Annotated in this window: 105 protein-coding genes and 2 tRNA genes (2 of these 107 cut by a window edge); 60 read left to right on the forward strand and 47 right to left on the reverse strand. The window is 40.3% G+C overall.

Annotated elements, in window-relative coordinates; genetic code table 11:
- On the reverse strand, positions 1-369 hold the 5' portion of the coding sequence (locus QJ048_RS08840; RefSeq protein WP_282333976.1) for an LTA synthase family protein. Its footprint begins 1,584 nt before the window's first position; only the first 369 of its 1,953 coding nucleotides appear in the window; it begins with the start codon at positions 367-369; the stop codon falls past the left edge of the window.
- Positions 370-784: 415 nt separating this feature from the next.
- Here QJ048_RS08840 and queA point away from each other — a divergent pair, with 415 nt between their 5' ends.
- Both queA and QJ048_RS08850 read left to right on the forward strand, forming a co-directional pair.
- Positions 785-1,834: a tRNA preQ1(34) S-adenosylmethionine ribosyltransferase-isomerase QueA gene (gene queA, locus QJ048_RS08845; protein ID WP_282333977.1), complete on the forward strand. Its 1,050-nt coding sequence runs from the start codon at positions 785-787 to the stop codon at positions 1,832-1,834.
- A gap of 311 nt (positions 1,835-2,145) precedes the next feature.
- Positions 2,146-3,270, forward strand: coding sequence for a glycosyltransferase family 4 protein (locus QJ048_RS08850; RefSeq protein ID WP_282333978.1), 1,125 nt, complete (start codon positions 2,146-2,148; stop codon positions 3,268-3,270).
- 185 nt (positions 3,271-3,455) lie between these two features.
- Here QJ048_RS08850 and QJ048_RS08855 read toward each other — a convergent pair whose 3' ends face one another.
- The 3 genes from QJ048_RS08855 to QJ048_RS08865 form a co-directional block, all read right to left on the reverse strand.
- Complete coding sequence (locus QJ048_RS08855) at positions 3,456-4,769, reverse strand: aspartate kinase (RefSeq protein ID WP_282333979.1); 1,314 nt, start codon at positions 4,767-4,769, stop codon at positions 3,456-3,458.
- Positions 4,770-4,951: 182 nt separating this feature from the next.
- On the reverse strand, positions 4,952-6,028 hold the full coding sequence (locus QJ048_RS08860; RefSeq protein WP_282333980.1) for an Ldh family oxidoreductase: 1,077 nt from the start codon (positions 6,026-6,028) through the stop codon (positions 4,952-4,954).
- A gap of 169 nt (positions 6,029-6,197) precedes the next feature.
- Positions 6,198-8,384 (reverse strand): S9 family peptidase, encoded by a 2,187-nt coding sequence (locus QJ048_RS08865; RefSeq protein WP_282333981.1) that lies wholly within the window; start codon positions 8,382-8,384, stop codon positions 6,198-6,200.
- Positions 8,385-8,705: 321 nt separating this feature from the next.
- Here QJ048_RS08865 and QJ048_RS08870 point away from each other — a divergent pair, with 321 nt between their 5' ends.
- Positions 8,706-9,101 (forward strand): hypothetical protein, encoded by a 396-nt coding sequence (locus tag QJ048_RS08870; RefSeq protein ID WP_282333982.1) that lies wholly within the window; start codon positions 8,706-8,708, stop codon positions 9,099-9,101.
- 198 nt (positions 9,102-9,299) lie between these two features.
- Here QJ048_RS08870 and fusA read toward each other — a convergent pair whose 3' ends face one another.
- Positions 9,300-11,444, reverse strand: coding sequence for an elongation factor G (gene fusA / locus QJ048_RS08875; RefSeq protein ID WP_282333983.1), 2,145 nt, complete (start codon positions 11,442-11,444; stop codon positions 9,300-9,302).
- Positions 11,445-11,862: 418 nt separating this feature from the next.
- On the opposite strand from fusA, the gene QJ048_RS08880 reads away from it, so the two are divergent.
- Positions 11,863-12,354 (forward strand): hypothetical protein, encoded by a 492-nt coding sequence (locus QJ048_RS08880; RefSeq protein WP_282333984.1) that lies wholly within the window; start codon positions 11,863-11,865, stop codon positions 12,352-12,354.
- 331 nt (positions 12,355-12,685) lie between these two features.
- On the opposite strand, the gene rpsG is transcribed toward QJ048_RS08880, so the two are convergent.
- From rpsG to QJ048_RS08895, 3 genes are all read right to left on the reverse strand, one after another.
- Positions 12,686-13,153 carry a 30S ribosomal protein S7 gene (gene rpsG, locus QJ048_RS08885; protein ID WP_282333985.1) on the reverse strand — a complete coding sequence of 156 codons (468 nt, stop codon included), beginning with the start codon at positions 13,151-13,153 and terminating at the stop codon, positions 12,686-12,688.
- A 33-nt stretch (positions 13,154-13,186) separates the two neighbouring features.
- Positions 13,187-13,567, reverse strand: a complete 381-nt coding sequence (rpsL, locus tag QJ048_RS08890; protein WP_217791970.1) for a 30S ribosomal protein S12 — start codon at positions 13,565-13,567, stop codon at positions 13,187-13,189.
- A 109-nt stretch (positions 13,568-13,676) separates the two neighbouring features.
- Positions 13,677-14,747: a branched-chain amino acid aminotransferase gene (locus QJ048_RS08895; protein WP_282333986.1), complete on the reverse strand. Its 1,071-nt coding sequence runs from the start codon at positions 14,745-14,747 to the stop codon at positions 13,677-13,679.
- A gap of 52 nt (positions 14,748-14,799) precedes the next feature.
- Here QJ048_RS08895 and QJ048_RS08900 point away from each other — a divergent pair, with 52 nt between their 5' ends.
- The 5 genes from QJ048_RS08900 to QJ048_RS08920 all read left to right on the forward strand — a co-directional run bounded on the left by QJ048_RS08900 (position 14,800) and on the right by QJ048_RS08920 (position 17,885).
- Entirely contained in the window at positions 14,800-15,324 is a 525-nt protein-coding gene (locus QJ048_RS08900; protein ID WP_282333987.1) for a hypothetical protein, read from the forward strand.
- Between the two features lie 12 nt (positions 15,325-15,336).
- A complete protein-coding gene (gene rdgB / locus QJ048_RS08905) occupies positions 15,337-15,921 on the forward strand; it encodes an RdgB/HAM1 family non-canonical purine NTP pyrophosphatase (protein ID WP_282333988.1) in 585 nt (194 codons plus the stop codon).
- Positions 15,922-16,058: 137 nt separating this feature from the next.
- Complete coding sequence (locus QJ048_RS08910; RefSeq protein WP_282333989.1) at positions 16,059-16,541, forward strand: RNA polymerase sigma factor; 483 nt, start codon at positions 16,059-16,061, stop codon at positions 16,539-16,541.
- Positions 16,542-16,544: 3 nt separating this feature from the next.
- Positions 16,545-17,414 carry a hypothetical protein gene (locus QJ048_RS08915; RefSeq protein ID WP_282333990.1) on the forward strand — a complete coding sequence of 290 codons (870 nt, stop codon included), beginning with the start codon at positions 16,545-16,547 and terminating at the stop codon, positions 17,412-17,414.
- A gap of 27 nt (positions 17,415-17,441) precedes the next feature.
- The gene (locus QJ048_RS08920; RefSeq protein ID WP_282333991.1) at positions 17,442-17,885 is read left to right on the forward strand and encodes an acyl-CoA thioesterase; all 444 of its coding nucleotides are present in this window, start codon (positions 17,442-17,444) and stop codon (positions 17,883-17,885) included.
- A 389-nt stretch (positions 17,886-18,274) separates the two neighbouring features.
- On the opposite strand, the gene proC is transcribed toward QJ048_RS08920, so the two are convergent.
- From proC to QJ048_RS08940, 4 genes are all read right to left on the reverse strand, one after another.
- Positions 18,275-19,072, reverse strand: a complete 798-nt coding sequence (proC, locus tag QJ048_RS08925; RefSeq protein WP_282333992.1) for a pyrroline-5-carboxylate reductase — start codon at positions 19,070-19,072, stop codon at positions 18,275-18,277.
- A gap of 81 nt (positions 19,073-19,153) precedes the next feature.
- Positions 19,154-20,131, reverse strand: coding sequence for an ADP-glyceromanno-heptose 6-epimerase (gene rfaD / locus QJ048_RS08930; protein ID WP_282333993.1), 978 nt, complete (start codon positions 20,129-20,131; stop codon positions 19,154-19,156).
- A 125-nt stretch (positions 20,132-20,256) separates the two neighbouring features.
- Positions 20,257-22,491 carry a phosphoribosylformylglycinamidine synthase subunit PurL gene (gene purL, locus QJ048_RS08935; protein WP_282333994.1) on the reverse strand — a complete coding sequence of 745 codons (2,235 nt, stop codon included), beginning with the start codon at positions 22,489-22,491 and terminating at the stop codon, positions 20,257-20,259.
- A 101-nt stretch (positions 22,492-22,592) separates the two neighbouring features.
- Entirely contained in the window at positions 22,593-23,795 is a 1,203-nt protein-coding gene (locus tag QJ048_RS08940) for a glycosyltransferase (RefSeq protein ID WP_282333995.1), read from the reverse strand.
- A 433-nt stretch (positions 23,796-24,228) separates the two neighbouring features.
- Here QJ048_RS08940 and QJ048_RS08945 point away from each other — a divergent pair, with 433 nt between their 5' ends.
- Positions 24,229-25,140 carry a hypothetical protein gene (locus QJ048_RS08945; RefSeq protein ID WP_282333996.1) on the forward strand — a complete coding sequence of 304 codons (912 nt, stop codon included), beginning with the start codon at positions 24,229-24,231 and terminating at the stop codon, positions 25,138-25,140.
- Positions 25,141-25,302: 162 nt separating this feature from the next.
- Positions 25,303-27,492: a glutamine synthetase III family protein gene (locus QJ048_RS08950; RefSeq protein ID WP_282333997.1), complete on the forward strand. Its 2,190-nt coding sequence runs from the start codon at positions 25,303-25,305 to the stop codon at positions 27,490-27,492.
- Positions 27,493-27,995: 503 nt separating this feature from the next.
- Here the strand turns inward: QJ048_RS08950 and QJ048_RS08955 are convergent.
- Complete coding sequence (locus QJ048_RS08955; protein ID WP_282333998.1) at positions 27,996-28,325, reverse strand: hypothetical protein; 330 nt, start codon at positions 28,323-28,325, stop codon at positions 27,996-27,998.
- Positions 28,326-28,514: 189 nt separating this feature from the next.
- Between QJ048_RS08955 and QJ048_RS08960 the strand changes: the two genes are divergently transcribed.
- The 3 genes from QJ048_RS08960 to QJ048_RS08970 all read left to right on the forward strand — a co-directional run bounded on the left by QJ048_RS08960 (position 28,515) and on the right by QJ048_RS08970 (position 31,666).
- A complete protein-coding gene (locus QJ048_RS08960) occupies positions 28,515-29,936 on the forward strand; it encodes a tetratricopeptide repeat protein (RefSeq protein ID WP_282333999.1) in 1,422 nt (473 codons plus the stop codon).
- 210 nt (positions 29,937-30,146) lie between these two features.
- On the forward strand, positions 30,147-30,920 hold the full coding sequence (locus QJ048_RS08965; RefSeq protein ID WP_282334000.1) for a phosphosulfolactate synthase: 774 nt from the start codon (positions 30,147-30,149) through the stop codon (positions 30,918-30,920).
- Positions 30,920-31,666 (forward strand): shikimate dehydrogenase family protein, encoded by a 747-nt coding sequence (locus QJ048_RS08970; protein ID WP_282334001.1) that lies wholly within the window; start codon positions 30,920-30,922, stop codon positions 31,664-31,666. Before QJ048_RS08965 ends, QJ048_RS08970 begins: the two co-directional genes overlap by 1 nt.
- A gap of 145 nt (positions 31,667-31,811) precedes the next feature.
- On the opposite strand, the gene QJ048_RS08975 is transcribed toward QJ048_RS08970, so the two are convergent.
- The gene (locus QJ048_RS08975; protein WP_282334003.1) at positions 31,812-32,207 is read right to left on the reverse strand and encodes a c-type cytochrome; all 396 of its coding nucleotides are present in this window, start codon (positions 32,205-32,207) and stop codon (positions 31,812-31,814) included.
- Positions 32,208-32,293: 86 nt separating this feature from the next.
- Positions 32,294-33,133, reverse strand: coding sequence for a dienelactone hydrolase family protein (locus QJ048_RS08980; RefSeq protein WP_282334004.1), 840 nt, complete (start codon positions 33,131-33,133; stop codon positions 32,294-32,296).
- 314 nt (positions 33,134-33,447) lie between these two features.
- On the opposite strand from QJ048_RS08980, the gene pyrG reads away from it, so the two are divergent.
- From pyrG to QJ048_RS09005, 5 genes are all read left to right on the forward strand, one after another.
- Positions 33,448-35,094, forward strand: a complete 1,647-nt coding sequence (gene pyrG / locus QJ048_RS08985; RefSeq protein WP_282334005.1) for a CTP synthase — start codon at positions 33,448-33,450, stop codon at positions 35,092-35,094.
- A gap of 230 nt (positions 35,095-35,324) precedes the next feature.
- Entirely contained in the window at positions 35,325-37,154 is a 1,830-nt protein-coding gene (gene yidC, locus QJ048_RS08990) for a membrane protein insertase YidC (RefSeq protein ID WP_282334006.1), read from the forward strand.
- A 131-nt stretch (positions 37,155-37,285) separates the two neighbouring features.
- Positions 37,286-37,945 carry a hypothetical protein gene (locus QJ048_RS08995; RefSeq protein ID WP_282334007.1) on the forward strand — a complete coding sequence of 220 codons (660 nt, stop codon included), beginning with the start codon at positions 37,286-37,288 and terminating at the stop codon, positions 37,943-37,945.
- Positions 37,946-38,005: 60 nt separating this feature from the next.
- Positions 38,006-39,112, forward strand: coding sequence for a glycosyltransferase (locus tag QJ048_RS09000; protein ID WP_282334008.1), 1,107 nt, complete (start codon positions 38,006-38,008; stop codon positions 39,110-39,112).
- A gap of 104 nt (positions 39,113-39,216) precedes the next feature.
- Entirely contained in the window at positions 39,217-40,632 is a 1,416-nt protein-coding gene (locus QJ048_RS09005) for an ArnT family glycosyltransferase (RefSeq protein WP_282334009.1), read from the forward strand.
- Between the two features lie 85 nt (positions 40,633-40,717).
- Here the strand turns inward: QJ048_RS09005 and porU2 are convergent, their stop codons facing one another.
- On the reverse strand, positions 40,718-45,826 hold the full coding sequence (porU2, locus tag QJ048_RS09010) for a putative type IX secretion system sortase PorU2 (RefSeq protein WP_282334010.1): 5,109 nt from the start codon (positions 45,824-45,826) through the stop codon (positions 40,718-40,720).
- A gap of 9 nt (positions 45,827-45,835) precedes the next feature.
- Entirely contained in the window at positions 45,836-46,948 is a 1,113-nt protein-coding gene (locus QJ048_RS09015) for a putative type IX sorting system protein PorV2 (RefSeq protein WP_282334011.1), read from the reverse strand.
- 213 nt (positions 46,949-47,161) lie between these two features.
- Here QJ048_RS09015 and tyrS point away from each other — a divergent pair, with 213 nt between their 5' ends.
- Entirely contained in the window at positions 47,162-48,439 is a 1,278-nt protein-coding gene (gene tyrS, locus QJ048_RS09020; RefSeq protein WP_282334012.1) for a tyrosine--tRNA ligase, read from the forward strand.
- Between the two features lie 51 nt (positions 48,440-48,490).
- Here the strand turns inward: tyrS and QJ048_RS09025 are convergent, their stop codons facing one another.
- Together QJ048_RS09025 and QJ048_RS09030 are read right to left on the reverse strand one after the other, a co-directional pair.
- Entirely contained in the window at positions 48,491-49,807 is a 1,317-nt protein-coding gene (locus QJ048_RS09025; RefSeq protein ID WP_282334013.1) for an APC family permease, read from the reverse strand.
- A 102-nt stretch (positions 49,808-49,909) separates the two neighbouring features.
- Positions 49,910-50,401: a DinB family protein gene (locus QJ048_RS09030; RefSeq protein ID WP_282334014.1), complete on the reverse strand. Its 492-nt coding sequence runs from the start codon at positions 50,399-50,401 to the stop codon at positions 49,910-49,912.
- 104 nt (positions 50,402-50,505) lie between these two features.
- Between QJ048_RS09030 and QJ048_RS09035 the strand changes: the two genes are divergently transcribed.
- Positions 50,506-50,576: transfer RNA gene (locus tag QJ048_RS09035), tRNA-Gln, on the forward strand.
- Positions 50,577-50,696: 120 nt separating this feature from the next.
- On the forward strand, positions 50,697-50,864 hold the full coding sequence (locus QJ048_RS09040; protein WP_282334015.1) for a hypothetical protein: 168 nt from the start codon (positions 50,697-50,699) through the stop codon (positions 50,862-50,864).
- 147 nt (positions 50,865-51,011) lie between these two features.
- Here the strand turns inward: QJ048_RS09040 and QJ048_RS09045 are convergent, their stop codons facing one another.
- From QJ048_RS09045 to QJ048_RS09060, 4 genes are all read right to left on the reverse strand, one after another.
- Positions 51,012-52,388: a 3-keto-disaccharide hydrolase gene (locus QJ048_RS09045; RefSeq protein ID WP_282334016.1), complete on the reverse strand. Its 1,377-nt coding sequence runs from the start codon at positions 52,386-52,388 to the stop codon at positions 51,012-51,014.
- Positions 52,389-52,412: 24 nt separating this feature from the next.
- On the reverse strand, positions 52,413-53,603 hold the full coding sequence (locus QJ048_RS09050) for a Gfo/Idh/MocA family protein (protein ID WP_282334017.1): 1,191 nt from the start codon (positions 53,601-53,603) through the stop codon (positions 52,413-52,415).
- 95 nt (positions 53,604-53,698) lie between these two features.
- Complete coding sequence (locus QJ048_RS09055; RefSeq protein WP_282334018.1) at positions 53,699-54,643, reverse strand: FAD:protein FMN transferase; 945 nt, start codon at positions 54,641-54,643, stop codon at positions 53,699-53,701.
- A gap of 129 nt (positions 54,644-54,772) precedes the next feature.
- Positions 54,773-56,086, reverse strand: coding sequence for a Gfo/Idh/MocA family protein (locus QJ048_RS09060; protein WP_282334019.1), 1,314 nt, complete (start codon positions 56,084-56,086; stop codon positions 54,773-54,775).
- Between the two features lie 269 nt (positions 56,087-56,355).
- On the opposite strand from QJ048_RS09060, the gene QJ048_RS09065 reads away from it, so the two are divergent.
- Positions 56,356-56,796, forward strand: coding sequence for an META domain-containing protein (locus QJ048_RS09065; protein WP_282334020.1), 441 nt, complete (start codon positions 56,356-56,358; stop codon positions 56,794-56,796).
- 148 nt (positions 56,797-56,944) lie between these two features.
- Here the strand turns inward: QJ048_RS09065 and QJ048_RS09070 are convergent, their stop codons facing one another.
- Positions 56,945-57,082: a hypothetical protein gene (locus QJ048_RS09070; protein WP_282334021.1), complete on the reverse strand. Its 138-nt coding sequence runs from the start codon at positions 57,080-57,082 to the stop codon at positions 56,945-56,947.
- Between the two features lie 69 nt (positions 57,083-57,151).
- Here QJ048_RS09070 and QJ048_RS09075 point away from each other — a divergent pair, with 69 nt between their 5' ends.
- Entirely contained in the window at positions 57,152-59,449 is a 2,298-nt protein-coding gene (locus QJ048_RS09075) for a GH92 family glycosyl hydrolase (RefSeq protein ID WP_282334022.1), read from the forward strand.
- 174 nt (positions 59,450-59,623) lie between these two features.
- On the opposite strand, the gene QJ048_RS09080 is transcribed toward QJ048_RS09075, so the two are convergent.
- Both QJ048_RS09080 and QJ048_RS09085 read right to left on the reverse strand, forming a co-directional pair.
- The gene (locus QJ048_RS09080) at positions 59,624-60,337 is read right to left on the reverse strand and encodes a basic secretory protein-like protein (RefSeq protein WP_282334023.1); all 714 of its coding nucleotides are present in this window, start codon (positions 60,335-60,337) and stop codon (positions 59,624-59,626) included.
- 137 nt (positions 60,338-60,474) lie between these two features.
- Positions 60,475-61,497 carry a LacI family DNA-binding transcriptional regulator gene (locus tag QJ048_RS09085; protein ID WP_282334024.1) on the reverse strand — a complete coding sequence of 341 codons (1,023 nt, stop codon included), beginning with the start codon at positions 61,495-61,497 and terminating at the stop codon, positions 60,475-60,477.
- A 261-nt stretch (positions 61,498-61,758) separates the two neighbouring features.
- Here QJ048_RS09085 and QJ048_RS09090 point away from each other — a divergent pair, with 261 nt between their 5' ends.
- The gene (locus QJ048_RS09090; RefSeq protein WP_217792009.1) at positions 61,759-61,962 is read left to right on the forward strand and encodes a hypothetical protein; all 204 of its coding nucleotides are present in this window, start codon (positions 61,759-61,761) and stop codon (positions 61,960-61,962) included.
- A gap of 125 nt (positions 61,963-62,087) precedes the next feature.
- Here QJ048_RS09090 and rfbD read toward each other — a convergent pair whose 3' ends face one another.
- The 7 genes from rfbD to QJ048_RS09125 all read right to left on the reverse strand — a co-directional run bounded on the left by rfbD (position 62,088) and on the right by QJ048_RS09125 (position 69,071).
- Positions 62,088-62,966: a dTDP-4-dehydrorhamnose reductase gene (rfbD, locus tag QJ048_RS09095; RefSeq protein WP_282334025.1), complete on the reverse strand. Its 879-nt coding sequence runs from the start codon at positions 62,964-62,966 to the stop codon at positions 62,088-62,090.
- Between the two features lie 24 nt (positions 62,967-62,990).
- Positions 62,991-63,557: a dTDP-4-dehydrorhamnose 3,5-epimerase gene (gene rfbC / locus QJ048_RS09100; RefSeq protein WP_282334026.1), complete on the reverse strand. Its 567-nt coding sequence runs from the start codon at positions 63,555-63,557 to the stop codon at positions 62,991-62,993.
- A 175-nt stretch (positions 63,558-63,732) separates the two neighbouring features.
- Positions 63,733-64,797, reverse strand: coding sequence for a dTDP-glucose 4,6-dehydratase (gene rfbB / locus QJ048_RS09105; protein WP_282334027.1), 1,065 nt, complete (start codon positions 64,795-64,797; stop codon positions 63,733-63,735).
- An 84-nt stretch (positions 64,798-64,881) separates the two neighbouring features.
- Positions 64,882-65,865, reverse strand: a complete 984-nt coding sequence (locus QJ048_RS09110; RefSeq protein ID WP_282334028.1) for a UDP-glucuronic acid decarboxylase family protein — start codon at positions 65,863-65,865, stop codon at positions 64,882-64,884.
- Between the two features lie 163 nt (positions 65,866-66,028).
- Positions 66,029-67,345, reverse strand: a complete 1,317-nt coding sequence (locus QJ048_RS09115) for a UDP-glucose dehydrogenase family protein (protein WP_282334029.1) — start codon at positions 67,343-67,345, stop codon at positions 66,029-66,031.
- A 25-nt stretch (positions 67,346-67,370) separates the two neighbouring features.
- The gene (locus QJ048_RS09120; RefSeq protein WP_282334030.1) at positions 67,371-68,501 is read right to left on the reverse strand and encodes a DegT/DnrJ/EryC1/StrS family aminotransferase; all 1,131 of its coding nucleotides are present in this window, start codon (positions 68,499-68,501) and stop codon (positions 67,371-67,373) included.
- A 210-nt stretch (positions 68,502-68,711) separates the two neighbouring features.
- On the reverse strand, positions 68,712-69,071 hold the full coding sequence (locus QJ048_RS09125; RefSeq protein WP_282334031.1) for a hypothetical protein: 360 nt from the start codon (positions 69,069-69,071) through the stop codon (positions 68,712-68,714).
- Positions 69,072-69,350: 279 nt separating this feature from the next.
- On the opposite strand from QJ048_RS09125, the gene QJ048_RS09130 reads away from it, so the two are divergent.
- Positions 69,351-70,625, forward strand: a complete 1,275-nt coding sequence (locus tag QJ048_RS09130; RefSeq protein ID WP_282334032.1) for a 3-deoxy-D-manno-octulosonic acid transferase — start codon at positions 69,351-69,353, stop codon at positions 70,623-70,625.
- Here the strand turns inward: QJ048_RS09130 and QJ048_RS09135 are convergent.
- The gene (locus tag QJ048_RS09135; protein ID WP_282334033.1) at positions 70,598-71,332 is read right to left on the reverse strand and encodes a hypothetical protein; all 735 of its coding nucleotides are present in this window, start codon (positions 71,330-71,332) and stop codon (positions 70,598-70,600) included. The two genes, QJ048_RS09130 and QJ048_RS09135, sit on opposite strands and share 28 nt — an antisense overlap.
- A gap of 80 nt (positions 71,333-71,412) precedes the next feature.
- Here QJ048_RS09135 and QJ048_RS09140 point away from each other — a divergent pair, with 80 nt between their 5' ends.
- Positions 71,413-71,979, forward strand: coding sequence for a thymidine kinase (locus QJ048_RS09140; RefSeq protein WP_282334034.1), 567 nt, complete (start codon positions 71,413-71,415; stop codon positions 71,977-71,979).
- A 555-nt stretch (positions 71,980-72,534) separates the two neighbouring features.
- Here QJ048_RS09140 and QJ048_RS09145 read toward each other — a convergent pair.
- Both QJ048_RS09145 and QJ048_RS09150 read right to left on the reverse strand, forming a co-directional pair.
- Positions 72,535-76,047, reverse strand: a complete 3,513-nt coding sequence (locus QJ048_RS09145; protein WP_282334035.1) for a lectin-like protein — start codon at positions 76,045-76,047, stop codon at positions 72,535-72,537.
- 30 nt (positions 76,048-76,077) lie between these two features.
- A complete protein-coding gene (locus QJ048_RS09150; RefSeq protein WP_282334036.1) occupies positions 76,078-76,599 on the reverse strand; it encodes a hypothetical protein in 522 nt (173 codons plus the stop codon).
- Between the two features lie 365 nt (positions 76,600-76,964).
- On the opposite strand from QJ048_RS09150, the gene QJ048_RS09155 reads away from it, so the two are divergent.
- The 5 genes from QJ048_RS09155 (at position 76,965) to QJ048_RS09175 (ending at position 81,137) form a co-directional block, all read left to right on the forward strand.
- Complete coding sequence (locus QJ048_RS09155; protein ID WP_282334037.1) at positions 76,965-77,780, forward strand: response regulator transcription factor; 816 nt, start codon at positions 76,965-76,967, stop codon at positions 77,778-77,780.
- Positions 77,781-77,852: 72 nt separating this feature from the next.
- The gene (locus tag QJ048_RS09160; protein WP_282334038.1) at positions 77,853-78,503 is read left to right on the forward strand and encodes a heme exporter protein CcmB; all 651 of its coding nucleotides are present in this window, start codon (positions 77,853-77,855) and stop codon (positions 78,501-78,503) included.
- A gap of 140 nt (positions 78,504-78,643) precedes the next feature.
- Positions 78,644-79,324, forward strand: a complete 681-nt coding sequence (gene ccsA / locus QJ048_RS09165; RefSeq protein WP_282334039.1) for a cytochrome c biogenesis protein CcsA — start codon at positions 78,644-78,646, stop codon at positions 79,322-79,324.
- Positions 79,317-79,541 (forward strand): CcmD family protein, encoded by a 225-nt coding sequence (locus tag QJ048_RS09170; protein ID WP_282334040.1) that lies wholly within the window; start codon positions 79,317-79,319, stop codon positions 79,539-79,541. The genes ccsA and QJ048_RS09170 overlap by 8 nt, the downstream gene beginning before the upstream one ends.
- Positions 79,542-79,718: 177 nt before the next feature.
- A complete protein-coding gene (locus tag QJ048_RS09175) occupies positions 79,719-81,137 on the forward strand; it encodes a Glu/Leu/Phe/Val family dehydrogenase (protein ID WP_217792026.1) in 1,419 nt (472 codons plus the stop codon).
- Positions 81,138-81,287: 150 nt separating this feature from the next.
- Here QJ048_RS09175 and QJ048_RS09180 read toward each other — a convergent pair whose 3' ends face one another.
- The gene (locus tag QJ048_RS09180) at positions 81,288-81,722 is read right to left on the reverse strand and encodes a type I restriction enzyme HsdR N-terminal domain-containing protein (RefSeq protein ID WP_282334041.1); all 435 of its coding nucleotides are present in this window, start codon (positions 81,720-81,722) and stop codon (positions 81,288-81,290) included.
- 199 nt (positions 81,723-81,921) lie between these two features.
- Between QJ048_RS09180 and QJ048_RS09185 the strand changes: the two genes are divergently transcribed.
- Positions 81,922-82,692 carry an AMP nucleosidase gene (locus QJ048_RS09185; protein WP_282334042.1) on the forward strand — a complete coding sequence of 257 codons (771 nt, stop codon included), beginning with the start codon at positions 81,922-81,924 and terminating at the stop codon, positions 82,690-82,692.
- A gap of 99 nt (positions 82,693-82,791) precedes the next feature.
- Positions 82,792-84,483, forward strand: a complete 1,692-nt coding sequence (locus QJ048_RS09190) for an ABC transporter ATP-binding protein (RefSeq protein ID WP_282334043.1) — start codon at positions 82,792-82,794, stop codon at positions 84,481-84,483.
- A 153-nt stretch (positions 84,484-84,636) separates the two neighbouring features.
- Here QJ048_RS09190 and QJ048_RS09195 read toward each other — a convergent pair whose 3' ends face one another.
- From QJ048_RS09195 to QJ048_RS09215, 5 genes are all read right to left on the reverse strand, one after another.
- Positions 84,637-85,332: a hypothetical protein gene (locus tag QJ048_RS09195; protein ID WP_282334044.1), complete on the reverse strand. Its 696-nt coding sequence runs from the start codon at positions 85,330-85,332 to the stop codon at positions 84,637-84,639.
- Between the two features lie 452 nt (positions 85,333-85,784).
- Positions 85,785-86,396 carry a fumarylacetoacetate hydrolase family protein gene (locus QJ048_RS09200; protein ID WP_282334045.1) on the reverse strand — a complete coding sequence of 204 codons (612 nt, stop codon included), beginning with the start codon at positions 86,394-86,396 and terminating at the stop codon, positions 85,785-85,787.
- Between the two features lie 120 nt (positions 86,397-86,516).
- Positions 86,517-87,095, reverse strand: coding sequence for an aminoacyl-tRNA hydrolase (gene pth, locus QJ048_RS09205; protein WP_282334046.1), 579 nt, complete (start codon positions 87,093-87,095; stop codon positions 86,517-86,519).
- Positions 87,096-87,278: 183 nt separating this feature from the next.
- Positions 87,279-87,860 (reverse strand): 50S ribosomal protein L25, encoded by a 582-nt coding sequence (locus QJ048_RS09210; protein ID WP_282334047.1) that lies wholly within the window; start codon positions 87,858-87,860, stop codon positions 87,279-87,281.
- Positions 87,861-87,880: 20 nt separating this feature from the next.
- The gene (locus tag QJ048_RS09215) at positions 87,881-88,831 is read right to left on the reverse strand and encodes a ribose-phosphate pyrophosphokinase (protein ID WP_282334048.1); all 951 of its coding nucleotides are present in this window, start codon (positions 88,829-88,831) and stop codon (positions 87,881-87,883) included.
- 515 nt (positions 88,832-89,346) lie between these two features.
- Here QJ048_RS09215 and radC point away from each other — a divergent pair.
- Positions 89,347-90,039 carry a RadC family protein gene (gene radC / locus QJ048_RS09220; protein WP_282334049.1) on the forward strand — a complete coding sequence of 231 codons (693 nt, stop codon included), beginning with the start codon at positions 89,347-89,349 and terminating at the stop codon, positions 90,037-90,039.
- Between the two features lie 5 nt (positions 90,040-90,044).
- Here radC and QJ048_RS09225 read toward each other — a convergent pair whose 3' ends face one another.
- Entirely contained in the window at positions 90,045-90,437 is a 393-nt protein-coding gene (locus QJ048_RS09225) for a hypothetical protein (protein ID WP_282334050.1), read from the reverse strand.
- Between the two features lie 119 nt (positions 90,438-90,556).
- On the opposite strand from QJ048_RS09225, the gene QJ048_RS09230 reads away from it, so the two are divergent.
- A complete protein-coding gene (locus QJ048_RS09230; RefSeq protein ID WP_282334051.1) occupies positions 90,557-91,696 on the forward strand; it encodes an MFS transporter in 1,140 nt (379 codons plus the stop codon).
- Positions 91,697-91,888: 192 nt separating this feature from the next.
- Positions 91,889-92,911, forward strand: a complete 1,023-nt coding sequence (locus tag QJ048_RS09235; RefSeq protein ID WP_282334052.1) for an LLM class flavin-dependent oxidoreductase — start codon at positions 91,889-91,891, stop codon at positions 92,909-92,911.
- A 53-nt stretch (positions 92,912-92,964) separates the two neighbouring features.
- Here QJ048_RS09235 and QJ048_RS09240 read toward each other — a convergent pair whose 3' ends face one another.
- Both QJ048_RS09240 and QJ048_RS09245 read right to left on the reverse strand, forming a co-directional pair.
- The gene (locus QJ048_RS09240; protein ID WP_282334053.1) at positions 92,965-93,996 is read right to left on the reverse strand and encodes an MBL fold metallo-hydrolase; all 1,032 of its coding nucleotides are present in this window, start codon (positions 93,994-93,996) and stop codon (positions 92,965-92,967) included.
- 201 nt (positions 93,997-94,197) lie between these two features.
- Entirely contained in the window at positions 94,198-95,208 is a 1,011-nt protein-coding gene (locus QJ048_RS09245; RefSeq protein WP_282334054.1) for a DNA/RNA non-specific endonuclease, read from the reverse strand.
- A gap of 387 nt (positions 95,209-95,595) precedes the next feature.
- On the opposite strand from QJ048_RS09245, the gene QJ048_RS09250 reads away from it, so the two are divergent.
- From QJ048_RS09250 to QJ048_RS09270, 5 genes are all read left to right on the forward strand, one after another.
- Positions 95,596-96,474, forward strand: coding sequence for an AraC family transcriptional regulator (locus QJ048_RS09250; protein ID WP_282334055.1), 879 nt, complete (start codon positions 95,596-95,598; stop codon positions 96,472-96,474).
- A 25-nt stretch (positions 96,475-96,499) separates the two neighbouring features.
- Entirely contained in the window at positions 96,500-97,804 is a 1,305-nt protein-coding gene (locus tag QJ048_RS09255; protein ID WP_282334056.1) for an alpha-L-fucosidase, read from the forward strand.
- Between the two features lie 118 nt (positions 97,805-97,922).
- A complete protein-coding gene (xth, locus tag QJ048_RS09260; protein WP_282334057.1) occupies positions 97,923-98,693 on the forward strand; it encodes an exodeoxyribonuclease III in 771 nt (256 codons plus the stop codon).
- A gap of 447 nt (positions 98,694-99,140) precedes the next feature.
- The gene (locus tag QJ048_RS09265; RefSeq protein ID WP_282334058.1) at positions 99,141-101,372 is read left to right on the forward strand and encodes a hypothetical protein; all 2,232 of its coding nucleotides are present in this window, start codon (positions 99,141-99,143) and stop codon (positions 101,370-101,372) included.
- Between the two features lie 214 nt (positions 101,373-101,586).
- Complete coding sequence (locus QJ048_RS09270) at positions 101,587-102,171, forward strand: hypothetical protein (RefSeq protein WP_282334059.1); 585 nt, start codon at positions 101,587-101,589, stop codon at positions 102,169-102,171.
- Between the two features lie 250 nt (positions 102,172-102,421).
- On the opposite strand, the gene QJ048_RS09275 is transcribed toward QJ048_RS09270, so the two are convergent.
- Both QJ048_RS09275 and QJ048_RS09280 read right to left on the reverse strand, forming a co-directional pair.
- A complete protein-coding gene (locus QJ048_RS09275; RefSeq protein WP_282334060.1) occupies positions 102,422-102,790 on the reverse strand; it encodes a hypothetical protein in 369 nt (122 codons plus the stop codon).
- Between the two features lie 42 nt (positions 102,791-102,832).
- Entirely contained in the window at positions 102,833-103,579 is a 747-nt protein-coding gene (locus QJ048_RS09280) for a LexA family transcriptional regulator (RefSeq protein ID WP_282334061.1), read from the reverse strand.
- Positions 103,580-103,712: 133 nt separating this feature from the next.
- On the opposite strand from QJ048_RS09280, the gene QJ048_RS09285 reads away from it, so the two are divergent.
- The 18 genes from QJ048_RS09285 to QJ048_RS09370 all read left to right on the forward strand — a co-directional run.
- The gene (locus QJ048_RS09285; RefSeq protein ID WP_282334062.1) at positions 103,713-103,952 is read left to right on the forward strand and encodes a hypothetical protein; all 240 of its coding nucleotides are present in this window, start codon (positions 103,713-103,715) and stop codon (positions 103,950-103,952) included.
- Positions 103,953-103,977: 25 nt separating this feature from the next.
- Positions 103,978-104,256, forward strand: coding sequence for a hypothetical protein (locus tag QJ048_RS09290; protein ID WP_282334063.1), 279 nt, complete (start codon positions 103,978-103,980; stop codon positions 104,254-104,256).
- A gap of 79 nt (positions 104,257-104,335) precedes the next feature.
- Positions 104,336-104,515 carry a hypothetical protein gene (locus QJ048_RS09295; RefSeq protein WP_282334064.1) on the forward strand — a complete coding sequence of 60 codons (180 nt, stop codon included), beginning with the start codon at positions 104,336-104,338 and terminating at the stop codon, positions 104,513-104,515.
- A gap of 103 nt (positions 104,516-104,618) precedes the next feature.
- A tRNA-OTHER gene (locus QJ048_RS09300) sits at positions 104,619-104,741 on the forward strand.
- 123 nt (positions 104,742-104,864) lie between these two features.
- Positions 104,865-105,068 (forward strand): hypothetical protein, encoded by a 204-nt coding sequence (locus QJ048_RS09305; RefSeq protein ID WP_282334065.1) that lies wholly within the window; start codon positions 104,865-104,867, stop codon positions 105,066-105,068.
- 16 nt (positions 105,069-105,084) lie between these two features.
- On the forward strand, positions 105,085-105,474 hold the full coding sequence (locus QJ048_RS09310) for a hypothetical protein (protein ID WP_282334066.1): 390 nt from the start codon (positions 105,085-105,087) through the stop codon (positions 105,472-105,474).
- Between the two features lie 22 nt (positions 105,475-105,496).
- Positions 105,497-106,504, forward strand: a complete 1,008-nt coding sequence (locus QJ048_RS09315) for a hypothetical protein (RefSeq protein WP_282334067.1) — start codon at positions 105,497-105,499, stop codon at positions 106,502-106,504.
- A gap of 2 nt (positions 106,505-106,506) precedes the next feature.
- A complete protein-coding gene (locus tag QJ048_RS09320) occupies positions 106,507-106,710 on the forward strand; it encodes a hypothetical protein (protein WP_282334068.1) in 204 nt (67 codons plus the stop codon).
- Positions 106,711-106,714: 4 nt separating this feature from the next.
- Positions 106,715-107,095, forward strand: a complete 381-nt coding sequence (locus QJ048_RS09325) for a single-stranded DNA-binding protein (RefSeq protein WP_282334069.1) — start codon at positions 106,715-106,717, stop codon at positions 107,093-107,095.
- A gap of 2 nt (positions 107,096-107,097) precedes the next feature.
- Positions 107,098-107,412, forward strand: a complete 315-nt coding sequence (locus tag QJ048_RS09330; RefSeq protein WP_282334070.1) for a hypothetical protein — start codon at positions 107,098-107,100, stop codon at positions 107,410-107,412.
- 6 nt (positions 107,413-107,418) lie between these two features.
- Positions 107,419-107,673, forward strand: coding sequence for a hypothetical protein (locus QJ048_RS09335; protein ID WP_282334071.1), 255 nt, complete (start codon positions 107,419-107,421; stop codon positions 107,671-107,673).
- Positions 107,674-107,682: 9 nt separating this feature from the next.
- On the forward strand, positions 107,683-108,786 hold the full coding sequence (locus QJ048_RS09340; protein WP_282334072.1) for a hypothetical protein: 1,104 nt from the start codon (positions 107,683-107,685) through the stop codon (positions 108,784-108,786).
- Positions 108,787-108,796: 10 nt separating this feature from the next.
- Positions 108,797-109,252 carry a hypothetical protein gene (locus QJ048_RS09345; protein ID WP_282334073.1) on the forward strand — a complete coding sequence of 152 codons (456 nt, stop codon included), beginning with the start codon at positions 108,797-108,799 and terminating at the stop codon, positions 109,250-109,252.
- A gap of 4 nt (positions 109,253-109,256) precedes the next feature.
- Positions 109,257-111,752, forward strand: a complete 2,496-nt coding sequence (locus QJ048_RS09350; RefSeq protein WP_282334074.1) for a DNA methyltransferase — start codon at positions 109,257-109,259, stop codon at positions 111,750-111,752.
- A 2-nt stretch (positions 111,753-111,754) separates the two neighbouring features.
- A complete protein-coding gene (locus QJ048_RS09355; protein ID WP_282334075.1) occupies positions 111,755-112,600 on the forward strand; it encodes a hypothetical protein in 846 nt (281 codons plus the stop codon).
- A 31-nt stretch (positions 112,601-112,631) separates the two neighbouring features.
- Positions 112,632-113,300 (forward strand): hypothetical protein, encoded by a 669-nt coding sequence (locus tag QJ048_RS09360; RefSeq protein ID WP_282334076.1) that lies wholly within the window; start codon positions 112,632-112,634, stop codon positions 113,298-113,300.
- A complete protein-coding gene (locus QJ048_RS09365) occupies positions 113,272-114,801 on the forward strand; it encodes a DNA cytosine methyltransferase (protein WP_282334077.1) in 1,530 nt (509 codons plus the stop codon). Before QJ048_RS09360 ends, QJ048_RS09365 begins: the two co-directional genes overlap by 29 nt.
- Before the next feature lie 534 nt (positions 114,802-115,335).
- Positions 115,336-115,343, forward strand: partial view of a hypothetical protein gene (locus tag QJ048_RS09370; RefSeq protein WP_282334078.1) — the start only. 667 nt of this gene lie beyond the right edge of the window; only the first 8 of its 675 coding nucleotides appear in the window; it begins with the start codon at positions 115,336-115,338; the stop codon falls past the right edge of the window.

Consider the following 115,343-nt stretch of genomic DNA (forward strand, 5'->3'; position numbering starts at 1 on the left):
ATAATCAACGGCTATAAAATTGAATCGGCTTTCAAACTCACCCCAAAAAGTGAATTCGGCGAAGAACGAGAACATCACGATCAATACTGTCAAAAAGAACCCAACGTAAGTAACCGTTTTGTTAATTCTTGACTGGTTCCAACGTTGAGGAATCAGCAATAAATAAATAGCATATAGAACGGTAAAAAATGAAGCAACACCAAGGTCGAACACAAACCCTTTGAAATAAATAGAAAACAATGAACCGACGGAAGTAGCAGCGCTCTTCCAGCACATAATAAGAAGCACCGTCCGCACTAAAAAAGACAGTGCGATAAACAGCTTCCAAAAACCGAATAGAACAGAGTAGCGATTAGGGACACGTAACATAAACTTAACGAAAATTTAAAGTGCGCAAAGCTATTCAATTATGTTAGATAAAATGCAAAGGCGTTATTGCGTGCACTGGCAAAATGCTGTTGAGAACTATTTGAACAAATATTTATTACCGCTGTTGTAGAGCTGCGATCAAAGGCATGATTTTTTAACAACCGAGGGTATAAATTCCTTCCAAAAACCCAAATTAAGGCGATGATTAATAAGTTTTTACAAAAAAACCAAATATTTCTTGCATATTTCACAAAATTTCCATTAATTCATTACCTTTGCCCACTTTAAAATCATGCCGTAACATGATACAACCTGGTACCGTAAGATCGGGTCTGATACGAAAGATTCAATTCTCCTCCCTTTCGCAACCGGTTTATATCATGTGGCAATTGCAATTAAAAAATATTTATTGCCCATGAAGTTATCTCAGTTTAAGTTTGATCTGCCTCTAAACCTTATCGCTCAGCACCCTTCGAAAAAGAGAGAAGACAGTCGCATGATGGTGGTGCACCGTAAAACCGGACAAATGGAAAACAAACACTTCCGTGATGTTCTGGATTATTTTGACGACAAAGATGTTTTCATCGTAAATAATACAAAGGTTTTCCCAGCTCGTATGTATGGCCGTAAAGAAAAAACCGGAGCAAAAATCGAGGTTTTTCTTCTACGTGAATTGAACAAACCAAATCGCCTTTGGGATGTAATCGTTGACCCCGCACGTAAAATCCGTGTAGGCAACAAATTATATTTCGGAGAGTCAGACGAACTGGTGGCTGAAGTGATTGACAACACTACTTCTCGTGGCCGTACGATCCGTTTCTTGTGGGATGGTACAGACGATGAGTTCCGTCAAATGCTTGAGCATCTAGGTGAAACACCACTTCCAAAATACATTAAGCGCAAACCGGAAGAAGAAGATAAAGAGCGTTTCCAAACAGTTTATGCAAAACACGAAGGCGCCGTAGCTGCACCAACAGCAGGTTTGCACTTCAGTAAAGAACTGATCAAACGCCTTGAAATTAAAGGTATTCGTTTCTCAGAAGTTACTCTTCATACAGGTTTGGGAACTTTCCGCCCCATCGAAGTAGAAGATCTTAGCAAACATAAAATGGATGCTGAGTACTACCAGATCGATGAAACAGCCTGCAAAATTGTAAACAAAGCAAAAACTGACGGAAAAAGAATCTGCTCTGTTGGCACCACTACCATGAGAGCCATCGAGTCTTCTTTTACTGCAGAAAAATTACTGAAACCATCTGAAGGCTGGACAAACCATTTCATCCATCCTCCTTATGAGTTCTCTATTGCAGACTCTTTGATCACCAACTTCCATTTGCCAAAAACAAGCTTATTGATCATGACTTGCGCATTCGCCGGTTATGAACTGGCAACAGAAGCTTACAAAAAAGCAATCAAAGACAAATACCGTTTCTTCAGCTATGGAGACGCGATGTTGGTTCTGTAATTAATGATATTATTATTTTTTAAAAATCACTACATATTTCTGTAGTGATTTTTTATTTTGTGGCAGTTGAAAGGAAACAGGGATGCGTTACAGGATTAGAAGCTTTTTTTGGGGCCTAACCATTTTTTGGTAACCAACATTTGAATCCTAATTGAGCTTTGATTGTGTCACTTCCCGATTCGTGTACTTATCGGGATTCCGATACGAAAGTAATCGGAACTTAACAGAAGTAATTCTATTGAGCAAAAAGTCTCGCCGTTTCTACACGTCATTTTCAATTTTCAACTTTCAATTTTTCAATTAAACAAACCGTGACCAAAAAGTACCGCATTCTCGAAACCATTCGCCAGGGACAGATCGGCGGCGGTGAGAGCCATTTATTGAGCCTCGTTGAAAATCTTGACAAATCTGTATTTGAACCAGTTGTCCTCTCCTTTACGCCCGGCCCGATGATAGACAAGCTGAAGGAAATGGGCATTCAAACACATGTGATCTACACTGAAAAGCCGTTTGACATGAGCAAATGGAAACAGGTAAAGTCATTTGTAGAAAGTGAAAACATTCAGCTTGTACACGCCCACGGCACTAGAGCAAATTCAAACGTTTACTGGGCCGCAAAAAAATTAAATCTCCCACTCGTTTATACCATCCATGGCTGGAGCTTCCACGATGATCAGAATCCGATTGTAAAGAAGATAAGAGTGCTAGGAGAAAAAGTGTTAACGAAAAAATCTGACATCAACATATCTGTTGCCGCCTCCAACCAGGCAACAGGAAAGCAATACTTTAAAGACTTTGAATCTGTTGTGATCAACAACGGAATTAACCAACAAAAATTCAATCCGGATAGAGCATTGAAAAATGTTCGCGAAGAATTGCATATTCCTGCAACAGATTCGTTGGTTGTTTTTGTTGCCCGTTTCATTCACCAGAAACAACCGCTTGTGCTGATCAAAGCATTTGCAAAAGCCGCGCAACAATTGCCTTCGCTAAAGTTATTATTGGTGGGCGACGGTGATCAAAAAGAAGAAGCATTACAACTTGTAAAAACACTCGGCATCGAGCAGCAGGTCATCTTCCAACAGTTCCGTCAGGATGTTCCGGAGGTTTTAGCCGCCGGAGACATTTACGTATTGCCATCACTTTGGGAAGGTCTGCCAATCGCATTACTCGAAGCCATGGCCATGGGAAAAGCGATCATTGCTACTGCTGCCGATGGTACTCGTGAAGTGATACAGCACAACAACAATGGCCTTTTACTGCCAATAGAAAATGTTGAAGATAATTTAGCCGCTGCGATTGTCGATCTTGCAAATGATCCGCTTAAAAGAAAAAAACTCGGAGATGCCGCACGAGCCACCATCAGTGAACGTTTCAGCGCAGACAAAATGACGAGAGAGATTGAGCAGATTTATTTGACATTGCTGAAAAAATAAAGAGCAAGATATTGCCACTGAAGCACTAAGGACACTAAGTTTCACTAAGCTTGTATTCATTCAGATCCAACACTTTCATTTACATTTAACAAAAGAGCCAATACAAAAAATGTATTGGCTCTTTATATTTTAAAAACCTCTTAGTGCAACTTAGTGTCCTTAGTGCCTTAGTGGTAAAGAAACTGTTATTCCAAACCAAACAGCCCGCTATTCAGCAGCTGCAAAGTCTGTATCTTATACTGATCAGCAACAAGTAGAGATATATTGTGGGGACTACCACCGTAGCTAACCATGCTAACAGGCACTGGTTTCAATGTATCAAACAATTTGCTCAACACATCTGCGGAGCTACCGATTTTGTTACCAACGATGGAAACGATGGTTTGATTTTTATCAACTTCAATTGTTCCAAACGGCTCCAATTCTTTCACGATCGCAGCAAGATTAACATCCGTGTCAATCGTAACAGAAACAGCAACTTCAGAAGTTGTGATCATATCAATTGGCGTGCGGTATTTCTCGAACACCTCGAAGATTTTTCTCAAGAAACCATATGCCAACAACATGCGGCTGCTCTTTATTTTGATTGCAATGATCCCGTCTTTCGCGGCAATGGCCTTTACACCTTCGCTACCCGCTTCATCACGGATCACAGTACCCGCAGCATCAGGCTGCATAGTGTTCAATAATTTAACAGGGACATTTTCATGTTGCGCCGGCCAGATACAAGTCGGGTGCAAAATCTTCGCACCAAAATATGCAAGCTCAGCAGCTTCATCAAAGCTCAATTGCTCTATAGCAACCGTTTTCTTAACAATGCGTGGATCATTGTTGTGCATACCATCGATATCTGTCCAAATCTCACACACTGTTGCTTTAATAGCAGCAGCGATCAAAGATGCAGTGTAATCACTTCCACCTCTTTTCAGGTTATCTACTTCACCTTTTGAATTGCGGCAGATATAACCTTGCGTGATGAACATTTTTTTATCGCTATGATTTTTCAACAGCTGAGACAGCTTTGTTTTAATCGCGGAAAGTTGCGGCTCATCATTTGCGTCAATGCTCATGAAATCAAGCGCAGGCAACAGATAGTGATCAATTCCTTTTTCTTCAAGATAAGTACTGAACAATTTTGTGCTCAACAATTCTCCCTGTGCAAGGATATCTTTATTCAACGCTTCGTTGAAAGAAATCTTAGTAATGATATTCAAAAACTCAAAATGCTCGCCAACAATCGCTTTTGCTTTTGCAAGCGCTGCAGGAGTTTTTACCAGTTCAGCAATGAAAGAATGGTAATGAGCTTCCAGCTTGTCGATCTGCGTCTTCGCATCTTCCTTACTGTTCTTGGCCAAAGCATCACCAATACCGACTAATGCGTTGGTAGTTCCGCTCAAAGCGCTCAATACAACAATTTTAGATTCATTGTCACGGGTGATCAGATCCGCAACCTGGTACATACGCTCGGGCTTTCCAACACTGGTGCCCCCGAATTTCATTACTTTCATTTTCTTAGTAACAAGCTAAAAGCTAAGTTTAGCCATTTTTTAGTGAAAAATATTGTTGAATAAATTGTTGCTTCTTCTCAGCCGCGAAGTCAAAAGGAAAAATTCGAAAGTCAAAAAGCGTCCGCATTATTAACGACCCTTTTAAATTTTTACTTTCTTCCGGGTTTGCGAAGTTAAAGCTCCACGCCCAATTTTTTACCCAAATTTTGTAAATCCTCCACAACAACCTGCACCAATGGAATTCCGCCTTCCAAACGCTCTTTTTCCATCTCTCTTTCGGGATCACCGGGGATCAACACACTTTTCTCGCCGGCCACCGTTTTGGCGCTTCTAAATCGCTGTATCCAGTTATCCATGTGCTCTTTAAACTCGTCTGCCTTACGGAAAGCGTCTATTCGCATAGCTCCCAAAAAGTGACCGATTCCTTTACCTGGCATATTCTCCGGCATAGGCACGTAAGCAGGAAACGGTGGCACCCATGGGCCATAGTTTGCACCACTTAGTATGGCCGAGAAAATATCAACTACCGCTCCCAATGCGTACCCCTTATGACTTCCATGTTCGCGGTCACCACCCAGCGGCAATAAAGCACCTCCATTCTTCAAAGCATGGGCGTCTGTAGAAATATTTCCTTCTTTATCCTGGATCCAACCAGTTGGTGCGTCCAGATTTTTTCTTTGTAAAATTTCCAGTTTGCCGTTAGCAGCTGTAGTTGTTGCCAAATCAGCTACAAAAGCAGGCTCTTTTCCGGCGGGGATAGCTACGCAAATTGGGTTTGTACCCAGCATGCGCTCCGTTGAAAAAGTTGGCGCTACCAGAGCACTCGCATTGGTCATCGCAATGCCGATCATATCATTTTCCAGCGCCATCATCGCATGGAATCCAGCTATACCAAAGTGATTGGAGTTCTGTACGCTCACCCAACCTGTTCCTACATTCTTCGCTTTTTCGATCGCCACTTTCATAGCATAAGGAGCTACGACAAGCCCCAAACCGCTGTCACCATCTACAACTGCCGTCGAAGGGGTTTCGTGAATCACTTTCATTGCAGGCTTTGCATTCACTCTTTTGGCCTCCCACAAACGCACATAGCCCGTCAGTCGTGCCACGCCGTGTGAATCAACGCCGCGCAGATCTGCGCTTAATAAAGTTTTTGCTGCAATAGTTGCGTCTTCAGCACTGCAACCAATCTGTCTGAATATCGATTCTGTAAAATTCAACAAATGAGCATAGGAAAAAATCCTTTCCATAAAAGAGAATTAGTGAGCCGCAAAGATAAAAGAATAGTTGTTGGTTGTTAGTTGACAGTTGTTAGATGTTGCATAAATCCACCATTCAATTATTCAGTTAATCAGTTATTCAGTTACTCTGCATAAAAAAATCCCTGCATAATTGCAGGGACTTAAAAACTTCAATCACCTATTTTCCTCCCGGAGGACAATTCGCTCTTAAATAGTTTGTATACAAGGTACTTAAATGGAGATTTGTTCCTTCTCCTTCAGATATGCTGTGGGTACGGTTTGGATAAGGCATAAACTGAAATTGTTTATTGTATTTAATCAATTCATTCAACAACATCTCAGCATTATCGTAGTGTACGTTATCATCACCTGTTCCATGTATGTACAGTAAATTTCCTTTCAAATTTTTAACGTATGTGATCGGCGAACCTTTCACGAAATCTTCGCGGTTTTCTTGCGGCAGTCCCATGTAGCGCTCCTGGTAAATGTTATCGTATGTAAGTTGATTACCTACCGCTGCAATAGCTATTCCGGTTTTGTAAATCTCCGGATGCTGGAACATTAAATTCAATGTCGCAGAACCACCACCGCTCCAACCCCAAACTGCAATGCGGTCTTTATCAACAAATGGCCATTTCAAAATTTCTTTTGCAGCCATCGCCTGATCATTAATGTTGATCTGTCCAATTTGCCTGTAAACGCATTTTCTCCATTCTCTTCCTTTTGGACAAGGTGTTCCTCTATTATCAATTGTAATGTAGATGTAGCCGTCCTTTGCCATGTTGCCTCGATACAAAAAGTTGTATCCGGTACCAAATTCATCCTTAACAAGTTGCCCCCATGGCTCTGTGTACACCTGGAACACCACAGGATATTTCTTCGTGCTATCGAAGTTTTCGGGCCTCAACATCCACGCATCCATTTCAACATTGTCTGCAGTTTTTATCTTGAAGAACTGCAACGGAAACCGGCTCTTGTCTGCCGCAGCTACAGCATTGTTTACGTCGCTGCCTCCATTCACTCCAGTATGCGCAGGCAAAGTGATCCACTCTGATGTAGGCCTTGTATAATAGTTAGAGAAATTATGCATCGCAAATTTTGCATCAGGAGAAAGATTGTATTCATGCGTTCCCTGTTGATTGGCCGGAGATACTCTTTCCGCTTTACCCTTGCCATCCAGTTTCGTTCTGTACAAATATTTCTGTGTACCATTGTCGGGTGAAGCCATGAAATAAACGTAGCCTCCTTTTTCATCAATGCGCACAATATCCATCACATCATAATTACCGTTGGTGATCAGTGTCTCTTTTTTGCCATCGCGGCTAATGCGATACAAGTGGCGCCAGCCGTCTTTTTCAGTGGCCCACACAAATTCTTTTCCGCCGTTGATCCAATCCCATCCGCCATAAGCATAATCATCGTCCCAAAGAGGCAAAATATCGATCCATGCTTTATCCGTTTCTTCGTAGATCATGTTTGATTTTCCGGTTGTCGCATTGCATATAAACAACTTGCTGTCATTCTGTTTTCTGTTCAAATGTTGAATGATCAGTTCATTGCTATTGGCCGCCCACTCCATTCTTGGAACATAAGTTTGCAAAACTGTGTCAGTAGGAATGTCCATCCACTTGGTTTGCGCAGTCTCAACATTCACAACACCAATTTTATAAGGAGATGGTTGGGTGCCGGCTACCGGATATTCTACAGGAACTATTTTCGGATAAATAGAATCAGTATTGTTGATCATGTAATAATCAGAAGTCGTTCTAGCATTAATTTGCCAAAAAGCAATTTGTTTACTATCGGCGGCCCAGCGAAAACCATCTCTGCAGAAAAATTCTTCTTCATAGGCCCAGTCAAATGTTCCGTTGATCAGTTTACGGCTTCCATCCGATGTCAGTTGTTTTACCTTGTTCGTTGTTGCTTCTTCCACATATAAATTGTAATTGCTTACGTAAGCAACTTTGCTTCCATCGGGAGAAAATTTTGCAAACATCAAAGACGATTCTGGCAATCCAATTCCCAATTGTTTCAGCGAGCCTGTTGTAAGATCATAGAGCCAGTAATCCCCTCTTGTGTCTTGCCGCCAAACTTTCTTTGTATTTGTGTAGATCAATACTTTTTTTTCATCTGTCGAGAAAATGAAATTACGTATGTTCAAAGCCGTTTTTTTTCCGGACGGCATTAACTTATGCCTGTCAACAACAACTGTAGATGATCGGTTCGGCAATGTGTATTTAGCGATTCTATTATCTTCATTTACATAATAGCTGTTTCCTTCTCTGGACCACGTAATTTTTTCCTGCGCAGAAATGTTTCCTATATACAAGATGGAAAGCATTACCAAAATAACACGTTGCAACATATACGAAATTTTTTATGGAAGGTAAGTGATGTTGAGCAAATAAAAATCTTAAGGCACACAGACAACAAGGATGAGACTGATTTACACGGTTTTTTTGGGTGACGAACATTTGTTCTTTAATTAGGCTTTGCTTGCGTCTCCTTTCAACGTTGCATACAGCTACAACAAATGCTTGACTTTGGCAACAAACACATCTCAAAGACAATATAATATTTCTCCAAAGTTATAATAATACGCTTTGGGAAGCTGCGAGCTGAAGAAGTTGGATAGTTTGATATATTTGAAAATTATTTATTAGCTACCCTTTTTAATTTATAAACAATGAAGTTTAGTTTTTATACATTGACTTTGTTTACAACCATAGCTTTATTATTTTTTTCGTGTACCACAACAAAAAATATAAACCTTTCAAAACGTGAAATCAAAAAATTAAAACCCATTTACGTAGGTTATATAATTGGGAAAATTCCAATGGATTTTAAATGGTCTTTTTTAGAAAAAAACATCTGTCAATATAATGAAGTAATCCTTCTAAGAAGTAGAACATATACAGGAACCTGGAGTGAAAAAAATGATACAATCAGAGCTTGTTTTTTTATATCAAAAGCCATGAATGAAAACTATATCTTTTACTTAGATAGAAAAAGTAAAACTTTGAAAGAATTAAACAATGAAAAAATAATCAGGGAATATTCACTGCAATTGCCTTCGAATTAATTTGTGCTTTAAATATTCGAAGTAATATTTGCTGAATAGGATTACTACTGCACAAGGGTGCGACGCAACCCAAGCCCCATCAACGCTCTACTGCCTGGCTCATAAATATTCTCTTCATTTTTTTACTGTAACATTTTATAAACGACAAAAGCCGGTGGATTACTCAACCGGCTTTTGTTTTATAAGTAAGAAGCTAAATTATGCGTTTACTTTACCTTTCACTTTTGCGATAACCTCATCTGCAATGTTGTTAGGCGCTGGTGAATAGTGTGAGAATTCCATTGTAGAAGACGCACGACCAGAAGACAATGAACGCAACTGAGTTACATAACCGAACATTTCGCTCAAAGGAACTTTAGCTTTAATAACCTGTGCGTTATTACGGCTATCCATACCTTCCAGCATACCACGACGACGGTTCAAGTCACCTGTAACATCACCCATGTATTGGTCAGGAGTTACAACCTCAACTCTCATGATTGGCTCAAGTAAAGTTGGTTTTGCTTTTCTTGCTGCTTCACGGAAACCTTGTTTAGCACAAAGCTCGAATGACATAGCATCAGAGTCAACCTGGTGGAAGCTACCATCAAATACGCGGATCTTCATGTCCACAACAGGATAGTTAGCCAATACACCATTAGACATTGCAGATTCGAAACCTTTCTGAATAGCTGGTACAAACTCACGAGGAATAGATCCACCAAAGATATCGTTTACGAACTGGTAAGATTTTCCTGGGTTTTCTTTTAACCACTCTTCATCAGCAGGTCCGATAGCAAACACGATGTCAGCGAATTTACCACGACCACCGGTTTGTTTTTTCAATGTTTCACGGTGCTCAATAGTTGCTTTGAACGCCTCTTTATAAGCTACCTGAGGGTTACCCTGGTTTACTTCTACTTTGAACTCACGACGCATACGGTCAATGATGATTTCAAGGTGAAGCTCACCCATGCCACTCAAGATTGTTTGACCTGTTTCTTCGTCTGTTCTTACACGTAATGTAGGATCTTCTTCAACCAATTTAGCGATAGCCATACCCATTTTATCAACGTCAGCCTGAGTCTTAGGCTCGATAGCTACGGAGATAACTGGTTCTGGAATGAACATGTTTTCCAGAACGATCGGGTTGTCTTCATCACAAAGTGTATCACCAGTTTTGATCTCTTTGAAACCAACTGCCGCTCCGATATCACCAGCTTCGATGAAATCGATTGGGTTTTGCTTGTTAGCAAACATTTTCATGATACGGCTGATACGCTCTTTCTTACCGCTACGTACGTTCAATACGTAAGAACCTGCATCAAGGTGACCACTATATGCACGGAAGAATGCAAGACGACCTACGAATGGGTCAGTCATGATTTTGAATGCCAATGCAGCAAATGGTTCTTTTGCATCTGGTTTACGAACGATAGCTTCGCCAGTGTCAGGGTTAGTACCTTCTACAGCGTCGATATCAAGCGGGCTTGGCAGGTAACGGCAAACCGCATCCAATGCAGTTTGTACACCTTTATTTTTGAATGAAGAACCGCACATCATAGGAACGATGCTGAGATCGATCGTTGCTTTGCGGATAGCTTCATGCAATTCTGCTTCAGAAATTGAGTTTGGATCTTCGAAGAATTTCTCCATCAAAGTATCATCGTATTCAGCAACTGCTTCAACAAGCGCAGCTCTGTATTCGTTAGCTTCGTCAACCATGTCAGCAGGTACAGGAATTTCGTCGAAAGTCATACCTTCTGTTTCCATGTGCCAAACCACACCTTTCATTGTAATCAAATCCACAACGCCTGTGAAATTATCTTCAGCGCCGATTGGTAACTGTAATGGAACAGCTTTAGCACCCAACATTTCTTTAACTTGTTTTACCACGTTAAGGAAGTCAGCACCAGAACGATCCATTTTATTTACGAAACCGATACGAGGAACTTTGTAACGGTTAGCCTGGCGCCAAACAGTTTCAGATTGAGGTTCTACACCATCAACCGCACTGAACAACGCGATCAAACCATCCAATACACGCATGGAACGCTCAACTTCTATAGTAAAGTCCACGTGACCCGGAGTATCGATAATGTTGAAGTAATATTTTTTAGTGTTAGCGTCAGCTTTACCTTTATCAGTTGGGAAATTCCACTGGCAGCTTACTGCAGCAGAGGTAATTGTGATACCTCTTTCTTTTTCTTGCTCCATCCAGTCGGTAGTAGCACCACCGTCGTGAACTTCACCAATTTTGTGGATCATCCCTGTGTAGCGTAAGATACGCTCTGTAGTAGTGGTCTTTCCGGCGTCAATGTGAGCCGCAATACCAAAGTTTCTTTGAAATCTTAAGTCTGCCATTTTTGTATGTTAAAAAGTTTGAGTCTCTCTGTTTGATTTATTGCCCATTCTTTAATAAGAACAATAAACCGAATTTGAGGCGCAAAGGTAAAGATTTAGAAGTAAAAAAATACAGCCACTGGCAAGTTATATATACAATTCACATGAATTTATTGGCATGGAGTTTTAAGATGTGGATTAACTAGGGATATTTTTTTTATAAATTCCTGAAAATGTTGAAGATATTTATTTGTTATTAGTAAAGGGTAATGTAAATTTATTTTGTCAATTCAAAATCACCTAAAAATCACGAACAAATATGGCCACGAAAAAAAAGGTAGCAAAAAAAGCACCAGCAAAAAAAGCAGCGCCTAAGAAGGCCGCTCCTAAAAAGGCTGCGCCTAAAAAAGCTGCAAAAAAAGCCGCACCTAAAAAAGCTGTGAAGAAAGCAGCGAAGAAGGCTGTAAAAAAAGCTGCTCCCAAAAAAGCTGCCCCTAAAAAAGCGACTGCGAAAAAAGCAATCAAAAAAGTAGTAAAAAAAGCAGCTGCGAAAAAAGCGGCTCCTAAAAAGGCAGCAAAAAAAGTTGCCCCTAAAAAAGTAGTAAAAAAGGCCGCTCCAAAAAAAGCAGCTCCAAAAAAAGTTGCTAAAAAATCTCCACTGAAAAAAGCTCCAGTTAAAAAAGCACCGGTAAAGAAAGCAGCTCCAGTTAAAAAAGCAGCTCCTAAAAAAGCAGCAAAAAAAATCGCTAAAAAAGTAGTTCCAGCTAAAGTTCAACCGTCTCCAGCACCAATGGAAGGACCAGTTGAAACTCCAGCACCAATAGTAGAACCTACTGATGAGCCTATCTCTCACAATAGCGACGAAAGCGGTCCAGACTCATTTGACGTTCCGGAAATGCCAAATGATAACAATGATGAAGATGAAGCTTAATCTCTTCTAAACATATTTTGCAGATAATACACAAAGCGCCAAGACATTGATGAATGCGATGGCGCTTTTTTATTTTATTGGCACGCAGATGACGCTGATTAGGCTGATTTCTGCAGAAGATTGGTACACATCTAACGCAGATTAGATGGATTTACACAGATTCTTTCTGATTGACAATGTCTGTGAATAATTGCAGACTGGCTTTACAGTTCTGAAAAGATCAGCGTAAATCTGAAAAATCAGCGTCATCTGCATGCTCACTTCAGGCAAACAAAAAAACCATTGCCTATTTCTAAGCAATGGTCCAATATATAAAGGCTTTGTATACAACTTAAATCTTGAAGTGAGAAAAAGCTTTGTTAGCTTCAGCCATACGGTGAGTGTCCTCTTTCTTTTTGAAAGCTCCACCTTCGCCTTTTGCTGCTGCTACGATTTCGTTAGCCAATTTGTCTGCCATGCTACGACCGTTTCTTTCACGGCTATAACGTACCAGCCATTTGATACTTAAAGAAATCTTTCTGTCAGGACGAACCTCAGAAGGAATTTGAAAAGTAGCGCCACCAATACGACGGCTTCTAACCTCAACTCCCGGAGTTACGTTTGATATCGCTTTTTTCCAAATTTCGTAGCCATCTTCGTTAGTGATTTTAGCTACTTTATCAAGTGCATCATAAAAAATTTCGAATGCTACACTTTTTTTACCTTGCCACATGATGTTGTTAACAAAACGTGTAACTAGTTTGTCGTTATACTTAGCATCAGGAGCTAGAGGTAATTTTTTGGCTTGCGCTTTCCTCATTGGAAAATCTATTTAAACAGCTTGATTAATTAATTATTTTTTCGCTTTTTCTTTCTTAGTTCCGTATTTAGAACGGCTCTTCTTCCTGTCTTTCACACCTGCAGTATCCAAGCTACCACGAACGATATGGTAACGAACACCTGGCAAATCCTTAACACGACCTCCGCGGATTAACACGATTGAGTGCTCTTGCAGGTTGTGTCCTTCACCTGGAATATATGCGATAACTTCTACTTTATTCGTCAAACGCACTTTAGCTACTTTACGTAAAGCTGAGTTTGGCTTCTTAGGCGTAGTTGTGTACACACGTGTACAAACACCACGACGTTGAGGACATGCATCCAGCGCTCTGGATTTGCTCTTTGCTTTAATAATTTCTCTACCTTTTCTAACTAATTGTTGTATCGTAGGCATTATAACCTTTTTTATTTGGGACGGCAAAGGTAACAGCGATTACCTTAAATACCAAATTTAAAAATGTTGTTTTCTAAAAATATTTTTCTCAATGTTGAAAACATGTGGATTAAACAGTTAACAACCAGTTATATCTGTCCTCAGCCTGGCCGCTTCTGATGGCATCCAGCCTTTTCTTAACTTCTGGTGTAATTGTCCACTTGTCTGTATCGAATGTCATCACTTTGTCCTTGTATCTCAATTCTTTAATTGGAGAAATAGTGGCTGCGGTCCCTGTCCCGAACACATCTTTCACATTTCCTGCATCGTATTCTTTTATCAATTCATCTATGCTGATGGGTCTTTCCGCTACATTCAGGCCAATTTCTTTCAATATCGTAATTACACTGTCACGTGTAACACCGGCCAAAATTGTTCCTTCTTCCAGTGAAGGAGTCACAGCAGTATCGCCAATTACAAAGAAAACGTTCATCGTTCCCACTTCCTGCAGCCATTTGTGCTCAAAAGCGTCTGTCCACAACACTTGGTCGTAACCTTTATCCTTTGCTACTTTAGCAGGATACAGGCTACCTGCATAATTTCCGGCATTTTTTGAGAACCCCACCCCACCAGGAGCAGCTCGTGTATATTTTTCTTCCACATAAATTTTCATTGGTTTGCCATAATAAGGCCCTGTAGGACTTAAAATGATCATGAATTTATATGTTTCAGAAGCTTTTACGCCCAATGATTCGTCAGTGCTGAACATAAATGGACGAATGTAAAGAGAGTGATTTTCCATTGCAGGGATCCAGCCTTTTTCCAGGTCGATCAACTGGCGCATTCCATCAATGAAAATCTCTTCCGGTACGGCAGGCATGCAAAGACGCTCAGCTGAAAGGTTGAAACGTCTGAAATTGTCGTACGGACGGAATATGAAGACTTCGCCGCTGTCGCTTTTGTAAGCTTTAATACCTTCAAAAATTGCCTGACCATAATGTAGCGCCATGTTCGCAGGACCAATCAATAACGGTTGATACGGTTTAATCTCCACATTTTTCCATTCGCCATCGACGTAATCAGCTTCCAGCATATAATCTGTGGAATACTTACCAAATGGAACATTTTCAAGCTTTACACCAGGTAATTTACTCGCGTCAACTTTTGTAACCGGTATTGTATGTGCGGCAATCATATTCATTTACATTTGTGCAAAGAAACGAACAAAGTTTGGGTTGCCAAAATACAAGAGCATGAGTTTTAACAACGTACAATTACCGGGATTTTTAGTCGCAGACCTTTATAAAAGGCACTTGGTAGAGGATTTTTCGGCTGTAGCGAAGGTTGAGAAATCGTCCGAACCTGCCCCAATAATTGACAAACCCATTCAATTTTTAGGCAAAAATATCAGGCAATTTGTTATCCTGGTTTGCTATTCAAACGAGGTTCATTTGCCAGAGGCTCAACTTGAGTTTCTGGGAAATATATTGAAAGCCTGCCAACTAAATCTTGGAGATGTTGCCATTGTGAATTGTAATTCCCAAGAAGTTAATTTCAACAATATAGGGCAATTACAGCCAAAACAAATCATCACTTTTGGCGAAGAACCGCCGGTTCTCAATGATTTTAGAGCGCCTGTTTCGTTTGAAGTCAGCAATAAAAACGGCATTAATATAATCAATGCACCAAAACTTGAATTACTAAATCAAAATACACCTGATGGAAAGGTTCTCAAAGGCAGACTTTGGAACTCCCTGAAACAACTCTTAAATATCTAACTCTCATTTTACATGAAGCTCATATTTGCGACTAACAATCAGCATAAAGTCGATGAAATTCAACACATTATTGGCAATACGTTCGATGTCGTTTCTCTCAAAGCGGCTGGAATTGACATCGATATTCCAGAGCCACACGATACGCTGGAGGAAAACGCTGTTGAAAAATCTTCGACCATATATAAGCTTACCAATACCGATTGTTTTAGCGAGGACACAGGCCTTGAGGTAGAAGCGCTAAACGGCGAGCCTGGTGTTAAAAGTGCGAGATATGCAGGTGATGTGAAGGATTTCAATAAGAATATTGAGAAACTTCTCCTGAAACTTGGAAATGGGGAAAATAGAAAAGCTCGCTTCAGAACAGTTATTTCATTAATTATTAATAAAGAACAGTATCTTTTTGAAGGGATTTGCGAGGGAGAAATTATTTATTCTCCTAAAGGAACGAATGGATTTGGCTACGACGCCATATTTGTATCTTCAGGAGCAGACAAAACCTTTGCAGAAATGACAATGGAGGAGAAGAATGTTTTTAGTCATCGCAAAAAAGCTACTGAAAAATTAGTTTTATTTTTAAACAAACTGAATATTAGATAGTTTTACTTCTGAAACACAGATAATTATAAATTTTTATCCTGGAAAATAAAAAAAGTTTGTCGGAAAGCAACCAAAATATATCGGAATACGACTTAATTCAGGGGTGTCTTAGGAGTGATAGGCGTTCTCAGGAGGCTTTGTATCAAAAGTTTTCTCCTAAAATGTACGCCATTTGCCTCCGCTACGCCTCCAATGCCGACGACGCAGCGGATCTTTTGCAGGAAGGATTTATTAAAATTTTTAAAAATTTACAAAAATTCAGAGGTGAAGGGTCTTTTGAGGGTTGGATGCGCAGGGTTTTTGTGAATACATGCATTGAACATTTCCGAAAAAAGGTATACCTGAACAGTATTACCGAAAATGAGGAAAGAACAATAGAAGATTTTTCTGCAAACGCTTTAGACAATCTAGCCGAAAAAGATATTGTTCAGCTTATTCAAGAATTATCGCCGGGCTATCGAACTGTTTTTAACCTATACGTTGTGGAAGGTTATTCACACAAAGAAATCGGGGATTTGTTGCAAATTAGCGAGGGCACAAGCAAGTCTCAGCTAGCAAGAGCAAAAATGCTTTTGCAAAAGAGAGTAAAAGGCCTTTTGGAAGAAAAAAAGCTTGATTAAAAAATGTCGGAACATCTAAAAAATAAATTACAGCAATTTGAGGCTACTCCTCCCAAAGGATTATGGGACAGGATTGCTGTGGAACTAGATGAGAACAGGCTTTATAAAGACACTTCGGAAAGATTGTTCAATTACGAGACCACTCCTCCTGCCGGCATATTTGACAAAGTAGTTACTGCCCTTGAAAGAGATCTTCCTCAAAAAGAAACTCCGGTAAGAAAAATCAATACAACATTTAGATGGTCTGTAGCCGCAGCAATTTTGATAGCGTTATCTACACTTGGAATCTTTTTCCTTAATAATAACAAGAAGGATCAAAGTCTTGCGACTGCTACCAAAACCAACAATCTTCCTCCGATTCATCACCAACAAATTACAAATCATCCTCCAATTGTTGAAGCGGATGACAATGCGGATGATAATGCCGACGATGGCGATAATAAATCAGTTAAGCATCTTGCGCTAAATAGGATATTACGATCCGTTCACACTACAAGCATTCAAAATAAAAATACCGAAACTGCAGACGTTGACTTTGTTTCATCAAAACCTACCGTGCAGATCGTTTCTTCAAATATTAAAGCATCTTTATCTGAGCTGGCGTCTAAATTTGTCGTAAACGGAAATTATATTACAGTGCTTGGGCCCAACGGCGAACTGCGAAAAATTTCTATGAAAATTTTCAACGCAATGCATGCCCATACGTATACAGTAGCTTCCAATTCTGATAATCAAAATACGGTTATAGAAAATACAGCTATGGAGAAGAAATTTAGTGAATGGAGAACAAAAATTGTTCAGGCAGGTTATGCTCCAAATGCATTCAACGGCATGGATATTTTAAATCTTAAGGACCTCATAAGAGAAAATTAAAAAGCGCTATTCATTAACTTTGAATCTATGGCGCGAATAAAAATAGATTTACCAGCTACATTTACATTTTCCACATCGATAGACATACGTATTTCCGATCTTAATTATGGTGGTCACGTTGGCAACGATACCATCCTTTCTTTACTACACGAAGCCAGGGTTCGCTTTTTAAAACATTACGGTTATTCGGAGCTTGATCTTGAGGGTATCGGTATTATCATGGGCGATGTAGCAATTGAATACAAAGCGGAAGGGTTTTATGGAGATAAATTGAAAATCGAGGTTTGTGCCGCCGAATTCACAAGAGTTTCGTTCGACATTTTTTATAGGATAACTAAAGAACAAGAGGGAAAAAATATTGCAGTGGCCATTGCAAAAACAGGTATTGTGGGCTACGACTACACTCTAAAAAAAGTGGCAGCAATACCAGAAAAAGCAAAATTGACACTAACAGAAAAAAGAATTCATTAGCTTATCTATTCAACGACGACAATCGATGATTTAAACGATAAACCACATTTTGATTTACCTGTATAGAAGAAGGAACAGTTTCGGTTTGCTCGAAAATTACAGCGGAACGGTCTTTATTAATTTGCTGATTGTGCTTTACAACATGCATAACTACAATAGTGACTAATTCACCCAATAGAAGTAAGGCCGGTAAGTTTCTTTTTTGCATACAACGGGAATTTTATAATTCTGAAATCGGCCAGCAATCGTTTTAAAAAGGATAAGGATTCCCTAGTACTCTAAAGTATTCATTAAAATCCTAAAATCAAAACTATGACTTATTTTTAGATAAAAAGAAGTTTTTTCTCGTAACTTTTTGTTTATCACCCCTTTCTATCATTATTTTTTCGTTAACTATTCAATATTTTGTTGTAACTGGTTACAACCCCCCTAATAAGTGACGAGCTGAATCCCTGGTGTTCCATTTCATTTAATCCTGCTATCGTACAGCCCTTTGGGGTAGTTACTTTATCGATTTCCTGCTCAGGGTGTGCTCCTTTTAAAAGAAGAAGATCCGCCGCTCCCTTTACAGTTTGTGCCGCAATAAGACTGGCTGTTGCTGCACTAAAACCGATTTCTATGCCTCCCTGTATATTGGCGCGAATATATCTCATTGCAAAAGCAGTACCACAGGCTCCCAGCACCGTAGCCGCATCCATTAGCTTTTCGTCGATCATTGCCACTTTACCCAATTTCTCAAATATGTTCTTAATGAAATCTACCTGGGTATTATTCGCCCCTTTATGACTAATACATGTCATGCTCTCCTGTATCGCGATCGCGGTATTCGGCATTGCCCGGAATAAAGGAACATTTTTCTGAACCGCATTCTGCATATCCTCTATAAAAATTCCGGTTATAACAGATACCAGTATATGTTTTTGCGGATCCAATTCGGCTTTAAAGCCGTCCAGCACATCTTTTATTTGGAAAGGTTTTACTGCAAGTATTACAACATCGCTGTTTTTTACAGCCTCGATGTTATCAGAGGTAACTTTTACTCCTTTATTTTTTAGCCCTTCAAGTTCTGTGAGATTTCTGCGGGTGATGGTAATATCGGCAGGCTTTGAAAATTCACTTTTCAACAACCCTTCTGCTATTGCTGTGCCTAAATTTCCTCCGCCTATTATTGCTATCTTATTGTACATGGTGTCGGTTTTATATAATAGAAAAAGCCATCACTAAAATAGTGAAATGGCTTTTTCTATGTTCTAATTCTGATTACGAAATTAGTAAAACTTTCCCTGCGACAAATAATTTCTCACATAATCCTGCACTCCTTCTTCTAACGAATAGAACTTATCGGTGTAGCCTTCATTGAAAAGCTTTTGCATATTCGCTTCTGTGAAATATTGATATTTATCGCGAATATCTTCAGGCATATCGATGAACTGAATGTTTGGACTAGTATCGATACCGGCGAATGTTGCTTTTACCAAGTCCTCAAACGCTCTTGCTTTGCCAGTGCCAAGATTGTATATGCCCGATGCCGGCTCGTTTTGCATAAGCCAATAACAAACTTTGATAACGTCTTTAACATATACAAAGTCACGAAGCTGTTGACCATCTTTAAAGTCAGGTCTGTGTGATCTAAATAGCTTTACCAATCCATCTTTCTTTATTTGATTAAAGGAATGGAATATTACGCTTGCCATTCTCGCTTTGTGATATTCGTTTGGTCCGTAAACATTAAAGAATTTAAGACCTGCCCAAAATGGAGGCTGGGCGGTTTGCTCAATAGCCCATTTGTCAAACTCATTTTTGGAAATCCCATAAGGATTTAACGGCTTTAGCTTAAAAGGCAACTCGTGATTATCGTCATAACCAAATTCGCCTCCACCGTATGTTGCAGCAGATGAAGCGTACACTAACGGAACATTTTTTTCAACACAGTAGTTCCATATTTTTTGTGAATAGTCTACGTTGAGGTGCTCGTGTATAGCGTAATTAAATTCAGTAGTATCTGTTCTTGCTCCTATGTGAAATATGAAATCGATGGCAGGATCATCCTTTTGCAGCCAATCGAAGAAAGATTCCCTTTCTATTTTTTGGAGGTATGTTTTGCCTTGAAGATTCGGTTCTTTGTCGGCTCTGGAAAAATCATCCACCAGCAACAAATTCGTATATCCTTGGCTGTTAAGAAATCCTACTAGGCAACTTCCTATAAAGCCAGCGGCGCCGGTTACGACGATTGAAGATTCATTCATAATTCCAATTATTCTTGAATAATCGGTAATTAATAATTAATATCGAAGTCTCCCCAAATAGGCTTAATAGCATGAAAGCAGAGTGATCGTCTATTAATTATTAATTACTAATTATTAATTACACTTTAAAGTGCGCTCAACGCATGTTCGCTATCATGTCCAGCCAAAAGGTTGCCAATTGCGTTATCGTATTTTTCTTTCCAGGAAATTACATTGCCCCAGTTTTCACCATCGATGCTTACTGAACCATTTGTAACAGTTCCGAGTTTTGCGAATGTTGCGCCGCTTAATGATTTTTCAAAAGCAGCAACCTGATCTTTTTTCACAGTCACCACTACTCTGCTCTGTGCTTCGCCAAACCAATATGCATCTTTGCGAATGCCGGAGTTTGTTGTGGCCACTTCAAAACCAAGGTTTCTGTTGAAAGAAGATTCGATCAAAGTAATGAACAAACCGCCTTCGCTCACGTCGTGTGCAGACGCGATCACTTTTTCTTTGATCGCTTTTGTTATTTGTTGCTGCAATGCAAACTCTTCTTCTATATCAAAATGCGGAGCTGGTGAGTACTCAACGCCTTTTATTTTTTGTAAATATTCAGAACTGTTGATATCAGCGTAGCTTTTACCAACTAGGTAAATTACGTCGCCTTCTTCTTTAAAGTCCAATGTCATTTTATCATGAACGCTATCCAGCAAACCTACCATACCAATTGTTGGTGTCGGATAAACAGGGCCATCAGGGTTTTGATTGTAGAAGCTCACGTTACCACCTGTTACAGGAGTGTTGAATTTGCGACAAGCATCGCCCATACCCTTAATTGCGTGAACAAACTGATAATACACTTGCGGATCGTAAGGGTTACCAAAGTTTAAGCAGTTGGTTACACCCAAAGGTTCACCGCCGCTGCACACGATATTCCTTGCGGCTTCAGCAACAGCAATCATTGCGCCTTTGTACGGATCAGCATATACATAACGGCTGTTACAATCTGTAGTCACCGCCAATGCTTTTTCACTTGGCTTTGCCAAAACAACTGCAGCATCGGAAGGTTGGTTGGTAGAAGTATTACCGGTACCCACCATACTATCGTATTGAACATACACCCATCGTTTAGAAGCGATGTTTGGAATTTGAATCAATTTTTCTGCAACGGCTTTCAAATCTTTTGGTACTTCGATTGAAGCCGCATCAAATGCTTTTGTTTTTGCGAGGTATGTTGGCTCAGTGTACGCACGCTCATATTGAGGAGCACCGCCGCCCAATACCAGTTCTTCTGCTGGCAATTGAGCTTCCAACTCTCCGTGCATGTAGAAACTTAACAAGCCATCTTCTGTTACTTCTCCAATTACGGAGCAAGGAAGATCCCATTTATCGAATATTTTTTGAACAACGTCTTCTTTACCTTTTTCCACAACCATTAACATACGCTCCTGGCTTTCGCTGAGCAAAAGTTCCCAGGCTTTCATATTTTGCTGGCGTGTCGGCACTTTGTCTAGATCTATGCGCATACCTACACCACCTTTTGCACTCATTTCTGCTGTAGAGCATATGATCCCTGCAGCGCCCATGTCCTGCATACCAACTACCACACCTGTTGGAATTACTTCAAGACACGCTTCCAGCAATTTCTTTTCCTGGAAAGGGTCACCTACCTGAACAGCAGGCAATTCTTCTGTGCTTTCTGCCGTGATATCCGCAGAAGCAAAAGATGCCCCACCAATACCGTCTTTACCAGTAGCTGAACCAACAAAAATTACGGGATTTCCTTTTCCTAATGCGGTCGCACTAACTGTTTCACCAGCTTTTACAATACCAACGCTCATTGCGTTTACCAAAGGATTGGTGTGATAGCATTGCTCAAAATAAATTTCACCACCTACAGTCGGTACGCCGAAGCAGTTACCGTAGTGGCCGATTCCGTGAACAACGCCGCCCAACAAATGCTGGGTTTTCGCTTCGTTAAGATTGCCGAAACGAAGAGAGTTCAAAGACGCGATTGGTCTCGCTCCCATTGTGAATATATCGCGGTGAATACCACCTACGCCTGTTGCTGCGCCTTGGAAAGGCTCAATCGCTGAGGGGTGATTATGGCTTTCAATTTTAAAAACTACCCCGTATCCATCGCCCATATCCATCAGACCGGCATTTTCTTCACCAGCTGCTACCAGCATTCTTCCGCCTTCGCGGGGTAAAGTTTTAAGCCATTTGATTGAATTTTTGTAACTGCAGTGCTCGCTCCACATTGCGCTGAAGGCACATAACTCATTAAAATTGGGGGTTCTTCCTAATTTTTTCTTTATTAACTCAAATTCTTCTGCCGTTAAACGCAATTGCTCGGCGGTTTTAACTGTTATTTCCATGATAGTATATGGGATGGTCTGAGAAAGCGCAAAGGTAATAAAGTACCGTATATTAAGCGAGAAGTATAAAACAAAAGTGAATAAAGTTGAAATTGCGGAGTTTATTGAGTTCGCTGATTTTCAAGCAGGGACAGGTATAGACGCTCAATATCGGCAAGTTCTTTTTGCTTGGAAAAGCCTCTCATTACAAATTGCCGCCCGTTTTCGCCCATAGATTTCCTGAGCTCCTTGTTTTCAATCAAACTCAAAGCATTTGAAACAAATCCGTTCAAATCGTGCAATGGGCTTAAAAGTCCGGTTACGCCCGGATCAATTGTTTGGCTAACCGCTCCGGCATTTGTGGTAACAATGGGTTTGCCTGCGGCTTGCGCTTCCAAAAGAGTAATAGCTGTTCCTTCGTTTAACGAGGTTAATGCAACAATATCCAGACCAGCCATCGCCTCATCTATACTTAGCAACCAAGACGTAAACGTGACCTGTGCGACCTCAGCCGATTCCGGATAATATGTATAAGATATTTTTTTTCTACCAAGCTGGCTTTCCAATGAGGTTCGTAAAGCTCCGTCTCCGATAATAAAAAAACGGACGGGCAGTTTTGTTTTCTGAAGCAATTTCGCAACCGCCTCTATAAAAAATTTGTGGTCCTTAATCGGAACTATTCTGCCAACTATTCCAATGGCAACTTCTTTATCATGTAGTTTATAATATGTCCGGAATCTGTTTCTCTTTTTTTCTTCGCTATCCTCAAAGGACGTTGTGTCTATGCCAATTGGAATAACCGCTATTTTAGACAAGTCGCTTACGTGATACACATCCACGAGGTCGTGTTGCTGTATCAAACTTGTCGCAATCAATTTTGTTGATTGTGTTGCGAGCCATCGTTCAAGTTTGATAATTTGAGCGGAGAAAAATTTATTAAAGTAGGAATGAAAAACGTGGCCGTGATAAGTATGCAGAATCACTTTAGTGCCAATCATCTTTGCAGCTAATCTTCCCAATACACCTGGCTTTGCGCCATTTGTATGAACTATATCCGGATTTATTTTTTTAAGTTCTCTTTTGATATGGAAGAAGGCCAGTACGTCTCTGAAGAAATTAATTGAACGATGTACTTCGCGTATATGCACGACACGAAGCCTGGGATATGCCTTCAGCAAAAAAGACGCGTCATATTCGTCTTTGTTTTTTTCTCCAACTACCAGATACACTTCATGCTTTTCGGACAAATAACCGGCAAGCTGCACGGTGTCCAGCGGGGCCCCTCCAATTACCAGTCTGTTAAGCATTATTGCGATTCTTGCCATCGTATCTATATAGTCCGGCAAGATAAATAAAACTAGCTGAGCAAAAGCGCTAAAATTATTGTTGCCATTAGTTATTTTGCATTCACAAAAAACAATACCGTTGCACTATTTGCTTTTTTTATTATACCTGATCTTCTTTTGCTGGCTCATTACTAAAATCAATTTTCTACGGAACAGCGGTATCCCATTAAAATGGTTATGGATAGTATTTTTTCTTAAAGTTGTTATGGGTGTTTTTTACGGCTATATATATTCGAAACATATTGCAGATGCAGATACATGGCAGATGTTTTTCATTAGCCTCAGACAGACCCGCGTTTTAACGTCAAACCCAATTCATTTTTTAACTACATGGTTTTACGAACCTCACCTTAGTTATATTGAGTTTTTTGGTGGGGGGGATTCTTATTGGAACGTCATAAAAGATCTGACATTGATAAAAATTGAAGCCATTTTCAACGTCTTCAGCTTTAGCAGCTATTATATCAATGTTCTTTTTTTTGCTTTCGGAACTTTTTTCGGCAACATCGCATTCGCAAAGGCATACAGCCTTCTTTTCCCCCATGCGAAAAAATTCTTTATAGTTTTCGCATCCTTTCTAGTACCCTCTACCCTTTTCTGGACAAGCGGATTACATAAGGATGGGCTACTATTTATGTTGATGTCGCTGATTGTTTATCAGCTTGCCATGTGGATAAACGCACAAAAGACAACGAGCAGGATGATCTTAAATATTTTTCTGTGTCTCTTTTTTATTCTCATTCTTAGAAATTACGTGGCGCTGTCTTTAATACCCGCCATTTTTATATGCATCTTGAATTATCGCTTTCCAAATGACGCGTTGAAAATAAATAGTGCAGTAGTTGCAGTTTGTTGTGCAGGTTTCTTTTTGTCATCATACATTTCACCGGCATTGAACCTTCCGGAATGGATCGTTAAGCGACGAATCGAATTCAATTCGTTAAGTGCAAATTCACTGCTCCCTTATGAAACGCTGGAAAGCTCCTTCGAAAGTTACCTCTATAATCTGCCCCAGGCGTTAAATCATGGTTTTTTAAGGCCGTATTTGTGGGACCATCTCGGCCTTTTTTATATTCCCTTTGCGTTGGAGATAATTGCCCTGGCAGCCCTCATTATATATTTTATATTCAATCGCGTGTCGCTGAACAGCTCTCAAAGGGCTATTTTGTATTTCGGGCTGTTTATTTTACTGGCAAATTGGCTATTCCTTGGGTATATGGTTCATATTGTAGGCGCTGTTATCCGGTATAAGAGTATTTTCCTGCCGTTTTTTGTCGCTCCAATGCTTCTTTCTACCAAATTAAGCTCACTTATTAAAAATTAAAAAATATATCGTACCTCTTGACTTTTGCTTCAGATTTTTTAAGGAAACGGAGTTATATGTTTCATTTTTGTCTTTTTTTGGTTAAAAACATAATCTTTTTTCAAAATTATTGTTTGTTTGCTCGAATTAACGTTCATTTGCAATAGTTAAATTTTTATACCCATGTCATTACGTTTTAATGCAATCAACAACCTAGCCGGCAAGGACGGAGTAAGTAATGCCGGATCCAAAAAAATTACTGCTATTTTCAATGAGAATGTATTTACTCTTAAGACTGCCCGTGAGTTTTTGAGCGATGAGGCGTACAAAAGCCTTTTGGCTTCGATCAAAGGCGCTAAGAAAATTGACCGTGCCGTTGCAAATCAAATTGCAGCTGGTCTTCGTCAATGGGCAGAAAGCAAAGGAGTATCTCACTATACACACTGGTTCCAGCCTCTTACTGGTACTACAGCAGAAAAACATGATTCTTTCTTCACTTTGAAAGGTGATGGTTCTGCTCTGGAAGAGTTTGACGGCGCGGCTTTGATCCAACAAGAGCCAGATGCATCTTCTTTCCCTAACGGTGGTATCCGTGCGACTTTCGAAGCTCGCGGTTACACTGCATGGGATCCATCTTCTCCTGCATTCATTATGGAAATTGGTACTGGCAAAACACTTTGTGTTCCTACCATTTTCGTTTCCTATACAGGCGAAACACTTGACTACAAAGCTCCTTTGTTGAAATCACTTGAGGCTTTGAACAAGGCGGCAGTTGATGTTGCAAACTATTTTGATAAAAACGTAAACAAGGTTTCTGCCACATTGGGTTGGGAGCAAGAATACTTCGTTATTGACGAAGCTATGTTCAATGCACGTCCTGATTTAGTATTGAGCGGCAGAACAGTATTCGGTCACTCTCCTGCGAAAGGTCAGCAATTGGAAGATCACTACTTCGGTTCTATTCCTGAAAGAGTGTATGCATTCATGAGAGACTTTGAAACAGAATCTTATAAATTAGGTATTCCTTTAAGAACCCGTCACAACGAGGTGGCTCCTGCTCAGTTTGAGTGTGCTCCTATCTTCGAAGAAGTTAGTGTAGCTGTTGACCACAACACATTGTTGATGGACATCATGGACCGCGTTGCACGTCGTCATAAATTGCGTGTTTTGCTTCACGAGAAACCATTTGCTGGTATCAACGGCAGCGGTAAACACAACAACTGGAGTATGTCAACTGATACAGGCGTTAACTTGTTGGCTCCTGGTAAAACTCCAAAAACAAACTTCATGTTCCTTACTTTCTTTGTAAACACAATTAAAGCGGTTCATGATTATGCAGATATTTTAAGAGCTTCTATCGCTTCTGCGGGCAATGATCACCGTCTTGGTGCAAACGAAGCGCCTCCTGCAATTATCTCTGTATTCGTTGGTGGCTATTTGAACAAAGTGTTGCAAGACGTTAAAGAAAGAGTAAGCGATAAATTCGACGAGCAAGACGAAGCTATCCTGAAACTTGACCTGCACAAAAGCATTCCGGAATTGATGCTGGATAACACAGACCGTAACAGAACTTCTCCTTTTGCCTTCACCGGTAACAAATTCGAGTTCCGCGCGGTAGGTTCTACTGCAAACTGTGCCAACCCAATGACAGTGCTGAACACAATTATAGCTGAAACATTGAAACAATTCAAAAAAGATGTTGATGCGTTAATTGAAAAAGGCGAGAAAAAAGAAATCGCTATCATGCACGTTATCCGCGAGTACATCGTTTCTTCTGAAAAAGTATTGTTCGAAGGTGACGGTTACAGCGAAGCATGGGCTAAAGAAGCAGAAAAACGCGGTTTACCAAATGTAAAAACAACTCCTTTGGCGTTGGATGCATTGGTTACTGAAAAAGCTAAACACCTTTTCGAAAGCAATAATGTATTAACTCACGTTGAGCTTGAGGCTCGTCACGAGATTGAAGTTGAAAAATACATTAAACGTGTACAGATTGAAGCTCGTATCATGGGCGAACTTTGTACCAGCCATATCATTCCTTCTGCTATCAAATATCAAAACACTTTGATCCAAAATATCAAAGGCTTGAAAGAAGTTGGTATGCCTGAGTCTTCTTACAAAAACCAAACGGTTATTCTTGAAAGATTGTCACACTACATCAGCAAAACAAGCGAACTGGTAGTGCAAATGATCGAAGCAAGAAAGATCTGCAATGCAATGGAAGATACCCGCACGAAAGCAATCGCTTACGAAAGCCAGGTTAAAGCTCCGTTCTTCGATGCTATCCGTTACCACGTTGACAAACTGGAATTGATGGTGGATGACAAAGAATGGTTGTTACCAAAATATCGTGAGATGCTTTTCTTAAGATAAAATAGTTTTTCGTTTTGACATGAGAAGAAACACAAGGGCCCGCGATTTGCGGGTCTTTGTTATGTAATATCTAAAAGAGAAAAGTCAAAAGTAAGAATCCCGGCCGTCCTCGGCTTAATCCTTCGCACAGCCTTCAATCTAAGACCCGCTATTAATTCTCGCTTCTCGATGTTTAACATGTCGCCCCCTACGGGGCTCGCATTTGATTCGACGTTGCTCAATGTTTGCTACGAACGTGTCGCCCGCCGGGGCTAGTCAATACATCCAGCAAGTTGCAAACAGTCCCAGCGGGGACACATTCGTAGCAAAAAGAAAAATTTAAAAAATCCAGAGCCGGCCCCGTAGGGGCGACATGTTAAACGTTGACTGCCAGAGTGCCTTTGCAAACCGTAGCACTGACTCCATAGTCACGAAATTGCCTTTGTTTTGTTGGATAAATGGCATAAAAAACATCTCCTTTTGGAAGACATCTTTTTGTAACCAATAAATAAAAGAATGAAAATCTAGTGAATTTTAACTTTCAAATTCAGCATTTGTAAATTTGAATTTGTGGCGGGAGTAAGAGATATAGAGCTCTTATAAGGCATAATGTAGGTAGTATTGCCTTGTTGATAAGTAACGATCGAGTTAAAAGTGATAACATTAGGAGCGATTCTTTCTTCGCTCATAATTTTTCCACCCCTGTAGCTGAAATTACCTTTAAGAGTGAATGAGTTTGCAACACTGATCGGAGTAAAATCGATCCCGATCGAATTTTGCTTGGTTTTTCCCCCGCCGCCAATACCAATTGCAGCAAACGCATGTATGCCGCAAATAGCCAATGCAGTTATCATAACTGATTGTTTTTTATAGCTTTTTATGAAGGAAAATAATTTCATTAAGGCAAAAGTATAGATTATTTTCTTATTTTTTTAACCTTTCATCAAGAATTTTAATACCTATTTAACGAATCAATCAAAAAATTGTTACAGAAAATTGGGAAATACTTTGGTATTCCCTAACTTACAGTAACCATCCATTACATGAAAGAAAATCCTTACCGCCAAGATAGTGAAGAGCTTCAGGAACTTTTAAAACAGTTCGAGAATCTGAAAAAAGGTAGAAATCACTCTTTTATCAGTGAGGAATCTTTTGAGAAGATCATCGACTATTACGACGACGCCGATAACATCACTGAGGCCATGGAAGCTGCGGAAATTGCGGTCGAACATTTTCCCTTTTCATCGGAATTGCTGGTCAAAAAAGCTGACCTGCTCATTGGTGCCAGAAAATATACCGAAGCATTAGATATTCTTGAGCGTGCTGAACTTTTCGACAGCCGCGACATCAATCTTTATATTTTACGGACGGAGGTTTACCTGGCACTTGATAAACAGGAAAAAGCTGTGGAGCTTCTGGAAAGCGCATTGGATCTTTTCGATGGCGAAGAAAGGATCGAACTACTGTTTGAACTTGCTGATGTATATGACGATTATGAGGAATTTGATAAAATCTTCGATTGCCTGAAATTGATTCTTGAGCAGGAGCCGACAAATGAAGAGGCTCTATACAAGATATGTTTCTGGACCGATTTTACCGGCCGTAACGAAGAGAGTATTCGCCTTCACAATAAAATCATTGAAGACTATCCTTACAACGAGCTGGCCTGGTTCAATCTCGCCGCTTCTTACCAGGGACTGAAACTCTACGAAAAAGCCATTGACGCTTATAAATATGCGGTAACCATCGATGAAAAGTTTGACTATGCATATCGCAATATGGGAGATGCGTATATAAGGCTCCGCAAGTTCAAAGACGCGATCGAGGTACTGGAGAAAGTGCTGGAGCTGTCGAGACCCGAAGATGTAATTTTCGAGGCTTTGGGACATTGCTACGACAGGCTGAATAACTACGCACAGGCCCGCTTCTATTACAGGAAAGCATCCCATCTTAATAATGATGACAGCAAGTTATTTTACAAGATTGCCTGTACTTACATCAACGAAAGCCAATGGACGCAAGCTATCAAGCAACTGGATGCAGCTTTGCAAATTCACCGTAACCAACCGGAGTATAATCTGGCAATGGGTGAATGTAAATTGCAGCTGGGCGAAGTCAAGGACGCGATCATTTATTTCTCAAATGTAGTTAGATCACGACCAAGAAATGTTGCCGGCTGGGAAGCGCTTATTCGTTGTCTCTATTCCGTAAAGTACTACGAAGAGGCATTGGAGCAAGTATTGGCGGCCATCAAGCATACAGAAGGAAAATCTATCTTCATATACTACTTAAGTGCTATTTATTTTGCCATGGGCAAATCACGTGAAGGTTTGCTTCAACTTGAAAAGGCAATCCACGTTTCTCCTAAAAAAATAAAACTGTTTGTTGAACTGAATCCTGCCATTCTTCAAAATCAGCAAGTGGTAGATGTTATCGCGAGGTACAAACGCAATAAGAACTTTTAGCCAATTGAAAATGGAGAGTTGAAAATTGAAAATGAAGTATGACCGCGGTCATACTAAAGAATATTTGCGGCCAAAAAACCTAAATTCTTAATTTCTAGTGCATAATTCTCTCAAAATCTACCTTAAGTATTAACAATTTGGAATTTTTCATTCGCCATTGTTTCCTATTTTTGCGCTCGTTTGTATTTAATACACAGTCAAAAGCAGTAAATGAATTTCAATTTATCGCAGATTCCTGAAAGAATTCAACAGCCCAGGCAGAATGGTTTAACGATGGTGATGGACAAGGGGCTTAGTATAGAAGAAACCCGCAACTTTTTGAGCATAGCGAAACCACACGTGGACATCGTAAAACTCGGTTTCGGAACTTCGTTTGTTACGCCTAACCTTAAAGAGAAACTGGAAGTTTACCGGGCTGCCGGAATGCCAGTTTATTTTGGAGGTACACTGTTCGAGGCATTCTTAGTAAGAAACCAGTTCCAAGACTATATTGATGTGTGCAAAGAATATGGTGTTGCATTTATGGAGGTGAGCGATGGTTCTATCACCATTCCTCATGCTGAAAAATGCGGGTATATTGAAAAATTAACCAAACACGGTACGGTGTTAAGTGAAGTTGGTAGTAAAGATGCCGCTCACATTATCCCTCCTTATAAATGGATCGAATTGATGCGCTCCGAGCTTGATGCTGGTGCTACATACGTAATCGCAGAAGCACGTGAGGCTGGTAACGTAGGTATCTACAGAGGTTCTGGTGAGGTGCGTGAAGGTCTTGTTCAGGAAATCCTTACACAGATACCTGAAGAAAAAATCCTTTGGGAAGCTCCGCAAAAAGCACAACAGTTGTACTTTATTGAATTGATCGGTTGCAATGTAAACCTTGGTAACATCGCTCCTTCTGAAGTTATTTCACTGGAAGCAATGCGTATTGGTTTGCGTGGCGATACTTTCCACCTATTCTTAAATAAAGAAACCGTTCAATAATGAGGCTTTTTGGTTTGATCGGTTTTCCTTTGGGCCATTCTTTTTCTCAAAAATTTTTCACAGAAAAATTTGAAAGAGAAGGCATAAAGAACTGCTCTTACCAAAACTTTCCTCTTAGTTCCATAGATCAGTTAAAAGACCTGCTGGCAACGCATTCCAATCTGGAAGGTTTTAATATTACTATCCCTTACAAAGAGCAGGTATTGCCATTTATTGATCAGCAAACCGACGCTGTTCAAAAGATAGGCGCCTGCAATTGCGTAAAAATTGTGGATGGTAAATTGATCGGCTACAACACAGATGTAAAAGGTTTTGAAGTATCACTGAAAAAAAAGCTGAGGCCAGAACACAACACTGCTTTAGTATTGGGAACCGGCGGTGCCGCAAAGGCTGTTGTCTATGCATTGCAACAGCTTAATATTTCTTATAAAATTGTAAGCAGAAAAGCAAACCCTGAAGCTAACATTATCAGCTATGCGCAATTAACCAATGGTGTTATCGCTGCTCACAAATTAATTGTAAATACGACTCCTCTCGGAACATACCCCAACGTGAATGAATGTGCGGATATTCCTTACGGAGCACTTACTCCTGATCATTACTTGTTTGACTTAGTGTACAATCCTTCCAAAACATTGTTCCTGCAAAAAGGCGAAGCCCAAGGCGCTACGATTGAGAATGGACATGAGATGTTGGAGATACAGGCCGAAGAAGGATGGAAGATTTGGAACGGCAATTCAATTTGATGATTTGAAAATTTGGAAATGCCTTTAGATGCAGTTTTCATTGCAAAACATTAACTCTCTGACTTTTTAAGAGTTAATTAATAACTCCGTATGCTAAAAACAATGCATTTTCAAATTTTCAAATCATCAAATTTTCAAATTGGCTCTATTTGTTTCTCAACGATAATACATACTTCACCATTTCTTTTGCATCAGCTTCAGAAAGGTTTGGATGCGGAGTCATTGGAATTTCGCCCCAATTTCCTTTACCTCCAGCAATAACTTTTTTGGCTAGCAATTCAACTGTGGCATCGTTGTTCTCGTATTTGTTGGCAACGTCTCTGTAAGCAGGCCCTGTAGTCTTTTCGTCTACTTTGTGGCAGGTAAGGCAATCAGATTGCGCGATCAGATTAATAGCCTTTTCATTTTCTGCAGAAGGTGCTGTGTTCGTTGTAGCTGCAGCCGGATCAGTGGATTTAGCATCCGAAGCTTTAGTTTCCGTACTGTTGTTACAACTGTAAATAGCTGCAAGGGCTAAAATTCCCACAAAAAGTTTTTTCATCAGTGTGTTTTGTTTTTAAGTTGAATGGGTTTTGTAAATATATAGCAATTTCTAAATGAAAGGGTGAGGGCGAATTCAATTTGCCCCTACTTAATTCTTTCTTTAAAAAAACTGATCATTTTTTTGTGCGCATCTTCTGTCGCTTCTTTATTAAAATCAGGATTGCTTGGGTTTGCAAAACCATGCGTCGCATCATATCTGTTTACTATTAATTTCTTGTTTGCCTTCTTCATATTCTCCACAAATTCATCCACCATTGCAGGGCTCGGCCATTTGTCTTTATTACCGAAGAACCCGATTACATCTGCGTTCAACGTTTTTAATTTCTCAACATCTTTTTCCGGTGCACCGTAATACATAGCGCATCCACGTAGCTGAGTGCCAGCCATCAAAGCGGCCTGCAAGCTCCAGCCGCCGCCGAAGCACCAGCCAACGGTAAATATTTTTGCACCTGTTCCTACGTAAGAATAAACGCCCTTAATAATTGCCGTCGCTCTTTCTGTGGTTACTGTTTGCATTATTTTGGAAGCGTCTTCACGAGTTGTAGCCACTTGTTTATCGTAGAGGTCTATGGCAATGGCATTCGCGCCAAGTTCATTTGCCAGTTTTTCTGTTTCCTGTTTTATATAATCATTTAGTCCCCACCATTCATGCACTACTATCAGATAGTAAGGAGTCTTTTTTGCTGCTGCCACTTCCCATGCATGCGCTTCTTTTCCATCACTTGTTTTGTAATAGATATCCTTCCCTGTGGCAGTTTTGTAAACGAAAGGCAGAGGCTCCGGATGCGAAGCAACAAAAGCCTTATCGTTGCCATTTTGAGCATACGCTTCGGTAGCAGAAGCAGTGCAGCAATTCGTTGCAGTTTGGGACATGCCCAATGCAGGCATTAAGATTACCAGCAATGTGAATATTTTTCTTTTCATAAAACTTAACAATGTGTTGTGGAGACTGAGTTTCAGACAAATATTAAACGTTTTGGACAGACTTGCAAGCAAATTTTCCACACAAAAAAACTATACCAATTGCCTTGTGTTAAATTATTGTATCTTTGCATGACCTCACGGAGAATTTCTCATTTCTTCCGCCGGTCACAAGGCAAAGACAAATAATATTAATTAAGACTGGTTCAAAGCATGGTGTTGATTTATTAGGCTTTTTTAAGCCGCATATTTCAATAGCAGGTCTTATTTTATTTATTCTTTGCCCAAAAGACAGAAAACGAATCAATTATAAGAATATGGCTAAGTTTATTTTTGTAACCGGAGGTGTTACGTCGTCGTTAGGAAAAGGAATTATTGCTGCTTCGCTGGCAAAATTGCTGCAAGCAAGAGGATTAAAAGTAACTATTCAAAAATTCGATCCATACATCAATGTGGATCCAGGTACTTTAAATCCTTATGAGCATGGTGAGTGCTATGTAACAGAAGATGGCGCCGAAACCGATCTTGACCTTGGCCACTATGAAAGATTCCTGAATATTTACACATCACAGGCCAACAACGTAACTACAGGCCGTATTTATCAAACAGTAATTAACAAGGAAAGAGAAGGTGCTTACCTGGGGAAAACCGTACAGGTTGTTCCTCACATCACCGATGAGATCAAGCGCAGAATGCTTTTGCTTGGAAACAAAGGTTACGATGTGGTAATTACAGAGCTTGGCGGTACCGTTGGTGACATTGAAAGCTTACCATTTATAGAAGCTGTACGTCAGTTGCAGTGGGAACTTCCTGAAGAAGATTGTCTTGTCGTTCACCTGACGTTGATCCCTTACTTAAGAGCAGCAAAAGAATTAAAAACCAAACCAACCCAGCACAGCGTAAGAATGCTGAGCCAGGAAGGCGTTCATCCGGATATTATTGTGTGCAGAACTGAAGAGCAACTTAGCCCTGAGATCAGGAAGAAAGTGGCCCTTTTCTGTAATGTAAAACCAGAGGCTGTAATTGAAGCAGCGGATGCTCCTACCATTTACGAAGTGCCTTTGGCAATGATGAGAGAGAAACTTGATCTTATTTGCTTGCGCAAATTGAAGATCACAAACTATGCAGATCCTGATCTTACAAAATGGAAAGAATTTTTGGATAAATTGAAATATCCGAAAGCAAAAGTTACCATTGGTTTGATCGGTAAATATATTGAGCTGCAGGATGCTTACAAATCAATTCTGGAGGCGTTTGTACACGCAGGTGCGGTGAACGAGTGCAAAGTGAACATTGTAAACGTGCATAGTGAGTTTATTACTGAAGAAAATGTGGCTGAAAAGCTTGGCAACCTTGATGGTTTGCTGGTTGCACCAGGTTTTGGTCTTCGCGGTATTGAAGGTAAGATCACTGCTGTGAAATATGCAAGAGAAAAAGGTTTGCCTTTCTTTGGCATTTGTTTGGGTATGCAAATGAGCGTTATTGAATTCGCAAGAAACGTGTTGAATTTGAAGGACGCACATTCTACCGAAATGAATGAAAAAACGCCTGACCCGGTTATCGACTTAATGGAAACCCAGAAAGAAGTAACGGCGAAAGGTGGTACTATGAGATTGGGCTCCTACCCTTGCGAAATTAAAAAAGGAACACTTGCTGAAACTATTTACGGCAGTACAGAAATTACTGAAAGGCACAGGCACCGTTGGGAATTCAACAACGCATATTTGGAGAAATTTGAACAAGCTGGTATGGTTGCCAGTGGTAAAAATCCTGAGACGGGCCTTGTTGAAATTGTTGAGTTGCCAAATCATCCGTTCTTTATCGGCGTACAATATCACCCTGAACTGAAAAGTACTGTGGAAAATCCGCATCCGCTTTTTGTTCATTTTATTAAAGCCGCAAAAGAAAGCGTTGAAAAAAAGGAAGTTTCTAAGACGCCGCATTTGCAGAGCGAAATGATATAAGTTGTGAGTTTTGAGTGATGAGTTTTGAGTTGTCGCCACAAGGCGTTAGGCATTGGGCATTAGGCTTTGGGCAATTCATCTCCATCAATACTCACAATCAGCTGTTTTACAAGCCATTAAGCAAAACGATTCAAGTTGTTAAGAATTGTTTACTTAATGGCTTTTGTTTATCATATTATCGGGTTACTCTACAGCAATCCCCTATCTTTGCACCTCAATTTTTCTAAAAAATGGATCGTAATACTATTATCGGCTTTGTATTATTAGCTGGTCTTCTCTTCGCTTATCTTTTTATCTCAACAAAGAACACACATGAACTGGAGGCAAAAAAGAAAGTTGTTGAAGATTCAATCGCAAGAGTTGAACTTGCAAAAAAGAGAGCAGAAGCAGCTGCTGACACTACTCACACTTTAACTGTAGCATCGGCAGACAGTGGTTTTAACAGCGCAACTGCTGTTGCAGAACAACTGGTTACAGTGGAAAACGAATTGGTAAAAGTTGTTCTTACAAGCAAAGGAGGTATTCCTAAAACTGTAGAACTAAAAAAATACAACTCTTTTCAAAATCAACCTGTGAAATTGGTTGATGGCGATAAAGATGTTATTTCTTACGCTGTTAATGCAAACAACGCAGGCAAACAAACAACTGATCTTTATTTCAAACCCGGCCAGGTTACAAAAGCGGCTGATGGCAGTCAAACTGTTTCTTTCGTTGTGAATGGTGGTAATGGCGAGGTGATCACTCACCAATACACGTTGAAACCAGGCAGCTATTTCATAGATTTCAATATTGGTTTGCAAGGCGCAGATAAATTGCTTTCTCAAAATTCTTTCAATCTTTTGTGGCAATCTCAATTGGTACAACAAGAGAAAGATCTGGATTATGAAAAACAACAATCACAATTGTGCTTCGTACAAGATGGCGATTTTGACTACCACAACATCCACTCAACGGACATAAAGAAATTTGAAAAACCAATTAGCTGGTTAAGTGCGAAACAACACTTTTTCAACACAGCAATTATTGCAAAAAACAATTTTGACGGTGGCCAGGTAGATTGGGCAGCTCCTACTTCTGACACAGTGAAAGAACTTTCTTTAGTGAAAGCAAACTTCAATACAAAAGTAGCTCCGGGCCCAACAGCTAACATCCAGCTACAATTGTACTATGGTCCAAACGACTATAAAATTTTGCGTAACAGCGGTGTAAAGAAAATGGACAAGATCATTAACCTTGGCCAAAGTCTTTACGCGTTCGTTCGTCCGATCAACCAATACATCATCATGCCGGTGTTTGACTTCTTCAAAGGTTTTGTTGCAAGCTATGGTGTTGTTATTTTGTTGCTTACACTTTTCATCCGTTTGCTCACCTCTCCGCTTGTTTACTCAAGCTACCTGAGCGGTGCAAAAATGAAAGCGCTTCGTCCTGAAATTGATGTTATCAGAAAAAAACATGGCGACGACCAACAGCAGTTTGGCATGGAGCAAATGAAATTGTTCCGTGAAGCGGGTGTAAATCCATTGGGCGGTTGTATTCCTGCATTGCTGCAGATCCCTATCTTCTTTGCGTTGTATAGTTTCTTTAACTCAAACATAGCATTGCGTGGAGAAAGCTTCCTGTGGGCAAAAGATCTTTCTGTATATGATACGATCATCAGCTTTGGTGTAAAAATTCCTTTGCTGGGAGATCATATCAGCTTGTTCACCTTGCTTGCCGTTATAACCAGCTTCCTGATCTCATTGTACGGTATGTCCAACACTCCGGATCAAAATAACCCGGCGCTAAAATACATGCCTTATATTTTCCCATTCATGCTTCTGTTTATCTTCAACAAACTTCCATCAGCGTTGACATGGTACTATACAGTTTCAAACGTGATTACATTGATCCTTCAGTTTGTGATCCAGAATTACATTATCAATCATGAAAAAATTCTGGCGAAACTGGAAGAAAACCGTAAGAAGCCTAAATCAAAATCGAAATGGCAGGAAAGGATGGAACAAATGCAGGAAACGCAGAAAAGAGTACAGGATATGCAGCAAAAAAATAAAGGAAAATAATAAATCATAGATTTTCAATAAAAAAGACCTTCTTCGAATTAGAAATTCAGAAGGTCTTTCTTATTTTTAGAAGGCAACTATATACTTACTAACATCGTCTAAGCAAAAAGGATATCATCCCAGTGATTATCATGAAACGAATAAATGTTCTAATAACTTTTGTTTTACTCATTACAACCTTGCATTCTGTTGCCCAGAAAAAAGTTTCTGACCTCACCCTCGTATACGATGCTGTGATTAGTACCGGGACATCTGAACCCAAGCTGGCCGATGCGTTTGACGGATCTACCACTACAATATATTTGAAATCTAACCTGAGCCGCACCGAAATGGTAAGCGCACTTGCTTCTTTTACAACTATTTATAACGGGCAAACGGGCAATGCCGTCATTCTTGAAGAGGTCAACGGCCAAAAGCTGCTCATCAAAATGAACGCGGAGAACTGGAAGGAAAAGAACAAAAAATACGCTGATATTAGGTTTGTTGACTCTACAGAAACGAAAGTGATTGCAGGATATAAGTGTAAAAAGGCAGTCGCTCAATTAAACGATGGCACTTCTTTCGTGGTTTATTACACAACTGATATTCTTCCTGAAAACATGGATTTCAATTACCAGTTTAGAAACCTGAAGGGACTTCCTTTGGCATATGAAGTAACGCAGGGTAATCTCAAAATAGCTTACACCGTTTCGTCTATAAGTTTGAATCCGGTACCTTCCACAAAGTTTGATATTCCCAAAAGCGGATACAGGGAAATGACTTATGATGAGAGTAAAAAGCTTGGAATGTAACTACTTTCGCTTTTTAGTGAATTTGTAATAGCACCATGCTTAATCAAGCAATATTGATTTGTGAAAAAAAGAATTCTATTTCTTATTGGAGATGATCCCAACTATGATCAGAGAATGCAAAAAACATGTGCATCCCTGGCCAGCAACAATTATGATGTGCTGTTGGTAGGCATAGCAAGATCGAAAAATGTAAAGCCTTTATTGTCTCAACCCTTCGAGCAGCGGCGGTTCCGCGTATTTTCAAAAAAAGGCTTTTGGCTATTTGCCGAAATCAATTTCCGTTTGTTCTTTAATCTATTGTTCACCCGGTGTGATGCGATCTGTTGTATTGACCTGGACACAATAATGCCGGGCTATTTTCTGTCCATTTTGAAGAGAAAAAAAATGGCACACGACGCACATGAGCTTTTTTGTGAAATGCCGAGTATCGCATTAAGACCCCGTATTCACAAATTTTGGAAGCGCATCGAAAAAACATTTTTACCAAAATTTAAAAACGGCTATACGGTAAATGAGAGTCTTGCTAAAGAGTACAATACAATGTACGGGCTATCTTACCAAGTGATAATGAACGCCGCAGTTTTAAATAAAAACGATGATGTTCAGGAAGTCAAGGATAAAAAGCTTTTACTATATCAGGGCGCCATACAAACAGGAAGAGGCATTGAATATCTTATTCAGGCCATGAAATATATTGACGCCCAACTGGTGATTTGTGGCAGAGGAGATTTTTTTGAGGCAGCAAAACAATTAACGACAGAACTGGGGCTAAAAGAAAAAATTGATTTCAAAGGCTATGTTTTCCCTGAAGATTTGAAGATGATAACCAGGAGAGCTTACATTGGTTTAAACATGCTTTTAGCGGAAGGTAAAAGTTACTATTTGTCTCTTTCCAATCGCACATTTGATTATATGCATGCATTAACACCTCAGATCGCGATGGAACTGCCTGAGTACGCACACATTAACAGCGAGTATGAAGTGGCACTTTTAATAAAAGAGCTATCAGTTGAAAACATCGTTTCCGCCATCCGGCTTTTAATGCAGGATGAAGCTTTGTACAGGCGGTTGCAACAGAACTGCAAACGGGCCCGACTGCAATACAATTGGCAATATGAGGAAAAGAAATTGCTTTCGTTTTATAACAATCTATTCAAAGCTGATTAAAAGCTCATGTCACGGTTATGGATATCCCAAAAGCTTTGGTTAACCCAATTCACTTTATTAATTAAATTTACCCCAAAAAAACACACTTTTCCAAGTTATAGATTATGATAAAAGCTAAAGAAAATTATGTTTTACTAGTAGCCATTGTAGCATTTATAATCGGAAAAGTATTTTTATTACACACCTATTTTTTTTGGGACAGCACAGAGGCAATGTCGGTTCCGGCTAATTATTTATACGATAACAATTTCAGCAATTTCAATTACCCCAATGGTGTTGCAGATCCTCCCCTCATTCATTTTATTTTAGCTTTGAGTTGGAAAATATTCGGACGCAGTCTTGTAACATCTCATATCATTCTTGGCCTTTTTTCAGTTGGGTGTTTTTACCAGGTGTTTTTGTTTTGTAAAAAAAATGCGTCGATAAAGATCGCTGTCGCTTTTGTTTTTTTGCTGATGATATTAGATGCCTCTTTTTTAACGCAGACATCATTATTGTTTCCCGATATTTTCCTGTTATTCTTTTCTTTTTTGAGTATTAATCTGTATCAAAAAAAAGAGCAGTTCTTATTATCCCTTTCGCTTCTGTTCTTATCATTGTGCAGCCTACGTGCCTCTGCCATTTGTGGCGCCATCGGCCTGGCTATTTTCTTTTATGAATTGGCAACAGATAAAAACAAAGCACCGCTGAAAGTTTTCAAAAGATCTATAGTTCCTTTTCTTCCGTCTATTGTAGCAATCGCAATATTCTTTGCCACAAAAAAAATAACTACCGGCTCCTTTTTTATCCAGGATAACACTATGTGGAAAGACAGTTGGAAGCTGGCAAGCGCCAAACAATTCCTAAAAAATATCAGAGGCGTTATCAGATTCATGCTCGATAACGGAACAATTGTTAGCTGGATCGCCCTGGCTTTCCTGTGGTTTAATTTAAAGGACAAGAAGAACTTCCTGAAAGAAAGCCGGTTCGTAATCTATCTCTTTGTTGCTACATTATTTGTAATGAGCCTGCTTACCTTGCCTTTCACCAATATGTTTGGCAAAAGGTATTTCATATTGCCCTGTATAGTCTTAAACTTTCTTGCAGGTAAAATGGCTTTCGACGTTTTGAAAAGAAATGCAGCTATTAAAGTTTGCATACTTATGCTTGCTGGCATGATATCCAGTCATTTTTGGAAGTATCCTGAACGTTTTTCCACGGCGTGGGATTGCACACTTGGCCATTTGCCTTATTATCACCTGCGGCAACAAGCGATCGATTATGTTAAGGAGAACAATATAGATCCTTCGACAATGAGTTTCTTTTTTCCAGCATCACAAAAAGGAAAGTATACTGAACTGAATGATGGCGAAATGTCTTTCGCAAATTTGGATCTTTCCAAAAATATGTATGCGACCTGCAGTAATATTTCAAACAGGGACATTACGTTAAACAACCAAATAACCAATCACTGGCAATTGATAAAGGAATTTTCTGATTGCGGTATTTACATCAGGATATATAAGAATCCTGCAAGGTAAGTTTTGAGTTTTGAGTCGTGAACCAGAAAATAAATACAAAAGCGTCCCGGTTAAAGGACGCTTTCGTATTTTGAATCTTTATTTCTTATCTCATTAAATACATTTTTCCATAGCCGCTATTGAAGAACTTGTCTGTATCGTCTCCTTTAGCTTTGTATTTATCCATTTTCTTTCCATCCAAAGTTGTTACTACGCGATAAATGTAAACGCCGTTTGCCAGGCGCTGGCCAAACTGATCAGTTCCATCCCATTTAAACTCTGTAATGTTCCTACCAATGTGCAGTGGACCGAGTTCATCTTTCGTAATTTCTCTGACTACTTTTCCTGTTATCGTTAATATCTGGATCTTAAACTGCTGCGGAATTTCGCTTCCCGTAATCGTAAATACAAACGCCGTTGAAGTAGTAAACGGATTCGGATAGTTGAGCAGATTAGAGATCATTGGTTTACTGATTACAGTAAAACCAATTCTGTAATCAACCTGCCCCGCTGCGTTGCCGCTCTTATCCTTTCCGGATAATATCAGTTCGTAATTGTCGCCATCGCTACTGTAAGAATTTTCAAATGATGGCGTAAACTCTATGCTGGCCGTATTGTCTGATGCACTTTGAGCCGGTATGAATCGCAGGGTATCGTTGTCATATTTGTATGAACGAATTTCGCCAGGGGTAATACCTCCATCGGGACTTGGGAACTTCACTCTTACTTTTAGCAGCGATGTATCGTTCAACAATAAATACTTCGCATTGTCCTTAAGCTTTATAAGAATATGAGGTTTCGCGGAAACGATATCCTGGTTCAAAATGTGTACACCGTCAAAGGTTACATCCATCATCGGATTGGTATTATCTCCCTTCACATAAAAGTTCTTGTAGAAGAAGTTATTATACAAATACGCTTCAGGCTGGTTAAAATCCGGATTGAAGTTTACATACATTGTATTGTTTCCGCTGAAGTCTTTTGTATCAACATCATACTTTAACGTAACGGTGTCCCCTGCTATCAAAGGCTTCGTTTTAGGGAGTGATATAACGTGAGCTACATTGTCCTTATCTGTAACCGTCATTTTCACCAGGATGCTGTCAAACTTCGTTTGGCTAATGTTTTTAAAAGCCACGGCCAGAGGCACTTTTTCGCCTATATCAAGTGTATCCTTAAACTTGAAGTACATGTTTGCTGCAATTGCCCCTTCCGGAACAGGATCATAGTTTACTCTCCAATATTTTAGCTGATATGGTGTGATCGACACAGAATCCTTCGTGTACATTCTAAACTTGAGATTAGGATAACTCTTTGCGTCGATGGACGAAATATCCACATCAGCGTCTGAAGTTTGCAACGTTTTAAGTAAGGTCTCATTGTTATTATTATCCACTCCTATCAGCTGCACAGTTACACTATCCTTGGAGGGAGTTTCTGTACTATTACCGCGCCAATGAAATTGTTTCCAGGCTTTTGCCGGACCAAAGGTTGGTGAAACCACGTCTCCTTCATAGTCCTCGATCTGACCTGTTGCAGACAAAGTCACATGGTCAGACGTACCGATACTAAATGCACTCTTTGCAACAAACGAAGGATCATTATTTCTGTAAATTAATATAAATGTTCTGACCGCGTTGAATGAGTCAATATTAATAAATCCTTCTTGCAGTAATTTATGGTAAAGAGATTTGTTATGGCCCAGTACTGTTGTATCATCTTGCCAGTTTTTTGCGTAAGTAACGCCAGTGGTACCATACACAAAGGGAGCTCCCATTGACACTCTGACAACCACATATGCTTTATCGGGAATTGAATTGAGGAAATTATATGCGTTTATTCTTCCTGTTGGGCTACTTATATCATATTGGAAGTTATATAATCTGTCAGCTCCACAAAGTGGTTTTGAATTATAAAGCCCGCTCGGATTTTTCCACAATTTAAATGTAATCGGATCGAAAACATTGAATACAATCCCGAAACCACATGCGTTCTGAATAAACAAGTTTCTTGAAGAACCCATAACAAAATCTGCCGGTCCTTGCCATGCATCACCCAGCACACCGCTTGTAACATCCATCGTAACAGAACTGCTTGCATATTGCCAGGCTCTGTTGGAGTTTATCGACATCGAATCAGCTGCTGATTCCTGATGTTGATAATAGTGGGATTGGTTGAATCCTGGCGTACTGTTGCTTAAATAGATAAAAGAGAACATGTTCCAGTGATACTGATCTCCCGCTTGCGGAACAATGGACACACGCCAATAATACACAACACTATCCAGATAATTTAATCCCGAGTTAAACTCAATAACTCCACCCACACTGTTCAATTTAACCTGACGCTTCATCCCAGAATTAAACAATGCTGTGGTATCAATTTCCATCACATAATCTCTTGCTTCGCTAAAAGGATTTGATGTGGATGCATACAGCTTTTGACCTTGCGTATTTACAATTGAATAGTTATATGGATAAGCTGGTCTTGCTTCGTCTTCATAAATGAAAAACTCCTTTGTTATACTGTTGTTTGATTCCGATACTTCGTCTACCACGTTGTCTGCGTCGATGGTGATGACAACCTTATTCGTTCCTTTATCTTTTGAAGCAATAATAGGAATAGGAACTGTTACAGAATCGCTGTAATAAATACCTTTCATTTTTTGCCTGTACAGCACAGTTGATGTTCCGTCGGCGTGAATATGTTTTACTTCAAGAGTGATGGAATCTTTAACGGCTTTTCCCAGGTTATACAATCTTATAAACGCTTTACAGTTTCCTTCAGCCAGAGAAATAAATGACGGCGTTATCAGCACCTGCGGGTCCTCAATTACATAATCTGGCTTAGGTTGAAAATTGAATTTAATTGCCGGGTCCCCATGTATTAATATCTGCTCTGCGTGAAAACGTGAATAAAAGTCTTGTTGGCTCAGATAGGACGCTTTTAGAGCTTCCCTATTTATAATTCCAAGCGATTGCGCATAGTTTTTAGAACGCACGTCATCACTAAAATTTATGAGGTAAGGATGTAAATATTGAACTATACCATAGTGTGTACTGGCGACAAAAGCAATAGCACCACGTTGTTTCGCCAATGTGAATTTTTCCGAGATCGTCTCCAACGTTGTTAAACGGGAGTAAGTAAGTGAGAAATCATTCCCTGCATTACAACCACTCACTGAAAAGATAGGATATTTACCGGCGTTATTGTAATTCTGAGGATCGCTTAAATTAAATGCTAATGAAGTCGACGCTGAGTGGCCAAAATACGTTAGCAAACTCATTCCGTTTTCAAACAAATTCGAGATTGTTTGCGCCACATCCTGCCCCGCATTGTTTATCGTAGTTTTACAGAATACAGTCACTTTTGTTCCGGCTAATGTGTCCTCAATAATATTTTTGTAAATACCCACATACTGACACAACAAAGGACCGGTTAAATCATCATCTGCGCCCGTAAGCTCAAGCACGTTCTTCATCCAAAGTTTATCAGCAATAGTATTTTGCGCTGTCCGCTGCTGCGTTTCATACTCTACAAGTTTCTGCAAATAATCCTCCACCTCTTTTCCGGTAATAACAGAAAGGCGGCCGATGGGAACCGTTACAATCGGAGAAGTAACCCCATTTGCACTCAGCATATTGTCCGAGGCCGGATTACCAAACGTTGGAACCAGGCATAATTGGCTCAAAAGCGTACTTCCCAGATTAGGGGTCGCTTCCGCGTAGTTAACCCCTTTACCAATCAATAAAACATCTTTCGGAACTGTTGTAAACTTGTTCCTTGCAAATGCTATAAAATTTTTTACAGAAGACGGATGATATGTAATGCCGTAAGCGAACTGATCTGTCAGCTCATTAATGTCAGCCACCTTTGCATTAAAACTTCCCCCATTAACGGAGCTTCTATAATTAGCATAGTCCTGAACAGGATTGTTACTACTCGAACCCGTATACAAAACAGGGTTGCTGACGATCAGAAAATCCCCTTGGTTTACAGCTTTTGAATAGTCAACAAATTGTCTGGGAGTAAGTGTACTTATAGTTGCAAATTGCCCACCAGCCTGGCTTGCCAAAATGAATGTTGAAATGGTGGAAGAAGGAGGCAGTAAAAACTTTACCTTACCTGCTGTAGCTATATCACCAACATATCTCTTTTGAGTTGTGATATCCAACAAAACCGGGGCCACATTGCCCGTATTAAAGTTGGTTATTTCAAGATAATAGCCGTTGCTGTTAGGAGCAAGATTAAACTGAAAATTGTCTGATACGCCGCCGAAGTTGAATTGTCTCGGATAAGTAAGTTCATAAAACGAAACAACTACTCTATCGTTAGCGCTGTCAGCAGCATTATAAAAAGAAACTGTAGTTGAAGCAGTATTAAAATTTGAAAGTGGGACCGTTGCAGTTCGCACAACATCAGATTCCAGGGTTAATTGTGAAGAGCTTACAACACTGTTGTTGACCTTCACATCAAGTCTGCGACTGTAGCGCATATTGTTACCGAACGCTCCATATTTTATCGAGCCGTCGGGTGCACCACTTCCTGAATATAAAAACATATTGTTTAATGCAGGCGCATTATAGGTAGCTTTTGTTCCAATATCAGCTGTGCTCCAGAACTCGCCCTGGTCATAAGAAGATGAATATACAAACTCGCCTACGTCCTGGTAGAAGCCGGGATTAATTTTGTCTTTAAAATAGCCGCCCAGCGTGCACATGAAGTATGGCTCAACTGGTAAGGCTGGATTGCTTACATCATTATTCAATGTGTTATAACGGGCATTGGCAGCAACATTCGGACGAACTAATAAAAAATATGTTCCAGCATCCTCAAAAAGACTTACAGCTGTTGAATGCTGGTATACCGGATCTCTATATAATTGTTTATCGGGAACACCATCATTTGTAGTTGCCCAAAATTCAATGTACCCATTGGCAGGAAGCTTTCCTGTTGCAGATGATGTATATAAGGGAACTTCTTTCCCGTTTTTGTACAGCGCATAGTCCTCTGCGTTAGCACCGTCTATGCCCGCAGTTGCCAATGTAGAAACCGGAATGCGGTACAACCCGGTTTTGTACACTTTGAACTTGTAATAAGTTTTAGTAAAATCTATCCATTCGTTGCCATATTGTTGGGCCATCGTGGCAAAGCAAAGCATTACCAAAAGCAGTGTTAAGCAGTTCCTTTTATGACAACCTGTCTTTTTTTGCATAGTAAATACTTATTTTTTTCCGCTTTTTTTCTTAAGATCAAGTTTTAGAGAAAAAACATGCGTATACAGAGGATTGGATTGGTTGGCCAGATTTGTATAAGCGTAGTCAATTTGAACATTGGATACTTTGAAACCAGCCCCTAAACTTGGCTGATAAATCCAAACTTTTTTCGTGTTGGTGGTATCGGCATCATCCAGTGTTTTTTGAAAATTGTTGATACCTGCTCTTACAAAAAACACATTATTGATAGATGCTTCGAGCCCAACTTTCGGGTCTATACTTACCGGATTAAAACTAACAATTGTTCCACGTTTTCCATCGAAAGTAACATCAAGATTTGCTTCCGCCAGCAAGTTAAAAGACTTAGAAATATTGAAATTATAAGCTCCGCCCAGGATCAATTTGGGAGCGGTAAGCTCAGTTGATTTTACAGGAACCTCGTTGTTTGTTACGTAAAAAACTTCTCTCATTTGCTCGCCGATATTGTATGACCATGCGTTGAAAGTTGTTGTAACGTCTCTTGCAACGGCCCCCAACTTTAAGTTGCCAGATTGATACTGCACACCTGCATCAAAACCGAAGCCCCATGCAGTGGCAAAATCGCCGGCTTTACGGTGTATTATTTTTGCATTAACACCGAAGTTGAATTTACTTTCATTTTTCAATTCAACTTCTTGTGCCAAAGAAAAAAGAAAGGCATAGTCTGCAGAAGAGAAGGTGGTAATATTGTCAAAGTTGAGTGTTCCGTCGGGCTGAACTAAAAATACTGTATTAGGAATGTCATCCACTGCAAATCTTAAAACAGAAATGCCCAGCGTTCTTTTGCCGTCATTTAAAGGGATTGCCAAATTACCATAGTCGTATTTTCCTATACCCGCGAAGTATTCAGCGTGCATCAGGTTCACCTGGGGAGCATTTTTTACATTCACCAGGCCTGCGGGGTTCCAATAACCGGCGGTACCGTCCTCAACGCTCGCAATTTGGGCGTTACCCATTGCCAACGCCCTTGCACCCGTACCGATATTCAAAAATTCGTTGGAATATTTGCGGAACTGTGCAAACCCAGCAGTAGTTTGGAAAAGGACAAAAAACAATAAAAGCTGCCTCATTACATGCTTCATGCATTCAGTTTTTCTAAGATAATTGAATTTTTATAAGTATATAAGATGCTATTTCATTGCTAAAGGCTGCATTTCTGCCTTTATAAATCAGACAATTCTGGGCAGAAAAAAGACATCCGATAAGCAAAAAAACAAACGTTCCGGAAATGTAATTATTGCACACTATAGTTGTATTAACTGATTAATTTACTTTTGCGGAAATTATTCAAAGATATGAACCTGGTAGAAGAATTACGATGGAGAGGCATGATTCAGGATATTATGCCTGGAACTGAGGAACAATTGCTTAAGGAAATGACCACTGGCTACATCGGCTTTGACCCTACTGCCGACAGCTTACACATTGGAAGTTTAGTACCTATTATACTGCTCGTACATTTACAAAAGGCTGGGCATAAACCAGTTGCGCTGGTTGGGGGTGCCACCGGCATGATTGGCGACCCGAGCGGGAAAAGTGATGAAAGAAATCTTCTCGATAACGAAACGCTGCAAAAAAATGTGAACGGCATTAAAAACCAGCTGGAAAAATTCCTGGATTTTGATGTAACGAAACCAAATGCCGCCGTGATTGCCAATAACTATGATTGGTTTCAGGGCATTTCTTTTATAGACTTTCTGCGCGATGCCGGAAAACACATTACTGTGAACTACATGATGGCTAAGGATAGCGTGAGAAAACGCATTGAAGGAGAAACCGGAATCAGCTATACTGAATTTGCTTACCAGCTGATGCAGGGCTACGATTTCTTCTGGATGTACAAAAACATGAATGTCAAATTGCAAATGGGCGGTAGCGACCAATGGGGGAATATGACAACCGGAACTGAGCTGATTCGTCGTAAAGCCGGTGGCGAGGCTTTCGTTTTCACCTGCCCGCTTATTACCAAAGCAGATGGCGGAAAATTTGGTAAATCAGAAAAGGGAAACGTTTGGCTGGACAGTCAAAAAACTTCTTCTTACGAATTCTACCAGTTCTGGTTGAAGGCTTCTGATGAGGATGTAATAAAATGGATCAAGATATTCACTTTCATTCCGAAAGAAGAAATTGATGCCTTAACCGAAGCGCACGATAAAGACAGAAGCAAACGAGTTCTGCAATCCAGGCTTGCAAAAGAAGTAACAACTTTTGTGCATGGGGAAACTGAATATTTGAAAGCAGTAGAAACAACTGAAAAATTATTCTCTCAGCAAAATGCGCCAGCAGAGTCGCTTTCATTGGAAGACTTGGAGGGCATGGATGGTGTTGTGAAAATTGATTTCCCGTTGGAGAAATTGAAAGCAGGTGTTGACATCGTAAGTTTTCTTGCAGAGACCAACATATTTCCAAGCAAAGGCGAAGCCCGCAAAATGGTACAGGGTGGCGGTGTGAGCATCAACAGAAACAAAGTTGGTGATCAACAATTTGCTATAAACGATTCATTGCTGTTGCATGACATGTACCTGCTGATACAAAAGGGTAAAAAGAATTATTATTTGGTGAAGGCGGTGTAGACAATGATTGAATAACTGATGTTTTATGAACAATCAACATCAGTTATTCAGTTACAGTTTGCCTATCGATTTATGCGTCGCAATAAACACCAACACTCCTACTGCAGCGATGCTTATACCTCCCAAAGCGAAATAGCCAGTTGAAAATAAGATGAAGAGCCACGCTGCAATTGACACGATAACAGGCAGCGGGTACAACCGCATTTTGTAAGGCAATTGATCAGTTCCTTTTCTTTTTCTCAACAACACAACCCCTATCGCTTGTGCTATAAACTGCACCAATATGCGCATTGCTAAAATGGCGCTGATCACATCAGATAATTTGAAGAGTAAACTGAAGATCAGGCCCACGCCTCCGAGAAACAATAACGATACATAAGGAAACGATTTTGTTGGATGCAGCTTCGCAAATATTTTGAAAAAACTTCCGTCAACTGCAGCCGCATAAGGTACACGGGAGTAGCCAAGCATTACGGCAAACAACGAAGCAAAAGCGATCCACAAAACCAGTGCTGTCGCCACTTTTGCAGCCGTGTAACCATATAGCTTTTCAATAAACGTACTTACCAAAAACTTTGATTCCATAGCTTCCTGCCATGGAACTACTTTTACGATACTCACGTTCATAAAAAGATATAGTATCGCAATACCAATGATGGAAATAAATATGCTGCGTGGGATATTTTTTCCCGGTTCTTTTATCTCTCCACCTAAATGACAAACATTGTAATACCCGAGGTAACTGTACACTGTTTTAACAGAAGCTTGTCCCAGTAATGCCCACAAGGCAAATGAGAAAAGCGTTTCATTTCCTTCCGGCAAAAATGTGTAGGCGACAGTACCTTTTGTAAAGCCTCCAAAAATGATCCAGCCTATAGTAATAAAAACACCGCTACACAAAAACACAGATATCTTACCAATCGTTTCTATTTTCCTGTATAACAAAAATGTTGTCAAAATAACGAGAGAACCCGATACAATCTTTCTCTCAATATCTCCCAATGGCACGAGATAACTTAAGTACTGCGAAAATCCAATAGACGCAGAAGCCACGACAAGCGGGGCCTGTATGCATGTTTGCCAAACGAATAAAAAAGAAAGAAGCTTACCCCATTTTGAAGGATAAGCTTCTTTTAAAAAATTATAACTGCCTCCGGCTAGCGGGTATGCGGCCCCCAATTCGCTCCATATCATTCCATCTATTAAAGATATTCCCGCGCCTAATATCCAGGCCCATAAAAACAAATGAGAACCTGTTGTTTTTATTACCAATGGCATTACAACAAATGGCCCTATTCCCACCATATCGATCATGTTGATAGCCGACGCCTGTACCAGTCCTATTTTTCGCTGAAGTGTTGTTGACATGAAGAGACAAAGGTAATTGAAAATTGAAAGTTGAAAGTTGAAAATGATGGGTCAACAATCTAAAACCATTTTCAATTTTCAACTTTCAATTTTCAATTAAATTTACTTTTCATCCGCACTCGGGCCATACAATCCCGGCACAGGAATATTAAGTAGCCGCAGATAAACAGTGAGCTGCCCTCTGTGATGAACGATGTGATTAAGCACCATGTATCGTAGAACTATTTTCCGTGGTAATGTGAACATCACATTGTCTCCATTTCGTAATGTCCATTTCTCTTCCATTTCTTGGTCGGTAACATTTTGAAGCACTTCTTTTGCAGTAGCCAAATGTTCTTCGAAAAGCGCTAAAATATCCGCTTTGGTTTCTGCTTTTTTTCTATCAAAACCTTTTGACAAATCCAGTTCGGAATGCTTGATTGTCATTACTACCCACACTGGTAATTGCGTAATGTGCTGAGCGAGATAGCTAATGGTGTAGGATTTTTCATGCGGTCGCCAGCTCAAATTTTCTTCCGGTAAATTGTTCAACACTCTTCTAGTTCCTGCCGCTTCGTGTTCTAATTCTGCTATAATAGCCTTGTTTAGTGCCATAGAATAATTTTTTTTAAAGTTATCAGAAAAAATTTTCGAAAAAGTTTGAAATTTGTTTTGGCGTGAATGTACTGTTCCCTTATTTTTGCACTCCATTTACGGATTGCCCGATAGTATAATGGTAGTACAACTGATTTTGGTTCAGTTTGTCTTGGTTCGAATCCAGGTCGGGCAACAAAAAAGCCGCTTCAATTGAAGCGGCTTTTTTTATTTTATTTTCTACTATTCCCCTTATGGCCGCCTAATAATCCACCGGACAATGTTTGGGTATTATAATACACATTGGAAGTAAACAATGGAAAGAGAAAAAATTACAAACGAAGAGCGTTACTCTAAAATCTTGAGTCAAATAGAAATCTATTTAAAAAAAGGGTTTTCGAACTTGACCAAAAAAGAAATGCAAGATCTTGAACTGTTATCACAGGCTGCAGAGGAATGGGAGCTTAGCAATATTAATTTATAATCAACGCGGGAGCTGTATAACCAAATCCTCAAATCATGCAGTTCGGCTTTATGTGAAAAAAGCTTGCCGAATTTACCAGCAAGCTTTTCAAAAAGAAAGAATGCGATTCGCCCACACCATTTTCAATTTTCAACTTTCAATTTTCAATTACTTTAAGGTCTTTATTTTAATATTCCTAAAGCTTACTTCATTACCATGATCCTGCAACAAAATGTGCCCCTTTGGAGCTTCACCGAAGTTCGGCCATACTTTGTATTTGCTGATCGCAACCAGATCGCGGAAAGATTTTGAACCTCTTTCATATTCAAGCACTTTGATTCCATTGAGATAATGCTCAACATGATTATTAGGCAACACCACAACGCGTCCTGTGTTCCACTGTCCTATCTTTCGAACAAAGCGCGGATCTTTTTTTGCGGTGATCAAATCATATAAAGAAGACAGTGTTCTATTTCCATCGCGCCCCAACTTCGCATCAGGATGCAGTTCATCATCCAGAATCTGATATTCAAGACCTATTGCTGAACCTTCATTATTCTCACTAAGTGTCACAAAATATTTCACTCCACTGTTTGCACCCGGAGTAAGTTTGAATTCAAACGAAAGATCAAAGCTTTTGTATTCATCGATTGTTACAATGTCGCCACCATTTGCAGACTCTTTTCCTTCGGATGAAAGAACGGTCAAAGCGCCTTCTTGAATTTTCCAGCCTTTGTCAGGGAACCCTGGCTTATAAGCGCCTTTCCAGCCGTTGCTAGTTTGCCCGTCAAACAATAATTTCCAGCCATTGCTTTTTTCGTAGCCACTTAAAGTGTTCAACTGCTTATTTACCACAAAAATATTTTTCGCAAATGGAGCCGGTTTTAGATTAGCGGTTTGAATGCGAATATTTTTGAAGTAAACTTTCTTACCAGCTTTGTCATTCTTACCAATGGCGTGTACCTGTAAACCGATGAACCCTTTTTTATCGGCATCGTCAACGAGATAAGCAACAGACTGTCCATTTACAAACGTGCGAATCTCGCTGCCAATACATTCAATGCGATAGTGATTGTAGCCGCTCAGTTTGAATGCTTTCTTCGCTTCAGGATGCAGCGTAAGAGGATACAACCAATCTCTTCTTGCTTCATCGTAAATACCGCCCGACCATGCTCTTGAAGAGCCGTCTACTTCAGCCTGATAGCCATACACACGACCTTTACCTTCATTTCCTTCGGGATCAAAATGACTGCGTAATTGAATGCCGGAATTAAAAGTAGAATCTTCAATTTTGATATCTGCTTCCAAAATAAAATCACCATATTCTTTTTCAGTTACCAAAAATGAATTGGGCGAACCGGCAACCGTTGTGCCGACTATATTGTCATTTACTATGTCATATTTTGCTGTTCCTGTTGCCTGTTTCCAGCCATTTAAAGTTTTGCCGTCAAACAAATTGGTCCATCCGGAAGTTTTTGTTTGTGCAAAAGCCGGAACAATAAATGCGCTGCAAGCGAGTATCATTATCGAGCGGGTAAGTTTCATATTGTTGTTTGTTTTTTCTTTTAGTTATCTGGAAAAATTATAGGTTGTTTGCCAATTTTGCGTTGTTCGTGAATCAATTGCTTTGTTTGCAAGATGCACACACACAGCTGTTGTCGCGCCAGTTATAATGTTAGATGCAGGAATGGATTTCTCCGTTATAGATTTATAAAAGTCTTTCAAAGCATACCATGTGCCGTCTTTCAGTTTTTCTTTTACCAACGAAACGCCCCCGTCATTTCTTTCTACAATTTTAGTGGCACCGGTAACGCCGTCTACGGTTTCATGCATCGCGTCGTTTCCTTTTTCAGGATAAAAAACACCGTCGTCGGTTAACAAATGTACTGCGCCTTTTGTGCCTTTTATTTTGAAAATATAACCATCGTGCGCATTGCCACAGGTTGCACCAAAGTTGCCGATCATGTTGTCTTTATTATATCGCAGAATGGCTTGCACATTGTCGTTTGTTTCCCTGCCGTCTTTGTAAAAATCGATGCCCCCAGCGCCCACCACTTCGTTTGGATGCGTATCAAATGCCCAGTTGATAAAATCAATTTGATGCGATAGCAACTCTGCTACCAAGCCACCGGAATATTCTTTGTACATGCGCCAGTTGATTTTTCTTTCCAACTCAGGTGAAGGTACCGGTCTTCGCCAGTTCCGGTTACGATCCCAACGACAATCTATCTGCACCACTTTGCCGAGGTAACCTTTTTGTATCATTTCCTTTACAGAAAAATACAAAGGAGAATAACGGTATTGGTGACCAACCTGTAACACCTGTGTACTGTGGCTTTTAGAAAGCTTCACCAGGTCAATGGCCTGATCAATGGAATAGGTCATCGTTTTTTCAAGATAAACATGCTTGCCTGCTTTTAATGCATCGACAGCTATTTTGTAATGCTCGGAAAGTGGCGTGGCTATTACAACCGACTGAACATTTTTATCGTCGAGTAATGCTTTGTAATCTTTGTAGACTTTTGGATTATTTGTGACATCGACTTTTTTTGCCTCTTCAATTCTGAAATCTAGTACATCACAAATAGCAACTATTGTGAAATTATCGCTTAACTGTTTCAATACGGACATTATACCCTTGCCTCTGTCGCCGCAACCAATAATGCCGGCTGCAAAAGTATTTGCATACAACAGTTGATTGCTCAGTAGCAATCCTCCTGCCATTATACTTCCGTTCCTGATAAATCCTCTTCGATCCATTTTAAACTTTTTAAACGTTCAACTTTCAGATTTACCACTAAGGCACTAAGGACGCTAAGTTTCACTAAGAGCAGCCCTTGTGTGGATTAGTGTCCTTAGTGTCTTAGGGGTGAATTAAAATCTTTAAAATTAGCGCTTACAGTATCTCTAATAGCACCGCCAATCTCGTAGATAAAATATGCTCTCATATCTTTTCTACCATCTACAAATTTTATCGCCTGTGTAAGTCCCATTAACATTAACGCATTGTCATAAGCATCGGCGGTAATGGCATCTTTTGCAAACACCGTAACACTTATCAATTCGTTTTGCGAAGAATAGCCTGTTTTCGGATTGATGATGTGCGACACCTTCTTCCCTCCCGACTCGTGATATTTTCCATAACTCCCCGAAGTAGTTATTGCGCCACTATCCAGGCTTATCACTTTTTGAAAATGTTCTTTATCAAAATCACTCTGCGGCGCTTCTATGCCTATTTTCATGGCAGTGTTTTCCGGATATTTTTTTCCTTTCACTCTTATCTCACCACCGACTTCAATCATGTAATTGCGAATACCGTTTGCTTCGAAAAAATCGCTCAACACATCCACGCTATATCCCTGTGCAATGCCGTTCACATCTATCTGCACGCATGGCTTTAATTTTCGCAGAAAATTACTTTCCAACACCAGCAACTTTGAACTTATGCATGGCAACAACGATTGAATAACGGCGCTATCCGGGTCGTCTACATTTTTCTTATTTCCAAATCCCCATGCCTGCACAAGCGGCAAAACGGTAATATCAAACAATCCGTTCGTTTGCTCGTATGTGTCTAATGATTTTTTTACAACCGCTTTCAAATGCTTATCAATGTTACATCCGCTGGCAGATGCATTGAATTGGCTAATGACTGAATATGGTTTGTAAATTGACAAAGAGCTATCGAGGCTGTTTAATATGCTATCAACCTGCAGTTGGTGTATCGAACTATCTTCCGCGTAGTACGTAATGTGATAGGTTGTTCCCTGCGCAAATCCGTTGATTTGAATTTTATGCATTTCATTAAACGATTGCACATTCCAAACATTCAACCACATTAAAAACATTAAAACATTCATAACGTATCGCCCGGGCGAATGCAATTCGCCCCTACAATTTTCAAATTTTCAAATTCCCAAATTTTCAAATTAAACCACCGGTTCCCAGCCTTTTTCATACGTTCTTCTCCACAATGCCATCGCGTCTTTATCGTTCAGAATATGGCCGTTTGATGCATCGCAATTCAACGTGCGTCCCGTTCTTTGTGAAATATTCGCCAGATGACAAAGCAATACGCTTTTGTGCGCCTCACTTACCGGAGAATTTAATTTCGCCTCGCCACGAATGCTTTGAAGGAAATTGTCGAGGTGAAACAAATCATCGTTGCCACTTGCGCTTAATGTATTCCCCGCCTCTACAACAGAAGTGCTTTTTACTTGCTTGATCAGTTTATTGCTGGCATCATAAATGGCGTAGTCACTACCACCCTTGTTGATCAGTGAACCTTTATCTCCGTAAATAACAAAGCCCCGTCCTGAGCCTTCTACGGGAAAATTATTGCAACTTCTTCCTTCCCACGTAATGGCTTTATCATTGCCAAATTCAAAGCTCGCGATCTGTGTGTCTGGTGTTTGCCAATCGTCTTTAAACGCATATCTACCACCGGCAGAAGTCACTTTTGTTGGATATTCAGCATCCAGGAACCAGCGGCAACAATCAAGCTCGTGTGTAGCATTGTTGCAGGTTTCAGATGTGCCCCAATGCCAGAACCAATGCCAGTTATAGTGAACCAGATTGTCCTGGTAATCGCGTCTTGGCGCAGGACCTTGCCACAATTCAAAATCGAGCGTGGCAGGAACCGGAACTTTTTTCCCGATGCCAATTGATTTTCTATTGTTGGTATACCATGATTTTCCTAAGTAAGGTTTGCCGATGATGCCACCTCGTACTTCCTGCACAGCTTGTATCAATGTAGGCATTGATCTGCGCTGGTTACCCATTTGAATGAGTTTGCCAAATTTTGTTTCAGCTTTTGTAAGCAACTCGCCTTCATACGGATTGTGTCCGCATGGTTTTTCTACGTACACATGTTTCCCATTGGAAACGCCCAATATTGCAGCAGGAGCATGCCAGTGATCAGGTGCGGCAACTACCAATGCATCAAAATCTTTTTGCTGAACAAGTTTGCGTATATCTTTTACAACAGTTGGTTTGCGTGGTGCATTTTTCAATGCATTCAACCCGTTTTGAATGGCTTTATCTTCAACATCGCAGATGTAAGCGATCTCCACATTGGGCATTTTGGAAAAACATTCGGCGAGATATGCTCCCCGGCTATTGACGCCCATCACAGACAATACAACTTTATTACTGGGGGCCATTTTTCCAAACACAGGAAAATTAAGAATGGTGAGGCCTGCGGCCGAGGCGGAACTTAACTTAATGAATTTTCTGCGATGCATTGTGACAAGCTTTTTTTATTAAGTGTTAAATGTAAATAATACGTCTGAAATTTTTTCTGTTTATTTAAAAGTTAATCAGGTTGTTTGAATTAATTTGAAAATTTGAAAATTCATTCTGTGCAGCCGGACATTTTACAAATAAACTCACCGATATCGGAGGGCAAATAAAAAAATCGCCATGACGCACCAAAAGCATTTTCAAATTCTCATATTTTCAAATTTTCAAATTGGCCGCCTTTCCGTATCTTGACCGCCTAATATTTCGCAACATGAAAAAACTACTGTACTCGTTTCTTATTTTAACAGCTGCATTGCTTTCATTTTCGCACAGCAATGCCCAAAAAAAGAATCGTAACAAGAATTCTTCTTTAGCTGGAACAGATTGGAAACTGGTATACGCTGGAAATATGCCTTACAATCCGCCTCCTGGAGTTAGGATCGTTTCCATGATATTAAATGACTCAACTAAAAATATAAGCGGTTTTTTGGGTTGCAACAATCTTGCGGGCAGCTACATGCTTTTTGGAAAAGACGGTATAACATTTACGGTTGTTTCAACAAAAAAGGCATGTTCGCCGGATGCGATGAGAATCGAAAACGAAGTGTCAACAGCTTTAAATGATGCCAATAAATATAAAATTGATGGCGATAAGCTTGCACTTTTTAAAGATGACACATTTGTAGCTGCATTTACTGTTCAGAAACAATAATCTTTCCAAGGTATAAAAATAAAAACGGGTAGTTTGCGCTACCCATTTTTATTTGTTTCTGTTTTATCTTAAATCATTTCATCGGATAAAGTAGGGAATAGAGCTGTCGCCTCCCGTTGTAGTGTTAGGCAACGGAGTATACTTAAAGTTAAGCTTCCTTTTCCATAGCGTTTAATATCTTGGCAGATTTTTCTTTTAATTTCTTTTTTTGCAACCTCTTCTTTTTCATTGCACTACCCTTACCTTCTTTCTGATTCAGGCCGATTTCTTTAAATTGGATGAACATCCTTTTTATTTTGGTAAAACGATTTACCTTTGTTTTAATCAAATATGATTTTACCTGAAACTAAATTACATGAGAATATCATTGGGCCTACTTTTTCTCGCTATGAACTTAGCGGCTTTTTCTCAACAGAACGGTACTGAGAATCTTGTTCAATATGTAAAACCAATAATTGGCACACAGCGCATGGGCCACACGTATCCCGGCGCTACGGCTCCTTTTGGTATGGTACAGCTAAGTCCAGATACAGACACCATTCCGTATGAAACGAATGGCAAATACAATGGGGATGTCTACAAATATTGCGCGGGCTACCAATATGATGATAAAACGATCGTAGGCTTTAGCCACACACATTTCAGCGGAACCGGGCACTCTGACCTTGGTGATTTTCTGATCATTCCTACAGTGGGAGATATTAAACTCAATCCCGGTACAGCAGACAATCCAACCAGCGGTTACCGTTCAACATTTTCCCATAACAACGAAACAGCAGAAGCAGGCTATTACAAGGTAAAACTCGACCGCTACAATATCGACGCTGAGCTTACCGCCACTGCACGCGTTGGCTTTCATCAATATACTTTCCCAAAAAGCGATAATGCACACATCATACTCGATCTGATGGCGGGCATTTACAACTACGATGATAAAGATGTGTGGACATTCATGCGGGTAGAAAATGACACGCTTGTAACCGGCTATCGCCAAACGAATGGCTGGGGGCGCACACGCACTGTTTATTTTGCAATGAGTTTTTCCAAACCAATTGCAGAATATGGCAATGAAAATTTTGATAAAAAACAGGCCTATCACGGTTTTTGGGGCAAATTTGACCAAAGCAAAAATTTTCCTGAAATAGCAGGAAAACGATTCCGCGCCTACTTCAATTTTAAAACAAGTGAAGGCGAAAAAATAAAAATAAAATTTGCATTATCTCCGGTAAGCACAACCAATGCGCTAATGAATATGCGTGCCGAAATTCCGGGCTGGGATTTTGAGAGAGTAAAAAACGATGTGCAGAACGCATGGCAAAATGAATTGCAAAAGATCACCATTCAATCCCAAAGCAAGGAAGAGAAAGAAAATTTTTATACGTCAATGTATCATGCATTCATCAACCCTATCACTTACATGGACGTTGATGGCTCTTACAAAGGGATCGATCAGAATGTGCACAAGGCTGATGGCTTTACAAATTACACTGTTTTCTCGTTGTGGGATACATACAGGGCGCTGCATCCATTCTTTAATTTGATACAGCCAAAACGCAATGCTGATATGGTGCAATCGATGCTGGCACACTATGATCAAAGTGCGGAACACATGCTACCGGTATGGTCGCATTATGCCAATGAAAACTGGTGCATGAGCGGCTACCACAGCGTTTCTGTTTTGGCAGATGCTATTGTGAAAGGCAATACAACGTTTGATGCCGGCAGGGCATTAAAAGCTTGTATTACAACTTCGAGCTTTAGAAGATTTGACGGGCTTGGCTACTACATCGATAAAGGTTATGTACCCTGCGATAAAACAGGAACATCTGTTTCTACAACACTTGAATATGCTTACGATGATTGGTGCATTGCTCAAGCCGCGAAAAAACTGGGCGATACAAAAGTGTACAATGAGTACATGAAGCGATCTGAAAATTACAAGAACGTTTTTGATCCCTCTATTGGCTACATGAGACCGCGATACAGCGATGGTAAATTCAGGGAAAAATTTGACGTACTCAGTACAAATGACCAGGGCTTTATTGAAGGCAATGCATGGAACTTCAGCTTCTTTGTTCCCCACGATCCTGCGTCGTTGATTGCAATGATGGGCGGAAAAAAAAAATTTGCGCAACATCTTGATTCATTGTTCACCATGGAGCTGCCTGATAAATATTTTGCAGAAACAGAAGACATCACACGAGACGGAATTATTGGTAATTATGTGCATGGAAACGAGCCGTCACATCATATTGCATATCTCTACAACTGGACGGATCAACCGTGGAAAACACAGGAGCGTGTAAGAATGATACTGAAAAAACAATACCGTTCAGCACCGGATGGTCTTGGAGGAAATGATGATTGCGGACAAATGAGTGCATGGTATATTTTCACCACGCTTGGCTTCTACCCTGTTGCTCCCGGCTCAGATCAATACTGGCTGGGAAGCCCTGCAATTGACGGAGCAGTTTTACATCTTGAAAATGGTAAAACATTTACTATCGAAGTAAACAATCAACGCCATAGGAACGTGTATGTGAAAAAAGTATTGCTGAATGGACAACCGCTAAACAGACTTTACATAACGCACAGCGAAATTATGAACGGCGGCAAGATCAGTTTTTATATGAGTGATAAGCATGGAAAGTGAGAAAGAAGATGCAGGCGCATCTTTTTTTAACCGCAAAGGAAACGAAGGGAGGTGACGAGGGCCGCAAACGTTTTGCAGCGCAAAATTTACTTAAGAATGGCCAAGTCAAAAACGCTTTGTTTCCTTTGCGCAACCTTAGGACCTTTGCGGTTAGTTCAAAAAAGACCGAAGGTATTAAATCTCTGGCTTCGTTGCATACATCGCCCACAGCTCATCTACATTTTTGCTGGTTAATTTTTTCCAGATATCATCGGTGTAGGTTCCCGCACGCATAGCTTTATCCAATTCTTTTACAATGTTGGGCCGAACATTTTTTGTAAGCCAGACAAAAAATCTTGCAGTAATGCGATATGAGTTATCGTAGTGCTGAGAAGCAGAAAATGCCGGCAGCGTCCAACCCGCTTCTTTGTTTGCAACGCCCATTGTATAACGCACGTAATCTGCGATACCTTCTGTAACCCAGCCGGGACCACCAGGATAAGATTGTGTGATGTGCATGACTTCATGTATCACTACATCAATATCATTTGGATTTTTGCGGAACCATTGCGGGTTGTAACGTGTAAGACCATCAGCAGTAGCGGCGACTCCATCATAAGTTGGATCAATCAGGAAAGTCACTTTTTTAATTGTTCGGGGATTGTACTCCTTTGCCTGTTTCGGATAAACTTTAAAATACGCATCGATCATTTTCATTTTCACTTCATTAGTGAACTGTTGATCTTTATTTACAAAAATGAGTGTGTACCCGTTTTTTGTAATGGAGTCCACTTTCGTAAAATCTTTTGTGTCGTATTCTCTCCAGGAGTTTTGAGCAGTCGCACTGGTAATGGTAACGGCAGTGAGCAAAATACCGCCGAGCAGTTTTTTGGTAAATGTATTGGTCATGATACTGTTTTATGACCAAATTTAGGTAAAACGTTTTATCCAAAAAACCCAGGTGCTGAACGCACAATGCCTAACGCAGTTCCACCACAATATGGCGTTGCCTTACCGACGAGTGTTAAGCATTATGTGTTTGGCATTTAGCGCTTCTCTTTCTTCACCGAATTACGTTTAATCAAATTTGCCGGTATCTGTATTTTGTTGGTGATGAGATTACTTTCTTTTTTGCCTAATTGCGTAAGCAAGAGATTCATAGCGGCCCTCGCGATTTCTTCAGTTGGCTGTTGAATAGTTGTTATACCGGGTGCATATAAACTGAATATTTCGTGATCGTCAAAACTCACCACTGCAATATCTTCCGGCACTTTGTACTTCATATTGGACAGGCTTTGCAGGCCCGCAATTCCAAGATAGTTGGTTGCAAAAAATATGGCATCCATGCCTTTATTCTTCTTGATAAACGAGGTAATGCCATTTACCATTTCTTCTTTAGTGGATTCGTATTGCAACGTAAGTACAAGCTTCTTATCCGGTTTCATGTTATGGAATTTCAAGGTCTCCATATATCCTGATAAACGTTCTTTCATTTGTATCAAGTCAATATCTACCGTTACAAAACCTATGTTTTGATATCCGGCTCCAATTAAATGATCAACTCCTTGTTTAATCCCGTTGAAGTTATCAACCAGTACGTAAGGAATATCCAGACCTGGATAATAACTGTCCATCAATACAACCGGTTTTTTGCTGGCCATCAATTTCATCACATCCTTCTCAAGTCCGGCAGTAGGCGTAATAATATAGCCGTCAACTTGCTGATCAGCCAGCAATTCAATCATCTCTCTTCCCTTGCGAATATTATTTTCAGAACTGCAATAAACAATTCTGTAGCCATATTTTTTTGCTTCGCTTTCCAGTTCTTTTGATAAAGCGCCAAAAAAAGATCCGCCAATATTTTCAACAATAAGTCCTATTATTTTTGATTGCCCCGTGCGAAGACTCACAGCTATTTGATTCGGTTGATATCCTTCTTTCTTTGCTGTGGCTAAAATTTTTTTTGTAAGTGCGTCGCTGGTGCGTCCTTTTCCGTTCAAAACAAATGATACGGTAGTAGGCGATGTTCCGGTCATTCGGGCAATGTCTTTGATAGATATTTTCTTCATACTGGCAATAGCAGTTTTATTTCTCGTCGCAACAAACGGCAACATTAAGCCACAATATACACAACCGTTACTTCATTTATATTTTTCAGAGACTTTGTCCCTGTATTTATCAATAGAGGTCATCTTAAATCGCGTTTTTTTGATTTTACGGTAAAACGATTTACTTTTAATCCTCTCAACCTATTGTAAGAAACATGAGAATGAAAAAGACCCGCTGACTTCAAAAGTCTGTCGGGTCTTTTTATTTATATTGCCTAAAAAATGCGCAATACCACTAAGCTGAAACAAGTGCTGCTAAAGTATGACATCGATCTCTCCATGGACGACGATGAGCTTATGCGCATGACACTTGTAGATAAAACAACCGGCGCATTGAAAACATTTGAAAACAGCTCTTATAGTTTCCTCATTAATAAAGCATACTCCTTTTTTAAGAAAGAACTGAAAGGTCAAATTAATAATTAATAAAGAATAATTAATAGATGTAACTCGCGAAGAAAAGAAAGACTTTCTTTATTCTGAAACTCGACAGGGTTGCATTCAATGGTGAATGCAACCCTGTTAATTTTTAATATTAATTATTAATTTCTTCAGGCAATGTATCTCATAATCTGCAGCAAACATGCCTGCAAACTATCTTTCCACTCCGGAATATGCAAATGGAAGGTTGATTTGATCTTGTCTTTGTCAAAAGCAGAATATGCAGGGCGTTTAGCTGGAGTTGGATAAGCAGACGATGGGATCGGATTTACCTGGCATTTGCTGTTACTTAATTCTTTTATGGCAACTGCGAAATCATACCAGCTGATGATACCTTCGTTTGAATAGTTGTAAATACCTGCCGGCCACTGTTTGTTATCAACTGACGATTGGCAGATATCCAATATTGCTTTCGCCAGGTCAGCAGCATATGTCGGTGAACCTAATTGATCACTTACTACGTTGATCGATTCGCGTTCGCTCATCAGGCGCAACATCGTTTTCACAAAGTTGTGACCGTACGAAGAGTACACCCAGGAAGTGCGAAGGATGACTACAGAAGGATCGTTTTCTGTCGCAAGCTGCTCTCCTTTTAATTTGGAGGCGCCGTACACGCCAAGCGGATTTGTTGGATCAGATTCCTTATAAGGAACGGTTCCTGAGCCGTCAAAAACATAGTCTGTTGAAACGTGCACAAACCTTGTATTGTATTTTTTACAGGCAGCAGCCAAATAACCCACAGCATTAGCATTTACAGCGTATGCAGCATCTTCATCAGTTTCCGACTTGTCTACAGCAGTATATGCTGCGCAGTTAATGCAAAAGGCAAATTGATGCATATCAAAAAAACTGTTGATAGCAGTTTCATCTACTATAGACAGTTCGTCTTTATCAGTAAAAATAAATTCAAACTGAGGATAGGATGATTCCAATTGCTGCAATTCGCTGCCCAATTGGCCATTAGCGCCTGTTACAAGAATTGTTTGCATAGTAATATTAAGATGATTAGAGCATTATTTTTTTTCCAAAAAAACGAAACCATGTATACAATTAGCATAAACGGGATACACTTTATCCTTGTCCGATAATATCATTTTGTCAGCTGGTATTTTCCAATCTATATTCAATGCAGGATCATTGAAAAGAACGCCGCCTTCACTTGCTTTATCATAAAAGTTGTCGCACTTGTACATTACTTCAGCAGTTTCCGTTAACACAGAGTAGCCATGGGCAAACCCCTTCGGCACCAGCAATTGCTTCTTGTTTTGCGCAGATAATTCTATTGAAAAAACTTTTCCCTTCGTAGGTGAGCCGTCTCTGAGATCAACTACTACATCAAGTATTGAGCCCTCCAATGTTCTTATTAATTTCGTTTGAGCAGATGCGCCTTTTTGATAATGCAATCCACGCACAACGCCGTACATCGACCGGGCCTGGTTGTCTTGAACAAACTTTATATCGATTCCTTCCTTTGCAAAAAGACTCTGGTTATAACTCTCAAAGAAATATCCCCTGTCATCGCCAAACACGGCAGGTTCAAATACCAATAAATCAGGGAAGTCGGTTTTAATAAAAGGCATGAGAAATTTTGAGTTATGTGTTATTAGTTTTGAGTTGTTGGTTGATAGTTGTTAGGCTTTCAAGAATTTAAATTTCAAATAAAGTTTACCGCGCCAAAACAATTCTTAATTCCTAATTCTTAATTGTTATTTCTTCATTCAACCACCTTATTAATTATTCTTTATTAATTATTAATTATCGTTTCGCGTACTGCTCTTCATAATAATGCTGATAGTTACCGCTGGTAATATCGTTAATCCATTTTTCATTTTCAAGATACCAGTCCACCGTTTTTTCCAACCCTTCTTCAAACTGCAAAGATGGCTCCCAGCCGAGTTCTTTATTGAGTTTGGTAGCATCAATCGCGTAGCGCAAATCATGTCCCGCTCTATCGGTCACATAAGTGATCAGTTTTGCAGAAGTGCCTTCTTCCCTGCCTAATTTCTTATCCATCAGTTTGCAAAGCACATGAATAAGGTCAATATTCTTCCACTCGTTGAAACCACCAACATTGTATTTCTCGCCCACTTTTCCTGTATGGAAAATTGTATCGATCGCTCTCGCGTGGTCGTTTACAAACAGCCAGTCGCGTACGTTTTCACCTTTGCCATACACGGGTAATGGCTTGTTGTTTTTGATGTTGTTGATCATCAACGGAATTAATTTTTCCGGAAAATGATGAGAGCCATAATTGTTTGAGCAGTTGCTCATTATGACAGGCATGTGGTATGTGTGATGGTAAGCAAACACAAAGTGATCCGATGATGCCTTGGATGCAGAATACGGCGAGCGTGGATCGTACGGCGTTTCTTCCGTAAAGAAGCCTTCTTCACCAAGAGAACCATATACTTCATCTGTTGAAACATGGTAGAACAATTTGCCTTCCATACTTCCTTTCCACAGTTTGCGTGCCGCATTCAGTAAAGTAACAGTTCCCAAAACATTCGTTTTTACAAACGCTAAAGGATCAAGAATACTTCTGTCTACGTGGCTTTCTGCCGCAAGGTGAATAACGGAATCAAATTTATATTTATCAAACAGTGCTTCTATTGCGGCTTCGTCCGTAATATCGGCTTTTTCAAAAGTATAGTTTGGTTTGCTTTCTATATCCGTAAGGTTCTCAAGATTACCTGCATAAGTTAGAGCATCCAGGTTAATGATGTTGTAATCAGGATATTTATTTACAAATAACCTTACTACGTGAGAGCCAATGAACCCGGCACCGCCAGTTATCAGGATTGTTTTTTTCGCGTTGTCCATAGTATTAATTGAAAGTGGAAAATTGAAAGTTAAAGAAAGGAAATTGGTTTGTCCTTCATTTTCAACTTTCAATTTTCAATTAAATTATTTAATGCTTTGAAATTCTTTCGGCTGTTTTACGAGCTCTTCTTTTGGTAGGGATTTGAAGTATTCATAGGTTATTCGAACGCCTTCTGCACGTTTTACTTTTGGCTCCCAGCCAAGTATTTCTTTTGCTTTTGTGATGTCTGGTTTACGTTGTTTTGGATCGTCTTTTGGCAAAGGTTTGTACACTATCTTTTGCGCTGTGCCTGTCAATTTAATAATTTCTTCTGCGAAGTCTTTTAGAGAAATTTCATCAGGGTTACCGATGTTTACAGGATTCACATAGTCGCTCAATAGCAAGCGGTAAATGCCTTCAACCAGGTCATCTACATAACAGAAAGAGCGGGTTTGAGAACCATCTCCAAATACTGTAAGGTCTTCTCCACGCAGTGCCTGGCCTATAAATGCAGGTAACGCACGACCGTCATTTAGTCGCATACGCGGACCGTAGGTGTTGAATATGCGCACGATCCTCGTTTCCAAGTTGTGGAAAGTGTGGTAAGCCATTGTGATAGCTTCCTGGAAACGCTTTGCTTCATCATATACACCGCGTGGGCCTATTGGATTTACGTTACCCCAATATTCCTCGTTTTGCGGATGCACAAGCGGATCTCCGTAAACTTCGGATGTAGATGCGATCAACATCCTGGCGTTTTTCGCTTTTGCCAAACCAAGACAATTGTGTGTTCCCAATGAACCCACCTTCAGGGTTTGGATAGGAATTTTTAAATAGTCGATTGGGCTTGCCGGAGAAGCAAAGTGTAAGATATAATGCAGTTCGCCCGGAACGTGAATGAATTTGCTTACATCGTGATGGTAAAATTCAAATTGTTCGAGCTTGAAAAGATGTTCAATATTGCGAAGATCGCCTGTAATAAGATTATCCATTCCTATTACATGGAATCCTTCTTTTATAAAACGGTCGCAAAGATGTGATCCTAAAAATCCTGCGGCACCGGTGATGAGAACGCGTTTACGAGACATTGATTGAGAAATTAAAAATTAGGAATTAGGAATTAGTGTTTCATATTCTACGAGCGAAAATTAAATACAACGTTCAAAAACTGCAGCAATTTACTTTCACCCAAAACATAAACGGGAATTAGAAATCAGGAACATCTAATTCCTGATTTCTAATTCCTGATTCCTATTTTTTTACTGCTGCCGGTCTGCCAATGCTTTCATAGTGGAAGCCAAGCTCTCCGATTGCCTCTACTTCGAAAAGGTTGCGACCATCGAAGATCACTTTGCTTTTCAAGTTGGAAACGATCTTAAGGAAATCAGGCGTTCTGAACTCGTTCCATTCAGTTGCAATGATCAGTGCATTTGCACCTGTTAATGCATCGTACTGGCTTTCTGCATATTGAATTTTGTCGCCAATAACGCTTTTAACATTGTTCATAGCTTCAGGGTCGTAAGCAGAAACAGTAGCACCTTCTGCCAATAACGCGTCAATAATATATAAAGCCGGAGCTTCGCGAATATCGTCTGTATTAGGTTTAAAAGCAAGACCCCACAAAGCGAAGTGTTTGCCCTTCAAATCACCTTTGAAGAATTTTCTGATTTTTGGCAGCAAATGAAGTTTTTGTTTTTCATTCACGTCCATTACTGCATTAAGTATCTGGAAGTCGTAGCTAACTTCAGTTGAAGATTTTACCAATGCCTGAACGTCTTTAGGGAAGCAGCTTCCACCATAACCGATGCCAGGGAACAGGAATCTTTTACCGATTCTTTCGTCGCTGCCAATACCACGGCGAACCATGTCAACGTCTGCATCAAGTCTTTCACAAAGCTGTGCGATCTCGTTCATAAAAGAGATTTTCGTAGCAAGGAAAGAGTTGGCTGCATACTTAGTAAGTTCTGCAGAACGCTCATCCATGAAAATTACCGGATTACCCGAGCGAACAAACGGAGCGTACAAATCGCTCATGTATTTTTTTGCTTTTTCTGAGCTTGTGCCAATCACCACTCTGTCGGGCTTCATGAAGTCATCAACGGCAACACCTTCACGCAAGAATTCAGGGTTTGACACCACATCAAATTCTACTTTACAGTTCTTTGCAATTGCTGCGTGTACTTTTTCAGCTGTACCAACGGGTACTGTACTTTTATCGACAATTACTTTATAGTCGGTTAGTAATTTACCTATGTTATCTGCAACGCCCAACACATATCTCAAATCTGCGGAACCATCTTCTCCCGGAGGCGTTGGAAGTGCAAGGAATACGATTTGCGCATCTTTAATACCCTCTTCGAGGTTAGTAGTAAAGACAAGACGTTCTTCTTTTAAATTGCGGAGGAATAATTTTTCAAGGCCCGGCTCATAAATGGTAATTTCTCCATTAGTAAGCATTTCAACTTTTTTCTGATCAATGTCAATACAGGTTACCTGATTTCCTGTTTCAGAGAAACAAGTGCCCGTTACGAGGCCCACGTAGCCTGTTCCTACAACTGCAATTTTCATTTTAGGAATGTGTTTTTATGGTTTATTAGTTGTTTACGAATGCTAATACTTTATCAGTAATATACTTTAACTGATCCACGTCCATTTCTGTATGAATAGGAAGAGAGATCACTCTTTCTGTCAAATAATCTGTTGTCGGCAAATCAGTTGCTTCGCTGTTAAACGCAGCAAACATTTTTTGACGGTGCGCCGGCACCGGATAATAAAGCATTGAAGGAATTTTATGTTCTGCGAGAAATTTGCTTAAACCATCTCTATCCACACCTTCCAGCGTTAATGTGTATTGGTGAAATACATGTGTGCTGTTAGAAGCCCTGAAAGGAACCTTTAATTTAGGGTTATTGGCAAATGCGTTATCATAAAAATCGGCCACTTTTGTTCTGGCAGCTATATAATTATCCAGTTCTTTCAATTTAATGTCCAGTATGGCGGCCTGAATGGCATCCAGTCTGCTATTACATCCCACAACATCATGGTAATAACGCTTGCTTTGACCATGATTTGCAATCATCCGCATTTTGTCCGCTAACGCGTCGTCATCAGTAAAAATTGCGCCCCCGTCTCCATAGCATCCCAAATTTTTGGACGGATAGAAAGATGTACAGCCAATTGTACCGATAGATCCTGTTTTCTTTGTCGTTCCGTCTTTAAAGGTATAATCACTGCCTATAGCCTGTGCATTATCCTCGATGACGAAAAGGTTATGTTTTTTTGCAATATCCATAATGGCATCCATGTTTGCGGCATGGCCATATAAGTGCACGGGGACAATTGCCTTCGTTTTAAGGGTGATTGCTTTTTCTATGGCAGCGGGGTCAATGCAAAAAGTTTGAGGATTTACTTCAACAAAAACGGGTGTTAAACGCAACAATGCCACCACCTCAACAGTAGCAATATACGTAAAAGACGGGGTAATCACCTCATCTCCCGGTTTTAAATCCAGCGCCATCATTGCTATTTGCAATGCATCTGTACCATTTGCACAGGTTATTACATGCCTCGAACCATTATATTTTGCAAGATTTTCTGAAAAGTCGTTCACGGTTTTGCCGCCTATAAACATTGAACTGTCAATTACTCCAAGTACTGCCGCATCGATCTGATCTTTTATTTTGAGATACTGGCGACGCGTGTCCACCATTTGTATAGGATGCATAATTATAGATTTTAAGCGCCGCAAAAATAGTGAAATAAGTGTAGCAGCCTATTGTTTTTTGGGCATTGGAAATCACTTAAATGCATCAAAACGACGATTTTAGGACTGGTTCCTTCCTAAAACAATGCCAGAAAAGGCACCAGATCATAATTAAATAAATTGTCATCTGTAACCCCGATATGTGGAAAGGGCTGCTTTCCTCGAAGGGACCTAAAATGTTGACAACCCAATCTTGATTCTCGAGAATTCATCCTCCACCTGGCTCCTCCCTATTGCGCCACCAGATGATCCTGACGTAGATCTGATCACCGTGACCTGGCAAGCATTTCTATCAATTTTTGATACCGCTACGCTAAACCTGAAATAAGCATGAGGGGCGCCGAATATTTGCATTAAAGTAGGATTGCCCTTTTCATAGGTGACAAATTTGTCTTTCTCAAACTTGACCATATAACCACTGGTATGAAAAAATTCATTTACCATTCCTGTAAGGTCTTCTTCGTTTATACCTGTGTAGAGGAATGCAGAAGTGCTTTTAAGCTCAGTCAAAACTTTTGAAAAATAGCCCATAGTAATTTTTGTTTAAAAATTTGGGGCCATAGGTTATTGAGGGGTGCAAGATACCGGTTAATTGATAATTTGAATATTTGGGAATAGGAACGCAGTTTTTCATGATTGGTTAAGATTTTTTGTTGTGAAATTTAAATTTTGACAAAACGCTCGTTACAATTCATCATTAATCATAAAAATCATGGTAATCTGCATTCTTCTTTATTTTCATATTTTCAAATCTTCAAATTTTCAAATTACTCTATCTTTATTTTCTGAACGTTTTCAATTTCCCTGTTAATGCTAATCTTTTATAAACTCTTTACCGTTCTTTATTCTTTCGGAATCAAGCTCATTGCACCGTGGAACCCCAAGGCAAAAAAATGGCTCGGTGGCAGAAAGGACATTTTCAATAAAATGCAACAGGCTTTTGCTCATAACACAAAACCTGTAGTATGGATGCATTGCGCATCGCTGGGAGAATTTGAACAAGGCAGACCCGTGCTGGAAAAAATCAAAGCGCAGTATCCAAACGTAGGCATCTTACTCACATTTTTTTCGCCTTCAGGTTATGAAATAAGAAAAGATTACAGTGGGGCAGATTGGATATTTTATTTGCCGATAGACAATCGTGCCAACGCAGAAAAACTACTTGCGATTACAAAACCGCAACTTGTTTTGTGGGTAAAATATGAATACTGGTATTATTATCTTACTGCCATAAAAAAACAAAACATCCCTCTCCTGCTGATCTCCGGAATATATCGCAAGGGCCAGCCGTTCTTTAAATGGTATGGTGGCATGCATAGAAAGATGTTGAATTGCTTTACACATTTGTTTGTACAGAACAATGCATCAAAAGAGCTACTTGAAAAAATCAGCTTGACGAACAGTGTCACAATCGGCGGAGACACGCGTTTCGACAGGGTTATAGAAATTGCAGAAGGATTTAAGCCAATTGATGTGGTTGCTCATTTTTGTTACAATCACAAAGTGATCGTTGCAGGAAGTACATGGGATGAAGATGAAAAAGAAATGGACCATTACGCCAACACACATCCGGAAATTCGTTTTGTGATTGCTCCGCATGAAATTGACGAAGAGCATTTGCAAAGCATAGAAAAACTTTTCAAAAACACGATCCGTTTTTCCGAACTCAAAAAAAGCATCGACGAGGGCATTATTGCGGACTCACAGATTGCAAGCAATGTCTTAATTATTGACAACATTGGCATGCTGTCGAAACTATATCACTACGCAACGGTAACCTTTATTGGTGGCGGCTTTGGAGAAGATGGCGTGCACAATGTGCTGGAAGCCGCAGTGTATGGCAAACCGGTTGTTTACGGACCGGTGTATGATAAATATATCGAAGCAGTGGAGCTGGAAGATTGCGGCGGCGGCATTAGCGTGGGCAATGCATTGGAGCTGGAAGCTACATTTAACGAGTTACTAAACGATGCTGAATCTTTTGAAAGTTCGGCCTTTGCAGCTAAAAACTATGTTTATACCCACAAAGGCGCCACTGACAAAATAATGAATCACATTCAGGAAAAACGTCTTTTGACCAACTGATCAAACAGTTTTACGATTTCCTTACTTTCATCCCATCCGAGTTTTAATTTCAATTCTCTTTCGATCCAGTACTGCGCTTCTGCCAGTATACGGAAATTATTGATCGTTTTGATGCTTCTTTCATAACCAACCTCGTCGCCACGGAAAAGCTCGCTTACGAAAACATAACGATCATTTATCCCTATCGCTTTTCTAAGGTCGCGCACCGGAGCATCCACAATGAGATCACTAAGCTCAGTGCCATTTGATCTCAGACGATCGTTCAGTGACGTAGCACCATTGCCATTTTTTGCGATCACATCATTGATCTCTTTAAAATCTGTCTGATGTGCAAGCGTGGGAATTTCTCTTACTGCATCAAACACCCATTCAATTGGAGGATCTTTCTTTTTTGTAACGGGCTGAACCGGAACGGGCTGTGTTTTTTCGACAACAACCCTTGGTTCTTTTATAAATTGTTCTCTCTCAACTTCTACTTTTATTTCTTCAGATTTCGGCGCAACTTCTGTGGATAGTTTTGCGTGAGAAGAATTGTAGGAAGGCAATACAACTGCTACCTTTGCGGACCCCAATTGCGGCCGTTCACCTTGTGCAGCGTGCTGTAGTTCAGCCTGAAGGAGCTGAACAGTTAACATCATGGCGGAAACATCGTTGTTTTGATCCAGCTGTTCCTGCAGCTTTGCGATCAACGCTTTGACTCTTTCCATGTTTACAATTACTTTTGGGTTAGTGTTCAATCAATTATAAAGTTAGATACAATTTCCCAACAAATCACCAATTACTGATTATGTTCATCGAACCGAATTTATCGGGAGAGCGCCGTGGCTGGATTGAAGTTATTTGCGGAAGTATGTTTTCCGGAAAAACCGAAGAGCTGATCCGTCGCCTCAAAAGAGCCAAAATAGCCAACCTGAAGGTTGAAATATTTAAACCCGCTATTGATATACGCTATCACGAGCAGAATATTGTGTCTCACGATGAAAACTCAATAATCTCTACTCCTATCGACAATTCGCAAACTATCTTGTTGCTTGCAAATGATGTAGATGTGATTGGTATTGACGAGGCTCAGTTCTTTGACGACATGCTACCCGAAGTGTGCGACCAGTTAGCCCTTCGAGGTATCCGCGTAATTGTTGCAGGATTGGATATGGACTACCTGGCTAAACCTTTCGGGCAAATGCCCAATCTACTAGCCAAAGCAGATTACATTACCAAGTTGCATGCCATTTGTGTAAAATGTGGAAATATTGCTAATTATTCTTACAGAAAAGAAGCGAAAGGACCACAGGTTTTGTTGGGAGAAAAAGATGTGTATGAGCCGAGATGCCGGCATTGCTATTACGAGCGGTAGAAAATGATAGCAAACTTTTTTATTGAGACTATTACAAGGTTGCACAGAGCCACTTTTTTCATACGTATTATTTTTTGACACAACCACACGACGATCTGATTTCATCGATCTGTTCTTGCAAATCATTAACCTGTTGTTCTTTAGTAAGAATAATTTCGAATGTAGCGACTGGAATAGCAATCGGCCTTTGGCATTCTCTTACGACACTAAGCGCAACCATTCTCGAATGGCCTTTATCATTCACAATCGCAAGTTTATTCTGCTCCAAAAAATCCAGTTTTTCGCAAACATTATGAGTCTGAATAAACCTTTGTATGGAAAGCGAATCGTCCAATTTAAGCTTAGTAGTTACATTCTTGCCTGCATGACAAGCGAGAATTGACCAGCTTAAAATGATCGCACATATTTGTAGACATTTTTGAATTGACATCTTTTGTATTCGATTGGGTGTTCTGTTTCTAAGCTTCGTTCTGGCTCCAATTTGATCCACAAATATAAAGGGCCGTACCTTTCGATACAGCCCTTTGGGGTTTAAACGTTAAGAATTAACAACTATTATTCTTTCACAACTCTTATGATTTCTCGTTTTGTTCCTTGTATAACCTGTATGAAGTAAACGCCTCTCGCAAAACCATCACCTACTGTTATAGTGCTGTTTGGCACTACATTGTTTTTAGCTTCGAGTACTCTGCCGGAAATGTCCACAACTTGTACGCTTACACGTTCCAGCATGTTGTTTGAGCTTATCTTCACTTTGAAGTTGGTTACGCTAGGATTAGGCACAGCTGCTGCTTTAAATAGCTTAGGCTGTTCGCTGTTCACCTGTCCTATGTTAAGCACTGTACTTCTTAATGGAACCTTGTTGTCACATGTTACAGTAATCTTGAAGCAGCACTTGAATGTAGTGTTGGTAGAGCTATCGGTAACTTCATAGCAAATTTCGTAAACACCCGGATCGACCTGAGTTCCCATTATCGGTCCGCTAACTTGTTTGAAGCCTAATAACGGACGTTCAAATTCTGTAACAAAACCTGCGAGCGTCCACCTGTCTATATCGTTCCATCTGTTTAAATAATCATATCCATTCAGCAATACATATGGCTCTACAATCATGCTCGGACTGCCGCCTTTGTTGTTAGGTTCTGATGGGAACCAGTTTGTGAAAGTAAGTGGTTCGCCTGTCACCCATGCAAAACTTCCTTCTGTACCTGTGTTGTACAATCCTATCCAAGGAGCATACTTGTTCATCCTCATAAAGTTTGCGTTGATGAAATCACTTTCGTCTGAACTTCCAATAGTTACAAGGTGACCTCTCAGATCTTCTGATATTTGTTTACCTTCTGTCCAGAAGTACGCACCATCTGTTGAATAATAACCGTGACCATTCATTTCACCGCCAAATGTCAGCTTGTTACCTGAGGTGTAAGCGCCATCTGGAATGTTAATTGTCGCAGGCCATTTTTTAGAAGGCAAAGTCCATTTCAGTATTCCTTTACATGTTTCAGGATCGGCCTGAATGGTTGTGTCTGAAGGACATTCGGTCAGCAATCCCCTGCATTTTACTTCTATGGTAAAGCAGCATGTATCTTTCTTATTTGTTATTCTGTTTGTTGCTTCATAACAAACGGTGTAGATACCAGGACTTTGCTGGCTGAAATTAGCAGGTCCCTGTATTTGCCTGTATATTATTATAGGTTCATCAAATTCTGCGATGAATGGCAAATAGAACAATCCGGTCAAGTCGTTCCATCCGTTCTTTGGATCTGGTCCCCAGATATGTACATAAGGCTCAGCTATTGAATCAAGGCGTCCTCCATGGTTATTAGGTTCTGTTGGAGACCAATGTGTGAAGTTTACAGGTTCGCCTGTTACCCATGCAAATTCGCCAAGTTGTCCGGTATTATACATTCCTATCCACGGTCCATAAACGATACCTTGTGGGAATTTTTCAAAAACGAAATCACTTTCACCTTGAGAGGTAATGGTAACAAGGTGACCTCCTCTTGCAGTTGCCAGATCCCTTGCATCCGGCCATTGGTAGAAACCATCTGAAACATAATAAGCATGGTTGTTATAGGTTCCTTTATACCAAAGATTACTATTAGGTTCGTTGTAAGCCGGAGGCAGCATTATTGAATCCGGGAACACAAAATTAGGTTCCGGCCATGCTACTGTTGCCATACAGGTTATTGGATCAGCATCAATAACTGTATCCTTAGGACATTTCACCGTTGTGGTAGGAGGAATTCCAACTTTCTTTGAAATAACAACTGTACCTGTAGCTGTACAATTCCTGGAATCTGTAATGGTGAAGCTGTATGTTCCGGCTGGTAAGCTGTCAAATATTCCTGTATTGTTGGTCCTTCCGTTGAGCATAAATGTAAATGGACCTGTACCTCCGTTTGCCATTATCTTAGCGCCTCCATCAGAAGAGTCGCCATTGGCGTTTGTAGTAGTTGCAGAGGCTGTCAAGTTACAGACATCATCAGCTGTCCATGTAAATTCTGCGGCATCGGTGAGTGAGCCTACGGTTGCGGTAATAGTATCTTTACCTGTCAAAGGTCCTTTGTAGCAGAAGGTTGCAACACCATTGGCATTTGTTATTGCAAATCCGCTACTGCCTGGGTTTTTGCCTTTAATGTTAAAGTCAACACGAACATCGCTAACCGCGTGTCCAAACTGATCCATCACAGTTGCATTGAAGCATTGTTGATTAGCTATATTTCCCGTTCCTGTTTTTGGAGAAATGGTTACGCTGGTTACAGTTGCCACTTCAGAGAACGATTGACCACCGGGATAACCGTAGGAGTCGTCATTGTTAAATCCATACATGAACACACCGAATGGCAATGTTCCGTTCAATGTGTGGGAACCGGGCTGAACCGTTATTTGCGCGCCTGAGAAACCCGTTGATCCTATTGGAGAAAATGATCCCGCCGGTATTGCCACTCCGTCCATGGTTACAGTTCCTACTATGGCCTGTGGCGCCACTACGTTGATAAAGTGTGCAACATAACCTTCTACTGTTGTTACAGTATAGTTAGCCAGGAATTGTTCCAATGGCGGAACCAACATCATGAATGGGTCACCGGGGTTACCAGAGAATGTAGATCCATTTGCATACTGGCAAACCAATATTGGATTGTTTGATTCAACTACATTTTGACCTGTCAGTACTTTTTCAATAAACTGTCCTCTGTTGACGGCAGGTTGAGCAACACCGTTAATAGAAACGACCGTGTTATTCTCTGAAGCAAGGAAGCGCCAGGTATCACCATTGGTACGAGATTTCAATGGCACCAATCCAAACTTCTTACCCCATGTAGATGTTGGAGGCAACATTTCTACAAGGTGGTCGCAATATGCATATCCGCCCGGCACATTACCGCACTGGTGAGTACCAAACACGCCCACGGGCTGGGTTGATGTTATAATTGTTCCTGAAAAATCACCGGTGGCAGAAGTGTTCATCAACTCATATGTTTGTCCTTTATTCATTGTAATAGTGAACGGTACTCCAGCTACACGTGTACCTGTAGTTACAGATGGAGTGATGGTTACCTGGTTATTATCGGCCGTAGAAACGATTCCGAATTCAACACCGGTAACTAAAGAATTTTTGTAAGTGATTACTATGTAATCATTGCCGAGCGCATCAGTTGGCAAACCCAAATAAGCATCTGCTGTAAAGGGAATATAGTTTAAACCATATACAGTTACTTCATCCGCAGCAGTGACATGTATGCCTTTGTTATCAACTGCGTTACTCGTGTGAGTAGCAGCATCTGCAGGCACCACAACACTGGTTACCTTATTTGCCTGCACGGTAAAATTTTGAGTAAAACTAAGGCCGGGTATTGCAACAGTACCCGTAGTGTTTACGTTAGAAGTTATAAAGAGTGTAAGGGTTGGTGTTCCCAGGTTGCCATCAAACATCAGCCAGAAATCCTTTCCTTTACTGTCTTTATTTTGTGCATGTGCAAATTGCATTTGCGTCAGGCAACATACGCAAAGCGTGAAGTATAGCACCGCTTTGCTCACGGAAGGTTTTAGTAATTTTGGTATCATAACGGGTTCTTTTGTTGATTAAAAAGTCTGTTAGTTTTTTGATACTGATAGATCTACAACATCGTATTTGGATACATCTGCTTTGAATGCCGGTGTTACCTGCGATGCAGCAATAACACATTCCTTTGCTGCATCATTATCGCAACCGGCCAGGATAGTTTCGCCGGCAGCCAGCACAAGTTGTTTACCTGCAGCGCCTGATACTGTTACCTTTTGCTGGGTTTCAAATTTTTCTTTCCAGCTTACTTTCACTGCATAACTGTTTTTGTTATCTACTTTCAGAAAAACAGTTTGCTGGCCCTTGCAATCTTTTATTACGTAATAGATTTCTACTTTACCGGTGGACTTTGCAAGTATCCACTGTTCATCGCTGTTAGTGTATGAAATGATTTTGTTTGTGGAAGAAACTTTTCTGCCACTGCCAGAGTGAAGAGAAGCAGTGAAACAAAATAGAACAGCAAGCAATAAAACAATTTTCTGAAAGTGCGGGCTTTGATTGGCAAGCCATCTGGCAACGGATGACTTTTTAACATCGCAAGTTTTCTTAACCATACTTTTTCATTTTAAGGTTATAGCAATAGTTAGACGTACAGAGGGATATAAACATAAAAATGCCATGGCGTATGATTACGTTCGTCTCTACATGCGTTTGTTGTAATTGTTGTAATCAAAAACCTGGCTTAAGTGTACGGCAGTGTCATTAGATATGCTTGATAAAGAATATCGTGAAAGGATATTATAACTTTTTATCTGGGCAGGAATTACTCTTGTGGTAGGGTTGAATTATTAAAGATTTAATTGAGACCAAGCAGGAGATTTTTAATAGGACACTATTAGAAGTAAACAAATGTATTAAGATAAACACGCTCATCATATAGCCATAAATAGCTATATTTACTAACCCGAACAAGTCTCCTATGCTAAGTTTTCGATCTACATTTTATCAACGAAGTGAAGATAAACTACAAGGCAATCTTCATATAAATACTCAGCAACTATTACAAGAGATGAGTATTGCAAACAATGCTTTTGCAAAAACTTCGTCATCATTTTTATTTATACTCGATAAAAATCAACACGAATATTTTTATCTCGATGGCAATGCAAAGAATATATTACTAAGCAATTACTTTTCTGAAAACAATTTGCCGGCAGCATTACGTTGGAACAATGATGATGAAAAAATATTGCTGGAAAAAATATTTCCTGCAATAGAATTACTATGTAGGGAAAATTGTTTCGAAAGTGATAGGCTAACTTTCTCATTTAATTTTCGCGTTTTCTCAAATGAAGGCACAGAGCGAATTTTCATACAAATTATTTCTTTCATCAATAGCTTTAGCAAAGAAGCTCCGCTACATTTTGTTGGAACATTTACAGATATCACACATTTTAAAAACGACAACAAGATAATTTTCGTTGCCGAAAAAAATAATGCGGACAGTAATGACTGTGAACTAATCACACGTGATGTTTTCTCACCGGACAAAAACCCTGTACATCTCACAAAACGTGAAATAGAAGTATTGAAATGCATCAACGTTGGCCTAAGCAGTAAACAAATTGCCGACAAACTTTTTGCAAGCCTCAACACGATTAACAATCACCGCAAAAACATTTTAAAGAAAACACACACCAAGAACACTTCCGAACTGATCAGTTTTGCGCTGAAACAAGGCTTGTTGCAACTGTGGCTGTTAGTTGATAGCTGTTGCTTGCTGGCTAACTTGTAGGCAGTGGACGGCCACTTCCTCCTAACAACAATCAACTAACAACCAACAACTTCTCCTTACCTTCGCTCCGCAATGAGTCACATTCTAACACTTTTCAAGAAAGATTTTTTGCTGGAAATACGCCAGCAGCATACTTTTTACGGCATTTTGCTGTATGTGGCTGCTACCATTTTCGTATTGTACCTTGCTATGGGTCAACCGGAAAGCGCCGTATGGAACGGACTTTTCTGGATGATCCAGCTATTTGTCTGCGTAAATGCCGTGGCTAAAAGTTTTTTGCAGGAAAGTCGCGGAAGAATGTTGTATTTCTATTCTATTACAGGAGCACGGAATTTTATCATCGCCAAGTTAGTTTTCAACGGCTTGCTGATGATGGCCATGAGCCTCGTAAGCTGGGGGCTTTTTACTGTTTTGTTAGGGAATACGGTAAGATATGGCGCAATGTTCTTTGGCCTTACTGTACTGGGGGGAGTAAGCCTGAGCCTCGTTTTCACCTTTTTGTCTGCCATAGCTGCAAGAGCTCAGCAGAACGCATCGTTAATGGCAATACTTGGTTTTCCCATCATTATTCCACAATTGATGCTTTTAATGAAAGTAGCCAACGCTGCCTTTTCCGATGTTATCCAGGCCGGTATGTTTCAGATGGTTTCTCTTTTGGTTGCCATGGACATCCTGGTTGTTGCGCTGGCAATCATCTTGTTTCCATTTTTATGGAAGGACTAGTCAGCGTGAATGGTGAACCACTCACGAACACCCACCTGACCAAACTCTCTTTTTTCTTATCCCCGTTTACATTAAATTTGCCCACACTTTCAACTTGTGAAAGCTGATGCTCCTCATAAGTTATTACCAATCTTATATTTATGCACAAGAAATGGTGGAAAATACTCTGTGTTATTTTGCTTATCTATACAGTTGTCGGCGGTTTCCTGTTTACCGTTCCGGCAAGGGAGATTTTACACGAAACAATTCGCAACCTGTACTTCCACGTGTGCATGTGGTTCGGAATGATGATCCTTTTTACCACTTCAGTTGTTTATTCTGTAAAGTATTTGCGTTCGCAAAAGTTACGTGATGATGTTTACGCAGTGAACTTTACCAAAGTAGGTATTGTTTTCGGTGTACTGGGTTATACAACGGGCGCCTTGTGGGCAAAATACACATGGACAGAATTCGCTTCTGACACAGAAATATTTCGCGAGCCTAAACTATTGGGCGCCGCAATTGCGTTGCTTATTTACTTTGCGTATTTCGTGCTGAGAGGTTCATTAACAGATATTGATAAGAGAGCAAGAATAAGCGCTGTGTATGCCATTTTTGCCTATGCAATGCTTTTCCCGACTCTATGGATATTGCCAAGAATTCTTGACAGTTTGCATCCGGGAAAAGAAGGCAACCCGGCCCTGAATTTTAAAGACAGCGATGCCCGTTTAAGAATGGTTTTTTATCCTGCCATCATCGGATGGACGCTATTAGGCGTTTGGATAACATCATTGAAAATCAGGCTAGATTTAATAAAAGAAAGAAGCATTTTAAATGACTAAAATTCAATTATTGCTGGCAATGATATTGCTTCAGCTAATCCCCGTTTCCCTTTGGGCACAGGCAACAGAGGCCCAACAAAAATATACAGCCTTTGAAATGCGCAGTAATGGAAAAATTTATGTGGTTGTCGCTGTAGTATTAATCATTCTGTTTGGCTTATTAACTTATTTGGTAAGGCTTGACAGAAAGATCACTAAGCTTGAGAAGGAAAAGTAAAAAGCATTCTGCGGAGCCTTTTGAATTTTTACTTTTTACTTTCCTAACATTTAACTTCTAATTTTTCAAAATACCCTTAGCTTGCACGCCAAAATGAAAAACAAAGAAAACCTGTAGTTCATTTTTCTTATTTAGCCCTGTAGCAACCAACGATTGTAATACCATAAATTTCAAACTATGTCTACTAAACATGAGTACAGCTTTTTTGGAGCTGTAGAGAAAAGCTTTGACAAAGCAGCCAAATTCACTACAGTTGATGAAGGCGTGCTTGAACAAATTAAACAATGTAATGCCGTTTACCGTATGCACTTTCCGGTTAAGATCGGAGACAAAGTGGAAGTTATAAAAGCATACCGCGTACAACACTCTCACCACAAAACACCTTGTAAAGGTGGTATCCGTTTCGCCACTTCTGTAAATCTTGATGAAGTAATGGCTCTTGCCGCATTGATGACATTTAAATGTGCCATCGTCAATGTTCCATTTGGTGGAGCTAAAGGCGGTATCAATATTGACCCTAAAAAATATACCCCTTACGAACTCGAAAAAATTACGCGCCGCTATACAGCGGAGCTGATCAAGAAAAACTTTATTGGCCCTGGTACAGACGTTCCTGCCCCTGATTATGGTACAGGTGAGCGTGAAATGTCATGGATCCTCGATACATATACAAGTATGCGCCCCGGCGAAATTGACGCATTGGGTTGCGTTACAGGTAAACCGGTTTCACAAGGCGGTGTTCGCGGTCGTCGCGAAGCAACGGGCCTTGGTGTATTCTATGGATTGCGCGAAGTATGTAACATGCCTGAAATGATGCAGCGTGTTGGCATGGAAGTAGGTATTAAAAATAAACGCGTTATTGTACAAGGTTTAGGAAACGTGGGCTACCACGCTGCTAAATTCTTCCGTGAAGGAGGTGCGAAAGTTATTGCTTTGGCTGAGTACGAAGGAGCTATCACAAACCCAGATGGTTTGAACGAAGAAGAAGTTTTCCAACACAGAAAGAAAACCGGTTCTATCCTTAACTTCCCTGGCGCAACTAATGTTGAAAATTCAAATCTTGCTCTGGAACTTGATTGTGATATCCTGATCCCGGCAGCTTTGGAAAACGTTATCAACGGAGAGAATGCGCCAAGGGTAAAAGCAAGAATCATTGGTGAAGCAGCGAACGGACCGCTTACTCCGGAAGCAGATGAAGTATTTGCAAAGAGAGGAGTACTTGTTGTTCCTGATATGTATCTGAACGCTGGCGGTGTTACTGTTTCATACTTTGAATGGCTGAAAAACCTTAGCCACGTTCGCTACGGTAGATTGGAGAAAAGATTCACAGAAAACATGAATGCCCGCATTATAGAGCAAATGGAAGATCTTACCGGCAAAAAAGTAGTTGATCAGGAACGACAACTGATCATGCACGGCGCCGACGAGGTTGACTTAGTATACAGCGGTCTTGAAGAAACAATGATCACTGCAACACGTGAGATTGTTGATTGCTGGCACGCTAATCCTTCCATTCCTGATATGCGTACAGCAGCTTATGTAGTAGCGATCAATAAAGTTGCTACAAGCTATGCTGAGCTGGGCATTTTCCCATAGGTGATGGCACACAGATGACACTGATTTACACAAATTGGATTTATATAAAAAGAGAACAGCAAGACTATATTGTCTTGCTGTTCTCTTTTTATATAAATCCTAACACAAAATCAGCGTCAATCAGTCCAATCAGTGTCATCTGCGTGCTCTCTAAAATTCCGGTAGCTCCATCAACCACTCCACTCCCCCGCTTTCATTTTTGCAGCAGAAAGTATTGTTGCCGTTTGTTACCATCATATAAGTTACCGGCAGTGCCATATTGTATTGAATGATCTGTTGCAATACTTTTTCGTTAACAGGTACGTGCATTGCTTTGCACTCTACCATTAACCAGGGCTGATGTTGATTGTTATAAACTACGATGTCAAACCTTTTCTTCACTTCGCCAATCAACAATTCACGTTCAAGCGCAATTAATGCAGACGGATATTTTTTCACCTGCACCATGTATTGTAAAATATTTTGACGCACCCACTCTTCGGGTGTTATCACCAGCCATTTCCTTCTGAATTCATCCCATATTAATTCTTTCCCTCCTTCCTCCTTTATTTTAAATGGGTGATCGGGAAAAGCAAGTTTTATCATGTGCCAAACCTAGGAAAAGGAACGCAGATTTTTGTTAATTTAAAATTGAAAATGTGGATGTGACTTTCTTCTCATTTCCCATGTCACTTTCAATTTTCAACCTTCAATTTTCAATGGCAACCCATTTTCAAATCTTAACAAATCATGACAATCATGAAAATCTGCGTTCCTTCTTTTCAAATTATTTATATTTACTTGTATGAAAACAAGAGAAGAAATTGTAAACAACTGGTTACCCAGGTACACAGGAGAGAAATTAGCAAACTTTGGTAAGTACATTTTGCTTACCAATTTCAGCAACTATGTAAAGCTGTTTGCAGAGTGGAACAACGTGGAAATAATTGGACTTGACAAACCAATGCAGTGTGCAACAGCAGATGACATCACCATTATAAATTTTGGAATGGGTAGCCCAACAGCCGCCACCATCATGGATCTTTTGACGGCCATCGAACCGAAAGCTGTTTTGTTTTTAGGCAAATGCGGAGGCTTAAAAAAACGCAACAAAGTAGGCGATCTGATCTTGCCTATCGCTGCCATAAGAGGCGAGGGTACGTCAAACGACTACTTCCCTCCGGAAGTTCCGGCACTACCGGCCTTTGCTTTACAGAAAGCAGTTTCCACAACCATTCGCGACTATGCGGTTGACTACTGGACAGGCACGGTCTATACCACCAATCGCCGCGTGTGGGAGCATGATGAAGAGTTTAAAACCTACCTGCAAAAAGTAAGAGCATACGCCATTGACATGGAAACTGCCACTATTTTTTCAGTAGGATTTTATAATAAAATTCCAACCGGAGCATTGCTGCTCGTGAGCGATTCACCAATGGTTCCGGAAGGCGTTAAAACAGAGGAAAGCGATAAAAAAGTAACCGGCGATTTCGTTGAAAAACATATACGTATCGGTATTGATTCATTGAAACAATTGATCAATGACGGGCATACGGTAAGACACTTGAGGTTTTAGGAATGGCCTAACACCAATTGGCTGACAGTGTTTCTGAGCAGCAGGGCGAATACAATTAGCCCCTACATTTTCAACTTTCAATTTTCCACTTTCAATTAAATGCCCTCCCTTCTTCAAATAAAAAATCTTCATGTTGAATTTACCAACAACGATGCCACCACAAAGGCATTGCATGGGATTTCGTTTGAAGTGAACAAGGGAGAAATTGTGGCCGTGGTCGGAGAATCTGGTTCTGGAAAATCGGTAACTGCTATGTCTGTGTTGCAATTGCTTCCTTCGCCTCCGGCAAAATATACAAACGGAGAAATATTGTTTAACGGTGGCGGAGAAAGCGCAGTCAATCTTTTAAACCTGACAGAAAAAGAACTGCGCAACATTCGTGGCAACAAGATCTCCATGATCTTCCAGGAGCCAATGACATCGTTAAATCCCGTTTTTTCATGTGGACAACAAGTTGCCGAAGCCATACAACTTCATGATAAAGTTTCGAAAAAAGAAGCGCTCCAAAGAACGATTGAATTATTTAAACAGGTTCAACTTCCTGAGCCTGAAAAAATAATCAATCGTTATCCATTTCAATTAAGCGGCGGGCAAAAGCAACGTGTCATGATCGCGATGGCAATGAGTTGTAGCCCTTCATTACTGATTGCGGATGAACCAACAACAGCTCTCGATGTTACGGTTCAAAAAAGAATACTGCAACTCATTAAAGAATTGCAACAAAAAAATAACATGGGCGTTATTTTCATTACCCATGATCTTGGCGTTGTAGCAGAAGTAGCGGACAAAGTTGTGGTTATGTACAAAGGAAACATTGTTGAGCAGGGGCCAGTTAAAACTGTTCTCCAATCTCCTAAACATCCTTACACACAAGCATTGCTACAATGCAGACCAGCGCTACATCCCAAAGGAGAACGGCTTCCAGTAATCAGTGACTTTCTTGAACCAAAACAACAAGCGAATCCACCTGCAAAAGTTGTTTCTGACCAGAAGAAAAAGAGTTCTGAAGTTTTATTGGAAGTTAGAAATCTTACCGTCAAATTTCCTTCCGTTAAAAACTTTTTTGGAAGAACACTTGAATATAATACCGCCGTTGACAAAATAAGTTTTGATATTTATAAAGGAGAGACGCTTGGTCTTGTTGGAGAATCCGGATGTGGAAAAACAACATTGGGCAGAACTCTCTTACGCTTGCAGGATGCACAAGAAGGCCAAATTATTTTTGAAGGAAAAGATCTTCTGTCTATCGATAAAGATGAACTAAGAGGCAGACGCAAAGATTTTCAAATTGTTTTCCAGGACCCTTACTCTTCTTTGAATCCGAGAAAAACTGCGGGAAGTGCCATTACTGAACCACTTCATGTACATGAAGTGCTTACGTCAACCAGCAAACGAAAAGAACTGGCAATGGAACTGCTTGGAAAAGTAAATCTACAGCCAGAGCATTTCTATCGCTATCCGCATGAGTTTAGTGGTGGTCAGCGGCAGCGGATCGGTATTGCCAGGGCATTGGCATTGAATCCTGGTTTTATCATTTTTGATGAATCGGTAAGCGCTCTCGATGTAAGTGTACAAGCGCAAGTACTGAATTTATTAACTGACTTAAAGACTGAATTCAATTTTACGGCCATTTTCATATCTCACGATCTTTCTGTGGTAAAATATATAAGCGACCGTATTATAGTTATGCGTAAAGGAAAAATAGAAGAAATCGGGTATGCCGAAGCTATCTATAGTAATCCTCAAAGTGATTATACAGCACAGCTTTTACGTGCCATTCCTACCGTGTAGATCATGTAGAAAAAAAAGAAGGTGGTAGAAACCACCCTCGTAACACATGAGAAAACAATAACTGCCTCGATATTTTAATTTCCGTGCCCGACAGTTGACCGGAAATATTTTGCAAAATTATCACATAATAGTCATTCGAAATCAGACTACAGATTAATAAATGGAAAAATGTTTTTGCATTACACCGAGCAATACGGTATTAATGTCATCGTTTCTGTAATTATACCTGAACTCACATTCTTTAACGTGCAGATATAGCATATTCTTGTGCAATCCGCGAAACTTTACCATTCTATTTTTGGTATCGTTCCAAAAACAAAAGATGTCGTCCTCAGCCACATCACTACTGTTTTGAATGCTGAATAGTTTCCAATTCTTGAAATCAGCTACGGCATGGAAGTTTTGCAGCCTGTATTGATCGAGGCTGTGATCATTACTTACCATTTGTCCATTACCGTTTTCAGGCTTTTCTTTCCGTTCCAGTGAGCTGGCAAAAACCTTTCCATTGTGCCAATGAAAACCGTAGAGCGTCTGGTGCCGTTCTGGTCCATTTTCATAGTCGTCGCTTTCCTTTTTGAGGTAAACAACTGAATGGTTTTTTGAATAATTGGAAGATGGGTTCTTTTCCTCACAATGTCTGGCTATACGCAGGCGAATAGTTCTGAAATAATTGTTTACGGTAACCCTACTAACTCCTGTGAGGTTTGCTATCTGTGTAGCAGTGAGGTCTTCGGAGAAATAGCGAAGAATATCCTGGCTTTTTCCTTCAGATAAGTGGGCTCCTTTTAGCATACTGTTCTTCATTTCCGGGTAGTTCAGGTGTAGTTTTACGAAAAATTTCGCACTCAAATTTTTTACTAATTCACTGCAGCAAAAACATAAAATACATCAACGGATTATTTTATGGGTTGAGTGAACATACAAGATCATTTTATAATGTATGACGCAATGAATTAAAAAATGTTACAGCAAATGTTGACAATGATCAAGGCAAAAACGTTGGATGGCAATTAAGAAATAATCTGCGTGTTTTTGGGAGGATGAGCGGTAGGAAAAGAATTGAAAATTGAAAGTTGAAAAATGGAGAACGGAACGCGGATTTTCATGATCGTCATGATTTTTACGATTCCAAAAACAGCAGCCTCAATCGGCAACTAAAAAAATCTTAATCAATCATCAAAATCATGAGAATCTGCGTTCTATTCTTCCCTCATTTTCAACTTTCAACTTTCAATTTTCAATTAAAAAAAGGCAAGCGCCCCTGATGGAACGTTTGCCTTGCTAAAAAAATTAAAGATCCACTATTTAACCTCAAGCTGAAACATGCTTTCATTTTCGAGGAATCCTTCCAATTCATCCCCTACTACCACTTCTCCTACTCCTGCTGGTGTACCTGTAAAGATCAGGTCGCCGATATTTATTGAAAAGTAGTTAGAGATATAGGCCACTACTTTATCAAAATTGTTAATCATAAGTCCGGAGTTGCCTTGTTGCACAATCTCTCCATTTTTCTTTAATGAAAAATTGATGTCCTTTTTGCTTTTGACATTCGTGAAAGGTATCCATTTGCCGATGGCAGCCGAATTATCCCAAGCTTTTGCCTTTTCCCAAGGGAGACCCTTTTCCTTTAATTCGGTCTGAATGTCGCGGGCAGTGAAGTCAATACCTACAGTTACAGCGTCGTAGTATTTACTGGCAAATCTTTCCTGAATGTATTTACCGTTTTTATTTATTCTCAGAACGAGTTCGCATTCGTAATGTAATTCGTTGGTAAATTCAGGGTAATAGAAAGGAGTATGCGCCTGTAGCAAGGCACTTTTGGGCTTCATAAAAATAACTGGCTCGTCTGGAACCTCATTTCCCAACTCCTGGGCATGCGCTACATAGTTACGGCCAACACAGAATATTTTCATATTCAATAAAACGGTTTAATGATTTAATAATCATGTTTAAAAGGGGCTAGCCCCATCGGTTAGTATCTCGGATATTGAATAGAAAAAGTTATCGCGAAAATAAAGATTCGCTTTTATATCTCATAATGAGAAGGTGAGTTTGTTATAAAGATTCATCGTTTGATCGATGCCCACTTGTGAATAAGTTTCAATCAGTTCTACGCAACTGTTTACTTTTTTTACCACCAGCGGCCACTCGTCAGACGTCCATTTTCCTAATACAAAGTCAACTTGCCTTCCTTTGGGGAAATTATTACCTATTCCGAACCGTAACTTAGGAAAATTGTCTGTGCCTAAATGTTCCTGAATACTTTTTAATCCATTATGACCGGCATCGCTTCCGCTTCCGCGTAATCTTATTTTTTCAAGTGGCAATGCGAGATCATCTACAATCACCAGTATGTTCTCTATTCCTATCTTTTCCTTATCCATCCAGTATTTCACCGCTTTCCCACTTAGGTTCATGTAAGTGGTGGGCTTTACACAAATGAATATTTTTCCTTTCCATCTTATTTCAGCAACATCTGCAAGGCGGTCCGACCGGAAAGAAACCGAATGTTTGCCAGCAAATGTATCTAACACATCAAAACCAATATTATGCCGTGTAAGTTCATATTCGGCTCCTATATTACCTAACCCGATTAGGAGAAATTTGTTCATTTGGAGATTTAATATTTCAGATTTGGCATTTGAAATTTGAAATTGTCTTATTGCAAGCTCTTCCAAATTATTTTGCAGTAAGGAAATTCTGGATCAAATCTCAAATCTAAAATTTCAGATATTATTTTTCTAATGAAAAAGCCCGGTTGTACAAATAACCGGGCTCTATTGAAATGAAATTATTTATTTCTTTCCTTTTTCCGCGCTCTCTTCTTGTTTCAACTGACGAGTCATAACAATTGAAGCGATAGGAATACGTGGAGAGTTCATAAATTCGTAGTTCTCAGCCACAACATCTTCAACACGAATGTTTTCGTTAAGCTCCAGGTTAGTGATATCTACCTGAATATTTTCTTTCAAATATTTAGGGTAAGTTTTCACTTTCAAAGACGCCATTTTCACAACAAATTTACCACCGGCTTTAACACCTGCAGCGGCTCCTGTAAATTCAAGAGGCAGAGTTGCTACTACTTTCTTGTCTTCTACCAGTTCCATAAGGTCGATGTGGATCAATTGGTCTGAAACTTTGTCAAATTGCAGATCTTTCAAAATGCATTTGTAAGAGTTACCGTCCAATTTTACTTCAGCGATCAAGAATTCACCTGTGTAAACAAGACCTTTAAGCGCAGTTGCCGGAGCAGAGAAACTAATCTCTTTCGCACCCCCGTAAATTACACCTGGCACTTTCTCCTCAGAGCGAAGTTGGCGGGTGGCTTTTTTGCCAATTTCGGTCCTGAGTTGTCCTTCGATTGTAATCGTCTTCATTTTTATTTTGTTTTAAATTTCTACTTATCTCTTCTTTGCGAATGGATGAAGAGGCTGGTGATACTTTGATGCTCAAATGCATTTCTAATCGCTACCGCAAACAAATTTGCAACTGACAAAACCTTGACTTTGTCTATTTGCTGTTTTACCGGTATGGTATCACAAACTACCATTTCTTCCAACACACTGTTTTGAATGTTTTCATATGCTTTACCACTGAAAACAGGGTGTGTACAAAGAGCTCTTACGCTTTTCGCGCCTTTATCTATCAACAATCCGGCACTTTTTGTTAATGTACCGCCTGTATCACAAATATCATCTATCAATACTACGTTCCTGTTCGTTACATCTCCTATCACTACCATGCTTGCTATTTCGTTTGCACGTTTACGGTGCTTATCACAAATCACCATTTCGGCGTTAAAATAGCTGGCAATTTCCCTTATCCTATTGGCACTACCCACGTCAGGGGCCGCAAAGGTAAGGTTTTCGAGGTTTAATTGCTCTATGTAAGGAATAAAAATTGCCGAACTGTCAAGGTGATCTACCGGAATATCAAAGTATCCCTGAATTTGTGGAGCGTGTAAATCCATGGTAATTACCCGGTCAGCACCTGCCGCGGTAAGCATATTGGCAACCAATTTGGACCCGATAGCTACGCGGGGCTTATCTTTTCTATCCTGTCTTGCATAACCATAATAAGGCATTACAGCGATGACTTTCTCTGCGGAAGCTCTTCTGGCTGCATCAATCATTAACAAAAGTTCCATTATGTTATCTGTTGGCGCACAGGTACTTTGAACCAAAAAAACAACATCTCCACGAATACTTTCATTAAAAATTGGCTGAATTTCTCCATCGCTGAACTTCTGGATGGTTACTTTTCCAAGAGGAGCTCCGAACTTCTCCGCAATTTTTTCAGCCAGGTATTGCGAACCTGTTCCGGAAAATATCTTAGCTGAACTCTGCATATGGGGAATAAATTGATGCGACGAAGATAAAAACTTAGCAGAGAATCAACGAACTAAAAGGTGGGAATTAGGAATTAAAATTGGGGTTACCGTGAAAAACTGCATTTGTTGTGGAAAAAATTTTCCCTTTGAAATGCAATCTTTTGGGAAGACGCTCTCAAAGGGAAATAAAATTTGTGTGTAAAAACTTAAAAATAAATGATCATTTTGGTTTTTGAATCCTATTTAACTGATGCTAATGCTTGCGTTTCGGTCGCCTTAACGGGTGACGATTTTGAATTAAACGCATAAAAAATAGAGGAACAAACGAAAATTGAGAAAAAAAGCGCTACAAGATAGATGCCTGCGCAAAAGAAAAGGGACTGCATTCCCCCGAGTTGGTTTACGTTTTTGCTTTTCATGGATGTTGAATTTTAGTTATTCTAAAGGATGTTGAATTGGACCCAAACGTTTTCGGAAATCTGTTATAATTGCGTTAACGTTTGTGATTCAAATTTATTATCTAAAATTGTTCGATGCAAGAGAAAAAGTACTCGATTAAAGACTGGGCAGATGATGATAAACCCCGCGAAAAACTACGATCAAAAGGCGCAAATTCACTAAGCGATGCTGAACTTCTTGCAATATTGATCCGTGATGGAAATGCCCAGAAAAACGCTCTGGACCTGGGAAGAGAGGTTCTTAGGCTTGGCAACGGCAGCCTTTCTGAACTCGGTAAACTTACGGTCAATGATTTTATGACCATCAAAGGCATAGGAGAAGCAAAAGCAGTTGCGATCGCCGCAGCTCTCGAAATTGGTCGAAGACGTGAAGGAGGGCCGTCCATAGAAAAAACAATGATTCGGGACAGCAGAAGGGTCGCCGATTTCTTCCGGGGATTGCTGAAAGATATGAGCCAGGAAGTTTTTGCGGTTCTTTTCCTTAATCAATCCAACAAAGTGATCCGGCATGAAATAGTAAGTGTTGGTGGTATTACCAGCACAGTTGTAGATGTTCGTGTTATTTTAAAAAAAGCACTTAAAGAAGAGGCAGTTTCTCTTATTGTTTGTCACAATCACCCCTCGGGCAATTTGAAGCCAAGCAAGGCCGACGATCTGATGACCCATAAATTAAAAGAATCCGCTTCGCTATTAGATATCAAAGTACTCGACCACATTATTGTGAGCGAAGAAGGGTATTATAGTTTTGCTGATGAAGGAAGAATATGAGCTAACTATTTCTTTTCTTCGATTTTCATATCCGGAAACAATGCAGCAACCATCATAAAAATTGAAAAAAGGACAACCAGGAACAGCCCTATTTTCTTTGTAGGACAGTCTCCCGCAGCACAAGCCGGAATAATGATAAAGTTGCGAGCGGTCCAGGCGAGGTTGAAGGCGCACAAAAATATGTTGGTTCGCTTTGCCCATACGCGTTGGATCAGGAAGAGGAATATTGCCAGCACGCTCACGATAATATTCATCAAACCGGGTTTTCCAAAGTTAGTGCCGGGTGCACTAATGCCAGTAACAGTGGTATTAATGGGCTCAATATAAACCCATGGCAACAAACAAGAACCGATCACCAGCAATGCCATCACGACGCCCGCCCATTTGGAAAACTTCATATACAACGTTTAAAGTTGCGCAAATATAGGAAGGCAATTAATAATATAATTCTAGCCCGTTAAACGTTTTACCATTAAATAAACACATTTAGAATAAATTGCAGTTTTTGCAGAAAGGTATGAATAGACGCCTCCCAGCGCAGAGATATTACAGGATAGCAACCAGCGTATTTTTCTTTGTTCAAGGTATAACGTTTGCCAGTTGGGCAAATCGAATACCAACCATTAAAGGCATGCTTCAGTTAAATGATGCAGGCCTGGGTGCTTTGCTATTTGCGCTACCTGCGGGGCAAATTCTGGGACTACCATTAGCTGGGTATCTGGTGAGCCGTTATGGAAGCCGGAAAATTTTAATTACCGGGGCATTTCTCTACCCCGCAACACTAATGTTGCTTGGGCTTGTTACGGCGGTTTGGCAATTGGCATTAGCTCTGGCCCTCTTTGGCTTTTTTGTAAATCTGATGAATATCTCTGTCAATACACAAGCCGTAGGCATTGAAAAATTGTACAGGCGTTCGATCATGGCCTCATTTCACGGATTGTGGAGCCTTGGCGGTTTTATGGGTGGATTGGTAAGCACTTCCATGATTGCGAAAAATGTTTCTCCTTTTATTCACTTTGTGGTTATTTGGGCCTTTACACTTTTATGTCTCATCGTGTTTTACAAATACTTGCTGCCCCGCGATGAGAGTCACGAATCAAAACAGCCCATTTTTGTAAAGCCAGATAAATACATTCTTAATCTTGGTTTGATTGCACTGGCGAGTATGGTGAGTGAAGGCGCGATGTTTGACTGGAGTGGCGTGTACTTCGAAAAAGTTGTGATGGCACCGAAAGCATTAATAACACTAGGCTACATAGCATTTATGTCAACCATGGCAGGAGGAAGATTTACGGCGGATTATTTTGTGACAAAATTTGGCGTAAAAAATGTGTTACAGACGAGTGGTGTTATCATAGCAGTTGGCTTGCTTCTTTCTATTTTATTTCCTTATATAGTGCCTGCTACGATTGGTTTTCTGATGGTGGGCATTGGTGTATCATCGATTGTTCCACTCGTATACGGACTTGCGGGAAGAAGCAAAACGATGAGGCCGGGCGTTGCGCTTGCAGCTGTTTCTTCCATTGGATTTCTAGGCTTTTTATTTGGGCCGCCATTTATTGGTTTTATTGCGCAAATGGCGAGTTTGCGTTGGTCGTTTACGGTGATTGCAGTACTTGGTTTGAGTACTACTTTTCTGTCGGGGAAGATAAAATAAGACAGGAACACAGATTTTCATCATTGTCATGATTTGTTATGATTTGAAATTTTCACGTTCCACCAAATACTAATCCCGGATTTCAAATCTCAAATAAAAAGAATCTTGACAAATCATGACAATCTTGATAATCTGCGTTCTCTCTGTACGCCTGTTCCGTAGAACAATCATCTCTAATTTTAAACGTCGGATATGACAAAGAAGAACATTAAACTTAGCGTACTGGATCAATCGATTGTAAGAAAGGGTTTTACAGCAAGAGATGCCGTAATGGAAACTATTGCTACAGCTAAATTCACCGAGAATTTAGGCTACCATAGATTTTGGGTTTCTGAACATCACAATTCAGATATTATTGCAGGTTCTGCGCCAGAACTGCTCCTTGTTAAATTAGGCGATGAAACGGATACGATCAGGATTGGTTCGGGCGGCATCATGCTTCCTAACCACAGCTCACTAAAAGTAGCGGAGAATTTCCGTATGTTGGAAACGCTTTTTCCCGGACGAATTGACTTAGGAATGGGCCGCGCACCGGGCGGAGATCGCATTACTGCTACGCTTTTAAATCCATCAAATGATTTTAGCGAAGAGCGTTATCTAACTCAACTGGAACATTTACAGGCGTTTTTTACAGATACGGCGGGAACACAATATGGGCCCATACTTGCGGTGCCACAATCTCCCGGCATACCGGCACAATGGATATTAAGTTCCAGTGGAGGCAGCAGCAGCATTGCTGCAAAATTCGGAATGGGTTTGGCGGTTGCAAAATTCATTAATGGCCATGCAACACCAGATGTTGTTAATACCTATCGCCAGCAATTTCAACCTTCTGCTCAATTGCAGGAGCCGGATGCATTTCTTGCAATTAGCGTATTATGTGCACCAACGCCGGAGAAAGCAAATCAGCTTCGCAAACAAGCCCATTACTTCTTCCTTCAATTTGAAAAAGGAAAGTTTATGCCGCCTCCTTCTTACGAAGAAATAAAAGATTACGAATTTTCTTACGACGAACTTGCAATTATTGAAAGAAACAAAGGCCGCATCGTGGTAGGCACGCAACAGGAAGTGAAGGAGCAACTAACACAGTTGGCAGAAGATTTTGATGTCGATGAAATAATGGTTACGTCAATGACGCATAGCAGAGACGATAGATTTAAATCTTTCGAATTGCTGGCAGAAACTTTTGAGCTAACAACTACGGCACACAGATGACACAGATTAGGCTGATTTACACGGATTTTTTCTTAAGTGAGGAAAATCCGTAATTATGAAACAGTCAGCCACCACTGTTCATGCGGATATGATTTATCGATGATTATTGGCTCGCCGATCATTGGTGTGGCGATAGGAACCTTGAGTTCCTTTGCTTTTGAAACAACACGTTTAATTGGTTCGTCCCATGGATGAAGCGCTAAAGCAAACTTTGCCCAATGGACAGGCAGCAACACTTTTGTTTTTAAATCGATGGCGGCTTGAACAGCCTGCTCGGGCATCATATGAATGTAGCGCCAGTCTTCATTGTATTGACCTGTTTCCAGCATCGCAATATCGAATGGTCCGTACTTATCCCCTATCTGTTTGAAATGCGTGTCGTAGCCACTATCTGCTCCAATGTAAAATGAATAGTTGCCGGCCCTCAAAACAAACGACGACCACAAGGTTTTATATCGTGATAAACTTCTCCCTGAAAAATGTCTTGCAGGCGCTGCAGCCAGAAACATATTTTCATCGATTTGTTTCTCGTTCCACCAATCAAATTCAATGATCTTGTTTTTATCAAAGCCCCAATAGCTCAATGTTGCTTCGATTCCAAGTGATGTGCAAACAAGCGACGTTTTCAATTTTAGTTTGGTGATCGTTTCATAATCCATATGATCGTAATGATCGTGAGTAATGATCAAAACATCAATTGCAGGCATATCATCAACAGAATAAACATCACTGCCGGGAAAGCTTTTAGCAAAAAAAGAAAATGGTGATGCATGGCCGCTAAACACCGGATCGACTAAAATATTTTTCCCGTTTACATGAATCAAATAAGATGAATGTCCAAACCAAACGATAACAGGTTTGTCTCCCGGAATATTTCTTAGATCAGTGCGAACAGATGGCAATTCATTTGGCGGAGAGGTGTGCGCGGGTTTATTCATGAAACGCCAGATCTGCTTGATCATTGGCGATTCGCTCGTCATCATGGGCGTGTCATGAAGATTATTAAAAATATCGTTGTTATAATTTGGCGATAATTTTACTTTCTCTAATTCTTCACCGGTTGGCTTTTTACCAAATGCTTTCATTGCATGCGCGTTTGATTGAATGATCAAATGTACGACGTTATGAGAGGCAATTTGAAAATGCGTTGGACTTGCATCTGGCTGAAACCCCAACTCTTTTAACCGCAAAGAACGCAAAGGAAGCGCAAAGGAAGCAAAGAGAGGATCTTCTTCGATAGCTTTGCGCAACCTTTGAGAACTTTGCGGTTAAAATTGAAGTTGCTTCTAAGGAAGCGTAATATTTAGTTTGTATTTCCTTGCGGGTGTGTTATCGGGTTCCGCACCGCGCATCATTTCACCTTCATGTTTCTGTGCATCATCGGCATCTTTTATTTCGGCAATTTCCTGCATTTGTGCGCCATTTTTCAACAGTAGTTTTTTTACACCCTTCCATGTAAAGTTCATTCCGGAGATATCTTCGAGATAACCCACATTTACCTGAAATACTTTTCTATATTTAAAGTCTTTGAAAGCAGTGTCTGAGGCTGCTGTAAGCCCTCGCTCTGCAACCGTTACAAACATATGCTGATCCTTCATTTTTTGCTCGTGGCTCATCATGAAAGCGGTCGAATACAATCCTTTACTGCTCATGAACACAATCACTTTAAAAAAGAATAAAGGAATTTTGAAATCAGGTTGCTTGATATAACCGGGATCGGTTTTCAGCAACAGGGGTCCGGTAAAAACACAAATCTTTTTATCGCTTTCCAATGTGGCAGACTCATCGATGATGTACGTCTCCAGTGTTTTCCAAATGCCGGTATTAAGATTTTCGGCCTGAGGTACACTGTTCGGAAAATGAAATGTCTGGTAAGCTCTTAACTGAGCGTCGACACCCCACGCCATTTCATTATTGGCTGCCATATGCCCGATTTCAAATTCTGTGATGTCTTTTCGTAAATCATAAAATGTATCGCTCAATTGTATATCAGCAGGAATCCGCGGATCCAACCTGAATTTATTTGCTCGGCTCACTTTAACGCCTCGCTGGCTGCCGTCAATGTTATAGGCTGAAAAGAATGGCACTTTCCTATCAGTATCGTATAATACAGTCAGGTCAGTATAGTTCAGGAATCCATCTGTGTTGCCTTCTACTTTAGGCAATGACTTTTTGTACGCTGCGGATAAAATATTGTTCAACGAAACATTAGCGCTATCATTGATGAAAGAAGGAATATAACCCTTACATGCCAGTAAGGTTGCCTTTGCAAAAGCTTTGTCTAAAACAGAAGTCATAAGACGAGGGGTTTGCTTATAAATTTACAAAGAAGTTTTCGCGAAACGAATCTTGTTTTTAGTCGATTTCCAAGTGGGCCGGGGAAACAAAACGCACTCCATCACTGGCCGAAATGTGCAAGAATTACCATATTACTGTACTATTTTAACATCTATACCAGATGACCAAATCCCGTTTTTATCTCAAACAAGAAAGTTTCAAAAAATATAAATAATCCTCCTTTTCATTTATTAACAACAAGTTACACCGAATAGTGCATACCCTTTGTTTATTGTTTTTTTAAACGTCAATCTGACAACAAATCAATGAACGATGCTAAAATTCCATACTTTTATTTTAAATACTTTAATCGTTGTAATATTTTAGCATCAATTAATGATTGCGATATGAGACCAAGCCTCAGAAAAATTTCTATCAACCCCTTATCGTCGTTTAGCGTAAGAGTTGATCGTGAAGAAATGCTGAACAGCAACTGGCACTATCATCCCGAGTTGGAGCTTTTGTTAGTAAAAAATGCTTCAGGTACTTCTATCATTGCAGATAAAGTTGAACATTTTAACAGCACTTACCTCGTACTGCTTGGACCAAATCTTCCTCATACTTTTTTGTTTGAACAAAAAGGACTGAGTAAAAAATCGGAGGCTGTTGTTATTCACTTTTATGAAAACTTTTGGGGCGATGCATTTCTGCAGCTACCTGAAATGAAGGAAATAAAGCAACTTTTGCAAATTGCAAGATCTGGCCTGAGACTATCGAACGAAGCGCAAAGAGAAATTGTTCCATTGCTCGAGAAAATGCCCGATGCTTCTGGCTTAGACAGAATGTTGCTACTCATTAAAATTCTGAAAATTGCTGCACAGAAAAAAGAGTATTCAATAATTGCCAGCAAAGGATTTGTCTATGATATTTCGGATGAGAATGACATTCGCATTAAAAAAGTGTACGAGTTTACCATTCAGAATTATGATCGTGAGATCACGATCAATGAAGTGGCGGAACTTGTGAACCTCACTAAAGAATCGTTCTGCCGTTTCTTTAAGAAAATTTCACGCAAAACATATTTTCAGTTTCTTATCGAATTCAGGATTGGCATGGCTTGCAGAATGCTGGTGGAAAGCAATTTGTCAATCAAAGAAATTGGCTACAGCTGCGGCTACTATAATCTTTCAAACTTCTATCATCAGTTTAATAAATTGATGGGCATTAGTCCGCTGCAATATCAAAGAGATTATTTCAACCTTGTACGAGAAAGCGAGGTTGCTTAATACATAAACAAACCATTTTTCACGAATGAAACAATTACTACCGATCGTGTTGTTTGCGGCTTTGTGTCCGCTGCTTTCCAAAGCACAACCCAACTACACTCCCACTGCTGAAAACCTTCGCAACAGGGAGGAATTTCAAAATGACAAGTTTGGTATTTTTATTCACTGGGGCATTTATAGTATGCTGGCTGATGGCGAATGGGCATTACAAACAAAGAACCTCAAGCAGAAGAATTACGAGCAACTGGCTTCAGGTTTTTATCCTTCAAAATTTAATGCTGATTACTGGGTTGCATCCATCAAAGCATCGGGAGCAAAATACATTTGCATCACCTCACGTCACCACGATGGCTTCTCAATGTTTGACACAAAATATTCCGACTACAACATTGTAAAAGCAACTCCTTTTAAAAGAGATATTTTGAAAGAACTATCTGATGCCTGCGCAAAACAAGGCATCAGATTGCACGTCTATTATTCTCACCTGGACTGGGGAAGAGAAGACTATCCGGTTGGTAGAACGGGCCACAATACGGGCCGCACGGGCAAATCACAGAATTATGACAGCTACTTCAAATTCATGAACAATCAATTGACAGAGATACTGACCAACTATGGAAAGATCGGTGCTATTTGGTTTGATGGAAAATGGGATCAGGATCAAAATAAAAATTTTGACTGGCGCCTTGATGAACAATATGCGTTGATTCATTCTCTTCAACCGGCTTGTATGATTGGCAATAACCATCACGAAGCGACTATTTCGGGAGAAGATTTTCAAATGTTTGAAAAAGATCTCCCTGGTCAAAACACTACAGGATTTGCTGATGAACAAAAAGTTGGTGCACTTCCTATGGAGACTTGTGAAACAATGAACAATTCATGGGGCTACAATATTAACGACAACAATTTTAAATCGACAAAAGACATTGTTCAATATCTTGTGAAGGCGGCTGGTAACAATGCTAATTTTCTGTTGAATGTAGGACCTCAGCCAAATGGCGAAATCCCTGCAACAAGCATTCAACGTTTGAAAGAAGTTGGAGACTGGATGCACACATATGGCGAAACAGTTTACGGCACAAGAGGCGGTATTGTTTCTCCGAGAGTATGGGGTGTGACTACGCAAAACGGCAACAGGCTTTTTGTACACATATTGAAATTGCAGGATAACGTTTTATTTGTTCCTTTAAAAGATAAGAAAGTAAAAAAAGCAACGGTGTTCGCAACAAAAGTACCATTGAAGTTTACCCAAAACCAGGATGGGCTTGTAATTACGCTAGATAAGGTACCGGATGAGATTGATTATGTTGTGGAGCTGGGAATGTAGAAGGAATTGAAAATGTTGTAGGGGCGAATCGCATTCGCCCTAAGCGTTAGGCGCCGGGCATTGAGCCTTGCGCCTTTTTTATTAGCTTTATCACATTACTTCAACACAACTTATCGATATGAAGATTGCCACCTATAATGTGAATGGCGTGAATGGTCGTCTACCGGTTTTATTGCGTTGGCTGGATGAATCAAAGCCTGATGTGGTTTGTTTGCAGGAGTTAAAAGCGCCACAGGAAAAATTTCCTGAGCAGGCAATTAAAAATGCTGGATACAATTGCATCTGGCACGGCCAAAAAAGCTGGAACGGCGTTGCCATCCTTTCACGCAAACATGCTATTGAAGAAGTTTGCAGAGCGCTACCGGGCGACCCTGAAGATTTGCACAGCCGCTACATAGAGGCGAAGATTGATGGCATAACGATCGGTTGTTTGTATTTACCAAACGGCAATCCTGCCCCCGGGCCTAAGTTCGATTATAAGCTGGCATGGTTCAAAAGATTAACCGCACACGCAAAAGATCTGCTATCGCGTGACGAGCCAACGATTCTTACGGGAGATTACAATGTAATGCCGACAGAGCTTGATGTTTACAAACCGGAGAAATGGGTGGATGATGCGCTGTTTCGCCCCGAAGTTCGTGAGGCGTTTCATACCCTTGTGGCGCAAGGCTGGACGGATGCGCTGCGCAAATTACACCCTGATGAAAAGATCTATACTTTCTGGGATTATTTCCGCAATGCATTTGGAAGGGACGCCGGCTTACGCATTGATCACTTTTTACTAAGTAATCATTTCGATAAAAAATTAAAAGGCGCCGGCGTCGATAAATACGTAAGAGGTTGGGAAAAATCGAGTGATCATGCTCCGGTGTGGATTGAGATCAAATGATTGAGGTCTTTTATTGACTGTTTTTGATTTGAAAAAATTCGGGGATGATCTCCTTCAAAATTCATTATTAGAAATTCTACGTGCACGGAAGCAATGGCATGTCAATACGGATTTCTTAAAACACTTTTTTCATACACAAATTGTTCTTAACTGGCGTAAGAAATTTTAAACCGGACAAGCTTAACTTTCTCATAAACCCATCACCGTAAATTCTGCAAATCGGCATAGCAAAGTTTCGATTTGTCAAAATACTTATTAACATTTTCTTAGTTATATTACTTTTTTTTACCATACACATCTACGTTAGTTATCACTTGGAATGGTAATTTTACCCGTCTAACTATGTGCATTTCAGTGAGTTGATCAGCTTCGGGTATTGCACTATCAATTTCTAATTTGTACTTTTCACCAGTCTTAATCCGTCTTTTTAAACAAATCCGTTATTCCATGAAAAAGAATTTTACAAAACTTCTTTTTTTATTCCTGCTCAGCGTACCGCTGGTGGGCCTTTCCCAACTTTCCAACGGAGGCATTAATGCTTATTTTGGCATTGACGGTGATACCCGTGGCAACTTTGTAAAATATGGCCCAGTCCAAGGATTCATTTCAAGTGATGACTGGTTTTCAGGAATTGCCTCTGGCCAAAATGTCGTTGATACATCAAACGCATCGTATTACCGAAATCTTCTTTCTGCAGGAGGCAATCTGGCTTTCAACAAACTTATGCCGGTTCCACTATTTTCAAAGATAAATGGCAAATTGTGGCTTGATGGTGTGTATGGCAGGGATTACATATCTGCAAGCTCATTATTTGACTCCACCATTTTTGCATCCTCTTCAAAAAATGGAGATGATCCCAAGAACTGGACAGGCGGCATTTCTAACACTCCCGTTAAAAATGACCTTATAGATGTGCTGGCACATATGCGCAGAGACGGTCCCAGCGTTTATGATTCGCTGTGGCTTTTTACCGGCGTGTCGACTGTGGGAACAAATGGTTCACGATATTTTGATATCGAGCTTTACAAAGACTCGTTCAATTACGTGAATAACAAATTCATTTCGAAAGGTCCGAACGCGGGCCACACACAGTGGAAGTTTGATGCGGCCGGAAACATCACACAAACCGGCGACATGATCCTTGCGGTGAATTTTACTCCTGGTGCTGCGCCCGTTGTTGATGTGCGGATATGGATAAGCCGAAATACGTTTACCACCATTACCCCTAAATATTTCAACTTTGGAACTGTTCTCGATGGAGCAACAGCTTTACCGACTTATGGTTATGCGTCTATCTTGTCAAAGGCTGGAACCACAAACTTTGGAACGGGTACCTCAAACTATTCAACCACTGCGGCAAATGATACAACCTGGGCCACACCTTGGGGAACACAGACAGCTTCCGGCGGTTGGGGAATGCAATTTGAGTCACTACAGCTCGTTGAAATTGGCCTGAACCTCACGAGGATCGGAGTTGATCCGGCGCTTTACGGACTATTGAGCCCATGTACGCCTATGTTTGATGATATCTTCTTTAAGTCAAGATCATCGAACTCTTTTTCCTCCAACATGCAGGATTTTGTTGCACCTATTCAATTTGTAAAAGATCCGTTAATGGATTTCACTGTTCAGTCGGATACATTAAGATGTAATCACACAGCAGGCGCCATTACTATTACCGATCATTCAACAGTTGGAAAATATACATGGACAACAGCTGACGGTGCAGTCATTAACAGCTCAAATGCGAGTGGCTCGCAAATCACACTTGATAAACCTGGAACTTACATCGTATCAGGTTCGCCTGCCGATGGTTGTCCTCCGACAAGAGTTGATACTATTGTAATTCCTTTGGATACCTTCCCTCCTGTTGCATCTGCATATGTAGGTATAGGTGCCGACCTCGGTCACGTAAAGTTTTTTGGTGGTGATCCTGTGGCCAGCAACTATCCCACTCCGTTTGGGGGTTCCGATGGTTTGACCTGGAGCTGGGTTGGGCCAAACGGTTTTACCTCTACAACACAAAACCCTGTTAATGACACAACCTGGGGAACTTACCAACTGGTTGTTACGGAAAAAAGAAACGGATGTTCGGCTACGGTAACCCAGGATGTGATCAGGGGAATGTTTACAGTAATGTCCACCCCGAATATTCTCCTTACGGGAAAATATGCAAACAAAGCAGTTGCTATTAAATGGGAAGACAAGGGCTCAAACTATATTGACCATTACCAGATAGAAAAAAGCACTGACGGTTTTAGTTATGCAACAATAGGTTCGTTGTCTCCGGCTTCAGGAATAAATAATCAGTTTAGTTTTACGGATGTACAACCAGGCTATAAGGCAAACTGGTACCGGATCAAAGGCATACAAAAAAATGATAAAATTGCATATTCCAATACGCTAAAAATTGCAGATGGAGCAGATAGCCGATTTTATCTTATAAGAAACTCGCAAAGTCAAAACTTGTCACTGACATGCGATATAGAGGCTGATTATAATTGCAACCTGCTTATTTGCAATGTTCTTGGACAAGTGCTGATAAACAAACCTGTTCATTTGCAACGCGGATTAAATAGTATTGATCTAACATCCAATGCGTTCCAGAAAAATACTATTGGTGTTGTTGTACTATTAAAAGACAACGCAATATTGTACAGCGAAAAAACAATATTTTAAGATCAATAAACGACAATAAAGGTCGTACCCATTTTTTACATTTCTCCGAAGCTATCGACTGAAAGGTTGATAGCTTTTTTGTTAACCAGCACATGACGACACCTACCCGAATGGTCAAAATCCATTATTTAACGGTAAAATCTAAATTTTTCATAGAATTTGATCTATTTTTAAATCACCTCATTCGAACACCATTTCCTTAAAAAATTTCATTATGAAATCATCTTTCGTTATCATTATCGCATGTATGACGGTCTCTTTTTTTGCCCAGGGGCAGACTGTAAAGCCGCTAGCAGATACGACTGTCAAGCCACTAACAGATACGTTAACCAAACCTGTGGTCGACACCGCAGCTGAAGCAAAAAAGACTGCCGACAGCCTCGCTGCAGCTAAGGCTTCTCAAAACTGCTACACTAAGTGGTACGATTATATGCGCACTCACGGTGCAAAACCGGTTCCCGATGGAATACAGAAAGTTGTTATCACATTTAAAAGCGGAGAAAGTTGCCATTGCTTTATGGGGAAAATAGAAGTAGTGGGCGGCAAAATGAAAGCGCCTTTGTATGTTCAGGAAGAAAATGGAGATTTCAAAACATCTGCAGATTTTGGGAAGAAGCTAGATCCGGAGTTTGTGGCTTCAATGGGTGCCGATCTGTGGAAAATCAGCGACGGCATGAGTGCGTTGTTCCGCACTACGGACCAGGAATATGGCAGGATCTTCTTCTATGAATTCGCAAACAAAGGCAAAAGCACTAAAAAAGTTGCTCCATCTCCTGAAGAGTTAATAAAACCAGAGTAAAACATCTTAATACTTTTGCTAAAAGCTATCGAACTGAAATGTTTGATGGCTTTTTGTTTTTAAAATTGTCATACGTAGTACTACCTTGATACAACTTCGCGGCCGAACTGTAGCAATGATAAAACAAAAAAGGGACTACATTTCTGTAATCCCTTTCGAGGTCCCGAGCGGATTCGGTGAAATATTTTTTTTAATTGATTTTCAACTGTTTAATACTTAAAATATACAGGAGATTAAACATAGGTAAAACTTATTCATCCATTTTCGCGAAATCATTGATAATAAATAATCTTCCTTTTTCATCTTTAAAAACACCTGGATCGCTTTCTTTCTTGTCCGCGTCATACTGAATTTTGTATTTCCAAACGTGGTTCTGGTAGTCGTCTTTAAATTTAAAGAACATAAATGTCTGTACACGAAAATCCGTGCTGTATAATTGCGATGCTATGCATTTTGCATCTGCTTCTGTAATGTCTGCAACTAGAATATTCTTAAACCTTCCGTTATCTTGTAATACAACAAAATCTTTACAAGCAGGCTTGCTTTCGGCTTCAGATGGTGCACTTCCGCATGAGCAACATATTAATGCAAAAAACGTCGCTACGAAAAACAATTTCATAGTTTTTGATTTAGTGGTTATACATTATGAATAACCGCAATGTTACACATTTATTTCAAATTTTTTAGGAGGGGGCATATTCCAGTCCATTTTCTTTTTTACTCTCCACAATTCTTTGATGTCAGATATGTTCATTTTGTACTGAGGATAAAATTCGTCGTTGTCGCTAATCACAACAAACTCTTCCTTGCTTTTTTTGAAGAGCCGTTTTATAATAATATCATTTTCTAAAACGATCACATAAATGTAAAAATCTGCGATAGAATGCCAGTTCTCCTGGTCTACTCTCTCGCTAACACAATGATAACCTTCTTTTAAGGTAGGCTCCATACTGTCTCCTTCAATGTCAAAAATGCGATAGCGAGGGCCTCTATAGGGGAATCCGGGTATAAAAATTCTTTCCAATTGGTTTAGGTATATAGGGTCAAGAAATCTCCCTAAATATCCAGCTTTTGCCGCAATTGGAACATATGTAATCCCATCATTTTCTAAATTATGCTTCAGTTTCTCTTGCAATCTTTGCTTTGTATAGCTACTCATTGAATAGCTGCCGGAGGTGAGCTCCTTAGGAAAAGCGACAATTAAGTCTATATCTCCATTAAAAAATGAAAAAAAGTCGTAGTTGTAGTGTTTACTCAACAATGTAAGAACATCTGTTTTTGGAATAGACCCTCCCTCGTAACGCTGAATTTGCCGCATATTCATCCCTAACACTTCAGCCAACGCAGCTTGCGACTCTCCTGCCGCCTCTCGCAATTCTTTTAATTTTTTACCAAAATCGAGGTTCATTTTAAAAATATTTTAATAAAACAGCGTATAACTTAAATGTCGTGTATTTTTTCACTAAATGTCCACAAACCATTTTGAGTTACGACATTTTTGTCGGACTTTTGTATTCGAAGGCAAACAAACGTACAAAAAAATGTCCAAAGCATACAGCGATATGTCGCAAATAGAGAAGTTTTCACATGAGTTGCAGCAACTTAAGGTGGACATTACCCCTAAAGATCGAACCGAAGCAATGGCAGAGTTAGGTATTAAATCAAACTCTACTATATCAAAATACCTGAATGGCAAGCTTGCAGATCTTGACACCGCGTCAAGCTTGCTTGCATTTTTCAAGAGAAAAATTAAGGACCGCAACAAAATCTTAAACGCGTAGTAAAAACATTTTAACCCTAAACTCTATGGATTTTCAGAAGCAAATACTTCAGCGCTTAGATCGCATAGAAAGGAAACTGTCTATGCAGAATCAGCAACAAGCCAAGGCGAAGACAGTAACCTGGGTAAAGGCTCACATCATCACCACACTTACAGGATGGGATAATCAGGCAATGCGTAGAGCGAGGCAGCAAAACCTTATCAACTACCGCCGGCTTGATGAAGTTAACGGCTATGAGTACGAGCTCGAAAGCCTCAACTCAATTTTCATTAAGAATCAGCATACACAAACAATTTCAAACTGAAAATATTTAGCCTCAATATGAGGGATTGCACATTTTAAAATCCAATGCTTAGAAAACCAACAACCTTAAATCAAAAAGCATGACAGCAGTACACAACATGGAGCCAATCTTAAAAAACATCTTCTTCGGATGTGTGTTCCTGGTAGCGATCGCATACGTCTTCGCATGGGATCCTGTAACGACCAAAGAAGTTAGGAAGAGCGACAGGCGAAATAAAACGCCTAAGCCACAACCTCCGCGATACAAAAGAGTCTCATAGTAAGGTTTAATGGATATTGGTAGGCCCAGCTAGTCTTGGCAGGGCATTTAATGTGATTTTCATATGGCAAGCATAGCCCGGTTATTCTTAACGGGGCTCGAATATCGAAGAGGCGAATGGCTTACGCGTAGGTTATAAGTGCCGGTAAAGCTGGAAGTGAAAAAACTCGTAAAGTAACTACACTGAAAAGCACACCTACATGCGGGTTCGAATCCCGCCTTCGATACTTTAACACCTTAAACTCAATATCAGATGAAGTATCTATCAATGGCTAAAGAGTTAGCGATCTGTTTCATCATTGGAACGTTTTGGGGCAAAGATTCTAACTATTAAATAATCACAACACAAGATGGCTATCAGGGAGGCTTATACGCCAGAGCACGGTTCTTATCGTGGTCCATGGCTTTGTGCGCAACAAATTAACTGGCATGAGTTAAAAAAAGTGAGTACACACTATTACCCAACGAGTGCCATTCTTGCGGAAGAAGAGTTCAGCGATGATGCTGTTGTGATATTTTATATCAAATTAAAACCGAGACCAAACAAGGCTTAAAAACAAAACTAACAACATGGAAGAACAATGTCGGTTTCCTCTCTGCAAACGACATCCGGAAAAAAACGGTTACTGCATTGGCCACAGGATTTACGCATCGGGAGTAGTAGTTGAAAAGCAGAAGAAAGTGAATAAAGAGAGCGAAAAGCAGAAGGATATCAAGAAAGCATTGAAGAGCGCCTACCCTGCTTTTCTCGCAAAACGCCCTAACTGCGAAATCCAATCTCCAGTGTGCACAAAAAAAGCAACAGTTGTACATCATACACAAGGCAGAGGAAAGAACGAAGTATTGAATCAAGGTACCTGGATGGCATGTTGCGAACGATGTAACGGATGGGTTGAAGATCATCACGCAGAAGCGGAGGAAAAAGGATTTAAGAAATCACGTCACAAGAAAAAAGCTTAATCATCAATTTAAAATAAAAATCATGAATGCTACATCTCGAAAGCCCTTCATCGATATCCAAAAAGAAATAATGTCGCTTGCCGAAGCAAAAGGCGCATGCTCAGAAGGAATGGACGACGCATCTGAATCAACTAATCACGATGAAATGCTTTCAGTAATAAAAAAGCATGCAGCTTGGTTATTCATAAATAAGGTGATAGATGCGGATTGGCTAGAAGCGAATTTTTCAACGGAAGACCTTCACCGAAATCACATTTACACTTCCGGAAAGCATCAGATTTCTGTTGACACAGATGTTGCGATTTTGACATTGGGCAGCTCATCTGCTACTGTTGAGACATTGGGCAGCTCATCTGCTACTGTTAAGACATCGGACAGCTCATCTGCTACTGTTAAGACATGGGACAGCTCATCTGCTACTGTTAAGACATGGGGCAGCTCATCTGCTACTGTTGAGACATTGGGCAGCTCATCTGCTACTGTTAAGACATCGGACAGCTCATCTGCTACTGTTAAGACATGGGACAGCTCATCTGCTACTGTTAAGACATGGGGCAGCTCATCTGCTACTGTTGAGACATGGGGCAGCTCATCTGCTACTGTTGAGACATGGGACAGCTCATCTGCTACTGTTGAGACATGGGACAGCTCATCTGCTACTGTTAAGACATGGGGCAGCTCATCTGCTACTGTTGAGACATGGGGCAGCTCATCTGCTACTGTTGAGACATGGGACAGCTCATCTGCTACTGTTGAGACATGGGGCAGCTCATCTGCTACTGTTGAGACATTGGGCAGCTCATCTGCTACTGTTAAGACATGGGGCAGCTCATCTGCTACTGTTGAGACATTGGGCAGCTCATCTGCTACTGTTAAGACATGGGGCAGCTCATCTGCTACTGTTGAGACATGGGACAGCTCAAAACTCACTCATTCGCTGGGCGATGGCCCTTGCCCAATCATAAAACACCTGAATGAAAGAAAGGTGTATATCAAGACATCAAATTTCGAAATCGTACAAGTAAACTAGATATGACACTGCTTGACTTTTCCAACAAGTTTGTTTTTCAATTCCTGTTTTTCAGGCTTGCGAGAGTTATCGATGAACGAAGAGTTTATTACTCTCTGATGTTCTTCGTCATACCGCTTACAGGGTATAATAAAGACTTCAGATTTGTTGGCGGCAAAAAACAGTTTGTTCGTATCACCAAAGGTCTTGCAATTAAAAATAAATAATCTAATGATAAAGACTCAGGCCATAGGCCATTTAGGAAACGATGCCATCGTTAATGATGTAAACGGGAAGAAGGTTATCAACTTCTCAGTTGCTCACTCTACTAAATCCAAGGATCAATTCGGCAACGCGATTAACCATACGTTGTGGGTTAACTGCTCATGGTGGACAGACAAAACCAATATCGTCCCGTATTTGAAGAAAGGGACGCTCGTTTATGTGGAAGGAATCCCTTCTGTCGACTCATATCAAAACGCTCAAAATGTCGTTGTCCCTCAATTGCGCTTACGAGTTGCATCTGTTCAGCTTTTAGGATCCGGGCAAAGGTCTGATAACAATCAACCCGCACAAACAATTGATGAACCTGTAGACGATCTGCCATTCTAAGAATGTTCTGTACCCGCTGCAATATTAACTGGGCGTCCCTTTGGACAGAGTATGATCACACCGGTGATGAGCAATATGACTATTGCCCCTGTTGCAAAAGCAGTACAGACTTGGTTGACAATATAGAAGGCGCCCGATATTTCAAAACCATCACAGGTGAAATAATCAACGCGGAAACTAACGAACAGATGATGCTTCCAACTAAAGAACTACCTCCAGTCAAGAAGGAATATCTCAAACATGATTTTGTTGATCGCAAAGAAATGGAGCGCAGAGAGGATGAGGTGATTGAAGCTTACTTAAAACAATTTCAATAACTGAATATGATAAAACAACAACGAAGGATCAATGGAAAGGTTGCGGCTATTGACTATCGAACAGATAAAGCGATAACTGCCAAGCCAGCACCAAAAGTCGTAAACGAGTACACTCAAGATGATGTCAGGTACTATGACACAGACGACGGGAAAACATACTTAGCTGACGTGTATGACAGGCTATACAAAACCTGCAAGGCTAAGATAAACAAGCGGAATCATCGGGATCATATCGTTAAAAAACATTTGCGAAACTGCTAAACAATCAACATGAAAATAATCTTCAACGGCAAAAATCTGCATGCGGCTTTAAAGAAGATCGCTCCAGCCATCAACACAAACGCCATAGTGCCGGTACAAAGCTGTGTGTTAATCAAGGCATCCGGAAGCAACGCGACCCTAACAGCTTCATCTTACCATCTTAGAATTTCACATAAAATGGAATGCGACTGCAGTGGCGAAATTGAAATGGTTATCCCATATGCTGAGCTTGTTAAAATTGCGCAGCTTTCAAATGGTCCGCTTTTTATTGAACTGGTAAAAAATCAGATAGTAATTACAGTAGATGATGATGTGTTCAAAATCGGCAAGGCTGAGGATGCCTCAACCTTCGCGAAGGAATTGAACGATGCAGATGGATCAACAGTTGACGTCACAGCGGATTTCTTCTGGGCGATGACCCTGGCATCTCGCATTGTGAGCACGGCAAAAGAAGAGTTCATATTCAATAATGTCATTATCGACATTAAGGATAAAAAGCTCAATGTAGTTGGTTGCGATCGCATGAACCTGTTTCATACGTCATTTAATGTTGAAAATAAAACAAACGTTGCTTGCCTAATCAGTACAGCCTTCGTGAATGCTGTTAAGGAGTTTCAGGATGCGACTTTGACAATTACAAAAAACAACGTGATCGCCGACGCAGGAACGATTAAAGTAACAGGCATTGTCAGTGCGCACGGTGCGCCTCCCTACGACATAATTCTTTCAAGATACTATCCGGAAACATGCGTGCTATCTAAAAAAGACCTAGAAAGCTGCCTGTCCAAAATCTTTGTTTGCCAGGCATTCAACAAAATCTATACAAGCTCATTTTCTTTTTCTCCTGACAATAACAAAGCACTGTTATCATACCAAAACACTTCTTTGGGTCAAGAGGTAAGCACGGTTATTCATTTAGACAAAATACCCGAATTGCCGAAAATAGATCTGGAAGCCGGCAAGCTTCAAACACTACTAAGCTTACTGCCATCAGATACCGAAATGCTCGACATTTCAATGAAGGATCCCAAAACTGCTGTATTCATTAAACCGAGAGGCGTTGGCCATATAACGCTCATGACCATGCCGCTCGCTCAATCTGTTAACCAATAAAATAAACCATATGAGTAATGAAATCTTGATCCGTGCATTCGCGGAAAAGAAAGACGTCCTGACTGAGCTCTCAGATGAGGACCTTATGAAAGAATTAAAATCCAGAGATGTTGATGAAGATGACCTAAAGGCTGGATTAGGAATTTCAGAGAAAGCCCTTTCTGACTTCTCCTTCAAAAGTGTTGTTGAGTATGTAATTGATGATGTAGATCTGATCGAGCCAGACGACGCGACAAAGCTTTATGAGGCGATAAAGGAAGAGAATAATATCAAGTCAGACATCACGGTCCAAACTGAGTTGGACATAGTCAGAGTTTGCTTAGATAAAGGCAACCTATTGTATGTGCAGATTTTTGAGGCGGTGTTGGGATGCTTACAAAATCCAAATGTCCCAGTACTTGAATTTCTCCAGGTATTGAACGAAAGTTCCACATTAGGTGGCTTTACTCCAACTCTAAACAGCTAATACAATGAGCGAATACTTAAATTTTCTTTCATCAAAAATAAAGGTCACTGAGCAATCCGGATTTAAGGCTGATGCCAGTGACCTGCATCCCTCAACCAAGCCGCACCAGAGAGATGCAATACTTTGGGCTTTACAGCTTGGTAAGGCCGGCATCTTTAAAAAGTTCGGTTTAGGTAAGACACATGACCAGATCGAATTTCACAGGCTAATTCATAACAAGGAAGGCGGCAAGCATCTTGTTGTGGCGCCAATAGGCACCCTGCAAGAATTTACCGACAATGACGGCCCGCGTCTTGGTGTTGAATGGAGATATATTGAAGAGCAGTCCGATATCACCGATGATCATCATTTCTACATCACGAACTATGATCGTATTCGCCTTTGCAAATTCGACCTAACAGGTTTTGTATCTGTTAGCCTTGATGAAGGATCCGTATTGAGAAACATCGGCTCTGACACTACAGAGGAATTAACAAGGCAATGCGCTGGCATTCCTTACAGGCTTGTAGCAACTGCAACACCCGCTCCAAATGACTACCTCGAGCTAATCAACTATGCTCACTTCCTTGGAGTAATGGACCGCGGGCAGGCTTTGACAAGGTTCTTTAAAAGAAACAGCCTTGAAGCTGGCAACCTTACGCTTTGCGAAGGTCACGAAGATGATTTCTGGTTATGGGTTATGAGCTGGGGTTTCTTTCTTTCGCGTCCCTCAATTCTTGGATATAGCGATGAAGGCTACGCAATGCCAGAGCTCGAGGTGAATCTCCATTGTGTAGACGTTGATCGGGACAAATTTGGCGATGTAAAAGATAAGTTCGGTCGCTTACATCTGTTTGCCGATGGCGTGAAAGGTTTAGGCCAAGAGGCGAAAGTGAAACGAGTGAGCATCAATGAGCGCATGGCGAGAGTGAAAGAGCTTGTTGATAGCAGAGATGAACATTGCATCATCTGGCACACTCTGGAGGATGAACGCAAACTAATTTTAAAGCATGTGCCGCACGCGTTAGATGTTCATGGCACTATGGATAAGCAATTGCGCAAAGAAAGGATTTTAGGCTTTGCCCGTGGCGAATTCCCCATACTTGCAACAAAGCCAGAGATATCAGGATCCGGATGCAACTTCCAGCATCACTGTTCATGGAACATTTTCATGGGCATCAATCACAAGTTCGAAGACTTCATTCAAGCCATCCACAGGACGTTAAGGTTTTTGCAGCAATTCAAGGTCACAGTTGATATTGTTTACTGCAAAGAAGAACAGCATGTATTGGATGATCTTATGGCGAAGTGGAGAGCATACGACGAAATGCAAGCCAAAATGGATGAATTGATTTTGAAGTACGGTATTGATCAGCGATTGTACATCGAAACGCTTAAAAGAACTTTTGCGTGCGAAAGACAGGAGATCAACGGGAATGACTTCACTTACATCAATAACGATAACGTTCAAGAGTTTGAAAAAATTGACTCAAATCGCTTTGGTTTGTTGTTTACCAGTATTCCGTTTGGCAATCATTACGAATACACTCACCTGTACAATGATTTCGGACACAACGAGAATGATGAGAAGTTTTTCCAGCAGATGGACTATCTCACGCCTCATGTTTTCCGCACACTGCAACCAGGTAGAAACCTTGTAGTCCATGTAAAGGATCGGATCCTGTATGGTTATCAAAACGGTCTGAAAATGTACACGGTGAATCCGTTCAGTGATAAAACCGTTGCTCATTACATCAGGCACGGATTTGCTTTCATGGGCCGCAGGACCGTCAAAACCGATGTTGTGAGAGAAAACAACCAAACATATCGCTTAGGCTATAGCGAATGCTGCAAGGACAGCTCCAACAAAGGCAGTGGATCCTGTGAATACCTGCTTCTTTTCAGGAAACCACAGACCAGCAGATCAAATAGCTATGCGGATGTTCCTATTACGCATGACAAGAAAGAATACAGCCTGAGTGCATGGCAAATAGATGCCGATGGAGTCTGGAGAAGCAGCGGCAACCGGTTAGTTTCTCCACATGATCTTATTGGTTGGGGTCATAAGAAGATTATGGCCTGGTGGAAAGAGAGAAACCTTACATCTGTTTACGACTACGAGCAGCATGTTGAATACTGCAAGGCGCTACAAGATGCAAAACAGTTGCCAAAGTCATTCTCTCTAATGCCAGTTCAAAACTATGACGAAGATATCTGGACTGATGTTAATTACATGCTCGGCCTGAATGCAGAACAAATTAAACGCGGCGCTGAAGCTCACATATGCCCACTTCCTTTTGATATCGTTGACAGAGTGATTGAGTTGTATAGTAACAAAGGTGATGAGGTTGGAGACTTCTTTGGTGGTCTTGGAACGGTACCGCTCCGGGCAATGAAGAAAGGAAGGAAAGGCTTCGGTGTAGAGCTCAATCCCGAGTATTACAAATGCGCGACGGTGTATCTGCAGGAGGAAGAAGCGAAACAAAATTTACCAACCCTATTTGATTGCTTAATTGAATAAACATGGCAAAAGACCCTGCAATGCTTTGGTATTGGAATGATTGGATTGGCGGGACAATGACAATGAGTAGGTTTGAAAAAGGTTGTTACATGGATATAATGGGTGCGATGTTTAACTCTGGTCCTCTTTCATTAGAAAAAATCAAAAGAGTTCTTGGAACGGACTTCGGTCAGTCATGGCCGGCCATTCAAGGAAAATTTAAAAAAACAGACGACGATCTGTTTTTTAATGAAAGAATGGAGCTGGAAAGAGAGCGGCGCAAAACCTTTATAACCAAACAATCTGAGAACGGGAAAAAGGGAGGGAAACCCAAACGAAACCCAACCCTTAACCCAACCCTTAAGCCAAATGAAACCCAACCCTTAAGCCAAGCAATACCAATAGTAGAAAATAGAAATGAAAATACAAATGAAGGTATTCAAGGGGGTACGGGGGAAACCGAATTTAGGCCGGTTGGGATAGTTCCAGATATGGCAGAACAATTCAAATTGGAAAACCCTGAGATGTATTTCAACCAGGCAGAGGTGTTCCCTGCGGTCCGTGAAATAGCCGAAAAAATAAAAACGTGGATGAACTTGGAAGGTGCTTTTACGGATCCTTCCAACATTCCGGAAATAAAAAGCCGGTGGGCAGAACTGATACCACACGTCAAAGCTCATCAGCACTTTAGAAGCTATTCGCTGCCTCAAATCAACAAATACTTTTCAAGCATCACGCAAAGTTTTATCAATGGAAGGAAACAACAACCTGCAGTTAGCAACCAACAAGCAGGCACTAACGGTAAGTCAGCGGGAGTTATCAAGCTTGCCAACTCACTTGCGGCAAATCTCGGGCTCGCTGGCCAGTGACGAAAAAACTATCCTGGCAAAAAAATACGCCTTGCCAAGAATCTCGGCCATGGATAATGAAAAGCTTTTCCTTTCCGCACAGGCCCTGTTGGTTAAGATCGGCATCATTACCGGCTGGCAGCTTTCCGATGATGACATGTACCTAACCGTTATCACTGATCAGTTCACAAAAAAGCTTGCAGAGGAATACGGCGACATGAACACAGAAGAAATTGAATTCGCCTTTCGCACATACGGTACCGAGGTGAAAGACTGGGGAAAGCAACTCAACCTCTCGCTCATTGACGAAGTGATGAACAAGTACAGGACCAAGCGTCGACAGGTAAGCGAATTTGAGGATAGCAAAACGAAACCTTTGGACCTTCCCGCACCTCCTTTGACAGATCTCGACATGGAAGAATGGGCAACAATGACCAAAGACGCGTTTTTAAAGGGTATAGTTTCAATTGAATTACTTCCGGTGGACGTTTATGTCTACCTCGAAGAAAAAGGCGAAATAAAGCTCTCTAAAAGCGAAAAGCAAATAATCAAAAACCGAGTGACCAAGGAGGTGGAGTTTAAAATGAGAACCGACTTTCATTTTTACTCCTACCTATCAGGCAAGGACAAGGAAACGCACATTCAGAACATGTGCAGGAAAACAGTATTAGCAAACCATTTCAAGACACAACATGAAAACGAAAAAAAGAAAAGAAGCTGATCTCAGCGATATAAAAATTGGCCCGCATAATGTTGACACTGTTTTGACGGCCATCACAAAAGAGCAGGATGATCCTTTGTACCTCATCATCGATTTGTTCTGCGGCGCTGGTGGCACAACAACCGGATTTGAATTGGCAAGAGTGATGGGACGGAAAATTGCAAAGGTTATTGCTTGTGTCAACCATGATCCGTATGCAATCAAAAGCCACTGGGCCAATCATCCCTGGGTTTTGCATTTTTCTGAGGATATCAGAACGCTTGATATGGATCCGCTGATTAAAATAGTTCAACACTACCGAAAGCTTTACCCAAATGCGAAGCTCATTTTATGGGCAAGCTTGGAATGTACCAACCACAGTAAGGCGAAGGGCGGTATGTCTCGCGATGCTGATAGCAGGACCTTAGCAGAACATCTTTTCCGATATGTTGACGCCATCAGCCCTGACCATGTGCAAATTGAAAACGTTGTCGAGTTTAAAGATTGGGGTCCGTTGCAAGAAAAAGTGCATATGGGCAAAAGTGGTTACCAGGAATGTCCTTTGGAATGGAAGAAAGAAGGGAAAGGCAAAAAGGCGAAGGTTATAAGCATCAATCCTGTGTGGGTGCCAGTACCGGAATTGAAAGGCATTTACTTCAACAGCTGGAGAGAAAGAATGAATGAGCATGGCTATAGCGATGATTGGCGCGAACTGAATAGTGCAGATTTCGGAGCTTTCACCAGCAGGAATCGATTGTTTGGTATTTTTGCAAAAGATCAAGATGATATCGTTTGGCCTAAACCTACACATGCGCGGCTTCCGATTGCCCAGGATCTGTTTGGGGAAGGTCTGCAAAAGTGGAGAGCTGTTAAAGAAGTGCTCGACTTCAATGATGAAGGCGAAAGTATTTTCAATCGAAAAAAAGGCCTTTGTGACAAAACCTTGAAGGTTATACATAAGGGGCTAATAAAATCACTTAACGAAGGGGAAGAAACATTTCTATTTAAGTATTACGGAAATACAGAATCATCAAACTCTGTCAACGAGCCTGCAGGTACATTGACAACGAAGGATCGCTTTGCGAAGGTTCAAATATTCAGAAACTATAAAACTGGGTTTACGACGTCGGTAAATGATCCAGTTGGCGTGTTGTTGACTGTTCCAAAAGCTTATTTGCTGTCTTACATCCTGAATCCATCGCATGGAGGACACACAACGTCTGTAAACAATCCATGCCCTGTAATTGTCGCCAGGCAGGATAAGGCGCCATTATACCTGATAAGGGCTTTCATGGATGAAAACGGAATCGTTGATATTAAGATGCGAATGCTCGGCGTGAAAGAGCTTCTCAAAATTCAAGGTTTCCCGGATAACTACAGATTGCTGGGCAACCAAGCGGACCAAAAAAAGTTCATCGGTAACAGTGTTGTGCCTGGTGTGCCAAAAGGATGGCTTGAAGCAATGGGCGCAAGGGTGCTTTGCTCAACCAGCAACGATTTGCAATATTCAAAAGCCAGTTAACCTATCTCCCGATCTCATAACAAATATTCATAATCTCAAATCAAAAAAATAATGGACCACTCAGAAATGACAAAACCAGTTGTGTTACCAAAAGACGGAGGTCGGATCCGGAAGATTCTGGAAAAGAAGTCTTCGTACTTAAATTGGGAGAAATTGTCAGCTAATCTCAGTCGAGAGAATGGAAACGCCAAAAAACTTTATCTTTAATGGTAATAATTAGTGGTTAATATGCATAAAATACCAAGATTTATTCACGTTAAATTAAAGGTTAAAAAATCAAGAATTGAGGTTCAATATGTTGGCTCCCCGAACAATCTTTCCAGACGTTTTGAATTAAAGGACGGTCAAATAAAGTATAGTATGATTAAAGATACTTATGTTCTTGATATTGATCCAGATTCCGATATCACCAATACCACGCCTCAATAATAGCAGCTATAAAAATTATAAAAATAAATTTGGCTGCTATTTTTCGTTCGTTATCTTAGCCACGCAATCCCCTCATATTGAGTGCTGTTAAAATCAGCAATCGATATGATCAT

The sequence above is a fragment of the Pinibacter soli genome (assembly GCF_029961145.1).
GTDB classification, from domain to species: Bacteria; Bacteroidota; Bacteroidia; order Chitinophagales; family Chitinophagaceae; genus Pinibacter; species Pinibacter soli.

What these genes read in the sequence shown, in the direction of transcription:
- QJ048_RS08865 (WP_282333981.1), bottom strand. Translation starts at nt 8,384, where the DNA reads ATGTTGCAACGTGTTATTTTGGTAATGCTTTCCATCTTGTATATAGGA.
- QJ048_RS09110 (WP_282334028.1), bottom strand. Translation starts at nt 65,865, where the DNA reads ATGTCTCGTAAACGCGTTCTCATCACCGGTGCCGCAGGATTTTTAGGA.
- QJ048_RS09125 (WP_282334031.1), bottom strand. Translation starts at nt 69,071, where the DNA reads ATGGGCTATTTTTCAAAAGTTTTGACTGAGCTTAAAAGCACTTCTGCA.
- QJ048_RS09050 (WP_282334017.1), bottom strand. Translation starts at nt 53,603, where the DNA reads ATGGATCGAAGAGGATTTATCAGGAACGGAAGTATAATGGCAGGAGGA.
- QJ048_RS09305 (WP_282334065.1), top strand. Translation starts at nt 104,865, where the DNA reads ATGGCTATCAGGGAGGCTTATACGCCAGAGCACGGTTCTTATCGTGGT.
- rpsG (WP_282333985.1), bottom strand. Translation starts at nt 13,153, where the DNA reads ATGAGGAAAGCGCAAGCCAAAAAATTACCTCTAGCTCCTGATGCTAAG.
- QJ048_RS09115 (WP_282334029.1), bottom strand. Translation starts at nt 67,345, where the DNA reads ATGAAAATTGCAGTTGTAGGAACAGGCTACGTGGGCCTCGTAACGGGC.
- QJ048_RS09285 (WP_282334062.1), top strand. Translation starts at nt 103,713, where the DNA reads ATGTCCAAAGCATACAGCGATATGTCGCAAATAGAGAAGTTTTCACAT.
- QJ048_RS09320 (WP_282334068.1), top strand. Translation starts at nt 106,507, where the DNA reads ATGACACTGCTTGACTTTTCCAACAAGTTTGTTTTTCAATTCCTGTTT.
- QJ048_RS09090 (WP_217792009.1), top strand. Translation starts at nt 61,759, where the DNA reads ATGCGCAATACCACTAAGCTGAAACAAGTGCTGCTAAAGTATGACATC.
- QJ048_RS08950 (WP_282333997.1), top strand. Translation starts at nt 25,303, where the DNA reads ATGTCATTACGTTTTAATGCAATCAACAACCTAGCCGGCAAGGACGGA.
- QJ048_RS09025 (WP_282334013.1), bottom strand. Translation starts at nt 49,807, where the DNA reads ATGTCAACAACACTTCAGCGAAAAATAGGACTGGTACAGGCGTCGGCT.
- QJ048_RS08915 (WP_282333990.1), top strand. Translation starts at nt 16,545, where the DNA reads ATGTCGGAACATCTAAAAAATAAATTACAGCAATTTGAGGCTACTCCT.
- rfbC (WP_282334026.1), bottom strand. Translation starts at nt 63,557, where the DNA reads ATGCCTTTTATTAAAACCGACTTCCCTGATTTATTGGTATTTGAACCT.
- QJ048_RS09080 (WP_282334023.1), bottom strand. Translation starts at nt 60,337, where the DNA reads ATGACCAATACATTTACCAAAAAACTGCTCGGCGGTATTTTGCTCACT.
- rpsL (WP_217791970.1), bottom strand. Translation starts at nt 13,567, where the DNA reads ATGCCTACGATACAACAATTAGTTAGAAAAGGTAGAGAAATTATTAAA.
- QJ048_RS09215 (WP_282334048.1), bottom strand. Translation starts at nt 88,831, where the DNA reads ATGCAGAGTTCAGCTAAGATATTTTCCGGAACAGGTTCGCAATACCTG.
- fusA (WP_282333983.1), bottom strand. Translation starts at nt 11,444, where the DNA reads ATGGCAGACTTAAGATTTCAAAGAAACTTTGGTATTGCGGCTCACATT.
- QJ048_RS08860 (WP_282333980.1), bottom strand. Translation starts at nt 6,028, where the DNA reads ATGGAAAGGATTTTTTCCTATGCTCATTTGTTGAATTTTACAGAATCG.
- QJ048_RS09345 (WP_282334073.1), top strand. Translation starts at nt 108,797, where the DNA reads ATGAGTAATGAAATCTTGATCCGTGCATTCGCGGAAAAGAAAGACGTC.
- QJ048_RS09335 (WP_282334071.1), top strand. Translation starts at nt 107,419, where the DNA reads ATGATAAAACAACAACGAAGGATCAATGGAAAGGTTGCGGCTATTGAC.
- QJ048_RS08960 (WP_282333999.1), top strand. Translation starts at nt 28,515, where the DNA reads ATGAAAGAAAATCCTTACCGCCAAGATAGTGAAGAGCTTCAGGAACTT.
- xth (WP_282334057.1), top strand. Translation starts at nt 97,923, where the DNA reads ATGAAGATTGCCACCTATAATGTGAATGGCGTGAATGGTCGTCTACCG.
- QJ048_RS09245 (WP_282334054.1), bottom strand. Translation starts at nt 95,208, where the DNA reads ATGACTTCTGTTTTAGACAAAGCTTTTGCAAAGGCAACCTTACTGGCA.
- QJ048_RS09150 (WP_282334036.1), bottom strand. Translation starts at nt 76,599, where the DNA reads ATGGTTAAGAAAACTTGCGATGTTAAAAAGTCATCCGTTGCCAGATGG.
- QJ048_RS09270 (WP_282334059.1), top strand. Translation starts at nt 101,587, where the DNA reads ATGAAATCATCTTTCGTTATCATTATCGCATGTATGACGGTCTCTTTT.
- QJ048_RS09060 (WP_282334019.1), bottom strand. Translation starts at nt 56,086, where the DNA reads ATGCATCGCAGAAAATTCATTAAGTTAAGTTCCGCCTCGGCCGCAGGC.
- QJ048_RS09180 (WP_282334041.1), bottom strand. Translation starts at nt 81,722, where the DNA reads ATGATAAAACTTGCTTTTCCCGATCACCCATTTAAAATAAAGGAGGAA.
- tyrS (WP_282334012.1), top strand. Translation starts at nt 47,162, where the DNA reads ATGAACCTGGTAGAAGAATTACGATGGAGAGGCATGATTCAGGATATT.
- QJ048_RS09045 (WP_282334016.1), bottom strand. Translation starts at nt 52,388, where the DNA reads ATGAAACTTACCCGCTCGATAATGATACTCGCTTGCAGCGCATTTATT.
- QJ048_RS09175 (WP_217792026.1), top strand. Translation starts at nt 79,719, where the DNA reads ATGTCTACTAAACATGAGTACAGCTTTTTTGGAGCTGTAGAGAAAAGC.
- QJ048_RS08955 (WP_282333998.1), bottom strand. Translation starts at nt 28,325, where the DNA reads ATGATAACTGCATTGGCTATTTGCGGCATACATGCGTTTGCTGCAATT.
- proC (WP_282333992.1), bottom strand. Translation starts at nt 19,072, where the DNA reads ATGTACAATAAGATAGCAATAATAGGCGGAGGAAATTTAGGCACAGCA.
- QJ048_RS09255 (WP_282334056.1), top strand. Translation starts at nt 96,500, where the DNA reads ATGAAACAATTACTACCGATCGTGTTGTTTGCGGCTTTGTGTCCGCTG.
- rfbB (WP_282334027.1), bottom strand. Translation starts at nt 64,797, where the DNA reads ATGGACAACGCGAAAAAAACAATCCTGATAACTGGCGGTGCCGGGTTC.
- rdgB (WP_282333988.1), top strand. Translation starts at nt 15,337, where the DNA reads ATGAAGCTCATATTTGCGACTAACAATCAGCATAAAGTCGATGAAATT.
- QJ048_RS09310 (WP_282334066.1), top strand. Translation starts at nt 105,085, where the DNA reads ATGGAAGAACAATGTCGGTTTCCTCTCTGCAAACGACATCCGGAAAAA.
- QJ048_RS09235 (WP_282334052.1), top strand. Translation starts at nt 91,889, where the DNA reads ATGACAAAGAAGAACATTAAACTTAGCGTACTGGATCAATCGATTGTA.
- QJ048_RS09315 (WP_282334067.1), top strand. Translation starts at nt 105,497, where the DNA reads ATGAATGCTACATCTCGAAAGCCCTTCATCGATATCCAAAAAGAAATA.
- rfbD (WP_282334025.1), bottom strand. Translation starts at nt 62,966, where the DNA reads ATGCAAACAATTCTTGTAACAGGCGCTAATGGCCAATTGGGCAGCGAA.
- ccsA (WP_282334039.1), top strand. Translation starts at nt 78,644, where the DNA reads ATGCACAAGAAATGGTGGAAAATACTCTGTGTTATTTTGCTTATCTAT.
- QJ048_RS09210 (WP_282334047.1), bottom strand. Translation starts at nt 87,860, where the DNA reads ATGAAGACGATTACAATCGAAGGACAACTCAGGACCGAAATTGGCAAA.
- QJ048_RS09130 (WP_282334032.1), top strand. Translation starts at nt 69,351, where the DNA reads ATGCTAATCTTTTATAAACTCTTTACCGTTCTTTATTCTTTCGGAATC.
- QJ048_RS09185 (WP_282334042.1), top strand. Translation starts at nt 81,922, where the DNA reads ATGAAAACAAGAGAAGAAATTGTAAACAACTGGTTACCCAGGTACACA.
- QJ048_RS09065 (WP_282334020.1), top strand. Translation starts at nt 56,356, where the DNA reads ATGAAAAAACTACTGTACTCGTTTCTTATTTTAACAGCTGCATTGCTT.
- QJ048_RS08980 (WP_282334004.1), bottom strand. Translation starts at nt 33,133, where the DNA reads ATGAAAAGAAAAATATTCACATTGCTGGTAATCTTAATGCCTGCATTG.
- QJ048_RS08895 (WP_282333986.1), bottom strand. Translation starts at nt 14,747, where the DNA reads ATGAATATGATTGCCGCACATACAATACCGGTTACAAAAGTTGACGCG.
- QJ048_RS09120 (WP_282334030.1), bottom strand. Translation starts at nt 68,501, where the DNA reads ATGCATCCTATACAAATGGTGGACACGCGTCGCCAGTATCTCAAAATA.
- QJ048_RS09160 (WP_282334038.1), top strand. Translation starts at nt 77,853, where the DNA reads ATGAGTCACATTCTAACACTTTTCAAGAAAGATTTTTTGCTGGAAATA.
- pyrG (WP_282334005.1), top strand. Translation starts at nt 33,448, where the DNA reads ATGGCTAAGTTTATTTTTGTAACCGGAGGTGTTACGTCGTCGTTAGGA.
- radC (WP_282334049.1), top strand. Translation starts at nt 89,347, where the DNA reads ATGCAAGAGAAAAAGTACTCGATTAAAGACTGGGCAGATGATGATAAA.
- QJ048_RS09155 (WP_282334037.1), top strand. Translation starts at nt 76,965, where the DNA reads ATGCTAAGTTTTCGATCTACATTTTATCAACGAAGTGAAGATAAACTA.
- QJ048_RS09280 (WP_282334061.1), bottom strand. Translation starts at nt 103,579, where the DNA reads ATGAACCTCGATTTTGGTAAAAAATTAAAAGAATTGCGAGAGGCGGCA.
- QJ048_RS09030 (WP_282334014.1), bottom strand. Translation starts at nt 50,401, where the DNA reads ATGGCACTAAACAAGGCTATTATAGCAGAATTAGAACACGAAGCGGCA.
- QJ048_RS09240 (WP_282334053.1), bottom strand. Translation starts at nt 93,996, where the DNA reads ATGAAAGCATTTGGTAAAAAGCCAACCGGTGAAGAATTAGAGAAAGTA.
- QJ048_RS09200 (WP_282334045.1), bottom strand. Translation starts at nt 86,396, where the DNA reads ATGAAAATATTCTGTGTTGGCCGTAACTATGTAGCGCATGCCCAGGAG.
- QJ048_RS09190 (WP_282334043.1), top strand. Translation starts at nt 82,792, where the DNA reads ATGCCCTCCCTTCTTCAAATAAAAAATCTTCATGTTGAATTTACCAAC.
- QJ048_RS09340 (WP_282334072.1), top strand. Translation starts at nt 107,683, where the DNA reads ATGAAAATAATCTTCAACGGCAAAAATCTGCATGCGGCTTTAAAGAAG.
- QJ048_RS09085 (WP_282334024.1), bottom strand. Translation starts at nt 61,497, where the DNA reads ATGAAGAAAATATCTATCAAAGACATTGCCCGAATGACCGGAACATCG.
- QJ048_RS09325 (WP_282334069.1), top strand. Translation starts at nt 106,715, where the DNA reads ATGATAAAGACTCAGGCCATAGGCCATTTAGGAAACGATGCCATCGTT.
- QJ048_RS09070 (WP_282334021.1), bottom strand. Translation starts at nt 57,082, where the DNA reads ATGTTCATCCAATTTAAAGAAATCGGCCTGAATCAGAAAGAAGGTAAG.
- QJ048_RS08920 (WP_282333991.1), top strand. Translation starts at nt 17,442, where the DNA reads ATGGCGCGAATAAAAATAGATTTACCAGCTACATTTACATTTTCCACA.
- QJ048_RS08855 (WP_282333979.1), bottom strand. Translation starts at nt 4,769, where the DNA reads ATGAAATTCGGGGGCACCAGTGTTGGAAAGCCCGAGCGTATGTACCAG.
- QJ048_RS09330 (WP_282334070.1), top strand. Translation starts at nt 107,098, where the DNA reads ATGTTCTGTACCCGCTGCAATATTAACTGGGCGTCCCTTTGGACAGAG.
- QJ048_RS09005 (WP_282334009.1), top strand. Translation starts at nt 39,217, where the DNA reads ATGATAAAAGCTAAAGAAAATTATGTTTTACTAGTAGCCATTGTAGCA.
- QJ048_RS09075 (WP_282334022.1), top strand. Translation starts at nt 57,152, where the DNA reads ATGAGAATATCATTGGGCCTACTTTTTCTCGCTATGAACTTAGCGGCT.
- QJ048_RS09265 (WP_282334058.1), top strand. Translation starts at nt 99,141, where the DNA reads ATGAAAAAGAATTTTACAAAACTTCTTTTTTTATTCCTGCTCAGCGTA.
- QJ048_RS09135 (WP_282334033.1), bottom strand. Translation starts at nt 71,332, where the DNA reads ATGGAAAGAGTCAAAGCGTTGATCGCAAAGCTGCAGGAACAGCTGGAT.
- QJ048_RS09295 (WP_282334064.1), top strand. Translation starts at nt 104,336, where the DNA reads ATGACAGCAGTACACAACATGGAGCCAATCTTAAAAAACATCTTCTTC.
- QJ048_RS08965 (WP_282334000.1), top strand. Translation starts at nt 30,147, where the DNA reads ATGAATTTCAATTTATCGCAGATTCCTGAAAGAATTCAACAGCCCAGG.
- QJ048_RS08940 (WP_282333995.1), bottom strand. Translation starts at nt 23,795, where the DNA reads ATGGCAAGAATCGCAATAATGCTTAACAGACTGGTAATTGGAGGGGCC.
- QJ048_RS09170 (WP_282334040.1), top strand. Translation starts at nt 79,317, where the DNA reads ATGACTAAAATTCAATTATTGCTGGCAATGATATTGCTTCAGCTAATC.
- QJ048_RS08970 (WP_282334001.1), top strand. Translation starts at nt 30,920, where the DNA reads ATGAGGCTTTTTGGTTTGATCGGTTTTCCTTTGGGCCATTCTTTTTCT.
- QJ048_RS09250 (WP_282334055.1), top strand. Translation starts at nt 95,596, where the DNA reads ATGAGACCAAGCCTCAGAAAAATTTCTATCAACCCCTTATCGTCGTTT.
- purL (WP_282333994.1), bottom strand. Translation starts at nt 22,491, where the DNA reads ATGGAAATAACAGTTAAAACCGCCGAGCAATTGCGTTTAACGGCAGAA.
- rfaD (WP_282333993.1), bottom strand. Translation starts at nt 20,131, where the DNA reads ATGAATGAATCTTCAATCGTCGTAACCGGCGCCGCTGGCTTTATAGGA.
- QJ048_RS09350 (WP_282334074.1), top strand. Translation starts at nt 109,257, where the DNA reads ATGAGCGAATACTTAAATTTTCTTTCATCAAAAATAAAGGTCACTGAG.
- QJ048_RS09145 (WP_282334035.1), bottom strand. Translation starts at nt 76,047, where the DNA reads ATGATACCAAAATTACTAAAACCTTCCGTGAGCAAAGCGGTGCTATAC.
- QJ048_RS09365 (WP_282334077.1), top strand. Translation starts at nt 113,272, where the DNA reads ATGAAAACGAAAAAAAGAAAAGAAGCTGATCTCAGCGATATAAAAATT.
- QJ048_RS09055 (WP_282334018.1), bottom strand. Translation starts at nt 54,643, where the DNA reads ATGCATAAAATTCAAATCAACGGATTTGCGCAGGGAACAACCTATCAC.
- yidC (WP_282334006.1), top strand. Translation starts at nt 35,325, where the DNA reads ATGGATCGTAATACTATTATCGGCTTTGTATTATTAGCTGGTCTTCTC.
- QJ048_RS09290 (WP_282334063.1), top strand. Translation starts at nt 103,978, where the DNA reads ATGGATTTTCAGAAGCAAATACTTCAGCGCTTAGATCGCATAGAAAGG.
- pth (WP_282334046.1), bottom strand. Translation starts at nt 87,095, where the DNA reads ATGAACAAATTTCTCCTAATCGGGTTAGGTAATATAGGAGCCGAATAT.
- QJ048_RS08975 (WP_282334003.1), bottom strand. Translation starts at nt 32,207, where the DNA reads ATGAAAAAACTTTTTGTGGGAATTTTAGCCCTTGCAGCTATTTACAGT.
- porU2 (WP_282334010.1), bottom strand. Translation starts at nt 45,826, where the DNA reads ATGCAAAAAAAGACAGGTTGTCATAAAAGGAACTGCTTAACACTGCTT.
- QJ048_RS09225 (WP_282334050.1), bottom strand. Translation starts at nt 90,437, where the DNA reads ATGAAGTTTTCCAAATGGGCGGGCGTCGTGATGGCATTGCTGGTGATC.
- QJ048_RS09040 (WP_282334015.1), top strand. Translation starts at nt 50,697, where the DNA reads ATGGAAAGAGAAAAAATTACAAACGAAGAGCGTTACTCTAAAATCTTG.
- QJ048_RS08900 (WP_282333987.1), top strand. Translation starts at nt 14,800, where the DNA reads ATGAGTTTTAACAACGTACAATTACCGGGATTTTTAGTCGCAGACCTT.
- QJ048_RS09140 (WP_282334034.1), top strand. Translation starts at nt 71,413, where the DNA reads ATGTTCATCGAACCGAATTTATCGGGAGAGCGCCGTGGCTGGATTGAA.
- QJ048_RS08870 (WP_282333982.1), top strand. Translation starts at nt 8,706, where the DNA reads ATGAAGTTTAGTTTTTATACATTGACTTTGTTTACAACCATAGCTTTA.
- QJ048_RS08995 (WP_282334007.1), top strand. Translation starts at nt 37,286, where the DNA reads ATGAAACGAATAAATGTTCTAATAACTTTTGTTTTACTCATTACAACC.
- queA (WP_282333977.1), top strand. Translation starts at nt 785, where the DNA reads ATGAAGTTATCTCAGTTTAAGTTTGATCTGCCTCTAAACCTTATCGCT.
- QJ048_RS09355 (WP_282334075.1), top strand. Translation starts at nt 111,755, where the DNA reads ATGGCAAAAGACCCTGCAATGCTTTGGTATTGGAATGATTGGATTGGC.
- QJ048_RS09230 (WP_282334051.1), top strand. Translation starts at nt 90,557, where the DNA reads ATGAATAGACGCCTCCCAGCGCAGAGATATTACAGGATAGCAACCAGC.
- QJ048_RS09015 (WP_282334011.1), bottom strand. Translation starts at nt 46,948, where the DNA reads ATGAAGCATGTAATGAGGCAGCTTTTATTGTTTTTTGTCCTTTTCCAA.
- QJ048_RS09275 (WP_282334060.1), bottom strand. Translation starts at nt 102,790, where the DNA reads ATGAAATTGTTTTTCGTAGCGACGTTTTTTGCATTAATATGTTGCTCA.